83 protein-coding genes and 7 pseudogenes are annotated in these 93,765 nt (G+C 69.8%); 44 read left to right on the plus strand and 46 right to left on the minus strand.

The window, feature by feature from the left end; all coding sequences use genetic code 11:
- The 7 genes from ABT009_RS36915 to ABT009_RS36945 all read left to right on the plus strand — a co-directional run.
- On the plus strand, positions 1-978 hold a 978-nt coding region (locus tag ABT009_RS36915; protein WP_351305289.1), incomplete at its 5' end, for a CaiB/BaiF CoA transferase family protein.
- Between the two features lie 104 nt (positions 979-1,082).
- Positions 1,083-2,252: an iron-containing alcohol dehydrogenase family protein gene (locus tag ABT009_RS36920; protein WP_351305291.1), complete on the plus strand. Its 1,170-nt coding sequence runs from the start codon at positions 1,083-1,085 to the stop codon at positions 2,250-2,252.
- Between the two features lie 57 nt (positions 2,253-2,309).
- Positions 2,310-3,485 (plus strand): FAS1-like dehydratase domain-containing protein, encoded by a 1,176-nt coding sequence (locus ABT009_RS36925; protein WP_351305293.1) that lies wholly within the window; start codon positions 2,310-2,312, stop codon positions 3,483-3,485.
- A 231-nt stretch (positions 3,486-3,716) separates the two neighbouring features.
- The gene (locus ABT009_RS36930) at positions 3,717-5,129 is read left to right on the plus strand and encodes an aldehyde dehydrogenase family protein (RefSeq protein WP_351305295.1); all 1,413 of its coding nucleotides are present in this window, start codon (positions 3,717-3,719) and stop codon (positions 5,127-5,129) included.
- Between the two features lie 13 nt (positions 5,130-5,142).
- Positions 5,143-6,192, plus strand: a complete 1,050-nt coding sequence (locus ABT009_RS36935) for an NAD(P)-dependent alcohol dehydrogenase (RefSeq protein ID WP_351305297.1) — start codon at positions 5,143-5,145, stop codon at positions 6,190-6,192.
- 64 nt (positions 6,193-6,256) lie between these two features.
- Positions 6,257-7,021, plus strand: a complete 765-nt coding sequence (locus ABT009_RS36940) for an N-acyl homoserine lactonase family protein (RefSeq protein ID WP_351305299.1) — start codon at positions 6,257-6,259, stop codon at positions 7,019-7,021.
- 27 nt (positions 7,022-7,048) lie between these two features.
- Positions 7,049-7,237 (plus strand): hypothetical protein, encoded by a 189-nt coding sequence (locus ABT009_RS36945; protein WP_351305301.1) that lies wholly within the window; start codon positions 7,049-7,051, stop codon positions 7,235-7,237.
- A 44-nt stretch (positions 7,238-7,281) separates the two neighbouring features.
- Here the strand turns inward: ABT009_RS36945 and ABT009_RS36950 are convergent, their stop codons facing one another.
- The 11 genes and pseudogenes from ABT009_RS36950 to ABT009_RS37000 all read right to left on the minus strand — a co-directional run bounded on the left by ABT009_RS36950 (position 7,282) and on the right by ABT009_RS37000 (position 17,189).
- Positions 7,282-7,734 carry an integrase core domain-containing protein gene (locus ABT009_RS36950; protein WP_351305447.1) on the minus strand — a complete coding sequence of 151 codons (453 nt, stop codon included), beginning with the start codon at positions 7,732-7,734 and terminating at the stop codon, positions 7,282-7,284.
- Positions 7,735-7,921: 187 nt separating this feature from the next.
- A pseudogene (locus ABT009_RS47545) lies at positions 7,922-8,206 on the minus strand (integrase core domain-containing protein); the annotation flags it as partial.
- Between the two features lie 27 nt (positions 8,207-8,233).
- Positions 8,234-8,692, minus strand: a pseudogene (locus ABT009_RS47550) (integrase); the annotation flags it as partial.
- A gap of 498 nt (positions 8,693-9,190) precedes the next feature.
- Positions 9,191-9,946, minus strand: a complete 756-nt coding sequence (locus ABT009_RS36965; RefSeq protein WP_351305304.1) for a ferredoxin reductase — start codon at positions 9,944-9,946, stop codon at positions 9,191-9,193.
- Positions 9,939-10,550 carry a sulfite oxidase-like oxidoreductase gene (locus tag ABT009_RS36970; RefSeq protein ID WP_351305305.1) on the minus strand — a complete coding sequence of 204 codons (612 nt, stop codon included), beginning with the start codon at positions 10,548-10,550 and terminating at the stop codon, positions 9,939-9,941. The genes ABT009_RS36965 and ABT009_RS36970 overlap by 8 nt, the downstream gene beginning before the upstream one ends.
- Entirely contained in the window at positions 10,547-11,863 is a 1,317-nt protein-coding gene (locus tag ABT009_RS36975) for an amidohydrolase (RefSeq protein ID WP_351305307.1), read from the minus strand. The genes ABT009_RS36970 and ABT009_RS36975 overlap by 4 nt, the downstream gene beginning before the upstream one ends.
- Entirely contained in the window at positions 11,860-12,615 is a 756-nt protein-coding gene (locus ABT009_RS36980) for a nucleoside phosphorylase (RefSeq protein WP_351305309.1), read from the minus strand. The genes ABT009_RS36975 and ABT009_RS36980 overlap by 4 nt, the downstream gene beginning before the upstream one ends.
- Positions 12,612-13,490 (minus strand): ABC transporter permease, encoded by an 879-nt coding sequence (locus ABT009_RS36985; RefSeq protein WP_351305311.1) that lies wholly within the window; start codon positions 13,488-13,490, stop codon positions 12,612-12,614. Before ABT009_RS36985 ends, ABT009_RS36980 begins: the two co-directional genes overlap by 4 nt.
- Positions 13,490-14,563, minus strand: coding sequence for an ABC transporter permease (locus tag ABT009_RS36990; protein WP_351305313.1), 1,074 nt, complete (start codon positions 14,561-14,563; stop codon positions 13,490-13,492). The genes ABT009_RS36985 and ABT009_RS36990 overlap by 1 nt, the downstream gene beginning before the upstream one ends.
- Positions 14,564-14,566: 3 nt before the next feature.
- A complete protein-coding gene (locus ABT009_RS36995; RefSeq protein WP_351305315.1) occupies positions 14,567-16,162 on the minus strand; it encodes an ABC transporter ATP-binding protein in 1,596 nt (531 codons plus the stop codon).
- Positions 16,143-17,189, minus strand: coding sequence for a BMP family ABC transporter substrate-binding protein (locus tag ABT009_RS37000; protein WP_351305317.1), 1,047 nt, complete (start codon positions 17,187-17,189; stop codon positions 16,143-16,145). The genes ABT009_RS36995 and ABT009_RS37000 overlap by 20 nt, the downstream gene beginning before the upstream one ends.
- A gap of 310 nt (positions 17,190-17,499) precedes the next feature.
- Between ABT009_RS37000 and mtnA the strand changes: the two genes are divergently transcribed.
- Positions 17,500-18,540 carry an S-methyl-5-thioribose-1-phosphate isomerase gene (gene mtnA, locus ABT009_RS37005; RefSeq protein ID WP_351305319.1) on the plus strand — a complete coding sequence of 347 codons (1,041 nt, stop codon included), beginning with the start codon at positions 17,500-17,502 and terminating at the stop codon, positions 18,538-18,540.
- Positions 18,541-18,597: 57 nt separating this feature from the next.
- Here mtnA and mtnB read toward each other — a convergent pair whose 3' ends face one another.
- From mtnB to ABT009_RS37020, 3 genes are read right to left on the minus strand one after another with little or no spacing between them, the layout of a single operon-like run.
- Positions 18,598-19,206 carry a methylthioribulose 1-phosphate dehydratase gene (gene mtnB / locus ABT009_RS37010; RefSeq protein WP_351305321.1) on the minus strand — a complete coding sequence of 203 codons (609 nt, stop codon included), beginning with the start codon at positions 19,204-19,206 and terminating at the stop codon, positions 18,598-18,600.
- Entirely contained in the window at positions 19,203-19,925 is a 723-nt protein-coding gene (gene mtnC, locus ABT009_RS37015; protein ID WP_351305323.1) for an acireductone synthase, read from the minus strand. The genes mtnB and mtnC overlap by 4 nt, the downstream gene beginning before the upstream one ends.
- Positions 19,922-20,521, minus strand: coding sequence for a 1,2-dihydroxy-3-keto-5-methylthiopentene dioxygenase (locus tag ABT009_RS37020; protein ID WP_351305325.1), 600 nt, complete (start codon positions 20,519-20,521; stop codon positions 19,922-19,924). Before ABT009_RS37020 ends, mtnC begins: the two co-directional genes overlap by 4 nt.
- A 572-nt stretch (positions 20,522-21,093) precedes the next feature.
- On the opposite strand from ABT009_RS37020, the gene ABT009_RS37025 reads away from it, so the two are divergent.
- The 5 genes from ABT009_RS37025 (at position 21,094) to ABT009_RS37045 (ending at position 26,719) form a co-directional block, all read left to right on the plus strand.
- Positions 21,094-22,191 carry a substrate-binding domain-containing protein gene (locus tag ABT009_RS37025; protein WP_351305326.1) on the plus strand — a complete coding sequence of 366 codons (1,098 nt, stop codon included), beginning with the start codon at positions 21,094-21,096 and terminating at the stop codon, positions 22,189-22,191.
- Positions 22,192-22,318: 127 nt separating this feature from the next.
- Entirely contained in the window at positions 22,319-23,797 is a 1,479-nt protein-coding gene (locus ABT009_RS37030) for a sugar ABC transporter ATP-binding protein (RefSeq protein WP_351305437.1), read from the plus strand.
- Between the two features lie 55 nt (positions 23,798-23,852).
- Positions 23,853-24,899 (plus strand): ABC transporter permease, encoded by a 1,047-nt coding sequence (locus tag ABT009_RS37035; RefSeq protein WP_351305328.1) that lies wholly within the window; start codon positions 23,853-23,855, stop codon positions 24,897-24,899.
- Between the two features lie 59 nt (positions 24,900-24,958).
- Complete coding sequence (gene mtnK / locus ABT009_RS37040) at positions 24,959-26,143, plus strand: S-methyl-5-thioribose kinase (protein WP_351305329.1); 1,185 nt, start codon at positions 24,959-24,961, stop codon at positions 26,141-26,143.
- Positions 26,144-26,443: 300 nt separating this feature from the next.
- Positions 26,444-26,719 carry a hypothetical protein gene (locus tag ABT009_RS37045; protein WP_351305331.1) on the plus strand — a complete coding sequence of 92 codons (276 nt, stop codon included), beginning with the start codon at positions 26,444-26,446 and terminating at the stop codon, positions 26,717-26,719.
- An 85-nt stretch (positions 26,720-26,804) separates the two neighbouring features.
- On the opposite strand, the pseudogene ABT009_RS37050 reads toward ABT009_RS37045, so the two are convergent.
- Positions 26,805-26,906 (minus strand): annotated as a pseudogene (locus ABT009_RS37050) (DUF4395 family protein); the annotation flags it as partial.
- Between the two features lie 9 nt (positions 26,907-26,915).
- Between ABT009_RS37050 and ABT009_RS37055 the strand changes: the two are divergent.
- Positions 26,916-27,314, plus strand: a complete 399-nt coding sequence (locus ABT009_RS37055) for a thioredoxin family protein (RefSeq protein WP_351305439.1) — start codon at positions 26,916-26,918, stop codon at positions 27,312-27,314.
- Positions 27,315-27,367: 53 nt separating this feature from the next.
- Here the strand turns inward: ABT009_RS37055 and ABT009_RS37060 are convergent, their stop codons facing one another.
- Both ABT009_RS37060 and ABT009_RS37065 read right to left on the minus strand, forming a co-directional pair.
- Entirely contained in the window at positions 27,368-27,874 is a 507-nt protein-coding gene (locus ABT009_RS37060; protein ID WP_351305335.1) for a P-loop nucleotide/nucleoside kinase family protein, read from the minus strand.
- 395 nt (positions 27,875-28,269) lie between these two features.
- Complete coding sequence (locus ABT009_RS37065) at positions 28,270-29,118, minus strand: helix-turn-helix domain-containing protein (protein ID WP_351305337.1); 849 nt, start codon at positions 29,116-29,118, stop codon at positions 28,270-28,272.
- Positions 29,119-29,272: 154 nt separating this feature from the next.
- Between ABT009_RS37065 and ABT009_RS37070 the strand changes: the two genes are divergently transcribed.
- The 3 genes from ABT009_RS37070 (at position 29,273) to ABT009_RS37080 (ending at position 31,552) form a co-directional block, all read left to right on the plus strand.
- Complete coding sequence (locus ABT009_RS37070; protein ID WP_351305339.1) at positions 29,273-29,878, plus strand: NADPH-dependent FMN reductase; 606 nt, start codon at positions 29,273-29,275, stop codon at positions 29,876-29,878.
- Positions 29,838-30,377 (plus strand): alcohol dehydrogenase catalytic domain-containing protein, encoded by a 540-nt coding sequence (locus ABT009_RS37075; RefSeq protein WP_502990037.1) that lies wholly within the window; start codon positions 29,838-29,840, stop codon positions 30,375-30,377. The genes ABT009_RS37070 and ABT009_RS37075 overlap by 41 nt, the downstream gene beginning before the upstream one ends.
- Before the next feature lie 392 nt (positions 30,378-30,769).
- A complete protein-coding gene (locus tag ABT009_RS37080; protein ID WP_351305343.1) occupies positions 30,770-31,552 on the plus strand; it encodes an amidohydrolase family protein in 783 nt (260 codons plus the stop codon).
- On the opposite strand, the gene ABT009_RS37085 is transcribed toward ABT009_RS37080, so the two are convergent.
- Positions 31,530-31,985, minus strand: a complete 456-nt coding sequence (locus ABT009_RS37085) for a cytidine/deoxycytidylate deaminase family protein (RefSeq protein ID WP_351305345.1) — start codon at positions 31,983-31,985, stop codon at positions 31,530-31,532. The genes ABT009_RS37080 and ABT009_RS37085 overlap by 23 nt on opposite strands.
- Positions 31,986-32,035: 50 nt before the next feature.
- On the opposite strand from ABT009_RS37085, the gene ABT009_RS37090 reads away from it, so the two are divergent.
- The 3 genes from ABT009_RS37090 (at position 32,036) to solA (ending at position 36,723) form a co-directional block, all read left to right on the plus strand.
- Positions 32,036-32,827 carry a creatininase family protein gene (locus ABT009_RS37090; protein ID WP_351305347.1) on the plus strand — a complete coding sequence of 264 codons (792 nt, stop codon included), beginning with the start codon at positions 32,036-32,038 and terminating at the stop codon, positions 32,825-32,827.
- Between the two features lie 135 nt (positions 32,828-32,962).
- On the plus strand, positions 32,963-34,417 hold the full coding sequence (locus tag ABT009_RS37095; RefSeq protein WP_351305348.1) for an aldehyde dehydrogenase family protein: 1,455 nt from the start codon (positions 32,963-32,965) through the stop codon (positions 34,415-34,417).
- Positions 34,414-36,723 (plus strand): N-methyl-L-tryptophan oxidase, encoded by a 2,310-nt coding sequence (gene solA / locus ABT009_RS37100; RefSeq protein WP_351305350.1) that lies wholly within the window; start codon positions 34,414-34,416, stop codon positions 36,721-36,723. Before ABT009_RS37095 ends, solA begins: the two co-directional genes overlap by 4 nt.
- Before the next feature lie 9 nt (positions 36,724-36,732).
- Here the strand turns inward: solA and ABT009_RS37105 are convergent, their stop codons facing one another.
- Positions 36,733-37,416 carry a GntR family transcriptional regulator gene (locus ABT009_RS37105; protein WP_351305352.1) on the minus strand — a complete coding sequence of 228 codons (684 nt, stop codon included), beginning with the start codon at positions 37,414-37,416 and terminating at the stop codon, positions 36,733-36,735.
- A gap of 194 nt (positions 37,417-37,610) precedes the next feature.
- Here ABT009_RS37105 and ABT009_RS37110 point away from each other — a divergent pair, with 194 nt between their 5' ends.
- From ABT009_RS37110 to ABT009_RS37135, 6 genes are all read left to right on the plus strand, one after another.
- Positions 37,611-38,258, plus strand: a complete 648-nt coding sequence (locus ABT009_RS37110; protein ID WP_351305354.1) for a cyclase family protein — start codon at positions 37,611-37,613, stop codon at positions 38,256-38,258.
- Positions 38,255-39,772 (plus strand): gamma-glutamyltransferase, encoded by a 1,518-nt coding sequence (locus ABT009_RS37115; RefSeq protein WP_351305356.1) that lies wholly within the window; start codon positions 38,255-38,257, stop codon positions 39,770-39,772. Before ABT009_RS37110 ends, ABT009_RS37115 begins: the two co-directional genes overlap by 4 nt.
- Positions 39,773-39,839: 67 nt before the next feature.
- Complete coding sequence (locus ABT009_RS37120; RefSeq protein WP_351305358.1) at positions 39,840-41,771, plus strand: primary-amine oxidase; 1,932 nt, start codon at positions 39,840-39,842, stop codon at positions 41,769-41,771.
- Entirely contained in the window at positions 41,768-43,111 is a 1,344-nt protein-coding gene (locus tag ABT009_RS37125) for a Rieske 2Fe-2S domain-containing protein (protein WP_351305360.1), read from the plus strand. The genes ABT009_RS37120 and ABT009_RS37125 overlap by 4 nt, the downstream gene beginning before the upstream one ends.
- Before the next feature lie 5 nt (positions 43,112-43,116).
- Complete coding sequence (locus ABT009_RS37130; RefSeq protein ID WP_351305362.1) at positions 43,117-44,544, plus strand: glutamine synthetase family protein; 1,428 nt, start codon at positions 43,117-43,119, stop codon at positions 44,542-44,544.
- Between the two features lie 67 nt (positions 44,545-44,611).
- Entirely contained in the window at positions 44,612-45,232 is a 621-nt protein-coding gene (locus ABT009_RS37135; protein ID WP_351305364.1) for a cysteine hydrolase family protein, read from the plus strand.
- Here the strand turns inward: ABT009_RS37135 and ABT009_RS37140 are convergent.
- The 7 genes from ABT009_RS37140 to ABT009_RS37170 all read right to left on the minus strand — a co-directional run bounded on the left by ABT009_RS37140 (position 45,199) and on the right by ABT009_RS37170 (position 51,975).
- Positions 45,199-46,026: an N-acyl homoserine lactonase family protein gene (locus ABT009_RS37140; protein ID WP_351305366.1), complete on the minus strand. Its 828-nt coding sequence runs from the start codon at positions 46,024-46,026 to the stop codon at positions 45,199-45,201. The two genes, ABT009_RS37135 and ABT009_RS37140, sit on opposite strands and share 34 nt — an antisense overlap.
- The gene (locus tag ABT009_RS37145; RefSeq protein WP_351305368.1) at positions 46,023-47,027 is read right to left on the minus strand and encodes a phosphotriesterase family protein; all 1,005 of its coding nucleotides are present in this window, start codon (positions 47,025-47,027) and stop codon (positions 46,023-46,025) included. Before ABT009_RS37145 ends, ABT009_RS37140 begins: the two co-directional genes overlap by 4 nt.
- Before the next feature lie 22 nt (positions 47,028-47,049).
- Entirely contained in the window at positions 47,050-48,078 is a 1,029-nt protein-coding gene (locus tag ABT009_RS37150; RefSeq protein ID WP_351305369.1) for an ABC transporter ATP-binding protein, read from the minus strand.
- A complete protein-coding gene (locus ABT009_RS37155) occupies positions 48,075-49,016 on the minus strand; it encodes an ABC transporter permease (RefSeq protein ID WP_351305371.1) in 942 nt (313 codons plus the stop codon). Before ABT009_RS37155 ends, ABT009_RS37150 begins: the two co-directional genes overlap by 4 nt.
- Before the next feature lie 2 nt (positions 49,017-49,018).
- Positions 49,019-49,909: an ABC transporter permease gene (locus ABT009_RS37160; RefSeq protein WP_351305373.1), complete on the minus strand. Its 891-nt coding sequence runs from the start codon at positions 49,907-49,909 to the stop codon at positions 49,019-49,021.
- A 25-nt stretch (positions 49,910-49,934) separates the two neighbouring features.
- Positions 49,935-51,065 (minus strand): extracellular solute-binding protein, encoded by a 1,131-nt coding sequence (locus ABT009_RS37165; protein WP_351305375.1) that lies wholly within the window; start codon positions 51,063-51,065, stop codon positions 49,935-49,937.
- Positions 51,066-51,273: 208 nt separating this feature from the next.
- The gene (locus tag ABT009_RS37170) at positions 51,274-51,975 is read right to left on the minus strand and encodes a phosphotriesterase family protein (RefSeq protein ID WP_351305377.1); all 702 of its coding nucleotides are present in this window, start codon (positions 51,973-51,975) and stop codon (positions 51,274-51,276) included.
- Here ABT009_RS37170 and ABT009_RS37175 point away from each other — a divergent pair.
- A pseudogene (locus ABT009_RS37175) lies at positions 51,955-52,044 on the plus strand (DNA-binding response regulator); the annotation flags it as partial. The gene ABT009_RS37170 and the pseudogene ABT009_RS37175 sit on opposite strands and share 21 nt — an antisense overlap.
- A gap of 59 nt (positions 52,045-52,103) precedes the next feature.
- On the opposite strand, the pseudogene ABT009_RS47555 reads toward ABT009_RS37175, so the two are convergent.
- Positions 52,104-52,388: pseudogene (locus ABT009_RS47555) on the minus strand (hypothetical protein); the annotation flags it as partial.
- A 266-nt stretch (positions 52,389-52,654) separates the two neighbouring features.
- Here ABT009_RS47555 and ABT009_RS37180 point away from each other — a divergent pair.
- Positions 52,655-52,838 (plus strand): annotated as a pseudogene (locus tag ABT009_RS37180) (hypothetical protein); the annotation flags it as partial.
- A 282-nt stretch (positions 52,839-53,120) separates the two neighbouring features.
- Here ABT009_RS37180 and ABT009_RS37185 read toward each other — a convergent pair.
- Both ABT009_RS37185 and ABT009_RS37190 read right to left on the minus strand, forming a co-directional pair.
- On the minus strand, positions 53,121-54,650 hold the full coding sequence (locus ABT009_RS37185) for an APC family permease (RefSeq protein WP_351305378.1): 1,530 nt from the start codon (positions 54,648-54,650) through the stop codon (positions 53,121-53,123).
- Between the two features lie 415 nt (positions 54,651-55,065).
- The gene (locus tag ABT009_RS37190; protein WP_351305380.1) at positions 55,066-55,998 is read right to left on the minus strand and encodes a LysR family transcriptional regulator; all 933 of its coding nucleotides are present in this window, start codon (positions 55,996-55,998) and stop codon (positions 55,066-55,068) included.
- Between the two features lie 160 nt (positions 55,999-56,158).
- On the opposite strand from ABT009_RS37190, the gene ABT009_RS37195 reads away from it, so the two are divergent.
- The 11 genes and pseudogenes from ABT009_RS37195 to ABT009_RS37245 all read left to right on the plus strand — a co-directional run bounded on the left by ABT009_RS37195 (position 56,159) and on the right by ABT009_RS37245 (position 70,055).
- Entirely contained in the window at positions 56,159-56,905 is a 747-nt protein-coding gene (locus ABT009_RS37195; RefSeq protein WP_351305382.1) for an RraA family protein, read from the plus strand.
- Between the two features lie 4 nt (positions 56,906-56,909).
- On the plus strand, positions 56,910-57,920 hold the full coding sequence (locus ABT009_RS37200) for a D-2-hydroxyacid dehydrogenase family protein (RefSeq protein WP_351305384.1): 1,011 nt from the start codon (positions 56,910-56,912) through the stop codon (positions 57,918-57,920).
- Positions 57,920-58,708 carry an SDR family oxidoreductase gene (locus ABT009_RS37205; RefSeq protein ID WP_351305386.1) on the plus strand — a complete coding sequence of 263 codons (789 nt, stop codon included), beginning with the start codon at positions 57,920-57,922 and terminating at the stop codon, positions 58,706-58,708. Before ABT009_RS37200 ends, ABT009_RS37205 begins: the two co-directional genes overlap by 1 nt.
- Before the next feature lie 47 nt (positions 58,709-58,755).
- A complete protein-coding gene (locus ABT009_RS37210) occupies positions 58,756-60,057 on the plus strand; it encodes an MFS transporter (RefSeq protein WP_351305388.1) in 1,302 nt (433 codons plus the stop codon).
- Positions 60,058-60,479: 422 nt separating this feature from the next.
- Positions 60,480-61,997: a CoA-acylating methylmalonate-semialdehyde dehydrogenase gene (locus ABT009_RS37215; protein WP_351305390.1), complete on the plus strand. Its 1,518-nt coding sequence runs from the start codon at positions 60,480-60,482 to the stop codon at positions 61,995-61,997.
- Between the two features lie 233 nt (positions 61,998-62,230).
- Positions 62,231-63,793: a Re/Si-specific NAD(P)(+) transhydrogenase subunit alpha gene (locus ABT009_RS37220; protein ID WP_351305392.1), complete on the plus strand. Its 1,563-nt coding sequence runs from the start codon at positions 62,231-62,233 to the stop codon at positions 63,791-63,793.
- Between the two features lie 6 nt (positions 63,794-63,799).
- Positions 63,800-65,251 carry a Re/Si-specific NAD(P)(+) transhydrogenase subunit beta gene (pntB, locus tag ABT009_RS37225; protein ID WP_351305393.1) on the plus strand — a complete coding sequence of 484 codons (1,452 nt, stop codon included), beginning with the start codon at positions 63,800-63,802 and terminating at the stop codon, positions 65,249-65,251.
- A gap of 163 nt (positions 65,252-65,414) precedes the next feature.
- On the plus strand, positions 65,415-66,260 hold the full coding sequence (locus ABT009_RS37230; protein ID WP_351305395.1) for an NAD(P)-dependent oxidoreductase: 846 nt from the start codon (positions 65,415-65,417) through the stop codon (positions 66,258-66,260).
- A 220-nt stretch (positions 66,261-66,480) separates the two neighbouring features.
- Positions 66,481-67,189 (plus strand): annotated as a pseudogene (locus ABT009_RS37235) (ferredoxin); the annotation flags it as partial.
- 458 nt (positions 67,190-67,647) lie between these two features.
- Positions 67,648-68,682: an isopenicillin N synthase family dioxygenase gene (locus ABT009_RS37240; RefSeq protein WP_351305397.1), complete on the plus strand. Its 1,035-nt coding sequence runs from the start codon at positions 67,648-67,650 to the stop codon at positions 68,680-68,682.
- Between the two features lie 14 nt (positions 68,683-68,696).
- Entirely contained in the window at positions 68,697-70,055 is a 1,359-nt protein-coding gene (locus tag ABT009_RS37245) for a nucleobase:cation symporter-2 family protein (RefSeq protein ID WP_351305399.1), read from the plus strand.
- Positions 70,056-70,624: 569 nt separating this feature from the next.
- On the opposite strand, the gene ABT009_RS37255 is transcribed toward ABT009_RS37245, so the two are convergent.
- Genes ABT009_RS37255 through ABT009_RS37270 form a run of 4 tightly spaced genes read right to left on the minus strand, consistent with a single transcriptional unit; the run spans position 70,625 to position 75,312 of the window.
- A complete protein-coding gene (locus ABT009_RS37255; RefSeq protein WP_351305401.1) occupies positions 70,625-72,001 on the minus strand; it encodes a Gfo/Idh/MocA family protein in 1,377 nt (458 codons plus the stop codon).
- Between the two features lie 53 nt (positions 72,002-72,054).
- Positions 72,055-73,419 carry an ABC transporter substrate-binding protein gene (locus ABT009_RS37260; protein WP_351305403.1) on the minus strand — a complete coding sequence of 455 codons (1,365 nt, stop codon included), beginning with the start codon at positions 73,417-73,419 and terminating at the stop codon, positions 72,055-72,057.
- Between the two features lie 11 nt (positions 73,420-73,430).
- Positions 73,431-74,351: a carbohydrate ABC transporter permease gene (locus ABT009_RS37265; RefSeq protein WP_351305405.1), complete on the minus strand. Its 921-nt coding sequence runs from the start codon at positions 74,349-74,351 to the stop codon at positions 73,431-73,433.
- Entirely contained in the window at positions 74,341-75,312 is a 972-nt protein-coding gene (locus ABT009_RS37270) for a carbohydrate ABC transporter permease (RefSeq protein ID WP_351305407.1), read from the minus strand. Before ABT009_RS37270 ends, ABT009_RS37265 begins: the two co-directional genes overlap by 11 nt.
- Positions 75,313-75,875: 563 nt before the next feature.
- Here ABT009_RS37270 and ABT009_RS37275 point away from each other — a divergent pair.
- From ABT009_RS37275 to ABT009_RS37285, 3 genes are all read left to right on the plus strand, one after another.
- Entirely contained in the window at positions 75,876-77,501 is a 1,626-nt protein-coding gene (locus ABT009_RS37275) for an IS200/IS605 family accessory protein TnpB-related protein (RefSeq protein WP_351305409.1), read from the plus strand.
- A gap of 116 nt (positions 77,502-77,617) precedes the next feature.
- A complete protein-coding gene (locus tag ABT009_RS37280; RefSeq protein ID WP_351305411.1) occupies positions 77,618-77,860 on the plus strand; it encodes a hypothetical protein in 243 nt (80 codons plus the stop codon).
- Positions 77,861-78,034: 174 nt separating this feature from the next.
- Positions 78,035-79,030, plus strand: coding sequence for an NAD(P)H-dependent flavin oxidoreductase (locus ABT009_RS37285; protein WP_351305412.1), 996 nt, complete (start codon positions 78,035-78,037; stop codon positions 79,028-79,030).
- Between the two features lie 270 nt (positions 79,031-79,300).
- On the opposite strand, the gene ABT009_RS37290 is transcribed toward ABT009_RS37285, so the two are convergent.
- The 13 genes from ABT009_RS37290 to ABT009_RS37350 all read right to left on the minus strand — a co-directional run bounded on the left by ABT009_RS37290 (position 79,301) and on the right by ABT009_RS37350 (position 91,261).
- The gene (locus ABT009_RS37290) at positions 79,301-80,227 is read right to left on the minus strand and encodes a sugar phosphate isomerase/epimerase family protein (RefSeq protein ID WP_351305441.1); all 927 of its coding nucleotides are present in this window, start codon (positions 80,225-80,227) and stop codon (positions 79,301-79,303) included.
- 29 nt (positions 80,228-80,256) lie between these two features.
- Complete coding sequence (locus ABT009_RS37295) at positions 80,257-80,865, minus strand: nucleoside deaminase (protein ID WP_351305414.1); 609 nt, start codon at positions 80,863-80,865, stop codon at positions 80,257-80,259.
- A 14-nt stretch (positions 80,866-80,879) separates the two neighbouring features.
- On the minus strand, positions 80,880-82,406 hold the full coding sequence (locus ABT009_RS37300; protein WP_351305416.1) for a GMC oxidoreductase: 1,527 nt from the start codon (positions 82,404-82,406) through the stop codon (positions 80,880-80,882).
- Positions 82,407-82,466: 60 nt separating this feature from the next.
- Complete coding sequence (locus ABT009_RS37305; protein WP_351305443.1) at positions 82,467-83,597, minus strand: ROK family transcriptional regulator; 1,131 nt, start codon at positions 83,595-83,597, stop codon at positions 82,467-82,469.
- Positions 83,598-83,605: 8 nt separating this feature from the next.
- Entirely contained in the window at positions 83,606-85,018 is a 1,413-nt protein-coding gene (locus ABT009_RS37310) for a carboxylesterase family protein (protein ID WP_351305418.1), read from the minus strand.
- Positions 85,019-85,035: 17 nt separating this feature from the next.
- Positions 85,036-85,884 carry a carbohydrate ABC transporter permease gene (locus ABT009_RS37315; RefSeq protein ID WP_351305420.1) on the minus strand — a complete coding sequence of 283 codons (849 nt, stop codon included), beginning with the start codon at positions 85,882-85,884 and terminating at the stop codon, positions 85,036-85,038.
- Positions 85,885-85,913: 29 nt separating this feature from the next.
- Complete coding sequence (locus ABT009_RS37320; protein WP_351305422.1) at positions 85,914-86,855, minus strand: carbohydrate ABC transporter permease; 942 nt, start codon at positions 86,853-86,855, stop codon at positions 85,914-85,916.
- Between the two features lie 7 nt (positions 86,856-86,862).
- Positions 86,863-88,161, minus strand: coding sequence for an extracellular solute-binding protein (locus tag ABT009_RS37325; RefSeq protein WP_351305424.1), 1,299 nt, complete (start codon positions 88,159-88,161; stop codon positions 86,863-86,865).
- An 842-nt stretch (positions 88,162-89,003) separates the two neighbouring features.
- A complete protein-coding gene (locus tag ABT009_RS37330; RefSeq protein WP_351305425.1) occupies positions 89,004-89,174 on the minus strand; it encodes a hypothetical protein in 171 nt (56 codons plus the stop codon).
- Positions 89,175-89,210: 36 nt separating this feature from the next.
- A complete protein-coding gene (locus ABT009_RS37335) occupies positions 89,211-89,567 on the minus strand; it encodes a PRC-barrel domain-containing protein (RefSeq protein ID WP_351305427.1) in 357 nt (118 codons plus the stop codon).
- 196 nt (positions 89,568-89,763) lie between these two features.
- Entirely contained in the window at positions 89,764-90,036 is a 273-nt protein-coding gene (locus ABT009_RS37340) for a hypothetical protein (RefSeq protein ID WP_351305429.1), read from the minus strand.
- 86 nt (positions 90,037-90,122) lie between these two features.
- Positions 90,123-90,383, minus strand: a complete 261-nt coding sequence (locus tag ABT009_RS37345; protein ID WP_351305445.1) for a hypothetical protein — start codon at positions 90,381-90,383, stop codon at positions 90,123-90,125.
- Between the two features lie 317 nt (positions 90,384-90,700).
- Positions 90,701-91,261 (minus strand): DUF5994 family protein, encoded by a 561-nt coding sequence (locus ABT009_RS37350; protein WP_351305431.1) that lies wholly within the window; start codon positions 91,259-91,261, stop codon positions 90,701-90,703.
- A 213-nt stretch (positions 91,262-91,474) separates the two neighbouring features.
- On the opposite strand from ABT009_RS37350, the gene ABT009_RS37355 reads away from it, so the two are divergent.
- Positions 91,475-91,858, plus strand: coding sequence for a class I SAM-dependent methyltransferase (locus ABT009_RS37355; RefSeq protein ID WP_351305433.1), 384 nt, complete (start codon positions 91,475-91,477; stop codon positions 91,856-91,858).
- Positions 91,843-93,675: a zinc ribbon domain-containing protein gene (locus ABT009_RS37360; protein ID WP_351305435.1), complete on the plus strand. Its 1,833-nt coding sequence runs from the start codon at positions 91,843-91,845 to the stop codon at positions 93,673-93,675. Before ABT009_RS37355 ends, ABT009_RS37360 begins: the two co-directional genes overlap by 16 nt.
- Positions 93,676-93,765: the final 90 nt, after the last annotated feature.

Consider the following 93,765-nt stretch of genomic DNA (forward strand, 5'->3'; position numbering starts at 1 on the left):
GACCTCACCCAGCCCGCCGGAGCCGACGTCCTGCGCGACCTCGTCAAAGGCGCCGACGTCCTCGTGCAGAACCTCTCCCCCGGCGCCATGGACCGATTCGGCCTCGGCTACGACGAGCTCAGCGCCATCAACCCCCGCCTGATCATGGCTTCAGGCACCGGCTTCGGATCCTTCGGCCCCTACGCCGGCGAATCCGCCATGGACCTCACCATCCAAGCCCGCAGCGCCATCATGAGCACCACCGGCTTCGCCGACGGCGCCCCCGTCCGCACCGGACCCTCGATGGTGGACTTCATGGCCGGGACGCACATCCTGGCCGGCGTGCTCGCCGCGCTGTTCCAGCGGACACACACGGGGCGCGGCCAGCACGTCGAGGTCGCCCTCCAGGACGCCGTCGTCCCGTCCCTGACCTCCAACATCGCCGGACTCCTCAGCAAGAACACCGCCGACTTCGAACGCACCGGCAACCGCCACGGCGGCATGTCGGTCACGCCCTACAACGCGTACCCGGCCGCGGACGGTTGGGTGACGGTGCTCTGCCCGACCGACAAGCACTGGGACCGGCTGCGGGGCGTGATGAACGACCCGGCCGCCGACGACCCGCGGTTCGCCACCATGCCCGGCCGCTGCGAGCACATGGACGAGGTGGACGCCGTCGTCGGCGCCTGGACCCGGACGCGGAGCAAGGACGAGATCGTCGCCGCGCTGAAGGACCTCAAGATTCCGTGCGCGCCGGTGGTGACCCTGCCGGAACTCCTGGAGGACCCGCACATCCGCGAACGCGGCGTGCTGCGCACCGTCGAGGACGAGCAGGGCTCGTTCATGACTCTCGGCAGCCCGCTCTTCCTCTCCGACTCGCCCATGGTCGAACCCACCCGCTCCGGCGGACTCGGCGAGCACACCGACCAGGTTCTCTCCGACGAACTCGGCCTGTCCGCCGACGACATCGCAAAGCTCCGCGACGCCGGAGCCATCTGACCATCGCTCACACGCCGTGAACGAACCAGCCCAACTACCCATGCGGGAGTACCGCGTACGAGCTGCGCGCCCGTGACGCGACACGACAGAAGGAGCGACAGCACGTGAGCGCTGAACCTGATCTGAGGATCCGGCATGTGGCCCCGGCCTTCCGCACGTTCTGCGGTGAGGGAGCACTGGATGCCCTGCCGCGAGAACTGGCGCGGGTCGGCGCACGCCGCGCGGTGATCATCTGCATTCCCGCGGTGGCGGCGCACACCGAGGCGATGGGCCGTGTCCATGAGGCGCTCGGTGAACGCCTCGTCGGGCAGTTCGACGGGGTCGAGGAACACAGCCCTCTGCCCTCGGTCGAGCGTGCCAGGGACTTCCTGGCCGAGCACGAGGCGGACGCGGTGATCGCCATCGGCGGTGGCTCGTCGGTCGTCACGGCCCGCGCGGCCACCATGCTGCTGGGCGAGGGCAAGGACGTACGGCAGCTGTGCACCCGGCGGGAGGACGGCCGGCTCGTGAGCCCGAAGCTCGCCGCGCCGAAGCTGCCGCAGTGGGTGGTGCCGAGCTCGCCGACCACGGCCTTCGCCAAGGCGGGTGCCGCTGTACGCGACCCGGAGACGGGGGAGCGGCTCGCGCTCTACGACCCGAAGGCCCGGGCCCAGGGTGTCGTCCTCGACGCGGGGATGGCGCTCACCGCGCCCCCGCGGCTGAGCTGGTCGGCGGCCCTGAACATCTTCTCGATGGCGGTGGAGGGCCTGCAGTCCCGTCAGGTGGATCCGCTCGCCGACGCACAGCTGGCGCATGCGCTGCGCACCGTCGTGACCTGGCTGCCACGGGTCGCGAAGGACCCGGAACTGGCGGCCCCGCGACTGCAGTTGATGCTTGCGGCGATCATGAGCGGCCAGGGGAGCGACCACACCGGCGGCGGACTCGCGCAGGCCCTGTCGCACGCCATCGGGCCGAGGTCCTCGGCGCCCAACGGCGTCGTCGAAGCCCTGCTGCTGCCGCACGCCATGCGATTCAACGCGAGCGTCGTCCCCGGCCGGCTCGCGGCCATCGGGGAGTACTTGGGCCTTGTCGACGGCAGCGCGGAAGCGGCCGTCGCGGAGGTCGAGCGCCTCCTGGACGTCTTCGAGGCGCCTCGCCGCCTCCAGGACATCGGTGTCGAGCAGGAGTCGCTCGCCGAGGCGGCCTCCCACGCCATGGACGACTGGGCCATCACCGCAGGGCCGCGCCTTCCCGAGGAGCAGGACGTCCGCGAGTTGATCAACGGCGCTTGGTAGCAGCCGAATCCCCCATTGCGAACCGTTACGACGATTGACGATCACAGAGGAAGTGCGATGACAACGACGGAAACCCCGCAGGGCGACAGGATCGGCAAGGAACTCGCCACCGGCAAGTTCACCGAAGAGATGCTGACGAGCATGCGGAACCTGATCGGTACCGAGCTGCGCACGGACGCGTGCGTGAACAATGAATACGCCACCCGACTGGCCATCCTGCGGTTTGCCGAAGGCATCGGTGACGACAACCCGTTGTGGACGGACGAGGAGTACGCGGCCAAGGGCCCGTTCGGCGAGATCGTCGCCCCGCCGAGCTTCATCTTCGCCTGCCTGGGCTCGGTCCAGGTCGGATGGCGTGGTCTCGGCGGGTTCCACGCCGAGACCGACGTGACCTTCCACGCCCCGATCCGCGTCGGAGACAAGATCACGGCACGTGTCTGGTTCGACGGTTTCGACGACCCGGTCGAGAGCGCCTTCGGCGGCCGCCGGATCAAGGACTACCTGCGTCAGGAGTACTGGAACCAGGACGGTCAGCTCGTCGCGAGGTTCATCTGCTCGCGGATGCGCTTCGAACGCGGCGAGATGCAGAAGCGCCGCAGCTCGCGGGCGATCGAGCTCCCGCATCCGTGGACGGGCGAGGAGCTCGAGAAGATCGAAGAGGACATCCTCAACGAGGCCCCGCGCGGTGCTGAGCCGCGGTACTGGGAGGACGTCCAGGTCGGCGATGAGCTCGACACCCTGACCAAGGGCCCGATCGGGCTCACCGACGAGATCGCCTACGTGGCTTCCGGTGCCGCACCGATCCCGCGCCTGTCCGCGCACGGCGTGGCGCTGCGCCGCTACCGCAAGCACCCGAAGTGGGCCTTCCGCGACCCCAACACGCAGGCCCTCGAGCCGGTGTACTCGGTGCACTACAACGACTACGCCGCTCGGCTTCAGGGCGCGCAGATCGCCTACGACGTCGGCATCCAGCGCACCTGCTGGCAGCTCCACACACTCACGCACTGGATCGGTGACACCGGCTCGGTGAAGGCGATCCACGGTCAGTACCGGGCGCACGTCTACCTGTCGGACGTCGTCCGGCTGGGCGGCAAGGTCGTGGGCAAGGAAGTCGACGCTGACGGCGACGCCGTGGTGCACCTGGAGACCTGGGCGTACAACCAGCGGGAGCAGAACTGCATGCCGGGCACGGCGGCCGTCGCTCTGCCGCGGCGCCTGGCGGCGGAGGTGTGACACCGGCACACCTTGCCGGTCCGTCAGATGTGTGAGCAGTGGGGGGTCTTCGTACCAGTACGCACTGGTACGAAGACCCCCCACTGCGGCATGGGCGTCACCACTGCATTGCCTCGCCCTGAGGCGTTGACACCGCCGTGCAGGTGTCCGTAGCGTTACAGACGTAATAACGATCGCTAGTTCTTATATACGAACAATGGCTGCTGTGACAAGGCTCGAGGAGTGTGTTCGGTGATCGAACGCGACCAGATCTTCATCAACGGCAAGTGGGTGCCCTCGGCGGGCACCGATGTCATCGAGGCGATCAATCCGGTAACCGAGGAGGCCGTCGTCACGATTCCGGCCGGGACGGCAGTGGACGTCGACGCCGCCGCCGAGGCAGCCGCCGCGGCCTTCCCTGCCTGGTCGAAGACCACGGTCGAGGAGCGTGCGGGATTCCTGCGCAAGCTCGCCGAGCTGACGGAGAAGCGCTCCGACGAGATCACCAGGGCCGTCGTCAGCGAGATCGGCCAGCCCTACGCGATCGCCGCCGAGGCCCAGGGGGCCTCCGCCGTCACGGACCTGGTGAGCATCGCCGACAGCCTGCCGGGGATCACCTGGCAGGAGCAGGTCGACCACACCGTCGTCACCCGGGAGCCGGCCGGCGTCGTCGGCGCGATCACGCCGTGGAACGGCCCCATGCGGATGGTCTGCATGAAGGCCGGCGCGGCGATCGCGGCCGGGTGCACCGTCGTGCTCAAGGGCACCGAGGTTGCACCGCTCAGCTCGTTCATCTTCGCCGAGATGGCCGCCGACGCGGGCTTGCCCGACGGGGTGTTCAACCTCGTGTCCGGGACCGGCCCCGAGGTCGGCGAGGCCATCGTCACCCACCCGCTGGTCGACATGGTCTCCCTCACCGGATCCGTCCGGGCAGGCCGTCGGGTGATGGAGCTGGCCGCCCAGGGCGTGAAGAAGGTCGCTCTCGAACTCGGTGGCAAGTCGGCGAACGTCATCATGGAGGACGCCGATCTGGCGCGGGCCATCGAAGTCGGCATGGAGGATGCCTTCCGCAACTCCGGTCAGGTGTGCGGCGGGCTGTCCCGGGTCCTCGTCCCTCGCTCCCGGCTGGCCGAGGCCGAGGAGATCGCCGTCCGCAAGGCCGAGAGCTACGTCCTGGGCGACCCCTACGACCCTGCCACCACGCTCGGCCCGGTCGCCAACGTCCACCAGCGTCAGCGGATCCGCGACTACATACAGTCCGGACTCGACGAGGGCGTGCGCCTCCTCACCGGCGGCCCGGACGCCCCCGAAGGACTCGACCGCGGCTTCTTCGTTCGGCCCACCGTCTTCTCCGGCGACAACACCTCGCGCATCGCGCGCGAGGAGATCTTCGGCCCGGTCGTGGTGATCATCCCGTTCGACGACGAGGACGACGCCTTCCGGATCGCCAACGACACCGACTACGGACTCGCCGGAGCGATCTGGGCCGGGACCGACGAGCGGGCCCGCGGCCTCGCGGGCAGGCTGCGCGCCGGACGCATCCGCATCAACGGCTCCCCGGTCAACCAGCGCGCTCCGCACGGCGGCTTCAAACTCTCCGGCATCGGCCGCGAGTTCGGCCGCTACGGCATCGAGGAGTTCCTCGAGTACAAGTCCATCGGCTGACCGGGAGATCGACATGATCACGGTCAACGCCCGTTCGGACGCGGGCCCTGACGAGACGTTCAAGCCGATGGCGCTGCAGCGCAGGGACGTCGGACCGGGCGACGTCCTGATCGACATCGCCTACTGCGGTATCTGCCACACCGACGTCAGCCGCGCACGCAGCGAGTTCGGCCAGACGCACTACCCGCTCGTCCCCGGCCACGAGATCGCCGGCACCGTCTCCGCCGTCGGCTCCGAGGTCCGCAAGTTCGCGGTCGGAGACCGGGTCGGAGTCGGGTGTCTGGTCGACTCCTGCCGGGAGTGCGACTACTGCCGCGCAGGCATGGAGCCCTACTGCCGCAACGGACACATCCGCACGTACAACTGCCTTGACCGTACTGGACAGTTCACCCAGGGCGGCTACAGCGAGAAGATCGTCGTCGACGAGGGCTACGTCCTCCGGATCCCGGACGGTATCCCGCTGGAGGAGGCCGCCCCGTTGCTGTGCGCTGGGATCACGCTGTACTCCCCATTGCGGCACTGGAAAGCCGGGCCGGGCGTCAAAGTCGCCATCATCGGCTTCGGCGGACTCGGGCACGTAGGAGTTCCGATCTCGGCGGCACTCGGGGCGCACACCACAGTCTTCGACCTCACGATGGACAAGAAGGCCGACGCCTACCGCCGTGGAGCCGACGACTACCGGCTGTCCACGGACCCGGCGATCTTCACCGATTTCGCCGGTGCCTTCGACCTCATCCTCTCCACGGTGCCCGCGAACCTCGACTACGACGCGTTCCTGGAACTCCTCGCGCTGGACGGGACGTTCGTGAGCCTCGGCGTCCCGAAGGAGCGCCTCTCACTCGACGTGTTCTCGCTGCTGAACAACCGGCGATCGCTCGCGGGCACCCTGGTGGGCGGCATCGAGGAGACGCAGGAGATGCTCGACTTCTGTTCCCGAAACGGGATCACCCCTGAGGTCGAGGTCGTCGCTGCCGACGAGATCGACGCGGCGTACGACCGGGTCGCAGCCGGGGACGTCCGGTACCGGTTCGTCATCGACATCGCGACGATGGCGGCCGGCTGAGCCAGCGAGTCGGTGACACGGCTATCTCGACAACACCACAACGAAGTGGAAAGGCCGTCCATAGATGACGACCAAGTGGGTCATAGACGCCGTGAAACTCGGCGAGCTCCGTGACGTCCCGGCCAAAGAGGTCTACCTCGACGACCACAGCCCTCGGGTCATCAGCATGCCGCTGGTGATGTTCGTCCTGAGGTCGCGCAACCGGACCGTGGTCGTGGACACGGGCGGCCCGGCCGACGAGGAACAGATCCGTCGCAGGATTCCCTACGGGTACGTGGTGGGCAAGGGGGAGCACGTGGGGACCGCGCTCGCCCGTCTGGGGGTGCGTGCCGACGACGTCGATCTGATCGTCAACACTCATCTGCACTGGGACCATTGCTCGAACAACGACGCGTTCCCCAACGCCGAGATACTCGTCCAGCGCGCAGAACTGGGACACGCCACCGGACCGTCCCCGGAACCCACGGGCGCCTACGGGATTCACGGCGACGCGGTGCCGCCCTTCGCCCGGTGCCTGGAGCGGATTCGCCCCCTCGACGGCGCGAGCGAGATCGCGCCCGGGCTTGGCGTCCTGCCACTGCCGGGACATTCACCCGGGTCGCAGGGGGTACGCGTCGACACGGGCGAGGGCACCTTCGTCATCACGGGTGACTGCGTCGACACCTTCGACAACTGGGACAACGCGGGAGCCGAACTGCCGCTGCCATCCGGCCGGTTCACGGACCTCGACGCCTTCCGCGCCAGCCTCGCTCACCTCAAGGGCACCGGCTGGACACCCCTGCCCAGCCACGATCACACGGTGGTCGAGAAGGCGGCCTTCGGCTACTGATGCCCCTCGGGCTCTCCAGGAGGATCGATGACGTTGCCCGACCAGCAGGATCAGCAGCAGACCGTACGGACGACGTCTGTGCCCACTCGCGACGGCAAGCAGATGCGCCGCATCGCACTGGCGGGTTTCACCGGCACCGTGATCGAGTTCTACGACCTGACGTTGTACGCGGTGGCCGCCTCCCTGGTGTTCGCCGGTGTTGCGACGACCGGTTGAATCCGCCCTGCCCGGACTCTAGCTGGCTCGGCGGTACTCGTTGATCAGGCCTGCGACGGCTTGGTGGCGTTCGATCCGGGTTGTGGGCAGGGGAATGATGTCGGGGTCGTCGTGGGGCGCGAGCTGGTTGCGGCCCTGGTGGGGCCGGTGGCTGTTGAAATGGCGGGCGTAGTCGTGGAGGAGCTTCTCGGGTGGCCGCGGTCGATCAGCAGCACCCGGTCGGTGCACTCCTCCAGTGCTGAGCGCACGAACCGCTCCGCGTACGGGTTGCAGTTGGGGCTGCGTGGGGGGATCTTGGCCACGGTAATGCCCTCACTCGCGAACACGGCGTCGAATGCGGTGGTGAACTTCGCGTCGCGGTCGCGGATGAGGTGGGTGAAGGAGGCGGTGCGGTCGCCGAGTTGCCACAGCAGCTGGCGGGCCTGCTGGGTGGCCCAGGCGGCGGTGGGGTGGGAGGTGACGCCAAGGATGTGGACGGTGCGGGTGCGTACTTCCATTGACGAACAGGGCGTACAGCCGCTGCAGTCCGATAGTGTCGAGATGAAAGAGATCGGTGGCGAGCAGGCCGCTGGTCTGGGCCTTGAGGAACGCGGCCCACTCGCGGCGCACGGGATGGCGGCGCGGCGCGGGGCCGACCCCGGCCGCGCGCAGGACCCGGCGGACGGTGGCCGCGCTGACCTTGTGCCCCAGGCGGCGCAGTTCGCCGTGCACGCGCCGGAACCCCCACAGGGGATTCTCTGTGCCGAGTCGGAAGATCAGGTCGCGGAGCTCGTCTGGCAGGGGTTGGCGTCCTGCCGACGGCGGCTGCGTCCACTTCTTCTTCACCAGGCGCTGATGCCAGGCGAGCAGGGTGCGTGGGGAGACGATCCGGTGCCCGCGAAGCGCCCGGGGGAGCAGCCGGGCCAGGGCGGGGAGCAGCGCCCGGTCCGGCCAGCTGGATTTGGGAGCGGGGACCTGGCGGCGCAGCACCGCGACCTCGTGCCGCAGGATCAGTATCTCCCGGAGGACTTCCCAGACGGCGGAGGCGGCGACCTTGATGCCCAAAGCCGCGAGTTCGCCGTGGATTCGGCGATACCCCCAGGAGGAATTCTCGTGGGCCAGGCTCAGGACCAGCGCGCGGATCGAGCGGATCGTGGTCGGACGTCCGCGCCGCTTTGGCACGCAGGTCGCGGCGTGGCGTCGTTTGAGCAGGTCGCGGTGTCACCGCAAGATCGTGTCCGGGCCTACCAGCAGCAGGAGGTGGCGCAGCTTGTCTATCGGGAGGTGGTGGAGCAGGCCGACGAGGATTACGCGATCGGTGTCGGTGAATGAGGGCTTGCTGACCTGGTGTTGCAGCACCAGTAGTTGGTGCCGCAGTGCCAGGATCTTGATGCCTTTGTCCCGGTCGCTCATCGGCAGCAGACGCAGGAGGGCGAAGGCGTTGGTCGCGGCGAGGTAGGCCAGGCGCAGCAGCACGACGGATCATGATGCCGCCCGGCCCCTGTCCACGTGAAGATCGCGGGGCGAGCGGCGGGCATGGCCAGAGATCGTGATCAAGGCCGGCACCTGGGCGGATGATTTATCGGCACCCGCAGAGGTGCCGACAGAGACTGGACCCGCCCGGCGGACTTCCCCGTCTACGCCATGACCAGCCCTTCCCGTCGACAGAGGAGCCCACAGATGTCCCGCACGTAGTCTGCTGCCGTTCGGGCCGTGCTGGAAAACTCCGAGAGCGCCGTGGTCCTTGTCTGCGGCGTTGCTCGCTGCCCCCTTCCCGCCCGCGGCCCAGGCCCTGAACGCGCGCCCGATTCCGGCCGAGGCCGCCCCGGCCGAGGAACTGGCAGCGCTGGCTGCACAAGCTGATCGAGAGGCTGCTGGCCTGGGAGCCGGCCGAGCGGTTCGAGTACAGCAGGAGTGAGGGAGTCCGGACAGGAACGCCGGTCGGCCGTCCGCCATGCGGTCCGGCCCCTGGGGTCAGCCGAAGCGCTCGATGCGGATCCGCTCCACGGGCTGGCCCAACTCGGCGAGGAGCCGGGAGGCGTGCTCCGCGAAACCGTTGGAGCCGCAGACGTACGCCTCCCAGCCCGCAGCCGGCGGCTGCTCGAGGTACGGCTCGAGGTGGGCGGCCGAGAGGCGGCCGGGGCGCACTCCGGGCGGAGCGGTACGCGTGAAGAAGGGGGTGGTCTCGTCCCCGTACTCGTCCCCGTAGATCAGGTCTTCGGGTGCGCGCGCCGAGACCAGCAGGCGTATCGGGACGGTCAGTCGGCGCCGGCGGTGGTGGCGGACCATCGACATCAGCGGTACGACGCCGGAGCCGGCGCCGAGCAGCAGCGCGGGCCGGTCGCCGGGCCAGGCGAAGAACCCGCTGAGCGGGCCGCGCACCTCGACGGTGTCGCCGGGCCGGGCGACTTGGTGGAACCATCCGGACACCTCGCCACCCTCGACATGGTCGAGGGTGAGCTCGACGTGGCCGGTGTCGTCGGGCGGTGAGGCGATGGAGTAGTGGCGCTGGGCGACGTAGCCGTCGGCGGCCGTCAGGCGCAGCATCAGGTGCTGGCCGGGCAGATGACCCGCCCAGCCTGGCACGGCGAACCGGAACGTCGAGGCGCGCGGCGTCTCGCGGAGGATTTCTACGAGGCGGGCCGGCTGCCAGGTCGCCGCAGCGCGGTTGCTCACGGCGATCCGCCCCGGCACGGCGAACCGGGTCGGGGGCGTGAAGGTCTCAGTCACCGGCGTACCGCTCCTCGTTCCAGGGGTTTCCGCGTGCGTGGTAGCCGTTCTGCTCCCAGAAGCCCGGCTCGTCTTGGTCGAGGATGCGCAGGCCCGCGATCCACTTGGCGCTCTTCCAGAAGTACAGGTGCGGTACGAGGAGCCGTGCCGGACCGCCGTGTTCGGGGGCCAGCGGCTTGCCGTCGAACTCCCAGGCGATCCAGGCGCGGCCGCCCGTCAGGTCTGACAGCGGAAGGTTCGTCGTGTACCCGGTGTGTGCGTACGCGACGGCGTGTGTGGCGGAGGGGTGGGGGCGTGCGAGGTCCAGGAACGTGTCCAGGGACACCCCGCCGAACCGCACCCCGAACTTCGACCAGCTGGTGACGCAGTGGATGTCGCCTTCGTACGCGGATGGCGGAAGCGCGTGCGCCTCGTCCCAGGACCAGGTGCATCCCTCGGCCACCAGGCCGTCGATGCGGAACGTCCAGTCGGCGGGCGTGAGGTGGGGGGTGACTTCGGCGGACAGTACGGGCCAGGAGTCCCCGGCGTCGTACTGGCCGGGTGGCAGCCGCGGATCGCGGTCCTCCGCGCGGGAGCGTCCGGTGAAGCCTCGGGTGACGGTCATGACAGAGCCTCTACGTCTGACAGGGCCTCGAGGTCGGCCAGGGCGGCGGTCTCGTCGAGTGTGGTGAGCGCGCGGTCGCGCATCAGCACGCGCCCGTCGACGACCGTGTCGCGCACGTCGGAGGACTGGGCGGCGTAGGCGAGCATCGACCACGCGTCGTGGCGGGGCGTGAGATGCGGCCGGTTGAGGTCCAGCACGATCAGGTCTGCGCGCTTGCCCGCCTCCAGGGAGCCCAGATGCGCGTCGAGACCCAGCGCGCGGGCGCCCTCGATCGTCGCCATGCGCACGGCCTGCTCGGCGCCGACCGCCGTGGGGTCACCGCCCGCCTTGTGCACGAGTGCCGCCTGCCGCACCGCTCCCAGCAGGTCGAGTGTGTTCGAGCTGACCGCTCCGTCCGTGCCGAGGCCGACGGTCACACCCGCGCCGAGCAGCCGGGGCACGGGAGCGATCCCGCAGCCGAGCTTGAGGTTCGACACCGGGCAGTGGGCGACCGACGTGCCGGTGCGGGCCAGCGCGACGATCTCCGGTCCTGTGAGATCCACGGCGTGGGCGAGCAGCAGGTCGGGGCCGAGCAGGCCGAGTGAGTCCAGCAGCTCCACGGGCCGCTTGCCGTGCGCGGCCTCGACCGTGGCGACCTCGGTGGCGTTCTCCGCGGCGTGGATGTGCAGCAGCGCGCCGAAGTCCCGGGCCAGCGTGGCGATGTCCGTGAGCTGGTCGGGGGAGAGGGTGTACGTCGAGTGCGCGAAGAGGATGGGCCGGGTACCGGGCCGTGCCGGGCGTGCTGCCAGGTCGCGGCGGGCCCACTCGAGCCGGTCCTCGTACGCGATGCCGTCGGCGGGGTCCGGTACGTCCATGAAGGTCGGGCCGGTGTGCAGGCGCCAGCCCGACTCCTGCGCGACGCGCTCGGCCGCCTCGTGGAACCAGTACATGTCCAACGCCGAGGTCACTCCGGCCCGGACGCTCTCGGCGACCGCGACCCGTACCGCCGCCGCGACGTTCCTCGGCGACAGCAGCTCGCTCTCCCAGCGGATCACCCGTTCGAGGAAGCCCTGCAGCGTCACGTCGTCGGCGCGGCCGCGCAGCAGCGTCATCGCCAGGTGTGTGTGGGTGTTGACAAGGCCGGGCAGCACCAGACAGCCGGTCGCGTCGAGGGTGTCGGCGGCCGCGTACCGGGCGCACAGTTCCTCGGCGGGCCCGACCGCCAGGATCTCGCCGTCGTGCACGGCGACAGCCCCGTCGCGCACGAGGGTGCCCGCGTCGTCGACCGTGAGGATGTCACCGCCGTGGACGAGGAGGTCGGCAGCGACGCTCACGCCTCGTTCGCCTCCTCCGCCAGCAGCCGCAGCGCCTCCAACGAGACGACGGCGCCGCGCTCCGTGCCCTGCGCCACGACCTCGCGGTGGGGGTTGTATCCGCCGGTGGCTTCTTCGTCGACCAGTTCGTCCGCGTTCGCGCCGTCCACGACGAGCACGCCGCCCGCGACGAGCCCACGCAGCGAGGCGGACACGAGCAACGCGGACAGCTCCATCTCGATGGCGGCGAGCCCGGCCCTGTCGTACGCGTTGAGGGGGATGAGGCCCGGCTGGAAGGCGGCCCTGGTCCACACGATGCCCCGGTGGTGCGGGGCGCCCGCCTCGCGTGCCGCGCGCTGGAGTGCGAAGACCGCCTCGGGCGCGGACACGGCCGGGTACTCGGGCGGCAGCAGCTGCTGGGTCACGCCGTCGTCGCGCACGGCCGCCTCCGCGATCACGAGGTCGCCGTCGGCGATCCCGGGCTTCATCGCGCCCGCGGTGCCGAAGCGCAGGAACGTGCGGATCCCCGCGTCCGCCAGCTCCTGGAAGAGCAGGATCGCGCCCGGCGCACCGACCCCGTGCGAGGCGACGGTGACCGGCAGGCCCTTCCAACTGCCGCTGAACACCCGGTACTCGCGGTGGTACGAGACCTCCTCGGCTCCGTCGAGCAGTGCGGCGACGGCCGCCGCACGCGCCGGGTCGCCGACGACCAGGGCGCGCGGGGGCAGGCCGGTGCGGGGTATGCGGGTGACGGGCAGCAGATCCTGCGTCATGAGGTGGCTCCAGAAGAACGGGTGGTACGGGCGGTACGGCCACGGCGCCGGGCCGTGGTGAGGAAGAGGGCGCCGAGCGTGACGACGTACGGCGCGGCGTCGGTCGCCTGCTGCGGCAGGCCGAGGCCCTGGAGGCGGAAGCCCGCGGCCTCCGCGAGGCCGAACAGCAGCGCGGCGAGCAGCACGCCGAGCGGCAGGGCGCGGCCGAGCATGACGGCCACGACGGCGATCCAGCCGCGCCCCGCCGTCATGTTCTCGGAGAACAGCGTGACGTTGCCGAGGGCGAGCTGGGCCCCGGCGAGCCCGCACAGCAGCCCGGACACCAGCACGGCCGCGTACTTGTAGCGGACGGGGCTCACGCCGAGTGTCGCCGCGGCGTCCGGGGCCTCGCCGACACCCCGCAGGCGCAGACCCCACACGTGCCGCGAGAGCAGCACGGCGGCGACCGCCACGGCGGACCACGCGAGATACGTCAGCGGCGAGAAGCCTCCGACGAGCGGGAGTCCGGCGAGGTCCGGGTCGTCGAAGGTGCCCTGCACCCCGAAGACCGTACGGAGAAGGAAGCTGGTCAGGCCCACGGCGAGGAGGTTCATGGCCACGCCCAGGACCACCGCGTCACCGCGCAGCGTCACCGCGCCCACCGCGAGGATCAGCGAGTACGCGGCGGAGGCCAGTGCGGCCGCGAGCACGCCGAGCCACGGGCTGCCGGTGAACCAGCTGGTGGACACGGCGGTGAAGCAGCCCACGAGCATCATGCCCTCGAGGCCGATGTTGAAGACGCCCGCGCGCTCGCACAGCGCACCGCCGAGCGCGGCCAGCAGGATCGGCGTGAGCGCGCGCAACGCCGACATGAGGAGATCGGAGTCGAGGAACATCAGGCGAACTCCCCCTGAGTGACGGGCTCCCGGTCGGCGCTCTTCCGCCTGCGCGGGAAGCGCAGCCGGGCCGCCAGGAACACGATGACAATGGCCTGCAGCACCTGGGTCAGCTCGCGCGGCACCTCCGTGGTGCGCTCCATCGAGAGCCCGCCGACCTGCAGCACGGCGAAGAAGAACGACGCGAGGGCCGTGCCCAGTGGGGCGGCGGCCGCGAGCAGAGCGGCGGTCAGACCCGTCCAGGTGTAGCCGGGTGCGGTGAGCGCGCCGTCGACGAAGCGGTACGGGAAGCTCAGCACGCCGATCCCGCCGACGAGCCCCGCCAGCGCGCCCGACGTCGCCATCAGGCGCAGCGTCAGCCCCTTGCGGTCCACGCCCGCGTAGGCGGTGAAACGGGAGTTGAGGCCCGTCATGCGGATCTCGTAGCCGATGGCCGTACGGGAATCGGTGAACCAGTACGCGGCCGCGGCGAGCACCACCAGCAGCAGCCCGGCGGTCACGGTCGACGAGCCGAACGCGGGCAGCGCCACGCCCTCGGGCAGCTGGCGCGTCTGCGGGAGGCTGGAGCCCGGCTCCTTGAGCGGATAGCGGACCAGATAGGAGGCGAGGCTGGTGGCGGGGTAGCTGAGCAGCAGGCTACTCACGAGGAGCGGAACGCCGAAATGGTTCTCGCACAGGGCGGCGAGCGCGGCGTACGCGGCGCCCGCGGCCATCCCGGCGAGCAGCGCGAGCACCACGGTGAGGGGCGCCGGCAGCGGCGAGTACAGCCCGGTGACGGCGGCGGCGATGCCGCCCAGCACCAACTGCCCGTCCCCGCCGAGGTTGATGAGCCCGGCGCGCAGGGGGACGGCCAGCGCGAGCGCCATGCCCAGCACACTGGTGCCGGTGCTCAGCGTCGCCCCGATCCCGTCGGCCCCGAGCGATCCGGTGATGACGGCGCCGTATGCGGCGAGCGGATCGGCACCCGTGCCGATGAGGAACAGGGCGCCGATGACGACTCCGGCGAGGACGGAGAAGGTGACGGGGGAGCGGAGGGCCTTCGATATAGCGGCCAGGTCCGATGTGCGGGCCATGTGTCAGTCTCCGTCTTCGTCCTGCGCGGTGGCTTCGCGCTGCTGCACGGCGGAGGCCATGCCACCGGCCATCGCCAGGCCGAGGGACCGTTCGTCCGCCTCGTCCTTCGCGTACGTGGCGCCGACCCGGCCCTCGTACATCACCAGGACCTGGTCCGCGAGTCCGCGGATCTCGCTGAGCTCCGCTGAGACCAGCAGGACGGCGTGGCCCGCGTCGCGGTAGGCGATGAGCTGGTCGTGGATGTTCTGGATCGCGCCGATGTCGACGCCGCGGGTGGGCTGCTCGACCAGCAGCAGCGGGGCTTCGTGGGCGAGTTCGCGTCCGATCAGCAGCTTCTGCAGATTGCCGCCGGACAGCGCCGATGCGGGGACCTCGGGCGTGGACGCCTTGATGCCGAAGCGTTCGACGAGGCGCCGCGCATGGGCCCGTACCGCGTTGGGCGGCAGCAGGCCGCGGCGCGAGGACAGCGCCGTACGGTGATGGCCCATGGCCAGGTTGTCCGCGACGGACGCGGCGGGCGCGGTGCCCACCGCGTGCCGGTCCTCGGGCACATACGCGAGGCCCGCGGTGCGGCGTTCGGCCGCGGAGGCGTGCGTGATGTCCCGGCCGGAGAGGGTCACGTGGCCGGCGGTGACGGTCCGCAGTCCTGCCAGCGCCTCGATCAGCTCGCTCTGGCCGTTGCCCGCGACGCCCGCGATACCCACGATTTCCCCCGCGCGGACGGTGAGTTCCACGTCGCGTACGGCGTCCCCTGCGCTCAGGCGGGCGACGTCGAGCACGACATCCCCGGGCGTGCCGGGCGCGTGCACGCGGTCCAGTTCCACGGCGCGGCCGGTCATCGCCGCCGCGATCTCGTCGGCGGTGGTCTCGGCGGTACGCAGCCGGGCGGCGACCCGGCCGTCGCGCAGCACCGTCACGTTGTCGCTGACCTCGAGCACCTCGCGCAGCTTGTGCGTGACGAGAATCACCGTGCGGCCCTGTGCGGCAAGCGACTTGAGCACCGCGAACAGGGCGTCGGCCTCGGCGGGCGTGAGGACCGCGGTCGGTTCGTCGAGGATGAGCGTACGGGCGCCGCGGTGCAGCAGCTTGAGGATCTCCACACGCTGCCGGAGCCCGACCGGCAGGTCGCCGACCCGCGCGTCGGGGTCGACGGTGAGGCCGTGCTCCTCGGCGAGTTCGCGCACGCGCCTGCGGGCGGCGGTCCGGTCCACAAGACCGAAGCGGCGTGGCTCGGCCGCGTAGACGACGTTCTCGGCGACGGTCAGCGACTCGAACAGCTTGAAGCCCTGGTGGACCATGCCGAGCCCGGCGGCCATCGCGTCCCCCGGGTCGCCGAAGGACACCCCGCGCCCGTCGATGCATATCGAACCGGCGTCCGGCCGCTCCATGCCGTACAGCATGGACATCAGCGTGGACTTGCCCGCGCCGTTCTCGCCCATCAGGGCATGGATCTCACCGTGGCGGACGGTCAGGTCGACGGCGTCGTTGGCGAGGGTGCCGGGGAAGCGCTTGGTGATGCCGCGGAGTTCGACGGCCGCGATGCCGTCGGCCGGGGCCTCGACGGCCCCGGCCGGCAGGTCACTTGGCTGCCGGGTCATCGACCTTCAGCTCTCCGGACACGATCTGGTCGCGCAGCGCTTCGATCTTCTTCAGGACGTCCTTGTGCTGCGCGATGACGCACTTCGAGGTGTCGACGCCGTCCTCCAGGCCCGTCAGGCTGATGCCGCCCTCCTTGAGGCCGTACGAGACCGTCGATCCGGTCTTGCCGTCGAGGACCTGCTCGATGCCCTTCTCCACGGCGACGTCCGTCCGCTTGATGACGTTGTCGACGACCGTGCCGGGCGCCGAGGGGCACTGGTTGACGTCGACGCCGTACGCGTACGCGCCCTTGGCCTTCGCGGCCTCGAAGACGCCGTAGTTGCCGGCCGCCGCCGCGGCCATGAGGTGGTCGTAGCCCTTGGAGAGCAGGGAGTTCGCCTGCTCCTTGGCGCGCGCAGAGTCGTCGAACGGGGACTGGCCGCCGACGAAGCGCGTCGAGGTCGACGTCTTCGGGGCCACCTGCTTGGCACCGGCCGCGAACGGGTCGCTGAAGCGCCGGAACTGGGGCGTGTCGAGCACGTCGACCGCGCCGACCTTGCCGCTCTTGCTGAGCAGCCCGGCCTCGGCGCCCGCGAGATAGACGCCCTCGTGCTCACGGAACACCGCGCAGCTGACGTTCTTGTACGTCTTCGTGGTGCACGCGTCGACCATCAGGAACTGCTGCTTTGGGTTCTTCTCGGCCTGCTGCGCGACGATGTCGGCGAACTCGAAGCCGACAAGGACGATGACGTCCGGCTTCGCGTCGACGGCGGCCTGCACGTTCTGCTGCTGCGAGGCGGTGTCCGAGCTCTGGTAGACCTTCTGCGACCCGTCGTGCGCCTTCGCCGCGGACTTCAGGCCGGTGACCGCGAGCTTGAGGAACTCGTTCTGCCCGACCGGGTCGGGGGTGACCAGTGTGAAGGACTTCCCGCCGCTCGTGCCGGCGTCGTCGGCGCTGTCCTTCGCGGCCGCGTTGCAGCCGGTGGTGAGCAGGACGGTACCGGCCGCGACCGCGGCGAGCTGGAGGGAACGGGTTCTGAGGGTCATCGTCGATGGCCTTCCGGGGACGTCGGGCAGCGCACCCGTGCGGCAGCGCTGAGAGGCTGAAGGAGGGGGAGGTGAGGAAGAACGGCTGCGTCGAAGGGACGTTCAGCGGCGACAGCCGTCGCTGGCGCACCGGCCGTGGTCGAGGAAGCGGCGCATCGTCAGCAGCACACGTCCTCCTTCGCATCGGCACTCGGGCTGCGGGTGCAGGAGAGTAACACCGGAATCCGGACACCTGCGCGACTGTCTCAAACTCTGGGTCCCCAGGTCATGTACGGTGGCGCGCATCTCGGAACATCAGGAGTGCCCCGCTATGCCCCAGGAACTGCGCGCCGTCGACTGGACCGGAAACGGTCTTGCGCTCATCGACCAGACCGCCCTTCCACACCGCACCGAGATCCTCCAAGTCCGCGATGTGGACGACCTGGTGGATGCCATCCAGCGGCTCGTGGTGCGCGGCGCACCGGCGATCGGCGCGGCGGGAGCGTACGGTGTGGCGCTGGCCCTGCAGCAGGGCGAGCGCGAGGGCTGGGACCGGGAGCAGTTGCTCGCGGCGGTCTCCCGGATCCGCGAGGCCAGGCCCACCGCCGTCAACCTCGCCGTCTGCGTCGATCGCGTCCGGCAGCGGCTCGACGAAGGACTCGGCGCGGTGCTCGAGGAAGCCGCGGCCGTCCAGCGCGAGGACGTCGAGGCCAACCGTGCCATGGGGGCGTACGGCGCGGACTGGCTGCTGAAGCGGACCGCCGACCGTGCCGGGGACCGCCCGCTGCGCATCCTGACGCACTGCAACACGGGCGCGCTGGCCACCGCGGGCTGGGGCACGGCGCTCGGCGTCATCCGCGAACTGCACCAGCGCGGGCGGATCGAGGCGGTGTACGCCGACGAGACCCGGCCGCTGCTGCAGGGCGCCCGGCTCACCGCCTGGGAGCTGGCGCAGGAGGGCATCCCCCACTACGTCCAGGCGGACGGCGCCGCCGCGGGCACGATCTTGCGCGGCGAGGTGGACGCGGCGATCGTCGGAGCGGACCGGATCGCCGCCAACGGGGACACGGCGAACAAGGTCGGCACCGTGGGTGTCGCCCTGGCCTGCGCCGACGCCGGGATACCGTTCGTGGTCGCGGCGCCCACCACGACTGTCGACCTGTCGACGGAGCGTGGCGAGGCCATCCACATCGAACTGCGCGGCGAGGACGAGATACTTCAGTGGGCGGGCGTCCGCACCGCACCCGCCGAGTCGCGGGGCCACAACCCGGCCTTCGACGTCACGCCAGGGCGTCTGGTGACGGCCCTCGTCACGGAACGCGGTGTCCTGGAGGTCGCGGCGGGTGAGCTGCCGGGGCAGCACCTGGCCTGACGCACGCCGAAGGGCGCCGCCGCTCCTCAGGAGCGACGGCGCCCTTCGCTGTGCCGGTCAGCGTCCCGCCAGCTCCAGCTCCAGCAGCCACTCGACAACTTCGGTGTGGTGTCGGGCCTGACGCGGGTCCGCGCCCCAGACGTACAGGCCGTGGCCCGCCACGACGACCGCGGGCATACGGGGGTCGCGCGCCGCCTCCAGGCGGTCGCCCAGCTCCTTCATGTCCTGGCTGTTGGCGATGACCGGGAGGGTGACCTCCACGTCGTGCGCCGGCTGGCCGACGCCCTTGAGCATCTCCAGGTCCTTGAAGACGATGCCTTCCGGCTTGCGGCGGCCCATCGCCACCGACGCCACCGTGTGCACGTGCACGACCGCCCCGGCACCGGTCAGCGCCGCCACGCGCGCGTGCAGCTCGGCCTCGGCGGAGGGCTTGCCGCCCTGGACCGCTGCGCCCGCGCCGTCCACAAGGACCACGTCACGGGCCGTCAGTTCACCCTTGTCGTGGCCGCTCGCGGTCACCGCCAGCCGCAGCGGATCGCGGGAGAGCACCACGGACAGGTTGCCCGAAGTGCCGCGCATCCAGCCGAAGGAGGCGAACCGGGCCGACTCCGCGGCCAGTACGGCCCCGGCCTCCTCCAGGTCGAGTGCGGAGATCTCGGCGGTCACGTGGTGCTCCTTGCGATGGTGATGTCGTCGAAGACGCCGGCCTCCGGGTGGCTGCCGACGCCCTGCTCGTAGTACGGCTCGCCGGGGCGCCGTACGCCCACGGTCTGCCAGCCCGCTCCCCGGGCCGCGTCCAGCTCGCCGGGCCGGTCGGAGAGGAACAGGAGACGGCCGGGGTCCGCGGCGCCGAGCGCGTCCGCGATCGCCTGGTACGACTCCGGTGACTGCTTGGGACCGGCGTTCTCCGTGTCGTACAACCCGTCGACCAGCGGCAGCAGGTCGCCCTCGGGGCTGCTGCGGAACCAGGCGCGCTGCGCGGCCACCGAACCGGACGAGTACACGTGCAGCCGGACGCCCGCCGCGTGCCAGCGCCGCAGCGCCGGAACCACGTCCGGGTAGAAGTGCGAAGTGAGGTCGCCGCGTGCGAAGCCCTCCGCCCACACGATGCCCTGGAGGGTCTTGAGCGGGGTCGCCTTGCGGTCCTCGTCGAGCCAGGCGTTCAACGCCTTCTCGACACGTACGGCGTCGGCGTCCGGCTCGCCGAGCAGCTCGCGCACCTGGGCGACGGCGCGTGCCACCTCCGGGTCGCCGCTCCGCTCGGCGAGCAGTGCCGCGAACCGGGCGCGCGAGTACGGGTAGAGCACGTCGACGACGAACCCCGTGGCGCTCGTGGTGCCCTCGATGTCGAGGACCACGGAGTCCACGTCGAACAGGTGGGTCACGCTGCTGCCCGGTCCTTCTCGTAGCCGGCGGCGATGGTGTCGAAGTCGGGGAAGCGGTCCGAGATCTGGTCGCCGGTGAAGTTGCCGATCCAGCCGTCCTCCTCGTGGAAGAAGCGGATCGCGGTGAAGGCGGGCCGGGTGCCCATGTCGAACCAGTGCGTGGTGCCACGAGGCACGCCCAGCAGGTCGCCCTTCTCGCAGTACACGGCGTGCACTTCGCCGTTCACGTGCAGATAGAAGATGCCGGCGCCGGAGACGAAGAAGCGGACCTCGTCATCGTCGTCGTGCGTGTGCTCCTGCAGGAACTTCTCACGCGCGGCCTTCGCCTTCACCGGGTACTCGGGGTCGTCGCTCGGGTGCAGCCCCAGCACGTCGACCGTGGTGAAGCCCTCCTCGGCGTTGAGCTTGTCGATCTCAGGGCCGTACGCGGCGAAGACCGTGTCGCTGTCGGCGTCCGCGGGGACGTCCTCGCGGATCGGCCACTGCTCGAAGCGCACGCCGAGCGGCGCGAGGGCGGCGGCGATCTCGGCGGGGTCGGAGGTGCGTCGCACGACGGTCTCCGGGCCGGACTCCGGCCAGGTCGTCAGCAGGGTCATGGGAACTCCAGGATCTGGAAGGGAAGTCCGGATGCGGCACGGGCACCGGGACCGGGACGGGGTCTGCCGGGGAGAGGCCCTGGCGACGGAAGCGGCGGACTGCGCGGGGACGTGGGCCTTGGATCAGCCGCGACATGGCGCGCAGGGACAGCGTCGCATCGCTGTCGCGCCTGGTGTCGTCATGGGGGCCTCACTGTCCCGGGTCGGATGCCGGTTCCTCGGATGGTAACTCCAGGCCGTCGAGTGGCGGAGTGTGACGAAGTCGTTGTCTCACTTGTTGGTATTTGGCGACTCGTGTTTTGACGCCTGACTGAAATTGCTCACATGATCTACCTATGACGATGCTGCTGCTCGTGCGGCGGCTGTATGTGGATTTGCTCCGGTCGACCACAGCCAGCTGTCGCTGAGCTTCCCCGGAGCCCTCAACCGCCCTCGGCGCTGTGTGCGTTCGTTCGCTGTGCCGATGCGCGGCCAGTGAGACGACAGGCGCAGCCGACGCAGCGCGTCCTTCCTCTTGTCCGGTGTTTCCGGCCCGGCGTCCCCTTCCCTGCTCAACCGTCATGGAGCCACTCGTGTCCCGCACCGGATTCCCCCTTGCCGCGCTTTCCCTCGCCTCCGCCTCTGTCCTCCTCGTAGCAGGCTGCTCGCAGTCGTCGAACGCTTCCAAGGACTCCGGTGATTCGGCCGCATCCGCATCCGCCGCCACCGCCGAGAAGCCCGCCCCCTTCGACAAGGGCACCGTCAAGGTCGCCCTGGTGCGGCAGAGCGGCGCGGGCGACTACTTCGAGCAGTGGGGCAACGGCGCCAAGGCGCAGGCCAAGGCCCTCGGTATCGACCTGACGGTCTATGACGCCCAGGCGGACAACGCCAAGCAGGCCACCGACCTGTCCTCGGCCATCAACTCCGGGGCGCAGGCCATCATCGTCGACCACGGTTTCCCCGCCACGATCCAGCCCGAGATCGACAAGGCCGTGAAGAAGGGCATCAAGGTCGTCGTCTACGACGTCGAGACCACCAACGACAAGGTCGTCAGCACCAAGCAGGACGACGCCAGCATGGCCTCCGCCGTCCTCGAGGTGATGGCGAAGGACCTCGGCAAGGGCCAGAAGGTCGGATACGTCAACGTGGCGGGCTACGCCGCCCTCGACAAGCGCGACAGCGTCTGGGAGAAGGCCACCGACGCCAACGGCTGGAAGCAGGCGTTCAAGGTCGGCAAGGTGACCGACTCCACCGCCACCGACAACGTCCCGCTGGTTAGCGCCGTACTCACCCAGCACTCGGACGTGGCCGGCATCTTCGCCCCGTACGACGAACTGGCCAAGGGCACGGTCCTCGCGGTCCAGAACAAGAAGCTGGCGGACAAGGTCAAGGTCTTCGGCGCGGACGTCTCCAACGCCGACATCCAGGTCATGACCGAGAAGGGCAGCCCCTGGGTCGCCACCGCGGGTACGGACCCGTCGGCGGTCGGCGCGGCGGTCGTGCGCACCGCGGCGCTGGAACTGGCCGGGCAGCTGAATACGACCTCGGTCGAGTTCCCGGCGGTCGCCATCACCCAGGACTTCCTGCGGAAGAACAAGATCGAGAACATGGACCAGCTGCGCGAGGCGCTCCCGGCCCTGAACCTCTCCAAGGCCAGCGCTGCCGACTGGATCCCGAATGTCGCCCACTGAGCCGCACACCGGCGCATCGGCCGAGACCGCCGTCGGCGCACCGTGGGACACAGCCGTCGGCACATCGGCAGAGCCGCCCGCCGGCGCACCCGGGGAGACCGCGGCGATCTCGCTGCACGACGTCAGCATGGCGTTCGGCGGCAAGACCGTCCTCGCCTCCGTGTCGCTGGACATCGCCCCCGGCAGCGTCGTCGCGCTGCTGGGGGCCAACGGAGCGGGCAAGTCCACCCTGATCAAGATCCTTTCCGGAGTGCACAAGGACCACGGCGGCCAGGTCCTCGTATCCGGCGAACCCGCCGCACTCCAGTCACCGCTGGCCGCCCGCCAATTGGGCATCCAGACCGTGCACCAACGCATCGGCGAGGGCATCGTCCCCGGCCTCTCGGTCGCCGAGAACCTCGTCTTCGAGGAACTCGCCCAGCGGCGCGGCAACCCCTTCCTCGACGGACGGCGGCTGCTCGCCCGCGCCCGCGAGATCCAGTCCGCGCTCGACCTCGGCTGGAGCGACGCCCTCCTGCGCCGCGACGTCACCGAACTCGGCATCTCCGACCGGCAACTGCTGATCCTGGCCCGCGCCCTGGCCACCCGCCCCCGGCTGCTGATCCTCGACGAGCCGACCTCCGCGCTCTCCGCCGCCGAGGCCGAGCGGCTGTTCGCCCTCGTCGAGCGGATGCGGGACGACGGCATCGCCGTGCTGTACGTCTCCCACCGGCTCGGCGAGATCGACGCGCTCGCCGACCGGCTGGTCGTTCTGCGAGACGGCCGTCTCACGGAGGACCAGGCCCGCCCCTTCGACTGGGACCGGGCACTGCGCGCCATGCTCGCCCAGGAGCAGGGCGCCGGCACCGCCCGCCCCACCGACGGCAACGGCGGAACCGGCGGCGTGGCCGTCTCCCTTCGCGGCGTACCGCTGTTGCCCGGCCGCACTCCCCAGGACCTCGACATCCGGGCCGGTGAGGTCACCGGCGTCGTCGGCCTGCTGGGCGCGGGCAAGACCGAGCTGGCCCGCGGCCTGTTCGGCGCCGAACCCTTCACCGAGGGAGTCGTCGAACTGGACGGCGAACCGTTCCGGCCGCGCCGGCCCGCCGACGCGATCCGGCGCGGCGTCCACCTCGTACCGGAGGACCGGCACGCCGACGCGCTGATCCCCGGCTGGTCGCTGGCCCGGAACCTCTCGCTGCCGTTCCTCAGGTCCCTGTCCAAGGCGGGCCTGGTGAGCCATGCGAAGGAGGACCGGCAGGGCCGGGACACCATCGAGCGGCTCGGCATCGTCGCCCGCGACGAGCACAGCACGGTCGAGCAGCTCTCCGGCGGCAACCAGCAGAAGGTCGTCGTCGGCCGCTGGCTCGCCGAGAGCCCGCGCGTTCTCATCCTGGACGAACCGTTCCGGGGTGTGGACATCGGCGCCCGCCGCGACATCGGCAGCAGGGCCCGTGCCCTGGCCGCCGAGGGGGCCGCGGTCGTCGTCCTCTCCGCGGACGTCGACGAGGCCCTGGAGGTCGCCGACCGGGTCGTCGTCCTCGCCGGGGGCGAGATCCGCCTCGACGCGTACGGAGAAGGCGCAGAGCGCGACCGCGTCATCCAGACCCTCTCGGCATCCGTCTGATGCCCCGCCAAGGAACCGCATCGCAGCCGATGCCCAGCCCGGAAAGTCGTACGGCATGACCACGACCCAGACCGCCACCGCCCCGCCCAAGACGGCGAACCCGTCGCGGGCCGCGGCTGGCCCGCACATCCAGAACGCCGTCATCAAGTACGGCTTCATCTTCGTCACCGTGGCGCTCTTCGCGTTCTTCTCGCTGACGGAGCCGTCCTTCCGGGACTCGGCGACGCTCCTCGACACCCTCCGGTACGTCTCCGTCGCCGCGATCCTGGGCCTCGGGGTCACCCTCACCATGGCCGTCGGCGGGATGGACATGTCGGTCGGCGCCGTCGCCGGTCTCGGGGTCACCGTCGCCGCCAAGACCATGGTCACCTACAACCAGGTGGGTGCCGTCGCCGTCATCGCGGTCATCGCGGCTGGTGCTCTCGCCGGACTGCTCAACGCTCTGCTGATCGTCGTCCTGAGGATCCCCGACATGCTGGCCACCCTCGGCACCATGTTCGTCATCCAGGGCACGAAACTCATCCTGGTCGACGGGCAGTCCATCACGCCCGGCATGACGTTGCCCGACGGTACGACGGCACCCGGCAGGTTCACCGCCGGCTTCCTCTCGATCGACCGCGGCACCGTCGCGGGTGTACCGATCTCCGTGGTCATCTTCGGTGTGCTGACGGTCGCAGCCTGGGTGTTCCTCGCCCGCACCCGCTGGGGCCGGGTCCTGTACGCGATCGGTGCCAACCCCGAGGCCTCCCGGCTGGCCGGCATCCGGGTCGGTGCATACCGAGCCCTCGCGTACGTCCTGTCGGGCGTCCTCGCCTCCGTCGGCGGGCTTATCCTGGCCTCCCGCATCGGCCAGGGCGATGTCTCCGCCGGTACGTCGCAGCTACTGGAGGCCGTCGCCGTCGCTCTCGTCGGCACCTCGGTCCTCGGCCGCGGCCGGCCCAACGTGTGGGGCACGGCCCTGGGCGCCGTGCTCATCGGGATCATCACCACCGGCCTGACCATCAAGGGCCTGCCGTACTACACGCAGGACGTGGTCGAGGGCGCCGTCCTCATCCTGGCCCTCGTCTTCAGTTTCACCCTGTCCAAGCGCCGCACCGCATAAGGCCCGAGCGCCGCATCGCGCAAGGCCCAATCTCCGTACCGCATAAGGAAACCGACACGATGGGTTACCGCATCCTGGAGACCGACGACATCCCGGGCTACCTGCGCGAGCGAGGCCACTGGGACGCGACCGGCGACATCGCCGTCCGCGAGGTCTCCGACGGCAACATGAACCGGGTCTTCCTCGCCGCCACCCGAGACGGCATCCGCAGCCTCGCCGTCAAGCAGGCCCTGCCCTGGGTGCGGGTCGCCGGGCCGTCCTGGCCGATGAACCCCAACCGCGCCGACGCCGAGGCCCGCGCCTACCTCCAGGTCGCCCGCGTCGCTCCCGACAAGATCCCGGCCATCCACGGCTACGACCCCGAGAACCACGCCCTCGTCATGGAGGACATGTCGGACCTCGAGGTACTGCGCACGCTCCTCAACGACGGCGCCCCCTACGGCCCGGACACCTCCCGCCGCATCGGCGAGTTCGTCGCCCAGCTCTCCTTCGCCACCAGCGACTTCGGTATGGCGTCCGCCGAGCGCAAGGCGCTGATCGCGGCCTCCGTCAGCCCCGAGCTGTGCAAGATCACCGAGGATGTCGTGCTCTCCGAGCCGTACATCGAGCACGAGCACAACCACTGGCACCCGGGACTGGACGACCTGGCCGCCGAGTTCCGCGCCGACACCCGCCTCCGCACCGAGGTCGCCGACCTCCGCCACACCTTCATGACGAGCGGCCAGGCGCTGCTCCACGGCGACCTGCACACCGGCAGCATCATGGTCGGCCGACGGGACGACGCCGAGGTCGTACGCGTCTTCGACCCCGAGTTCTCCTTCGTCGGTCCGATCGGCTACGACCTCGGCCTGTACTGGGCGAACGTCCTCGTCTCCGAGGCCCGCGCGCACGCGCTCGGGGCCGGCGGGGACCACGCCGAGCAACTGCGGCTGAGCTGGGAGGGATTCGAGGCCGAGTTCCGCCGCCTCTGGCCGTCGCGCGTCGACACCTTCTTCGACGACGCCTACCTGGACCGGTTCCTGGGCCGTGTCTGGACGGAGTCCGTCGGCTTCGCGGGTACGGAGATCGTCCGCCGCATCATAGGCTTCGCACACCTCACCGACCTGACGACACTGCCCGACCCGCTCCAGGTCCCCGCCTCCCGCCAGACACTGCTGCTGGGCCGCGAACTCGTCGTCCACCGGGCCGAGTTGGGTGACCCCGAGGCCATCCGCACCTGCATCGAGTCCATCCGCGCCTGCTGAGGGGCGGCTCGCATCGCTGGATGCGTGGGTGCCGCCGTGGCAAGCGCAGCCGGAGCCGGAAGCCTCGCACCCACCTCGGCGCGTGGACGGCGGCCACGGTGGGTGCGCGGCTCGCGGCCCACCCGTGACGTGCGGCGCCACGGGGCACCCTGTGCCGGCTCGGTACAGGGTGACCCTAACTGGCTTCCGACGACGCGGTGTCCGTCGTCGGCACGGACCTGGTGGTCGACGGCCGCGGCTCGCTGCAGGCCGCGTACGACGACCTGTCCGAGCCGTTCAAGGTGCTGCTCGAATCGGTGAGTGCGCACCCGCGAACGCCTCCAGGAGGAGGTCAGGACGCTGGCAGCCGTCACGGGAACGACCGTCCTGTTCGTCACGCACTCCGCGGAGGAGGCCGTCCTGCTCGGCTCCCGCGTCCTGGTGATGGCGGCAGGCCCGGGACGCATGATCGACGAGGTGCCGGTCCCGCTCCCGCGCGCGGCGACGACGGATGTGGCCGCGTTGCGAGGGGATCCCCGGTTCGCAGCCTTGCGCGCGGAACTGGCAGCCGCCACCCGGGATGCGGCGGCTGCCTGACGGGGCGTCCTGAAAGGGGCGTCGCCACCTAAGGAGAAGCGGGAGGCCGTCGCGCCCCAGGCGCCGTCATCGGCCTCCCGCTCGCTCAGGCGCTTCGGAGGTGGCGGATGATCAAGTACATCTCGCAGCCGAGGCAGTAGCCGAAGGCCGCGTTGAGGAAGGCCGCGGCCAGGGCGAGCGCGGTCGCGGGCTCGTCCTGGCGAGCGTCTTCTGGCTGGTGCGGGCTGCGCGCAACGGCAGGGTCCGGGAGCGGGCCGGCGACGGTGAGGTGCGTCTGTCGGCGGAGGAGTTCGAGGCTGCCGGACTGGGGGAACGGGTGACGCTGGTTCAGTTCTCCACCGCCTTCTGCTCGCCTTGCCGGGCCACGCGTCGGCTGCTGACCGAGGTCGCCGGGACGGTGCCGGGAGCGGCGCACGTGGAGATCGATGCAGAGACCCGCCTTGATCTGGTCAAACGGCTGGACATCCTGCGCACACCGACCGTGCTCGTCCTCGACCCGCACGGCCGGGTTGTCGCCAGGGCGTCAGGGCAACCCAGGCGTGCGGACGTGCTGGATGCCATCGGCAAGGCGACCGGGGTGTTCGCGGCCTCGTAGGGATCAACTCCGTGTGAAACCGGGTTCCTTGTCTGATGGATTCGCTGGCGGAATCATCCGCAGCCAGTGACAGCGCGGACGAGCGAGGCCAGCGACTCCCCAGGGCCTTGTCCCGCCGTGTCGACCACGATGTGCTCCCGGTCCCACGGCTCGTACTCCCGGTCGACGACCTGCTGCCAGTCGGGCAGCGGCAGATCCGGGATGTCGACCGACCGAGAGGTCAGGCGCTGCCGGTGTTCGACCAGATCCGAGCAGACCACCTCCACTTCGAGGGCAGGCACACCTGCTCTGACGCTTGTGTCGCGCCAGGCGTCGCGCGTGACGGTCAGCGGATTCACCGACTCCGCGATCACAGTCAGGCCCTGCCGCAGATGCTCCTCTGCCAGCGCGTATCCGACGACGTAACCAGCAGGGCCCAAGGGGTGCCGGGCCAGGCCGGAGCGGACGATCGCCTGCTCGATGGTGTCGACCCGCAGATGGAGGGCGCCGAGCCGCGCGGCCAGCAGGCGTGCGAGGGTGGTCTTGCCGGTGCCGGGCAGGCCGCCGATGACGATGAGCATGCCGTCATCATGCCGTGCCCCGTCGGCGCAGCCGGGTGGCCCAGCTGTTCTGTCGCTATTCCGCCCCGGACGTGTGCCGCTCCAGCCCAGGGTGCCCTACCGGCACGGAGGAACATCGTCCCTGGTCAGGGGCAGTGCAACCATTCTGGAGCGGTACGGGGCGGTGAACGGGATCTTCGCGGGGCGCAGCCGTTCCCGGAGCTCGCCGACCCGAGCTCGATCACTGTCCATAGCTCGCCGCGGACCTCCCACGGCTTCGCCCCGCCCTGCCCCGGAACCCCCACCGTTTGGTCAACTGACGCCGAATGGAATCCAGGGGGACTGCGCGCTGCGGAAGGCACAACGCCGTTACCTCCGCCCCGTGCAGTTCCTCGCTCCCGCCGATGGCTGCCCGCTCAGACTGCCCGGAGGGCGCCTGGGCGACGGCCGGTGAGGCGGTCGAGCGCGGCGGCGGTCGCGTCGTCGGCCGGTAGGTGGACGACGAGCCGCTGGTCGTCGTCGGCGGGCAGTTCGAGCGTTTCGTATGCCAGCCGCAACTCCTCCACCTCCGGATGGACCACCCGCATGACTCCGCTCACCCTCGGCAGCCCCGGCAGTGTCTCCAGCCGTCCGGCGAACTCCGCCCCGCACGACACGGTCAACTCGTCCATCAGCGCGCCGACGTGGGCATCGGCCTGTCCCGGACCCTGCTTGAGGGCTGCGACCTGTTCGTCGGCGACTCGGTCCCAGTCCGGGTAGGCGGTGCGCGCCCGCGGATCGGTGAAGACGAAGCGCGCGAGGTTCGGTCGGCCGCCGTCAAGGAGTCCGATCGGCTCGGCCATCCGCCGGTACCCGTCCGTGCAGGCCAGGATCTCGCTCAGCCGGTTCACCCCCACAGCGGGCGCCGGTTCCAACCGGTCGAGCAGCGCCCGCACGGTGGGCCTCACCACCCTGTTCGGCCCGGCCCCGCCCATGCAACTGAAGCCCGCGTCAGCGCCCTTGGCGAGCCGGTGCAGGTGGACCCGCTCGTTGGCGGTGAGCCGCAGCGCGTCCGCCAGCGCCGACAGCACCTGCGCCGACGGCCGCCGATCCCGCCCCTGCTCCAGCCTGGTGACGTATTCGACGCTGACCCCGGCAAGCGTCGCCAACTCCGCGCGGCGCAGTCCGGGCGTACGGCGGCGCGGTCCTGCGGGCAGCCCGACCTCGGTCGGCGTGACGGCCTCACGGCGCAGGCGCAGGAAGAGGCCCAGCTCGTTGTCGCTCACTCGCCGAACGTAACACTCCCTGCCGTACCGGATCGTGGCCCTGGCACTACCACTCTTCGCCCGGCCTTCCTCCTCCTCCGCCCGCCCGGCAGTTTGGAGTGCACGGCCCCGCCTGGGGTCAGCCACCCAACCACCCCGCAAGAGGAGCACAACCATGCCCAGTGAGCGGCTGAACCTCGCAGTGATCGTCGGCAGCGTCCGGGCGGGCCGCTTCGGCCCGGTGGTAGCGAACTGGTTCGTCGAGCAGGCCGAGCGGCACGGCGAGTTCGCGGTCGAAGTGATCGATCTGGCGGACACCGACATTCCGCTCGAACTGCCGTCCGTGCCACCGGCGATGCAGCCCGACCTGCCCCGTCCCGCCGGGATGGCCGGACTGACCCGGCGGCTCAAGGCTGCCGATGCAATCGTCGTTGTGACACCCGACTACAACCGCAGCTTCCCGGCCTCCCTGAAGGCCGCCATCGACTGGCACTACACCGAGTGGCAGGCCAAGCCGATCGGCTTCGTCGGCTACAGCGGCGCCAGCGGCGGCCTGCTGGCGATCGAGCAGCTACGGCAGGTCTTCAACGAGTTGCAGGCCCACACCGTCCGCGACTACGTCTCCTTCCCGCGCTACTACCTGCTCTTCTCGCCCGACGGCACACTCCTCGACCCCGAGGGCCCGGAAGGCGCCGCCAAGGTCATGCTCGACCAGCTGCTCTGGTGGGGCTCGGTCCTGCATGACGCGCGCCGCGACCGCCCCTACATCGCGAGCCGGTAACTCCTTCGGAGCCCGGCTGGCGCGAGCGGCCGCTCGACCACATCAGCCGGGACGGTGGAGCGGGCCGCGGTCTCCGCGGCCCGCTCGTCCGGGTGTGCGGAAGCACAGCAGAGCCGGCACGACGCCCTACGTTCCGGGTATGGACGCGGCTGGCATGGTCGAACAGGTCGGCGAGGGAGTCGACACCGATCTCAGCGCGGGCGATCACGTCATGGCCATCGCGCTCGTCTCCGGGACGCACGGAGCGTACGCGGAGCACCTCGTCGTCCCCGCCGAGTCGGTGGTCCGTGTCCCGGCAGGCGCGACCGACATCGAAGCCGCCACGCTGCCGATGAGCGGCCTGACCGCCCGTATGGCGCTGGACCTGCTTGAGCTTCCCGCCGGCGCAGCGCGACCAGGATGCCCTGCGGACGCAGCGGAGCGCCGTCCGGGCGGCAGAACACCAAACCCTCCAGCGGAGCGCCCGGGGGGCTGGCCAGCCCGGGCGAGGGTGGCCTGACGTTGCAGGGCGGCGACCACGCGAGGGGACAGGCTCACGCAGTTCCGGCTGGCCTTGGTCTTGGGGTGGCCGAGGTAGAGCTGGTTGTTGTTCACCGGGGTCAGGCTCCAGCGCACCAGCAGCGTCTTCTCCGCCTGGTGCACATCGGTCCAGTGCAGACCGAGTGCCTCGCCGCGCCGCATGCCGGTGCCGAGCAGCAGCTCGAACAGGTCGGCCAGCCGGAAGGTTGCGCCGGCATGCCACCCGCCCGAGTAGCAGCCAGGCGGCCAACGGTGGATTCCATCTTGAGAAAATTGGATCCCAAAGATACCTTCCGGTGATCGGGGGTCACCTGGGTGACACATGCATCGGCCAGTGTGACCTGTGCGTACGCATCAGGAACGGAGTCTCCGGTGATCATTGACGCCTATAACACGGCCCAGAACGAGCGTGGCCGCTCGGACTACCTGACCGGCGCCCGGCCCGGCGACCCACCGCCCCCGCATGTGCCCTTCGACCCGTCGAAGTTGCTGGTGCGGATGGACGCGGCCGGGGTGGACATGGCCATGGTCTGCTCGCTCGCGCAGCGCATCGAGAACGACTTCATCATCGGGCTGACCAAGGAACACCCCGACCGGCTCTTCGGGTTCGGGCAGGTGCGGCCGCAGGATGACGACGCGCTGGACGAGGTCGAGCGGATCGCGGCGGCGGGACTGCGCGGCCTCAAACTGCACCCGACGCTGCACGGTTACTTCTTCTCCGACCATGGACTGCTCGACCCCGTGTACCGGATCTGCGCGGCACACGGGCTCGCGGTCCTGGTCAACGCGCTCGACGACCCCTTCTGCTCACCGTTGGCCATCGAGGAGATAGCCCGCGGTTTCCCCGAAGTCCCCACGATCATCGCCCATATGGGCGCGGTGTGGAACGTACCGGACGCCATCCTGGTGGCAGAGCGCACACCCAGCATCCACCTGGAGACATCGGCCACCCTCCTCGCCGATGTGCGGCGGGCGTACGGGCGGCTCGGTCCCGAGAAGATCGTGATGGGCACCGAATGGCCCGGCCACGACTTCGACCTGGAGCGGATGAAGATCGGCAAGGCGATCCCGGACGCCGCCGACCGGGCGCTGGTCGAAGGGGGCAACATCGCCCGGCTGCTCGGTCTCGGGGTCACCAGCGCCGACGCGTCTTGACCGGGAGCAGGTCGGAGACCTGGAGTCGTTCGACGGTTCCGGGTGCCTCCGGGTGCTCGGAACCGGGTTCGGGGACGAAGACGTAGACATACGCGTCAGGGCAGTAGTCGAACATCAAATCGCGGCAGACGCCGCAGGGTGCGATCACGCGCACCGTGCCGGCGGGTTTGAAGTGCACGGCCAGCACCGTGTCGATGTCCAGGCCGCCGGCTGTGAGCGCGGCGCCCATCGCCACGCCTTCCGCGCAGATCGATGTGCGGCGGGCGGAGCCCTCCAGATGCACACCGAGGTGGACCGCACCGTCGCGGGTACGCAGGGCCGCCGCCACCTCGTGCCGGCCGGGCCGGTGCACGCGGGTGAGCAAGCCGGTCGCCGCGGCCAGCAAGTCCTGGTCGAGCGCAGGGGAGTTGAGGGGAAGACTGGGCAGGATCATGCACGTAGGATACAGTCCCTCGATAATTGGATCCAATGATGGGAGCGTGTATGCGGGACCCGATTGTCTCGGCGGAGCTGGCGGCCCAACTCGGTGGATCCGGGCAGCCCTTGTGCTGGGAACGCCTCACCGCGCCGGAGACCGCAGAGCTCGTCGAGCGGACCGACGCCGTGATCATCCCTGTCGGCGCCACCGAACAACACGGCCCGCACATGGCGCTCTGCGTCGACACCACCATCGCCCACCATGTCGCCCTCGGTGTCTCGGCGCTGACGGGGATACCGGTGGTCCCACCGCTCGCCTACGGGGTGTCCTCCTCGCACGGTGATCTGCCCGGCACCATCGCCCTCCGGCCGGAGACCATGATCATGCTGGTGGAGGACGTCGTCGCCTCGCTGTACGCGCGCGGCATACGCCAGTTCGTCCTCCTCAACGGCCACACCTGGAACGGCGGCGCGCTCGATGTGTCCGCCGAGAAACTGCGGGTGCGCTTCGATGACGCCCGCGTGCGCTATCTCGCCTATGTGACGGCCTACCCAGGCTCGGAGGTCGACGGGCATGTCACCTATGGGCGCGCCCTGATGCACGCCAACTTCTTCGAGACCTCCCTGATGCTGCACATCGACCCCGATGCGGTGCACCTGGACCGGGCCGTCTCGCTCACCGACCGCGATTCGTTCTGGGACTACCGCACCGACCAGGTCAGCCGCAGCGGTGTATGGGGCCGCGACATCGAACAGGCCACCGCTGAGCACGGGGCGTCCGAGATGCGCCGGTGCATCGAGACCACGGCCCGCGCGGTGGCCGGCGGCGTGGGCGAGGCCTGGCCGCAGCCGCGCTGACCCGCCCGGGCGCCCCACCGTGTCTCCCCGTGGCCGGAAGAAAGCTCGGCTCTGGGACCTGCCCAGCCGTCGTACTCCCGCTCGCCCCGGCCCGCTGCAGGAGACAATCCCCCGTCAACGGAGAGGACTTACCCCGTGATACCGCAGTTCCCGGACCTTTCCACGATGCTGATCGACGGCCATCGGACCCCAGGCTCGGGCGCCGAACGCATCCCCGTGCTCGACCCCGCCACCGGCAAGGAACTGACCAGTATCGCCCAGGCCACTGAGGCTGATGTGGCGGACGCCGTAGCGGCGGCCGCCCGGGCGCACCGCGATGGCCGCTGGCGTGGGCTGCCCCCGGTCCGCCGCCGTGACGTTCTGAACCGGCTGGCCGACCTGATCGCCGAGCACGCCGAGGAACTCGCCGTCCTCGACACCCTGGACAACGGCAAGCCTATCGAACGCGCACGCGGCGACGTGACGCTTGGCCTCGAGGCCGTCCGGCACTACTCCGGCACCCCGCTGCGGCTGGCGGGCCAGGTGCATCCGGCTGGACCCGGCCGCCATGTGTACTCGGTGCGCGAACCCGTCGGCGTGGCCGCGCTCGTACTGCCGTGGAACTTCCCCTTCATGATCGCCGCCTGGAAGACTTCGGCGGCCCTCGCCGCAGGCTGCACTGTCGTCATCAAACCGGCGGAACAGACTCCGCTCAGCGCGCTGCGCCTCGGTGAACTCTGCCTGGAGGCCGGGGTGCCCGACGGCGTGGTGAACGTCGTCACCGGCGACGGCCGCACAGGCGCCGCCCTGGTCGCACACCCCGATGTCGCCAAGGTGTCGTTCACCGGATCTACCGAGGTCGGCCGGTCCGTGATGGCGGCCTGCGCGCCCGGGGTCAAGAACGTCACCCTGGAACTCGGCGGTAAATCACCCACGTTGGTCTTCGCCGACGCCGATCTGGAGGCGGCCGTCCCCGCCGCGGTGCGCGGCGTCTTCGGGCACTCGGGACAGATGTGCACGGCCGGCAGCCGGATCCTCGTCCAGCGGTCGGTGCGGGAGGAGTTCCTGGACCGTATGGCAACGGCCGTACGAGCGCTGCGCATCGGCTCCGGCATGGAAGGCGGCATCAACATCGGGCCGCTGGTCTCCCAGGAACAGTACGACCGGGTGCTCGGCTACCTCGACATCGCCCGCGACGAGGGCGGCGAAGCGGTCATCGGTGGCGGCGCCGTGCCGCGGCCCGGCTGGTTCGTGGAACCCACCGTCTTTACCGGCCTCGCCCCTACCGCGCGGATCGCCCGCGAGGAGGTCTTCGGACCGGTGGCCTGTGTGTTCGACTTCGACACCGAGGACGAGGCGGTGGAGCTGGCCAACGACAGCAGCTTCGGGCTCGCCGCCGGCGTCTGGACCCGGGACCTGAGCCGCGCGCACCGGCTCGCGGGCTCCCTCGCCGCCGGGATCGTCTGGGTCAACACCTACAACGAGTTCCACCCGGCCCTCGCGTTCGGCGGTGTCAAGCAGTCGGGGCTGGGACGTGACCTGGGTGACGCGGCGGTGGAGGGGTTCACCGAACTCAAGAGCGTTGTGATGGCCCTGGGGGAGTCGCGGTGATCGACGTACTCGCCCTGCGCGCCGCCTCGCCCGGCTGCGCGACCGGACACCACCACCTCAATGCGGCCGGTGCCGCGCTCCCCGCCGCCCGCACGGTGGAGACCGTCGTCGCCCACCTGCGCAGAGAGGCGCAGATCGGCGGCTACGAGGCCGCGAAGGAGGCCAAGGCACGCCTCGACGAGGTCTACCGGCTGGCCGCCGCGGTGCTCGGTGCGGAGCCGGGGGAGATCGCTCTGGTGGAGAGCTCCACCGCCGGCTGGCAGCGCGCGGTGCAGGCGCTGCGGCTGGGCGCGGGCGACCGGGTCCTCGCCGCCCGCTCCAGCTACGTCAGCAACGCACTGCACCTGCTGGCCCTGGAACGCGACGACGGGGTGCGCATCGAGGTACTGGACAACGGCCCGGACGGAGCCGTGGACCTGGCCGCCCTGGAGCGCAGCCTGCGCGCCGGGCCCACCGCGCTGGTCACGGCCTCGCACGTGCCGACCTCCTCCGGCCTGGTGGAACCCGCCGCGGGCATCGGGGCCCTGTGCCGGGAGCACGGGGTGCCCTTCCTGCTGGACGCCACCCAGTCGGTGGGGCAGTTCCCCGTCGATGTGGCGCGGATCGGCTGCGACCTGCTGGTGACCACCGGCCGCAAGTTCCTGCGCGGACCGCGGGGTACCGGTCTGCTCTACGTGCGACGGGACCTGCTGAAGCGGCTCGAACCCGTCGCCCCCGATGTACGGGGAGCGCATTGGGACGAGCACGGCTGGACCCTGTCACCCGACGCGACACGCTTCGAGCTGTGGGAGGCCGCGCACGCACTGCGTCTGGGCCTCGGTACGGCGCTGGAGCAATTGCAGGACCTGGGCACAGACCGGGTCGCGGCCCGGCTGGACGCGCTGGGCCGGTCCATGCGCGCGACGCTCGGCGACATCCCCGGTGTGCGGCTCACCGACCCGCCGGCCGCCGCGGGCTCCATCGTCACCTTCACGGTTGAGAGCCGGACCGCCCCAGAGGTCCAGGCCGAACTCGCCCGCCGCCGTGTCCACTTGGTCTCCGTACCTGCCGGACACGGACGCTGGGACCTTGGCGCCCGCGGCCTGGACGCCGTGGTCCGGGCCTCCGCCCACGTCTACAACGACGATGACGACATCCAGGCGCTCGGCGCCGCCGTCCGCGAGGTCACCGCCACCGGCAGGCGCTCCCGGTCGCGCAGGGCCGTGGCGGATGAGGAGACGGGCGTCGTGGTTGTCGGCCTCGGCGCCCATGGCAGTGCCGCCCTGCACCATCTGGCCCGGCAGGGCATCCCAGCCATCGGCCTGGAACAGTTCACGCTCGGCCACGACCGGGGCTCCTCCCACGGCGCCACTCGGATGATCCGCCGCGCTTACCCCGACCCCGTCTGGGACCCCTTCGTGGATGCCGCCTACACGGGTTGGGCCGAACTGGCCGAGGAGTCCGGGCAGCGCCTGGTCACCCGTACCGGCGGACTGTTCGCGCACCCTTCCGGCACACCGGGAGGGTTGCGCGGACCCAGCTGCATCGAAGTAGACGCCGTCGAGGCTTCGTTGCGGGCACCCGGACTGCGGATTCCCGAGGGATACGGGGCGGTGTACGACCCCGATGCGGGAGTGATCGACGCCGAGGGCGCCCTGCGGGCCCAGCTCGCGCTGGCCCGTGCGGCCGGTGCGCAGGTCAGGGACGGAGAGCCGGTCAAGGGATTCGAGCCGGACGGCAGCGGGGTCGTGGTGACCACCGCGCACGGCAGGATCCGAGCCGAGCGGCTGGTGCTGTGCGCGGGCCCGTGGACCGGCCGGCTGCTGCCCCGGCTGGCCCCGGCGCTGCGCGTGACCCGGATCGTCAACGCGTACTTCGAGGCGGCGGACGACGGCCCGCTGGCACCGCCCGGACTCGGGGTCTTCTCACTGGAGCTGCCCCAGGGACTGGTGTACGGCATTCCCGCGCTCGGCGGACAGGGCCTCAAGGTCGGCTTGGACAGCGGTGATGCCTGCGACCCGGACGCTCCGCGGCGCCCGGCGCAGCCGGACGAGCTGGCGCTGCTCACCGACGCGGTGCGCCGCCACCTGCCGGCGGCGGGTGCCCTGCGCTCCCACCTCACCTGTCTCTACACGATGACCGACGACCGGCGGTTCGTGCTCGGTCCGCTGTCCGATCTGCCGCAGGTCGTGGTGGCCTCCGCATGCTCGGGACACGGCTTCAAGTTCACCCCGGCCATCGGTGCCGCCCTTGCCGACCTCGCCCGGGGCCTGCCGCGCCCGGACCTGGACTTCCTGGCCCCGGCGCGGCTGCTGGAATCCCTGTGACCTGCTCCGTCACCCCCGGTAGACGGTGTGCGAACGCTGCTCGTACCAGGTGCTCAAGTGCTCGCCCGAGCTGATGATGTGCGCATACATCGCCGCCCGCGCGGCCTCGGGGTCCCTGGAGGCCAGCGCGGCGATGATCTCGTCGTGCTGATGGACGTTCTCCCGCCGGTGCCGCTCGACCTCGGACAGCACCAGCGAGGAGACGTTCCGTGGGAAGCTCGCGTTGACCTGGTCGACCATGCGCAGGAGCCAGGCGTTCTCGGCGGCGGCGCAGATGATCGTGTGGAATTCGTCGTTCGCGGCCGCAGTCTCGGGCGAGCTGCCGCCCTCCAGCGCGCTGTGCAGCACCTTGTTGAGGTCGCGCAGCCGGTCGGTCTGGGCCGACGAGATCCGCACCGCGGCCCGTTGCGCGGCCAGTCCCTCCAGTTCGGCGCGTACCTCGTACGCCTGCCGGACCTCCCAGGGGGCCGGCACCCGCACCACGGCGCCGCGGTTGGGGTGCACCTCGATGAGCCCGCCGTGCTGCAGCTGCCGCAGGGCCTCGCGGACGGGGGTGCGGCTCACGCCGAACTCGTTGGCCAGTGCCGCCTGGCGCAGCGGCATGCCGATGGCGAAGGCGCCGCTCATGATCCGGTCTCGGATGCGGGCGGCGATCTCGTCGACGAGGGGGGCCTCGTCACTGTCCTGGGTCATGACGGTGTGCGCCTTTCGGTCGGAGAAGGGGGATGGCCACGTGTAAGGGCTTCGCCCGGCCGGAGGTCGGTGGGGTCTTGCGGGCACTGCAGGAATGTTCGCGACATTCTGTCCGGCCCTGGAAACAGAGTAGATCAGCCTCTGGCCATTTTGGATCCAAGATGATTCTATATGTATCCACTGAGAGGTGAGACGTGGACATAGCCAACGCGCTTGACATATCGATTCCTGTTCATCCCGGTATGTTGCACTGGGGTCGCCGTCCAGAGATCGAAATCGTGGAATCCCGCGCCACCGGATTCGTCTCGAACGTCAGCAGATGGCGCATCGGAGCCCACACCGGCACGCATATCGACGCCCCTGCCCACTTCATCGACGGCGGCAAGACCGTCGACCAGATCGATCTGACCGCGCTCAACGGAACCGCCCGGGTGCTCGATCTGACGCACGTCAAGGGTGAGATCACCGCCAAGGACCTGGACGCCGCAGGACTCGGCGACGAGGAGCGGGTCCTGCTGAAGACCAGCAACTCGGCGACCGTGCTGCGCAGCACCTGGAAGTCGGCCACCTGGATCGGCCTGGCACCGGACGGTGCCGAACGGCTCATCGAGGCCGGCGTGCGGTGCGCGGCCATCGACTATCTGTCGATCGAGTCCGTCAACTACACGACGCACTGGGAGACCCATCAACTCCTATGCGGGGCAGATGTGTTGATCCTGGAGGTGGCCGACCTGCTGCATGCGGACGCGGGTACCTACGAGATGCTGTCGCTGCCGATCCCGCTGCAGGGCGCGGAGGCCGCCCCGTCCCGCACCCTGCTGATCCCCCAGGACGCACGGTGACCGCTGCCCCGCTCCGCGTGGCGGTGGCCGCTCCGCACCCCACGGCTGTGGAGGCCGCCGGGCACGCGGTGGCGGCCGGCGGGGGCGCGGTGGAGGCGGCGGTGGCGGCCGCCGTGGCACTCGCCGTCGTCTATCCACACCAGTGTTCGCTCGGTGGCGACTTGGTGGCGCTCGTCCGATCCCCGGACGGGCAGGTGCGGGCCGTGCTGTCGGCCGGGGCCGCGGGCAGCGGTGCCGATCCGGAGCGGCTGCGCCGGGCGTCCGGGGAGCGGATGCCGGCCCAGGGCCCACACACCGTCACGGTGCCCGGTGCGATGGCCGGCTGGGCAGAACTCGCCCGGCTGGGCGGCCGGTTCGGGAGCCTGTCCGCCGCGCTCCGGTACGCCGCCGGGCAGGCCGCCGAGGGCACCCGGGTGTCCGCCGGTCTGGCACGGGCGATCACCGCCCGGGAGGATGCCATACGGGCCGACGCCGGTCTGCGAGCGCTCCTCACCCGGGACGGCGTCCCGATGGCCGAGGGCGACCAGCTGCGCCAGCCACGCCTCGCCGCGACTCTGCACTCCCTGGCCGACGACCCCCGTTCCTTCTATCAAGGGCTCGTCGCCGACACCCTCGCCGCGGCCGTCGAGCCCCTCACGTCCGCCGACTTCGCCGCCCACCGCGCCGAAATCGGCACCCCGCTCACCCTGTCGGCCCCCGACGGCACCCACTGGTGGGCTGCCCCGCCGCCCTTCCAGGGCGCCACCGCGCTGGCCCTCCTTGCCGAGCCGCCGAGCGTGCGGACGGTACGGGCCGCCGTGGCACGGCGCGACGAGCTGCTGGGCGACCCGCGCCGCGCACTCGTCGACGTGGACGGGATGCTGCACCCGGACGACGGCGCCCTGGCACCCGCGGGACCGCCCGGCCGGGCCGCTGGGGACACCGTGGCGGTCACGGCGGTGGACTCCGAGGGCTGGGCGGTGTCGCTCATCCAGAGCGTCTACCAATGGTTCGGATCCGGCATCTGCGAACCGGAGACCGGCATCGTCCTGCACAACCGCGGCTCCGCGTTCAGCCTCGAACCCGGCCACCCCGCGCTGCTCGGGCCGGGACTGCGGCCTCCGCATACTCTCTGCCCTCTGCTGGGGCTGGCGGAGGGCGGGATGCTGCTCGCGGTGGGCTGCCAGGGCGGCCGGGCCCAGCCGCAGATCCTCGCCCAGACCGCCCCGGCGCTCTCCGCCCCCGATGCCGACCCCGCGGACGTGGTCGCCCGGCCGCGCTGGGTCATCGGCGCCCGCGACCTCGGCTTCGAACAGGAAACCCTGCTCGCCGAACCGGGCGCCCGCCCCGGTGAGCTGCCCGGCGACCTTCCGCTGGCCCGCACGGCCGGCCCTGAGGACGACTGCGGCCATGTCCAGACTGCCCGGCTGCACCCCGACGGGCGCCTGGACGCGGCAGCGGATCCCCGTGCCGACGGACACAGCGCGGTGTTCACCGGAACGCATCCCGTGCGGGGCCCGGTCCACACCTCCTGAGGGGGCCCGGACCCGCACGCCCGGGCACAGCCAGGCACAGCATCACGACGGAACGAGAAGAGACACCGTGAGCACCCTCGCCCCCCGGGCCGCCCAGGCGGCCTCGCATCCGCTCGACCCGCTGACTGCCGACGAACTGGCCGCCGCCGTCAAGGTGTTGCGCGCCGACGAGCGCATCGGCCCCACCGCCCGCTTCTGGGGCGTCAACCTCGACGAGCACCACGCCCGCACCGCCACCCCGGGCGAGCCCCGCCAGGCCCGCGCCGTCGTCCTGGACCCCCCGACCCGCGCGGCCTTCGAGGTCGACCTGGTGCTCGGCGAGGACCCGCGCGCCGTGGCCTGGCGGCCGCTGGACCCCCGTAATCCCGGCTGCAGTTCGGAGGAGGCCAGGGCCGCGGCGGCCGCGGTGCGCGCCGACCCCCGCTTCCGCGAGGCGCTGGCCCTGCGCGGCATCCACGACATGGACCTGGTCATGGTCGACCCCGAATCCATCGGCGGGTTCGAACCGCCCGAGTACGCGGGGCGGCGGCTGGCCTGGGGGAGTGTCTGGCACCGCACCAGCCCCGACGACAACGGCTACGCCCGACCCGTCCAGGGCGTCGTCCCCATCATCGACATGGAACGCCTGGAGGTCCTGCACATCGAGGACCACGGTGTCGTGCCGCTCGCCACCGAGCCGGGTGACTTCCACGCCGGCACCGTCCCGGAGCGACCCGGCCTGCGGGACCTGGACGTGGTCCAGCCGGACGGGCCCAGCTTCACGGTCGCCGGCAACGAAGTCGACTGGCAGGGCTGGTCGCTGCGGATCGGCTTCACCCACCGCGAGGGCCTGGTCCTGCACGACGTCTCCTACGCGGGTCGGCCCATCGCGAAGCGCCTGGCCATCAACGAGATGTACGTGCCGTACTTCGACCCGGCCTCCACCCAGTACCGCAAGAACTTCTTCGACTGGGGCGAGTACGGCGGCGGCCCTCTCACCAACGCCCTTGAACTGGGCTGCGACTGCCTCGGTGTCATCCACTACTTCGACGCGGCTGTCCTCGGCGGCGACGGCGAACCCCGTGTTATCCCCAACGCCATCTGCATGCACGAGGAGGACGACGGCATCCTCTGGAAGCACCACAACGGCCGCACCGGCCGCACCGACGTGCGCCGCTCCCGGCGCCTGATCGTCTCCACCTTCGTCACCGTCGCCAATTACGACTACGGCTTCTACTGGTCGTTCTACCAGGACGGCGCCATCGGCCTGGAGATCAAGATGACCGGGATCCTCTCGGCCACCGGCATCCACGACGACGAGAACCCCGCCTACGCCCGCCGGGTCGCCCCCAATGTCGCCGTCACCAACCACCAGCACTTCTTCGCCGTACGCTTGGACATGGCCGTCGACGGACCTCTGTGCCGTCTCAAGGAGGTCACCGCCCAGCCTGAACCGGACCCGGGCCTGGACCCGTACGGCAACGCGGTGCGCACCCTCGCCACCCCCATCACCAGCGAGTCCGATGCGGCCCGCACGAACGATGCCTCGCGGGCACTGCACTGGCGCGTCGAGAGCGCCGAGGCGACCAATCGGATGGGCGAGCCGACCGCGTACCGGCTGCACGTGGAGAACACCGCCCGGCTGCCGGTGCGTGAGAACAGCGTCTGCGCCCGCCGCGCCCCGTTCGTCTCCCGGCACCTGTGGGCCACCGCCTACGACCCCGACCGGCGCCATGTCGGCGGCGAGTACCCCAATCAGGCCGAGCCGGGCAGCGACGGCGTCCAGGTCTGGCAGCGCGAGGACCGCTCCTTGGACCCGGCCGAACTGGTGCTGTGGGCGGTCGTCGGCTCGCACCACTACCCGCGGCCCGAGGACTGGCCCGTGATGCCGGTCGCCAAGGCACGCCTGCGGCTGGAGCCCGACGGGTTCTTCGACCGCAACCCCGCTCTCGACGTGCCCGTCCCGCGCGGCCACTCCGCGCCCGCCGCGGGCGGCTGCTGCCACTCAGGAGACGCATGATGCGCGAGCAGGACAACATCCGGCTGACCCGTACCGGCTCAGGCACCCCCGCCGGGGAGTGGATGCGCCGCTACTGGCAGCCCGTGGCGCTCGCCGAGGAACTCGACGGCGAGCGGCCCCTGGTGACCCCGCGGGTGCTGGGCCAGGACCTGGTTCTCTTCCGCGACGAGGAAGGGCACCTCGGCCTGGTGGACCGGGGCTGCCCGCACCGTGGCGCCGATCTGGCGCTCGCCCGGCTGGAGGACGGCGGGCTGCGCTGCGTCTTCCACGGCTGGCTGTTCGCGGCCGGCGGGCGCTGCCTGGAGATGCCCGCCGAGCCCGAGGGCAGCCTCTTCCCCTCCAAGGTGCGGCTGGGCTCGTACCCCGTCCAGGAACGCAACGGCATCGTGTGGGGCTACCTCGGCCCCGGCGAGCCGCCGGCGTTCCCCGCACTCGACTGCTTCGCCGCCCCTGAGGCGTACACCTTCGCCTGGAAAGGCCACCTCGACTGCAACTGGTTGCAGGCCCTGGAAGTCGGCATCGACCCGGCGCACGCCTCCTATCTGCACCGGTTCTTCGTCGACGAGGACCCGGAAGAGAGCTACGGCAAGCAGTTCCGGGCCGCCTCCCAGGGCACCGAACTGCCCATGACCAAGATCCTCCGGGAGTACCCGCGCCCGCGCATCGACGTGCAGCGCACCGACTACGGGATGCGGCTGACCGCACTGCGCCGCCTGGACGGACCCGGCCTGGACGGCTCCCACACCCATGTCCGGGTCACCCACCAGGTGTTCCCGCACGCCTTCCACATCCCGATGTCCGCGGACATGGCCATCACCCAGTGGCACGTGCCCATCGATGACACCTCCTGCTACTGGTACGCCGTCTTCACCAGCCTCACCGGCGAGGTCGACCAGGCCGAGATGCGCCGGCAGCGGGTCGCCGCCGTGACCCTGCCCGACTACCGGCCGGTCTTCCACCGCGGCAACAACTACGGCTACGACCCCCGGGAACAGCGCGACCTCACCTACACCGGGCTCGGCACCGACATCAACGTCCACGACCAGTGGGCGGTCGAAGGCCAGGGCGCCATCCAGGACCGCACCCGCGAACACCTCGGCAGCTCCGACCGGGGCATCACCACGTACCGCAAGCTGCTCGCCGAGGCGATCGGCACGGTCGAGCGCGGCGAGACCCCCCGGTTCGTGACCGCGGACGAGGAGGAGGCCGCCGCCTTCCGCGGCCCCGTCGCCCTGGACGGGGTCGGTCCGAGCGAGGACTGGGAGGCCCACTGGGACAAGGTCACCACCGAACGGCGGTCCGCCAGCCCCTGGGCCGGCGTCCCGCAGGCCGCACGGTAGTCGGGATGGGATTCATCGACCGGCACGGCCTGTGGAACGACGAACAGGTCGAGGCCGCAGAGAAGTTGTCCGGACGTGAGGGACTTGATCTCGTCCGGGTCGTCTTCGCCGACCAGCACGGGCTGCTGCGCGGGAAGACCGTCACCGCCGCCGAACTGCCCCATGTCCTGCGCGACGGCACCGGTATCGCCTCCTCGCTGCTCGCCAAGGACACCTCGGGGCGCACCGTCGTCCCGGTGTTCGGAGCCGACGCGCCGCTGGGGCTGCAAGGCCTCAAGGGGGCGGCGGACATGCTGATGGTGCCCGACCCCACGACGTTCCGGGCACTGCCCTGGGTGCCGGGCACCGGCTGGCTGCTGTGCGATCTGTACTTCGCGGATGGCACACCGGTTCCGCTATGCAGCCGGGGACTCCTCCGCCGCACGCTCGACCAGGCAGCCGGACAGGGCCTGTCCTACGTCACCGGTCTGGAACTCGAGTTCCACCTCTACCGGTTGACCGATCCGGCGCTCGCCCCCGGCGACCTCGGACAGATCGGCAGCCCCGGCAGCCCGCCCGAGGTGGCCCCGCTGTTCCACGGCCACCAGTATCTGAGCGAACTCCGCTTCGACGAGGCCGAACCCGTTCTCGCTGTGCTCCACCGTGAACTGGCCGCCCTGGGGCTGCCGGTGCGCACCCTGGAGATCGAGTTCGGGCCGAGCCAGGTCGAGGTGACGCTCCAGCCGGGCGTTGGCCTGGAGACGGCCGACTCGGCGCTGCTGCTGCGCAGCGCCGTCAAACAGGTGGCCCGGCGCCATGGTTACCACGCCACCTTCATGTGCCGGCCCCATCTGCCGCAGTCGTTCTCGAGCGGATGGCATCTGCACCAGAGCCTGTTGCGCGACGGCGAGGGCGTCTTCACGCCAGAGGATCCGGCCGATGACCTGTCCACCGACGGGCGCGCCTTTCTCGGCGGGCTGCTCGACCACGCCCGCGGTGCCAGCGCGTTCAGCACGCCCACGCTCAACGGCTACAAGCGCTACCAGCCGAACTCGCTGGCACCCGACCGCTGTGTGTGGGGCCGCGACAACCGCGGCGCGATGGTGCGGGTAGTGGGCCATGCTCAGGGCCAGGTACGGCTGGAGAACCGGGTGGGGGAGCCCGCCGCCAATCCGTATCTCTATCTGGCCTCACAGCTGGCGGCCGGTCTGGACGGCATGGCACGCGGCCTGGACCCGGGGCCCTCGGTCGACGAGCCGTACGCCGCCGATGCCCCGCCGCTGCCCCGCACTCTCGGCGAGGCGCTGGACGCGCTGGACGCCGACAGCGGGCTGCGGTCCGGGCTGGGGGATGCCTTCGTCGACTACTACCTCGCCGTGAAGCGTTCCGAGGTGGCTCGTTTCGAGCGGGAGACGACCGACTGGGAGCAGCGCGAGTACTTCCGGATGTTCTGACGTGCAGCGCCTGGCACCGGTGATGTCCCGGGTGCCAGGCGCTCCGCCGCCTGTTGAGGAGAGAGAAATGCAGGTCGTAGGTAATCCCGTCCTCGTCGTCGTGGACATCCAGGGGGTCAGCAGCGGCGCCGGCACCGGCAGCGGAGCGGCCGGCGGAAGCGGCATCCCCACCATGGGAGGCGCCGCCACCCGCCTGCCCCGCGCGATCGCGCTGGTCGACTCGGCCCGGGCGCACCGGGTCCCCGTCGTCTTCATCCAGGAAGTGCACAAGCCGTCCCTCGTCGACATCGGCCGTGAGCTGGACGGCGCCGAGGGACCGCACTGCATTGAGGGCGACCCGCGTACCGAGATCGCCGACGGCCTGGACCCACGGCCCGACGAGTTCGTGGTCCGCAAGCGCCGCTACTCGGCCTTCTTCGGCACCGAACTGGAGATCGTGCTCAAGGCCTACAAGACGGACACGGTCATCCTCATCGGCGGTCTGACGGACGTGTGCATCCACTACACCGCGGTCGACGCACACCAGCACGACTACCACCTCAAGGTGGTGACCGATGTGGTGGGCGGATCGTCGCAGCGCGCCCATGACGCCTCGCTGGAGGCCATCGCCTACCTCCAGCGGGACGCGCTGGTCTCCAGTGCGGAGATACTCGACTACTTCGGCGGCCGGGAGAAGGCCGAGTCCTGACAGGCCGTCTGACGTCTCATCAGTTCCGGCCATGCCACCGGGTCGTGGCCGGGGACGAGCTGGTAGCCGCGTTCGGCCGCCAGACGCTTGAGCCTGAGGATCGGCTCCAGCGTCGCGGCCGGCTCGACCCCGATGGCGGTGCCGCACGGCCGCTCGTGCTCGATGTTCTCGGTCAGATCGGCGGCATCGAAGGCGAAAACGAAGCCGCCGCCGTCCGCGAGATCCACCAGGAAGCTCTGATGGCCCGGGGTGTGCCCGGCCGTCAGCAGGGCCGTCACCCCCGGTGCGATCTCGGTGTCGCCGTCGGCCTGCCGCCAGTCGATCCGCGGATCGTCGAAGTCGACCCGGTAGATCGTGTTGCGCTCCACCTCGGGCTGCCCGGACAGCCCGTATGCCAGCTCGGCTCGCTGGATGTGGACCGGCACCTTGCCCGCGAAGTGCTTCAGGCCGCCTGCATGGTCGGCGTGCAGATGGCTGACCGCCACCGCGCGGATGTCGTCGATGGCGACCCCGACTGCCTCCAGAGCCTCCAACAGCGGCTCGCCAGGCCCCGGCAGCACGGGCTGGTAGGCGGGCGAACCGTAGAAGCGGCGGCGCAGCGCGGGATCTCGGATCAGAGCCGTGTTGAAGCCGGTGTCCAGCAGCAGCCACCCCCCGTCGCACTCCAGGAGCACCGCGGGCACCGGCTCGCGCAGCCGCTCCTCGTACGCGGCACCATGGACCGACACCGACTTGGGCAGCTCCTCCCAGCCCAGCAGCAGCGGCACCACGCGCCGCACCCCGTGCCTGGTCATGGGCGATTCAGCAGACGGCGCGGGGTGTCCAGCAGGATCGTGTCCAGGACTTTCGGGTCGCCGCCCGCGATGTCGAGGATGGCCGGCGCGATCCGGGCGAACAGGTGCTCGTAGCCGTATCCGCCATTCTTGCGGAGGTTCGCCTGGCACCAGACATCGCAGCCGATCACCAGCTGATCCGCGCCGCCCTCGGACAGCAACCACTCCACCATGTCGAGCCGCTCGTGGTCGAAGGGCGTACGCACCGTGCGGGATCCGTAGAACAGCTCGTTTCCGAAGGTGTCGTAGCCGAGGACCGCGCCCGCCTGCAGGGCCGCCCGGTGGTAGCCGCGGTCGAAGTGCTCGTCCATGTGGCCGAGGATCACGCGGTCCACGGGCATGCCCTCGGCGACCAGCGCCTCCAGAATGTCCAGGCCGTCGGCGCCGCGCCACGACAGATGCATGCTCACGGCCGCCCCGCGGGCCGCGCCGGCCCGTCCCGAGGCACGGATCAGCTGCCACTCGCGTTCGGTGGGCGGGTGGTTGGTGCCGACCTCGCCGATCAGGGCGGGGCGGATGCCGGTGCCGTCGATGCCGTGGTCCAGCTCGTCCAGAAGGGCCTGGGTGAGCCCGTCGGTGTCCAGGCCCCGGATGCGGTCGGGGTGGGTCTGCTCGACGTAGAAGCCGCAGCCGACCATGACCGTCATGCCGCTCTCGCGGGATATCCGCGGCAGCTCAGCCACCTGCCGGTTCTTGCCCTCGCAGGTCAGGTCCAGGACGGCCGAGCCGCCGGCGGCGCGGGCCGCCCGCATCTCGTCGAGAGCGACTTCGGGGTCGTCCAGGAGCAGGTTCTCCGGGACCAGAGCGTCCCAGCGCAGCCGCGCCATGTCGGCCGGACCCGGCCTCCTGCCCGAACCCGCCGACTTGGCCCAGACATCCGCCTTCATCAGGAGGTGCTCATGCATCGAGGTGGGGCCCAGCTCCTCGGGTTCGATGGGGCCGAGCACGGTGTGGACGGGCATGTTCTCTCTCCTCGGGCTGTCCTCAGGCGCCGATCACATGGGGTACGCGGCCGCCGCCCTGACCACAGGACAGCCGGACAGCGCTGCCGTGGCTGAGCCCGGACACATCGGCGTCACCGGGCAGGCTCACCACAAGCGTGCCGAGTTCGGAGTGCTCGACCTCCAGGCGGAACCTGGCGCCCTGGAAGACCTTCAGCCGCAGCACGCCCTCCAGCGCGGGCCCGGACCCGTCGTGCTCCGCGATGCGCAGGTCCTCGGGCCGTAGCACGGCGGTTCCTGTACCGCTCACCGGCACTCCGAACCCGGCGAGCTTTCCGTCGGTCACGCGCACCAGGTTGGCCTCGCCCAGGAAGGTGGCGATGAACTCGGACGCGGGTCGCTGATACAGCTCCTCCGGGGTGCCGAACTGCTCGATGCGGCCGTCCCGCATGATCGCCACGCGGTCCGACATGGTCAGCGCCTCGGTCTGGTCATGGGTGACCGCGACCGTGGTGATGCCCAGACTGCTCTGCAGCCGCTTGATCTCGACCTGCATCGACTCGCGCAGCCCCCGGTCCAGGGCCGCCATCGGCTCGTCGAGGAGCAGCACGCGGGGCTCGGCCGCCAGCGCCCGGGCCAGCGCCACTCGCTGCTGCTGGCCGCCGGACAGCTGGGCGGGCCGCCGGCCGCCCATACCGGGCAGCCGGACCAGTTCCAGCATCCGTTCGGCCGTCGCCAGCCGCTCCCTCTTCGGGCGGCCCTGGGTCAGCAGCGGGAACGCCACGTTCTCCGCGACCGTCATATGCGGGAACAGGGCGTACGACTGGAAGACCACGGCGATGTCCCGGCTGTGCGGAGGGACCCGGGTGACGTCCTCACCGTCGAACAGGACGGCGCCCGAGTCCGGTTGGGCGAGTCCCGCCACCGCGTTCAGCGTGGTGGACTTCCCGCTGCCGCTGGGGCCGAGCAGGGTCACGAACTCGCCGGCCTTGATGTCCATCGACACCCCGTGCAGGATCTTGTTCCCGCCGAGCGTGACATGGATGTCGTCGAGCCGGAGCGACACGGTCATGAAGGCCTCGATTCCTTGCGGCGGTTGAGCAGCCCGGCGCCGCCCAGCACTGCCAGGGCGACGAACGAGACGAGCGTGGACGCGGCGGTCAGCATCGGTGAGATGGCCTCGCGGGAGGCGTTGAGCATCTGCAGCGGGAAGGTCGCGGTCTGCCCCGGCGGAATGAGGAACACCGACAGCACCACCTCGTCGAAGGCGGAGTTGAACGCGAACAGCGCCCCGGCCGCGAGGGTGCCGCGCAGCAGCGGCAGCTCCACCCGCCACACCACGGTCGGCCAGCGGGCACCCATGGTCTGCGCGGCCGACCGCAGCGCCGGATCGACCCGTGCCAGTGCCCCGCTCAGCAGGACGAAGACCACCGGGAACGCGATCACGGCCTCGCCCAGGACCAGGGGCGCCAGCGAGGTCTGCAGCGCAGGCAACCGCAGGACCACGTCGTACAGTCCGAGCGCGTACGCGACCAGCGGGATTGCCATCGGCAGCACGAACAGCGTGCGCAGTGGCCGCGACCAGCGGGCGGACCGCAGCCGGGCCATCGCCAGCGCCGCACTGGCGCCGAGCGCCGTGGCCACCAGGGTGGCCACCGAAGCCACCCCGATCGACATCCAGAACGAGCTGGTCCACATCGTGTCGGCGAACAGGGCCTGGTACCAGCGCAGCGAGAAGCCTTGCGGCGGGAAGGTGAGGAACTCGCCGCCGGTCCACGAGGTGGTCAGCAGCACCGCGAACGGCAGCAGCAGGAAACAGCAGAGCAGAGCCGCGGCCGCGACGGCGAGCACCCATAGCGGCCCCAGGGCGAGCCGGGCCTGCGCGGCACGCGACTGCGGCTCGGCCGGCCCACGCCGGCCAGGTGCAGCGAGTCGTGCGGATGGCTGCGGTGCCGGGCGGGCCGGCACGGACGGATCCGTCACGGACTGCGTCGGTACGGTCGACGACATCGTTACTCCCACCGCTCGCTCACCCGGAAGATCCGGTCGGCCGCCAGATAGATCACGACGACCGCGGCGAGCAGGATGACGCTCATCGCCGCCGCTGCCTCCGCCTGGTCCGCCCCGTTGAACATCTGGTCGATATAGCCGGCCACGGTGAGGTCCTGGGGAGAGCCCAGCATGAGAGGTGTCACGTAGAAGCCGAGCGACATGATGAAGACCAGCACACCGCCGGAGATCATGGCAGGCCGCAGCTGCGGCAGTACGACCTTCCTGGCCACCAGCAGCGGCCGCGCGCCGAACACCCGGGCCGCCTTGATCAGCCGGTCGTCGAGCTTGCCGATCGCAACATGCACCGGCAGCACCACGTACGGCAGCATCACATGGACCATTGCCGGATAGGCGGCCGCCGACGTCTGGTAGACGGCCAGCGGGGTGTCCCGCAGACCGAGGCTGTTCAGCACCCAGTACAGCGCTCCGGTGGGCAGATCCAGCAGGACCCAGGCGAAGGAGCGCACCAGTACGGAGGTCCACAGGGTGAGGAACAGGGCACCGAGCAGGACGCCCGCCGCCCACCGTGGCGCCGCCCACACGCCGAGCGCGTACAACGTGCCCAGAGCGACGGCGCAGACCGTCACGACGACGGACATCACCAGGGTGCGGACGGCCGCGCCCTGGAAGACCTCGTCGCCGAGCACCTCGCCGAACACACCGCCGTTGCTCAATCCTGTGTCCAGGAGCATGCCGACCGGGACGGCCAGCATCACCAGCAGGACGGCGGCCGGCGGCAGCAGCAGCCACCGCAGTCCGTTCCCCTCCAGCAGCCGGCCCCGCGGACCGCTCCGCGCCTCTCGAGCAAGGGTGTCCTGCCCGGTCGCCTCTTGTACCGTCACGACGTCCATGACCCACGCACTTCCCAACGGCCCGTCATTTCTTGGCCAGCCACTTGGTGTAGCGCGAGACGTACTCGTCGTAGATCTTGGCAATCGCCGTGTTGTCCGCCCGGATACTGATCTTGTTGTTCGCCGGGCTGTTGACGACCTGCTTCTTCAGGTCGGCTGACATGTACTCGAACGCGGCCTCGTTGCCCGGTCCGTAGCCGGTCAGCGCCGCGAAGTCGGCCTGCCGCTTGGCATCGGCCATCCACTCCGCGAGCGCGAAGGCGGTGTCCTTGTGCGGCGCGCCCTTGGGAGTGATGGAGATGTTGGGGGACTGGAACGCCTCGTTCATCACCACCGTGGTGGGCGTCCCCTTGGCGTTGAGCGCGAAGAACAGTCCCGAAGGCGCCTTGGCGACCGACACCGTACTGGAGATCAGGAACTGCTGGACCTGCGGGAACTCGGTGTAGAACACCAGATGCGGGCGCAGCTCGTCGAGCTTGGCGAAGCCGCGCTCCCAGTCCAGCGGGTACAGGTCCTCCGGGGCGACACCGTCCGCCAGCAGAGCAGCCTCGACGGTGCCCTCGAACGCGTACCCGGTGCCCGGCCAGCCGCGCTTGCCGGGGAACTTCTTCACGTCCCAGAACTCCTCCCAGGACTGCGGTCCGCGCCCGTCCGAGAAGGTCTTGTTCAGATACGCCTGGGTGTTGGCGGTGACGAAGGTGCCCCACGAGTAGGGCTGTGCCTTCTCCTCCAACTGGTCGTTCCGGGTCACATCGGACGGCAACTTCTCGATCGAGTCGTAGGCCAGTGACCGGTAGAGCTCGTACTGCCCGGCAGGCAGGGCGTCGAAGGTGCCCTTCTCGCCTTTCTCCATCTTGGCCTGTACGGCGTCGACGGTGACGGTCGCGGCGACCTTGACGCCGGTCTCCTTGGTGAAGGACTGGAAGAACGCCTTGTTGCGGGCTTCGCGAGTGGTCCCGCCGAAGTCGCCGTAGACGACCGACGTGCTGGTGAGGTCGGCGAGCGGCCCGCTGGTGGCCTTGCTGGCGGCGGTGCCCGCCGACTGCGAACCGCACGCCGAGAGCAGCCCGGGAAGCGTGAGGGCACCCGCTCCCATGGCGGCTCTGTTCAGGAACGACCTGCGTGACATCGCGGATACGGTGGAGGTGTCGGACATTGCCTTGCGCTCCTTGCCAAGAGGACGAGCGCCGGGGAACCGGCTGACCAGGATCCAGACTCTACGAACATGGATCCAATTTTCGGGTTTCGGGGATGTAAATAAGCGCGCTGGGTGGGTACTTGGGTTGCGCCGAGCCGATGCCCCCGAACCGTCGAGCGACTGCCCCGAACCGTGCCGTCCCGATTCTCCGGCGCCGGCCCCGTGTTCAGCGGTCGAGCAGCCGCCGAGGGCCCGTCACGAGCATCGTGTCCAGCTGTTCCCCGGGCACTCCGCGGGAGCGCAGCACGGGAGCGATCCGGCTCAGCAGATGCCCGTATCCCATACCGCCGTAGCGGCGGAGCTGGCTCTTGGTCCACACCGAGCAGCCGAGCACGATCCGGTCGGCGTAGCCGTCGGCAAGGAACTGACAGAGCACGTCGAGACGTTCGGCGTCGGTGGCGTCCTTGTAGCCGTCCCGGTAGTACGCCTCGTTGCCGAAGCACCACTCCAAGGTCGCCCCGGCGTCCGCGAGTTCGGCCAGGTAGGGCATGTCCATGAACTCGTCGACATTGCAGAACACCACTCGCTCGGCGGGAGTGCCCTCCCGCTCCAGCAGGCGCAGCACATCGGTGCCCAGTCGCGCTGCCGGGTCCAGCCGCACGCCGACCGCGGCACCGCAGCGCGCGGCCGCCCGCCCGGCGGCCCGCAGCACCCGCCCCTCCGCCGGGAGGATCTCCGCGCTCGTCCCGAGGATGCCGAGCAGCGCGGCCCGGAACCCCTCGCCGGGTATCTCCTTGGTCAGCGCGCCGTGGAAGAGCTCCTCCAGCGCCTCCTCGTCGAGTTCGGCGAACCACTTGGGATGCGAGCGGGCGAGGTAGGCGCCGTACTCAGGGAGGGCCTGACCCGGTTGCTGACCGACCGCGGGCACGAGGTCGTCGCGGGCGTGGGCGACGCGGACGCGCTGATCAAGACCATCACCGAGCTCGCCGGCGAGGGCCCGACCACGATGTGCATGCCGGCCGTGCGGGAAAGCGCCGGGAGCTCGGCGTACCGCGGGCCGAGCCCCCACGACGTCAGATCGACCACCGCCGACTGTCCCAGAGCCTGGCCGATCCGCAGTTCTTCCGCGGCCAGTTCCGTGTCGTCCAGGACCAGATTGTCGTCGAGCGCGAGCAGATTCCAGCGGATGAAACCGAGGTTCTCCATGGTCACGCGAGGATCGTCGGGAAGCGGCTCACGCGCGCGGCTGCGCAGCACCCGGGCGTCGCTGAGCAGGTGTTCGTGCATCGATGCGGCGCCGAGCGCCGTGGCCTCGATGGGGCCGAGCACTGTCTCGATCATGCGTCCTCCTGGCGGATGGGCTGCGTGGGAACGGCCTGACGTCGTGGCGGCTACGGGTGCCGGTGCACGTCCGGGAGCGGATGCCCGACCTGCGTGCACCGGACCGGCGGCGTGGAGTGTGATCACTTTCGTCCCTGGCCGGAGGGCGCGCAAGAGGGTGCTCAACGCGCCATCGACCAGCTCACACCGTCAGGTCAACGGGCTCGGCAACCGCGGTCGGCGCGTAACGCCGCACCATTAGCTGATCGCAATGGGGTGATGACGTCACCATGTCCCTCGCCGACTCGCGGGTCGTCCTCGACCAGCCCGGTGCGGAGAAGCTCATCGGCAAGGGCGATGGACTATTCCTGCCAGCGGGCGCGGACAGTCCAACCCGTATACAGGGTGCCTTTGTAACCCAAGAGGAATTCGCCGCCGTCGTTGCCCACTGCACCGCACAGCTCACTCCCATGTGAGGGGAGAATGCTGCGGCCTCCGGACGTCCGAAGGGGACCAGCGGCGAGGCAGATCTTCTCTGCCGGGCAGTGGAACCGGACGATTGGCCGAGAGGTCCGCCTGCGCAGCAGCCCGGGCCGCAGGTGTTCAAGGGCTATGTCGCGACCGTGATGCTCTATGCGGCATGACCAGCAGCGACGAGTTTTCGAACGGTACAGGCACCCTTGGCTGAGCCGGGCGGAGGCGCTGGGGGCAGGATGGGACTCGTGCCCGCCATCGCTGTCGAGATCCCGTGTGCTATTCCTTGGCGGCAGGTGACGTGCGGGTCGGCTTGCCCAGTGCCCAGAAGAGCACGCCGAGGAGTATGAACCCGACGAGCGGGACGGCCTCCGTCAGCAGGTACTTCCAGCGCTCGCCGTAACTCCAGCCGTCCGGCGCGTAGTCGGAGCCGAACCAGTGGTCGCCGAGTCCGGGGGCGACCAGTTGCATGCTGGCGAACAGGACGAGCAGGGTGAGCACCACGCTGATAGTGCGGGGGAAGGGTGCTTTGTAGGGCCGGGGTACGTCCGGGGCCTTGCGGCGCAGTACCGCGAGCGCCGGGAAGATGCCCAGGTAGCTGACGAGGGTGGTGGAGACGGCGAGGCCGAGGACGGCGCCGAAGAGCTTGGCGGCGCTGCCGTTGGTCAGTTCGTGGGCCAGGACCAGGACGACGGTGGAGACCACCCCGCTGAGGATGTTGACCCGTACCGGGGTGCCGAACCGGCTGGAGATGACGCCGAGGAAGCGGGGCGCGGCGCCGTCGTAGCCGGAGACGGCGAGTGCGCGGTCGGAGCCCATGACCCAAGTGACGCCGGAGGACAGCACCGTGACGATGAACATGATCGCGGCGAGGTCCCCGAGCAGGCTGCCGGCGCCGCTGAGCGTGGCGGTGCCGTCGGTGGCGACGTGGCCGCCGTACACGGTGAAGACCTGCCGGATCGCGTCGATGAATCCGCCGAGGCCAGTGATGGCCTTGACCGGCAGGACGAGCAGGATGCCGAGGATCGGCAGCGCGTACAGCAGAACGGCGAGGCCGGCGCTGCGGAAGATGGCGAAGGGTACGTCCTTCTGAGCGTCTGTCATCTCGTCGCCGGCGGTGTTGGGCAACTCGAAACCGACGTAGTTGAACATCAGGACGGGCACCAGGCCGACGAATCCCACGTAGGTCGGGGAGAAGTCGCCGATCCCGAATCCGTGCAGGCCGTGCTGGATGCCGTACACCACGACGGTGACGGTGAACAGGCCGAGGAGGATGAAACGGCTCCAGGCGCCGACGGTGGGAATCCACTTGCCGACGTCGAAGGAGAGGATCGCGGCGAGCACGCCCACCCAGACGAACACGAGGGTGAAGGCGTAGAAGGCCGGGGTGCTCAGGTCCTTCCCGTCGTTGAAGAAGGTGGTGTAGGCCGTGACGGCGGAAACGGAGAGCGTGCCGCCGAGCCACACCGGATTGGTGATCCAGTACAGGAAGTTGTTGACGGCACCCGCGAGTCGCCCGAAAGCCCGACTGGTCCAGATGTAGGGACCGCCCTCGTCGGGGAACGCGGCCCCGAGTTCGGCGGTCAGTAGCGCGGAGGGCACGAAGAACACGACGGCCAGCACGATGAGCCAGGTGAAGGCCTCGGCACCGGACGAGGCCACGGTGCCGATGGTGTCCACCCCGACGATGGTGCAGAGGAGGAAGAAAAGGATGTCGAAGCGGCGGAAGTGCTTGCGCAGCTTCTGCCGCTCCGTCTGGGCTGCTGCCGGCGCGTCGGCCGGCTCGGAAGTTATTTGGTCAGCGGCCACCGGGAGCTCCTGTGTGCTCGTGATACGGGTGAGATCCGGCCATGATCTGCCGCCGCCGCACAAGCCCACAAGCGTTCATGTACAAGTCTTGACCATCACTTCTCCGCCCGAATGCAACGGAAACCGCGCCGAAACATGGGAATGAGCCCACTCCAACCGGATGGCGTTGGCCGCGGGCTTGTGGCGATCTCATCCGTGCCTGTCGCCGCCGGAGCCGATCGCCGACTCGCCGCGGGCTGTGCGGAGTTTCCAGAACCGCACCGACATCGTGACCCTCGCCGGCGGTGACCGGGACATCCTCGCGGCGAAGGCCATGCAGGCAGCACCGGCAAAAGGGGTCCACTGCTCAACTTCTAAGACCGGTTTCCCCAAGTAATGATGGTGGGTGTGGCCCGAGGGCGGATATGGGGCGGAATTACGGTGGCCCCGCCGTTTCGGATGGCGGTCCGCACACATCACCGACGAGCGAGCGGAACCATTGATGAGCGGGGTGGTTGTGCAGCCGTTCGTGCCAAATGAGTTTGTAGTTCAGCTTCTCGGTTTCGAAGGGCAACGGGCGGACCGCCAACTCGTGCTGCGTGACGAGCGTTTGACCGTGCCCGTCGACGAAACCACTCGGCACACACGTCAACAGGTCGCTTTCCGTGACGATCCGCAATGCGTCAGCGAAGTGATTGACGACGGCCACGACCGTCCGTGTGCGACCCTGCAAGCCGAGCCAGCCGTCGATCACACCCAGATCCATACCTGATGGCGTCACCAGGACGTGGTCGGCCGACGCGAACTGATCCAACGTCATCTCTCGCGTCAACGGGTGCCCGCGGCGCATCACGCACACGTAGTGCTCTGTGTGCAGGACTCGCACGTGGATGTCGCGAGGAAGCGCGGGAAACATGCCGACCGCGCAGTCCAATGTGCCGCGCTCGATTCCGTCCAGAGAGCTGGCATTGGTGTGGAACGCGAAAGCGACGCGGGCATAGGGCGACGTCTCCCTGAGCTTCAGCGTGATGCCGCACACCGCTTCGGCCGCGATGCTGTCCGTGACCGAGAGACGGAAACCGGTCGGATCCGTACGGGGATCGAAGTGCTGGGGCGCGATCGAGGACCGGATCGTCGCCAGTGAACGATGAAGCTCGGGCCAGATGGCCAGCATCCGCGATGTCGGCTGAACGCCGTCGGCGACCCTGAGGAACAACTGGTCCTGCATCAGCTTTCGAGCACGCCGCAGCGCGTTGCTGACGGCAGGCTGGCTCATCGACAGGCTGGTCGCGGCGCGCGTCACGTTCCGCTCGAGCATGACGGCTTCGATGACCAGGAGCAGGTTGAGATCGAGCCGTACGTTATTCACCTGGGTTATGGCGATACCCCCAGACTGTGAATTGGACCCATTCGGAGCTTTGGGCAACGCTATCAGCACGAACGCACCGGGCGTGCCGGGCTGTGACCCGCCGGATTGCAGTCGGTGACTGACGTCCGAGATGCAAGACGTTGAAAGGATATTCGCCGCGATGATAGACGCTCCTGTCGGAGACGTGCTACCGAAGCTGACCGGAAAGATCAGCCCAGAACGGATTCGTCTGATGCGCACCCCACGGCCGCCGCAGAACCTGATCGAGGGGTTCAAGCGCATCACCGACGCGACCAGCGTCGTCTCCGACATCATGGACGAGCTGGGAATCACCGGGGTCATCGGCGCCTCGGTCCTCAAGCCGACCCTGCCGTCCGCGAACATGGTCGGACCGGCGCTCACGGTGCGCAACATCGTGCAGCGTGAGCCGGTTCATGAGACGGCGCGCGACCATGTCAATCGCATGGCGGAGTTCGAGGCACACAACCTGGCCCTGCCCGGCGACGTCATCGTGATCGACGGTGTCGCCGGCATCTCCAACATGGGCGGGATCTCGGCGCAGACGGGCAAGCGGCAGGGCGAGGCCGGCGCCATCATTTCAGGCGGCATCCGCGATGTCGGCCATTCCCGGCGGGTGGGCTATCCGGTGTGGGCCACCGAAATCACCCCGGTGACGGGAAAGTGGCGCATCGAGACGGTCGAGATCAACGGCGACATCCAGATTTCCGGTGTCCGCGTCTCGCCCGGCGACATCGTTGTGGCGGATGAGACCGGCGTGTGCTTCATTCCGCTCGCCAGGGCGGCCGAAGTGCTGGAACGGGCGTTGGTGAAGGCGGCCTTCGAGGAACAGAAGTGCGCCGCGATCGACGCCGGCACCGCCGTAGCCGATCTCCCGAAGAATGCGTGAGGCCATGACCGATTCCCCGCGGAGACTGCGTGTCTCCATCCTCGACGACTACCAGGACGTCGTCCGCACGCTCGACTGTTTCAGCAAGCTGCACGGCCATGACGTCACGATCTGGAACGACTCCGTGTCCGATGTGGAGGTGCTGGCCAAGCGCCTGGTCGACGCCGACGTGCTGGTGCTGCTGCGCGAGCGCACCAAGGTCGACGAAGCACTGCTCAGCCGCCTGCCGAACCTCAAGCTGATCAGCCAGAACGGCCACATACCGCATATCGACCTCGACGCGTGCACACGGCACGGCGTGATCGCTACCTCGGCCCTGACCGCACGCCCGTCATACCCCACCGTGGAGCTCACCTGGGGCCTGATCCTCGCCGCTATGCGCAACATCCCGCTCGAGAGCGCCGCGCTGCGCGAGGGCCGCTGGCAGAGCACCGTCGGGCTGGGACTGCGCGGCCGGACGCTGGGCATCTTCGGCTTCGGCCGGCTCGGCTCGATGGTGGCGCAGATCGGTGTGGCGTTCGGCATGGAACTGCTGGTCTGGGGCCGACAGGGCTCACTGGACCGGGCGAGGGCCGCAGGCTACCGGGTCGCCGAAAGCAGGCAGGCCCTGTTCGAGCAGTCGGACGTGCTCAGTGTGCACTTGCGTCTGAACGCGGCCACCACCGGCCTCATCGGCCCCGACGACCTGGCCCTGATGAAGCCGACGGCCCTGTTGGTGAACACCAGCCGGGCGGAGCTGATCCGGCCCGGGGCGCTCGTCGCGGCGCTCCGGGCGGGCCGGCCCGGCAAGGCGGCGGTCGACGTGTTCGAGCACGAGCCGCTGACCGACCCGAACGACCCCCTGCTGCGGTTGCCGAACGCCCTGTGCACGCCGCACATCGGCTTCGTCGAGCGCGACAACTACGAGTTCGCCTACGGCAACGCCTTCGATCAGATTGTGGCCTTCGCCGAGGGCGATCCGATCAATGTCCACAACCCGGATGTGCTGAGAGATGTTCTGAGAGAGGACGCGTAATGAATCTGGAGCTCGACGGAAAGGTCGTGCTGGTCACAGGAGGCAGTAAGGGCATCGGCCTGGCCTGTGCCCGGGCCTTCGGCAACGAAGGCGCCCGTGTCGTCATCGTGTCACGCGGCAAGGACAACCTGTCTGCCGCACAGGAAGCCCTGGCGGAGGACGGCGTGACCGTCACGACGCTCGCGGCCGACCTGTCGGACGGCACGGCGGCCGAGGAGGCGGTGGTCGCTGCCGAGGAGCAGGTCGGGCCGGTCGACGTGCTGATCAACTCCGCCGGCGGCGCCAAGCGTGTGCCCCCGGGGGAGCTGACGCCGGACAAGTGGCGCACGGCGATGGACGCGAAGTTCTTCACGTACATGAACGTCATGGACCACCTGCTGCCGCGGATGGTGGCGAGGGAGTCCGGCTCGATCGTCAACATCATCGGCACCGGCGGGAAGATCGCCTCGCCGATCCACCTTCCCGGCGGTGCGGCGAACGCTGCTCTGATGCTGGCTTCCGCAGGTCTGGCCGCGGCCTGGGGACACGCCGGCGTCCGCGTCAATGTCATCAACCCCGGGGCGACCATGACCGGCCGGGTGCAGATGTCCCTGGACGCGGAGTCGCGCATGACCGGCAAGTCGCCGGAGGAGCTGCTGCGCCGCAACCAGGAGCGCATCCCGCTCGGGCGGTACGCCACCCCGGAGGAGGTCGCCGACGCGGCCCTGTACCTCGCCAGCGCCCGGGCGTCCTACGTGACCGGCGCGTCGCTGACGATGGACGGCGCGCTGACGCCGCTCGTCGTGTGAACGGCTGAGCCGAAAAACAAAATCAAAAAACAGTTGGAGGAACAACGGTGTTCCACTGGTATCGCGAGCTGACGAAGCGCGAGCGCAACACGTTCTGGGGCTGTTTCGCCGGATGGGCCGTCGACGCGATGGACGCGCAGCTCTTCAGCTTCGTGCTCCCCGTGCTCATCACGGCCTGGGGTCTGACAACGGCGCAGGCAGGTTATCTGGCCACGGCGACGCTCCTGTCGGCGGCCATCGGCGGCTGGGCGTGCGGCTTTCTTGCGGACCGCTGGGGCCGCGCCCGCGTCATGCAGTTCACCATTCTCTGGTTCGCGGTGTTCACGTTCATCGCGGGCTTCGCGCAGAACTTCGATCAGCTCATCGTTATACGCGTGCTGCAGGGGCTCGGCTTCGGCGGCGAGTGGGCCGCCGGCGCGGTGTTGATGGGTGAGATCATCCGGCCCGCCCATCGCGGCAAGGCGGTGGGTTCCGTCCAGAGCGGCTTCGGCGTCGGCTGGAGCCTGGCGTCGATCATCGCCGGCGTGGTCCTCGCCCACGTACCGTCGGAGTACAACTGGCGGGTGCTGCTGATGATCGGGGTGCTGCCCGCTCTGCTGGTGCTGTGGTTGCGGCGCACCATCGAGGAGCCGGAGCTGTACAAGCAGACGCGCGCCGCCATAGCAGCCGAAGGCCGCGGCCCCGGCCTCGGGGCGATCTTCAAGCCGGGCGTGCGGGGGGTCACCATCAAGGCGTCGCTGCTGGCGTTCGGTGTGGTCGGCGTTGGCGGGGCGATCGTCAACTGGCTGCCGACGTTCATGAAAACGGTCCGGGAGCTGTCGCCCAGCGCCTCGGGGTACTACCTGTTCCTGGTGACCGGCGGTTCCTTCTTCGGGTTCCTGGCGAGCGCCTATCTGGCCGACGTCCTCGGCCGACGACGGACGTTCCAGCTGTTCCTGGTCTGCTCGTGGCTGGTGACCATTGCCTACATGTTCCTGCCGCTGTCCGGGTGGGGGCTGGTCCTCATGGGTGTGCCGTTCGGCTTCTTCACGATCGGCAACTATGCGACGCTGGGCCCGTTCTTCACGGAACTCTTTCCCACCGCGGTCCGTGGCAGCGGGCAGAGCTTCGCCTACAACTTCGGCAAGGCCGCCGGCGCCCTCGCGGTCACCTGCATCGGCATCCTTGCCCAGTGGATCACCTTGGCCGAGGCCATCGGTCTGATCGCGCTGCTCGGTTACAGCGTCGCGATCGTGATCACCCTGCTGCTTCCCGAGACGAAAGGCATGGACCTCAAGCCGGGTGTCGGTGAGGCGCCCGCAAGCGCATCCCCCAGCAACTCCTCAGCCAGCAACCCCTCAACCGTGTGAAGACGGCCGAGTCACACCTCTCCACGCTCCGTGCTCATACCGCAGATCGCGCTTTTGATGCTCGGGTCCCGGCTCGTCGCCCATGGGACCAGCCCCTTCCGAGGCCGTAATCCATCACCGCGGTCGGCCAGGCCACGAGGCCTTCATCGAACGGTTCACCAGGCAGCGACCCCGACAAGGATCGTACGAGCCGTCAACCGCTCCTCCTCTGCACCCCGTTCAGCGAGGCGAACGCACCCAAGGCCTCGCCATCCCCGACCAGGCATGCGCGGTCGCCGACACCTGCCGCAAACCCCTGACGGCAGTCCACGTCGCTGCCGGCCGCGTAGGTCGCGGAACGCACGCTCACTCTCACCGACGCCGAGTGTCCGCCCCACCGAGCGGGCCCGGCGTCCCCCACTTCGACTGACAAGGAACACATCATGGTCGCCCACATCACGCACTGGATCGACGGACAGCCGTGGAGCGGTGCCGCCGAGCGGGGCGGAGACATCCACGACCCGGCGACCGGCAGGATCACCGGCCGGGTGGACTTCGCGTCGGCCGACGACGTCGATCAGGCCGTGGCCGCCGCTGCCGGCGCGTTCAGGGACTGGCGCCGGACATCGGTGGCGAAGCGCGTGCAGGTGCTGTTCGCGTTCCGCGAGCTGCTCAACGCGCGCCGCGACGAGCTGGCCGCGATCATCGTCGCCGAGCACGGCAAGGTGCACTCCGACGCGCTCGCCGAGGTGGCCCGCGGCATCGAGGTCGTCGAGTACGCCTGCAGCATCCCGCAGTTGCTCAAGGGCGGCTTCACCGAGCAGGCGTCCACCGGTGTCGACGTCCACTCCGTCCGACAGCCGCTCGGCCCGGTCGCCATCATCTCGCCGTTCAACTTCCCCGTCATGGTGCCGATGTGGTTCTTCCCCCTCGCGATCGCCGCCGGTAACACCGTCGTCCTCAAGCCGTCGGAGAAGGACCCGTCGGCCGCGAACTGGCTGGCCGCGCTGTGGAAGCAGGCCGGGCTGCCGGACGGTGTGTTCAACGTCGTGCACGGCGACAAGCCGGCCGTCGACCGGCTGCTGGAACACCCCGGCATCAAGTCCGTGTCCTTCGTCGGCTCCACCCCCATCGCCCAGTACGTCTACGAGACGGGGGCCCGGCACGGCAAGCGGGTGCAGGCCCTCGGCGGCGCCAAGAACCACATGCTGGTCCTCCCGGACGCGGACCTCGACCTGGCCGCCGACGCCGCCGTCAACGCCGGCTTCGGCGCGGCCGGCGAGCGCTGCATGGCCGTGTCCGTCCTGGTGGCCGTCGACCCGGTCGGCGACGAACTGGTCGCGAAGATCAAGGACCGCATGGCCGGGCTGAAGGTCGGCCCCGGCTGCGCGCCCGCCTCCGAGATGGGCCCGCTGGTCACCGGCGTGCACCGGGACCGGGTGGCGTCGTACCTCGAAGCGGGTGTGGCCGACGGGGCCGAGCTGGCGGTCGACGGCCGCGAGCACAGAATCGCGGACGAGACCCCCGATGCCCGGAGCACCGCCGGCGGCTTCTGGCTCGGCCCCACACTCTTCGACCACGTCAAGCCCGGTATGTCCGTCTACGACGACGAGATCTTCGGCCCGGTGCTGTCCGTGGTCCGGGTGGGCTCGTACGACGAGGGCCTGGAGCTGATCAACGCCAATCCGTACGGCAACGGCACGGCGCTGTTCACCAACGACGGCGGCGCCGCCCGCCGCTTCCAGCACGAGGTCGAGGTGGGCATGGTCGGCATCAACGTGCCCATTCCGGTGCCGGTCGCCTACTACTCCTTCGGCGGCTGGAAGGCGTCGCTGTTCGGCGACAGCCACGCCTACGGCGAGGACGGCGTGAAGTTCTTCACCCGCAGCAAGGCCGTCACCCAGCGCTGGCTCGACCCGTCGCACGGGGGAATCAACCTCGGCTTCCCGACGAGTGACTGAGCACTTCCGTCTCACACCCGCAGCGGTACACCTCGCAAAACCCTCGGCCGTTCCCAACGGGCGCCACCGCGTGCCGCGTTCGCGGGGCCGAGTGATCAGCAAGCCGGACAGGAACGGCAGGGTCGAACGCGAAGGATCCGGGCACCGATGGATGGACAAGTATGCGAAGCTCCGGGCGGACAGGCCCGACGCCAGGACGTCAGCCAGGACGTCAACGACGAGAGAGGAAGACGATGGTCCCACCGGAACCGGAACCCCAGCGGATCGGCATACCCGCCGAGTCCACTGCGGGCGAGACCAGGGTGGCGGCGACACCGACCACCGTGGGGAGACTTGTCGCGCTCGGGTACGACGTAGTGGTCGAACCGGGAGCGGGAGTCTCGTCCCGCTTCTCCGACGCGGCCTACGAGGAGGCGGGAGCCCGCCTCGGCGACCCCTGGCCGGCCGAGATCGTACTGAAGGTCAACGGCCCCTCGAGCGAGGAGATCGACCGGCTGCGTGACGGAGCGACGCTGATCGCGCTCATCGGCCCCGCGCTCCACCCGGAGCTGGTCGAGGAATTGGCGCGGCGGCCGATCACCGTGCTCGCCATGGACGCCGTCCCGCGCATCTCGCGCGCCCAGTCCCTGGACGTCCTGAGCTCGATGGCGAACATCGCCGGATACCGGGCCGTGGTCGAGGCCGCGCACGCCTTCGGCCGCTTCTTCACCGGCCAGGTGACCGCCGCCGGCAAGGTGCCGCCGGCCAAGGTGCTGGTGGCCGGCGCCGGGGTGGCCGGACTCGCGGCGATCGGCGCGGCGCGCAGCCTCGGCGCCGTGGTCCGCGCCACGGACCCCCGGCCCGAGGTCGCCGAGCAGGTGCGCTCGCTGGGCGGGGAGTTCCTGGCGGTGCGGCCCGAACAGTCCGAACAGGAGGCCAGCACCGACGGTTACGCCAAGGCCACTTCGGACGACTACAACCGTCTCGCCGAGCAGCTGTACGCCGAGCAGGCCGCCGACGTGGACATCATCATCACCACCGCGCTCATCCCGGGCAGGCCGGCGCCGAAGCTGATCACTGCCGAGGATGTCGCGCGCATGAAGCCCGGTAGCGTGATCGTCGACATGGCCGCGGCACAGGGCGGCAACGTCGAAGGAACGGTGGCCGGAAAGGCGGTCGTCACCGACAACGACGTGACGATCATCGGCTACACCGACCTGCCCGGCCGGCTCCCGGCCCAGGCGTCGCAGCTGTACGGCACCAACCTCGTCAACCTGATGAAACTGCTCACCCCCGGCAAGGACGGCCGACTCGTTCTCGACTTCGACGACGTGGTGCAGCGGTCGATGACCGTGGTGCGCGACGGTGAGAAGACGTGGCCGCCGCCACCGGTGCAGGTGTCCGCCGCGCCCGACCACGCCGCGGAGGCCGAACGCGCCGCCGACCCCGCCACACCGCGGAAGCGAGCACGCTCCGCGCGGTCCCCGTACGCACTCGTCGGCGCAGGAGCGCTCGCGCTCTTCCTGGTGACCGCCTTCTCGCCGAACCAGCTGATCGGCCACTTCACGGTCTTCGTCCTGGCGATCGTCATCGGCTTCTACGTCATCGGCAACGTGCACCACGCGCTGCACACCCCGCTGATGTCGGTCACCAACGCGATCTCCGGGATCGTCGTGGTCGGCGCGCTGTTGCAGATCGGGCACGCGAACACAGCCGTCACCGTGCTGTCGTTCGCCGCGATCCTGCTGGCGAGCATCAACATCTTCGGCGGATTCGCCGTCACCCGCCGCATGCTCGGCATGTTCTCGAAAGGCTGACCACGGATGACCACCGCCACGGCCGCACAGGCCGCCTACGTCGTTGCCGCGCTGCTGTTCATCCTCAGCCTCGCCGGCCTCTCCCAGCACCGGACTTCCCGTTCGGGCATCGTCTGGGGCATCTCCGGCATGGTCATCGCGCTGGCCGCCACCATCTCTCTCGCCTCGCGGAGCATCTCCGCCACCGGACTCGCCCTGATCGCTGTCGCCACGGCCGTCGGCGCCGCAATCGGACTGTGGCGTGCCCGGGTGGTCGAGATGACCGGCATGCCCGAGCTGATCGCCGTCCTGCACAGCTTCGTCGGCCTTGCCGCCGCGCTCGTCGGCTGGAACGGCTACCTCGACGTCGAAGCCGGGGGCCACGCAGGACAGGAGATCACCGGTTCGCTGCTGCGCATCCACCACGCCGAGGTCTTCATCGGCGTGTTCATCGGCGCCGTCACCTTCACCGGGTCGGTCGTCGCGTACCTGAAGCTGTCGGCGCGCATCAACTCCAGCCCGCTCACGCTCCCGGGCAAGAACGCCCTCAACCTCGGCGCCCTCGCCGCGTTCGTCGTGCTCACCGTGGCGTTCGTCGCGCGCCCCCACATGGGACTGCTCATCGCGGTCACCGTGGTGGCGCTCGCCCTCGGCGCGCATCTGGTCGCCTCCATCGGCGGCGGTGACATGCCGGTCGTCGTCTCGATGCTCAACAGCTACTCAGGCTGGGCCGCGGCGGCCTCGGGCTTCCTGCTCGCCAACAACCTGCTGATCGTCACCGGCGCGCTGGTCGGCTCCTCCGGCGCCTACCTGTCGTACATCATGTGCAAGGCGATGAACCGCTCCTTCATCTCGGTGATCGCGGGCGGATTCGGTATCCAGCCAGCGGTGAGCGACGAGAGCGACCACGGGGAGCACCGGGAGATCAGCGCGGAGGAGACCGCGGAACTGCTGCGCGACGCCTCCTCGGTGGTCATCACGCCCGGCTACGGCATGGCGGTCGCCCAGGCCCAGTACCCGGTCGCGGAGTTGACCCGCAAACTGCGCGAGCGCGGCGTCGACGTGCGGTTCGGTATCCACCCCGTTGCCGGCCGACTGCCCGGTCACATGAACGTGCTGCTCGCCGAGGCCAACGTGCCGTACGACATCGTCCTGGAAATGGACGAGATCAACGACGACTTCGCTTCCACCTCGGTCGTCCTGGTCATCGGGGCCAACGACACCGTCAACCCGGCCGCCGCCGAAGACCCGGCCAGTCCCATCGCCGGGATGCCGGTGTTGCACGTGTGGGAGGCAGCCCATGTCGTCGTCTTCAAGCGCTCCATGGCCACCGGGTACGCGGGCGTGCAGAATCCGCTGTTCTTCCGGGAGAACAGTCAGATGCTCTTCGGCGACGCCAAGCAGCGGGTGGAGGACATCGTGCGCAGCCTCGACGCCACCGACGCGCCGGCCCCGGCCATGGTCGGCACGACTCTCTGAAAAACCGCCCCCGGGGAAGGCGCGGTCTGAGGTCGAACAGGATGGCGTCCTCGCCGTCGCCGCCCGGCCGGCCACGGAGAACTGATCGGCATACGGGACACTCTCGCTGCGCGCCGGGAAGGCAGCGACGCCGAGCTTTCACCATTCCACCAGGAGGTACGCCGTGACCACGCTGACCGTTCTGCACCCCGGCGCCATGGGGGCGGCCGTAGCCGCTCAGGCGTCCCGCTCGGGTCATCAGGTCCTCTGGGTACCGGCTCATCGAAGCGCGGCGACGCAGGAACGTGCGCGGAAGGCGGGACTGACAGCCTGCCCGTCCCTCGTGGACGCGCTCGACGCCAGCGAGGTCGTGCTGTCCCTCTGCCCTCCGCATGCGGCTGAGGACGTCGCCGTATCCGTCGCCCAGCACGGGTTCACGGGTCTGTACGTCGAGGCCAACGCCATCAGCCCTCAGCGTATGGAACGCATCGCGAACGCGGTCCGGCCCGCTTCCTCGGTACTCGACGGTGCCGTCATCGGCCCGCCGCCCGGCGACCAGCGCACGTGTCGCCTCTACCTGGCGGGGGATGCCCGATCGGTGGATCTCCTCCGCTCCATCTTCCAGGGCTCCCGCGTCCAGGTGGAAGCCGCAGGGGACCAAGTCGGTGCCGCATCGGTGCTGAAGATGTCCTTCGCGGCCTTCCAGAAAGCCGCCCGCACGCTCGCCGCCGTGTCGCACGCCCTCGCGGACAGCCACGGAGTCGCCGATCTTCTCACCGCCGAGGCTCAGCGCATGCCCGCGGACTTCCTCTCCAACCCCCGCGACCTGCCCGGCGTCGCCGCCCGAGCCTGGCGTTGGGCTCCCGAAATGCACGAAGCCGCCGAGACCCTGCGCGCCTCCTCGCTGCCGCCTCAGATGGCCGAAGCCGCGGCAGCGGTGATGCAGCGGTGGGAGAAGGACAAGGACCAGTACGACCTGCCACTCGCCGAGGTGCTCACGCACCTGCGGGATGGTTCCCACGCTCATTGAGCGGGTGCACAACCGTTCCTAGTGTCCTGAGTCGGAGATTCATCGTTGGTTGGGTATGAGTCACCCGGGCCCGAAGATTCCACCGTTGTCGGTAACTGATGCCCAGCGAGAGGTTCTTGAGGGGTGGGTGCGCCGCCGGACGACCGCGCAGGCGTTGGCCCTGCGGTCCCGGATCGTCCTGGAGTGCTCCGAAGGCCACTCGATCATGGAGGTGTCGCGGGACCTCGACGGCTGTCTGGCCGAAGGGGCGCGGGGCGGTGCACGGGCCGCGACGAAGGCCGGGTTCCCGGTTCCCGTGCCCGCACCGCCGTCCGACGAGGCGCGGCCCCGGGCCGGAGCGGGCCCGGTGCGCGCACTGTGGCTGGTGCCCGCCCCCGGCGACGGCTCCGGCAGCGGTCGGGACAGCGACCCCAGTACCGGACACCCACTTCGTCGACCTGCAGCGCGACGTCACCGTCGCCGACGTCTGGCGGTCCACCGGCGCAGGCATGCGCGGTGTCGAACACGTCAAGCGCTACACCTCGCTCGGCACGGCCAACGACCAGGGAAAGACCTCCGGCGTCAACGCGATCGGTGTGATCGCCGAGGCCCTCGGCGCGGGCGCATCCCCCGGAGAGATCGGCACCACGGCCTACCGGGCGCCGTACACGCCGGTGGCCTTCGCCGCCCTGGCCGGGCGTGAGCGCGGCGAGCTGTTCGACCCCGAACGCACCACCTCCATCCACAGCTGGCACGTAGCCCACGGCGCGGAGTTCGAGGACGTCGGCCAGTGGAAGCGCCCCTGGTACTACCCCCGGCCCGGTGAGGACATGGACACGGCCGTCGCCCGCGAGTGCCGCGCGGCCCGCGAGGGGGTGGCGTTCATGGACGCCTCCACCCTCGGCAAGATCGAGATCTGGGGCGCGGACGCGGGCGAGTTCCTCGAAAAAGACTTGCGTAGCGTGCGCGGACGGTGTGGTGCCGGCCAGGGCCGGCCTCGTGCTGCACCGCTTCGACCGGGACTACGCGTGCCTTCCGGTGCGGGATCCTGGCGTCACTCTTCTGACCTGCGCGAGCAGCCGGACCGTGGACACGGTTCTGGTGGCGGGCGAGGCGGTGGTACGCGACGGGCGCAGTGCGCGCCTTTCCGAGGCGTTCCTGGTGGACGTGTTGTCGCGGTAACAGGACGGGTTCCTGGATGAAACACAGAGGCGCCAGGCTCGCCTCATCGCGCATGGCCCGCATCAATGGAGCACATGCCAGCCCACGGCGCCGGGCCCACGGACGGGTCCGTTGACGACCGTGCCCGCGGATCTCTGCGTGTTCGCGGTGGGGGTGCAGGGGCGGTGACTGCATCTCGTAGGACTCGGAGAAGCCCACTCCGAAGTACTCAGGAGTACTTGCCGCGATGAGTGACACCACGATGCGTTCCGTGCCTCAATCGGAGCCTCTGACGACGGCTCAGTCCACGTACAGCCTCGCCGAACTCGACAAGGAAGCCCGCATGGGCGGGGCCGGCACCGAGACGACGTCCCGGGAGATCCGCCGGATCGACCTCTCCGACTTCGAGGCCCGCAAGGCCGAGATCACCGAGGAGCTGTGGGCGGCGGCCACGGAGATCGGATTCTTCCAGCTGGTGAACCACGGCATGGACCAGGCCCTCGTGGAGGAGGCGTTCGCGAACGCCGAGCGCTTCTTCGCGCTGTCCGAGGCCCACAAGGGCCGGCACGCGTTGAAGAAGGGTCTCAACTCCGGATGGGAGTCTATGACGCAGGTCAGGCCGTCCATCGGGACTCCGGACCAGAAGGAGTCGTATCAGCTCACCAGGCCCCACATGGAAGGGCTCTGGCCCGACGACGTACTGCCCGAATTCCGGCCACGTGTACTCGACTTCGAGGAGCGCTGCCGTGAGGTGGCGATGCGGGTCCTGTCGTGCTTCGCCGACAAGCTCGGCTTCGACAGCGACTTCTTCAGCCGCGCCCATGACCCTGCGAGCGCGCAGTACCAGTCCACCCTGCGGATGCTGCACTACTTCGCGATCCCTGAGGACGCCGAACTCGACCCGGATGTGTGGCGGGCTGGTGCGCACACGGACTTCGACTGTCTGACGCTGCTCTTTCAGCGTGAGGGGCAAGGCGGGCTGCAGGTGTGCCCGGGAAGGGAGGCCGAGACCCAGGAGTGGACTCCCGTGGTGCCCTCAGCCGACGTCATCACCTGCAACATCGGCGACATGCTGATGCGGTGGAGCGACGACCGGCTTCCGTCCAACTTCCACCGGGTCAAGTCACCAGGTCCCGGCGACGACCGGGGGGCCCGCTACAGCATCGCCTTCTTCGCCCAAGCCGACCGTGACGTGGTGATCGAGGGGCCGGAGGGCCGATATCCGCCGATCACGGCCGAGCAGTACATCCAGCAGCGTATCGCCGCCAACTTCGCACGATAGAGGGGAGTGTTGTGATGATGTCCGCAAAGCGGCAGACGCCGTTCGGGCGCCTCGCGGTGCTCGGCCTTCAGCACGTGCTGGTGATGTATACGGGCTGTGTCACGGTGCCGCTCGTCTTCGGTGCGGCTGCCGGGCTCGATGCCTCGACCATAGCTCTGCTCATCAACGCGGACCTGCTGGTCGCGGGTGTCGTCACCATGATCCAGGGCGCGGGCGTCGGGCGTGTGCTCGGCGTGCGCATGCCCGTGATGGCCGGTGCCGCCTTCACCGCCGTAACGCCGATGATCCTGATCGCGGGAGAATACGGGCTCCAGGCGGTGTACGGCTCGATGCTCGCCGCCGGCGTCTTCGGCCTGCTCGTCGCCTGGCCGTTCGCCAAAGCCGCCCGCTTCTTCCCGCCCCTGGTCAGCGGCGTTGTGATCACGGTGGTCGGCCTGGCGCTGATCGGCGTCGGCGTCAATCTCGTCGTCGGCAATGACCCCAAGGCATCGGACCACGCGGCGCCGTCCCGCCTCGCCGTCGCCGCTTTCGTCGTCGTCGTGATCCTGCTGGTGGCGAGGTTCGGCCGGGGCTTTGTGGCCCAGACCGGCGTCCTTCTCGGGTTGTTGGCCGGTACGGCGGTCGCGGTACCGCTCGGTCTGGTGGACCTGTCCGCCGCCCGCGGTGCCGACTGGATCGGGATGAGCGCTCCGTTCCACTTCGGCGCCCCCGAGTTCCCGCCGGTCGCGGTCATCTCCATGTGTGTCGTGATGCTGGTTCTGTTCGCCGAGTCGACGGCAGACCTGATCGCGGTCGCGGAACTCACTGGAAAGGAACTCACAACCGCGGACATGGCGCGCGGCCTGGCCGCCGACGGGCTGTCCGGGGTGCTGGGCGGAGTGATGAACGCCTTCATCGACACCGTCTTCGCCCAGAACGTCGGTCTGGTCTCGATGACCCGGGTGCGCAGCCGTCATGTGGCCACCGTCGCGGGCGCCATTCTGGTCCTCCTCGGCCTGGTGCCCAAACTGGGGGCGGTGGTGGCCGGGCTTCCCCAACCGGTCGTGGGCGCGGCAGCACTGGTCATGTTCGCCACCGTCGCCGCCGTCGGCATCGGCACGTTGCGGAAGGTCGAGTTCGAGGGAACGCAGAATCTGCTGATCGTCGCCGTGTCGATCGGCGTGGGCATGGCCCCCGAAGTGGCACCTGATCTGTACTCCCGCTTTCCCGACGGTGTGGGAATCGTGCTGGGCTCACCGGTGACGAGCGCGACCCTGATCGCCTTCGGGCTGAACCTGGCCTTCAACCGGACCCGCCCGGCACGCATCGCGAACGACGGGGCGGAGAGACCGACCCAGCCGACGACCACCACATCGACGGAATACGCCAAGTAGCGCCCGCACTGGGGCGACCACGCAGGTCATGGGCGCGGGCTCGTTCCCCGTTGCGCGTCGTCGCTGTACGGGCAGCTTTCCGCGTCCGGAGCGGCGGAGGCTGGTCGTCGATGCCGGGTGCGTTCTGGACCGCGATACGGCGCTTAGCTGTCCGCGCTCAAGACCAGGAGATCGCCCCAAGGACCTGGCCCACATCTCGCCGTACCTGACCGAGCACCTCAACCGCTTCGGCAAGTACTCCTCGGGGCTGGCTACAGCGCGTTCGTCAGGCGCCCATTGACTGCTCTCCTGCGGCTTTGCCGCCTGCCGCTTCGCTTCACGGTAGCCATTCGATGCGGCCTGTCTGCTGGCCGGGCGACGTCGGGCCATCATCCGCTGATACCTGGTCAGCTTCGCGGCGCTCTTCTTCCCGTGCTGGGCGTGGGGGAGATCGTGGGCGTCGCTGGTGGTGGTCGCGGTCTCCTTCACTCCCCAGTCCACGCCGATCACACGCCAGGTCTCAGGCAGCGGCTCAACCTGGGCCGGGACAACCGGGGCACGCGGCACGCGCGCCCCGGCCTCCACGCAGCTCAGGACAGCCGCAGTCCCAGGTCCGTCAGGCGCACCGGAGCGCCCGTGGCCAGGCTGCGGTTGATGCCGATGCCGACCGCGACGCTGCGGAGTCCGTCCGGGTAGCCTGCGCGGCGGCGCAGAGGGTCGTCGCCGGAGCCGACGAAGACGTCGTGGAGAAGGAGTGCGTCGCCGCCGCCGTGGCCGCCCTCGCCCTCCTTGACCTCGACCTCCTGGGCCTCCTCCCAGTGCCGCTGCACCACCAGGCGGGTGCCGTTGGCCCGGACCGCGCCGCCCTCGCCGGCGCCGGGCCCGCCGGCTTCGGGCGTGGCGCTCGGGTCGACCGCCGGGCGTACGGGTGCGTGCTTGGAGTGCAGATTGCGGGCCGTGTCGCCCGCCGTGACATGGGCCCGCTCGACGACCTCCAGTTCGGCCCGGCCCTCCGAGCCGTTGACGCACACCCGGTAGCCCTCCCATGGGCTGTGCGCGGTCAGCGCGTACGACATGGACACGCCGCCCCGGTAGCCGACCAGGACGTTCAGGGTGTCCTCGGTGGTGATGCCCGGGTCGAAGACGTCGCGGTCGCGCAGATATCCGTCCACGTGCTCGGCGTCGAGGTAGAGGGCGCGCAGATGCGGGTCCGTGGCCATGTCGAAGCCGAACGGGTCCTCGGCCGCGGCGTCACGGCCGAGCGAGGGCCGCTCGCCCGGCGGCCGCCCCGCGCCCGTGTCGCCGTAGAAGCGGAGGCCGCCGAGGGCGAAGACCGTCTCGGGTACGTCGTCCAGCCACCAGTTGACCAGGTCGAAGTGGTGGGTCGCCTTGTGTACGGCGAGTCCGCCCGAGACGGTCTTGTCGCGGTGCCAACGGCGGAAGTAGTCCGCGCCGTGCACGGTGTCGAGCAGCCACTCGAAATGTACGGAGAGCACCTTGCCGACCGTGCCGTCCGCGATCACCTGCCGCAGGGCCGAATTCCTCGGCGAGTAGCGGTAGTTGAACGTCACGGTGAGACGTGCGGTGGACGCGTCGACCGCGGCCTGGATCGCCCGCAGCCCGTCCTCGTCCACCGTCAGCGGCTTCTCACAGACGACGTCGACGCCCGCCCGCAGCGCCGTGCACACGGCGTCGGCGTGCGTACGGTCGGGGGAGCAGACGACCAGGACGTCCACCCTCTCCTCGGCGAGCATCCGCTCCAGGTCGTCCGGGTGGTAGTGGCGGGGCCGGTGCCCGGCGTCCGCGACCAGGGTGTCGTAGTGGCGCATCCGGGCCTCGTTGGTGTCGCACCAGGCGACCGGGACGGCGTCGGACGCGTAGGTGTCGAGCAGCGCGTGGACGTACATCCGTGCGCGGTGGCCGGTGCCGTACACGGCGTACCGGCGGGGGGTGGTGCGGGTGGCCAAAATTCCTCCGGATCGATGTTTCCGTATGTGCGTGGTGCGGCGTCGTGTGGTGTCTACGAGGCCGACTCGATCAGTCCGCTGAGCTCATCCACGAAGCCCGCGCCCGCCTCCGGTCCGCTGCTTCGACCGAAGAGCACCTCCTCCACGTAGCGCTGCAGGATGTCCTCGACCGCGCTCGCGCCGTTGGGGAAGAGCGGCAGCGGGGCGCCGGCCAGGTTCTTCTCCATGCGTTCGATGTAGCGCAGGGCTGCGGTGTCGTCGGGGGCGAGGGAAGGCGCGATGTTCTCGCGGGTACGGGCGGCGGCCGGGATGCCGCGCTCCGCGCCGAGCAGCTTGGTGCACTGTTCGTCTCCGACCAGGAAGTTGACCAGGAGCGCGGCCTCGGCCGGGTGTTGGGTCTGGGACGAGATCGACCAGTACATGCCGGGCTTCACGAACTGGTGGCGGCGTGGACTGCCGGTACGCGTGGGCAGGTCCACGAGCTCGAGCTCGTCACCACCGGCCGCGGCCTTGTACGCGATGAGCTGGTTGCACCAGGACGGCGAGATCACGACCTTGCCGGTGACGATCGGCGACTGGTCCAGGGGCAGCACCTGGCTGTCGACGATGACACCGGCACCGGGCGCCGCCCCATTGTCCGACCAGTCCCGGGTCATCTCCCACAGGCCGCCGAGGACGTCCGGGTCCACCGCGACGCTCCCGTCCCGGCCGAAGAGTTCCTGCCGGTGCTGGCGTGCCCACAGGATCGGGATGCCGGGGCCGCCGAGCGGGATCGAACCGTGCACCTTGCCGCCGGAGGCGCGGGTCACCTCGCGGCCGAACTTCTCGAGGTCGTCCCAGGTCCAGGAGCGGGTGTCGGGCAGCCGCAGGCCGAGCTCGTCGACGATGGTGCGGTTGACGAGCATGGCCATGGACGTGACCGAGGCCGGGACACCGTACAGACCGCCGTTGTGCCGTCCGGTGTCCAGGGTCTCCTCGGTGAACAGGGAGGCGTCGAAGTGCTCGGACCGGCCGAGGTCGAACAGGCCGCCGCGCTCCGCGTACGAGGCGAGGTAGGCGATGTCGTTCTGGATGACGTCGGGGGCGTTGCCGCCCGCGGCGGAGGTGGCGAGCCGGTCCCAGTAGCCGTTCCAGTCGGCGAACTCCGCCTCGACCGTGATCCTCGGGTACTTCTTCTCGAACAGCGCGATCGCCTTGTGGGTGGCCTGGTGCCGGGCGTCTCCGCCCCACCAGGTCATGCGCAGGGTGACCGGCCCGTCGGAGAGCCGGTCGGGACCGGTCGTCCCGCCGACGGCGCAGCTCGTCGTGGCGGCGGTGAGCGCGGTCCCGCCGGCCAGTGCGGCCAGCGCGCGGACCGTCGTACGGCGGGACGGACCGGACGACTCGGTCGAACGGGACGGTGAGGTGTGCTGTGGCATGTCTTCGGGCCTCACTTGATGCCGGTGGTGGCGATACCGCGGATCAGGTAGCGCTGGCCGACGGCGAAGGCGAGCAGCACCGGCAGCAGCGACACCACGTTCATCGCGAACATCGCGCCGTACGAGGACTGGGACTGGGCGTCGATGAAGGAGCGCAGCGCGACCGGGACGGTGTACAGCGCCGGGTCGGTCACGAACACCAGCTGGGTGAAGAAGTCGCCCCAGGTCCAGATGAACGTGAAGATCGCGGCGGTGGCCAGGGCGGGCTTCATCAGCGGCAGGATGATCTGCAGGAAGATTCGCGCGTGACCCGCGCCGTCGATCCGCGCGGCCTCGTCCAGCTCACGCGGCAGACCCCGGATGAACTGCACCATCAGGAAGACGAAGAACCCGTCCACGGCGAGGAACTTCGGCACGATCAGCGGCAGGAAGGTGTTGATCCAGCCGAGCTGAGCGAAGATCACGTACTGCGGGACGATCACGACATGGATCGGCAGCATGATCGACATCAGCATGATCGCGAAGGCCGTACGGCGGAAGCGGAACGAGAGGCGCGCGAAGGCGTACGCAGCCATCGAGCAGCTCACCAGATTGCCGATGATCGCGCCTAGCGTGACGATCGCGGAGTTGAGCAGATAGGTGCTGAAGGGGTGGGAGAGCGCGTTCCAGCCGTTGGTGTAGTTCTCCGGGTTGAAGGTGTCGAGGAAGATGCCGGTGTCCGTGAAGATCCGGCCTTCGGGCCGCAGCGAGCTGACGGCCATCCACACCACGGGATAGAGCGCGATCACCACCATCGCGACCATGAGGACATGTTTCCCGGCCCGGGCGAGGGAGGTGCGGGCGGGCTTCCCGGTCACCGGGGGCGCCGTGCCGGACGGTGCCGGGGCCGGTGTGGGGGACAGGGGCGGCTGGTCGGCCGTTTCAGTCGTCATAGAACACCCAGTACTTTGCGGCCCAGAAGTTGACGGCGGTGAAGGCCCCGATGATGACCAGGAGCAGCCAGGCCAGCGAGGAGGCGTAACCCATCAGGAAGGAACCGAAGCCTTCCTGGTACAGGTAGAGCGTGTAGAAGAGCGTCGAGTCGGCGGGCCCGCCGGTGCCGCCGGAGACGATGAACGCCTGCGTGAACGACTGGAAGGCGTTGATGATCCCGAGCACCAGGTTGAAGAAGACGATCGGGCTCAGGAGCGGCAGCGTCACCGAGCGGAACTGCCGCCAGGCGCTCGCCCCGTCGATGGACGCGGCCTCGTAGTACTGGCGGGGTATCTGCCGCAGGCCGGCCAGGAAGATCACCATCGGGGACCCGAACTGCCAGATGTGCAGCAGGATGATGGTGCCGAGCGCGGTGTCCGGGTTGGAGATCCAGTTCTGGCCGGTGACGCCGAAGAACGCGAGCAGCCCGTTGAACAGACCGCCATCGCCGAAGATGACGCGCCACAGGACGGCGATGGCGACGCTGCCACCGAGCAGGGACGGCAGATAGAGGGCCGAGCGGTAGAACGACAGGCCGCGCATCCCGCGGTCGAGGAGCATCGCGAGCGCCAGGGCGACCACGAGCTGGAGCGGTACGCCGATCAGGACGTAGGCGAAGGTGACCCCGAGAGACTGGTGCAGCCGCTCGTCGTTGATCATCTTCACGATGTTGTCGAAGCCCGTGAAGTTGGCGTCCTGGAGCAGGTTGTAGTCGGTGAAGGCCAGGTAGAGCGAGACCAGCATCGGTCCGACGGTCAGCCCGACCAGCCCGAGGAGCCAGGGCAGGAGGAAGATCGCGGCGGCCTTGTTGTCGCGCTCGGAAACCCGTCGGAGCTTGCGTTGTTCCTTGCGTTCTTCGCTGCGGAGGCGTGGTTTCCCGCGCCTGTCGGCAGTCAGATGTTGCAGTTCGGCGAGGCTCATACGGTGGGGCTCCCTGGGGCGGGTGCATGGGGGGACACAGGGCTGTGCGAGCAGGGGTTTGTAACGTTTCAGAGAAGGGGTCGGTCCGGTTCATGTGGGTGAACCGGGTTCAGTGGGCGGGTCTGCCGAACCTATGGACCTGCTCGTCGCCGCGTCAAGAGTGGTGCAGCGTCCGGCGGATGACGGGACGGGAGCGATGCGGGGATCTTGCATGTGGCTTTCGCGGCGGCAGCCAAGGGGTGGCCATGTCTTTCAAGTCACCGCGAAGAATCGGGTCTTCGCCGGCTTCCGGACCTTTGGTGCGTTGCTTGGCGAAACTCTACGAGGGGTTGGGGGCTGCTGCCCGTGTGCTGAGCTGTAGTGAGTCTTGGTGAGCGTGAGTGTGCGCCGGGCCGGTATGGGGCTGGGCCTGGTCGTCTGGCGCGCGCTGGAGGCAGCCCACCACGGGGCTCTCCTGGAAGGGGGAACGGGAGTTCTTGGGTCGAATGGGTGACCTTTGCTGGTGACGGTCGTTGAGTGCCGTGACGGGATCTTCGAGCCGCGAGTAAGGCGGGTGGGGCGGAGTGCGGGAGTTGGCGGCAACCTTCGTGGTGCCGGGGCCTGCGGGGGTGGCCATCCGGGACCGGCTGCGCGTCTCCGACGTGGACGCGGCCGTGCTGCATGAGGGCGGCGTCTTTCTCGGCTCGCTGGCCGCCGGCGATCTCGCCGACCGCTGTCGGCAGGGCCTGGAACACGATGCCGCCGCGTGGGCGGTGCGCAAGCGGGAGCTGACCGGTCGGTCGTCCGCGCGCTGGGCGGGCAGTATCACCAAGGCCACCCATGACCAGTGGGCGCTGGCCCGGCGCGGACAGGCCGCGTATATCGCCTGGCTGCAGGCGCAGATCGCGCAGGTTGAAGCCCGGCTGGCCCGGCCGCTGGGCTCCAAGGCCAACAAGCGCGAGGGACTGCCGCGCGGCTATGCCACCCGCGCCGAATGGCACGCCAAGTCTCGGCGCCTGCAGACCTTGAAGGACCGGCTGGCGGCGGTGGAGGCGGACTGGAACGCGGGCCAGGTGCGCGTGGTGCGCGGCGGCAAGCATCTGGCCCACACCCGCCACCACCTCGCGCAGGCCGGGCTTGACGAGCAGGCGTGGCGGGCACGATGGGAAGCGGCCCGGATGTTCCTGGCCGCGGACGGGGAGTCGGGCAAACGGTTCGGCAACGAGACCATCCGCATCACCGACACCGGACGGATCTCCATCAAACTCCCAGCCCCGCTGGCCCACTTGGCCAACACGGCGCACGGCCGGTATGTGCTGGACGCGGTGGTTGAGTTCAGGTACCGGGGCGAGGAGTGGCAGGATCGGATCGCAGCCAACCAGGCGGTGGCCTACCGGATCCACCACGACGTGCTGCGGGGCCGCTGGTACGTGACCGCCTCCTGGCAGCGCGCTCCGGTGCCCGCACTGCCGCTGGAAACAGCCCTGGCCCAGGGCACGGTCGGGGTGGACATGAACGACGACCACCTGGCGGCCTGGCGCCTCGACCGGCACGGCAACCCGGTCGGGGAGCCGCAGCGCTTCTTCTACGATCTGTCGGGCAGTTTCGCACACCGGGATGCGCAGATCCGGCATGTGTTGACCCGGCTGCTGCACTTCGCCCGCCGCTGCGGCGTGGCCGCAATCGCCGTTGAGGACCTCAACTTCGCCGATAGCAAGACCCGGGAGAAGCACGGCCGCAACAAGCGGTTCCGCCGGTTGATCTCCCGTTTCCCGACCGCGAAGCTCAAGGCCCGGCTGGTGTCGATGGCCGCCGAACAGGATGTGGCGGTCGTCGCGGTCGACCCGGCCTACACCAGTCGGTGGGGTGCCCAGCACTGGCAGAAGCCGCTGGCCACCCCGACCCGTGAGACGACCCGGCACGATGCCGCGAGCATCGCGGTCGGGCGACGCGCCCTCGGGCATCCGATCCGGCGACGGACGGCACCGCCCCCGGCACACCAGAGCGATGTGCCCGGGCATCGGACCGTCCAGGCCCGATCGGAGGCCCAAGGGCGTGAGGGAACCCGCCCCCACCTGCCCGGACCGCGCACCAGATGCGCGTCGCCGGTGGCGGAGCGAAAGCGGGGGACCAGCCTGCCCAACACCGTTCGGGGCAGCGCCACTGAGCAGCGGTCCTGGCAACAGGACTCACTTCCGCTCAGTGTTTAGGAACGGTCAGTCTCGGACGGCCCGACCCGCACACGATCGGCGCCGACTGGCTGAAACTGCTGAGCCGGGCCATGCAGCAGGCGCTGCGGGCTCGCGCGGACATACCGCCAGAGGCCTTGGCGGATGTGCCGTACTCCTGGCTCGGCGAGGACCCGTACACCGGGGCCCCGAAGCTCTACGAAGCCATCGGCGCGGCCTGGACGCCGGCCGAGGCCGCACGCCTTAACGGTGTCGTGGCCCGCCCGGCCGGCACCCGCCCGCACACCTACGACCTGGCCCGTTACGGGCTCACCCGCGCCGGTGTCGAGGCAGCCTTCGCTGGTTACAACGCACTGCGCGCGGAGGTGGACCGCCCGTGAGGGGCCCCGGGCCTCGGTGCACTGACCGCCCGTTACGCCCAGGCGCTGATGGCGGCCCCGCCCAAGGACCCCCGGGCCTTGGCGAACTGGATCGCGGCTCGGCGTGGTGCTCTCTCGGAGGCTCGTTGACTCGGCCCATGCCCTGTCCATTGGCACGGGAGCGATGATGGGGCCATGGCGTTATCGACGGAGTTGACGGAGTTGTTGGGCGTGCGGCACCCGATCGTGCTGGCACCGATGGGCGGTTCGGCCGGGGGCGCACTGGCCGCGGCCGTCTCCCGAGCAGGCGGCCTCGGGCTGCTGGGCGGTGGGTACGGGGAGCGGGCGTGGCTGGAGCGCGAGCTGGCGATCGTTGCGGAGGGCACCGACGAACCATGGGGTGTCGGTTTTCTGACCTGGGCGATCGACGTGGGCGCGGTGGAGCAGACGCTGGAGTTCAATCCCGCGGCGGTGATGTTGTCCTTCGGCGACCCGAGCCCGTTCGTCGATCGGATCCGCCGGTCGGACGCGGTTTTGATCATTCAGGTCACCGATCTGGACGAGGCCAGGCGGGCCTTGGACGTGGGCGCCGATGTCATCGTGGCGCAGGGGACCGAGAGCGGTGGGCACGGTGCCCGGCGCGGGCGGTCCACGTTGCCGTTCGTGCCGCTCGTGGTGGATCTCGCGGCGCCGGTCCCGGTGCTGGCAGCCGGCGGGATCGCCGATGGCCGCGGCGTGGCCGCGGCGCTGGCCCTGGGTGCTGCCGGAGCGCTCATCGGCACCCGCTTCCAGGCCACCGCCGAGGCCCTGGTCGAACCCTCTACAGCCAAGGCGATCGTCGAAGGACGCGGGCAGGACACCGAGCGTAACGGCGTGTTGGACATCGCCCGCGGCGCGAGCTGGCCGACGGAGAAGTACACCGCCCGTACTCTCAGCCACCCCTATCTCGACCGATGGCGCGGCCGGGAGGCCGAGTTGGCCGGCGACTCCCAGGCCCGTCAGGACTACCAGGACGACGTGACACGAGAGGCGATTCCGCCCCTGCCGGTCTGGGCGGGCGAGGCCGTCGACCTCATCACCGATCTGCCTTCCGCAGCCGACCTCGTCACCACCCTGGCTGCCCAGGCCGAGGACGCACTGACCTGGGCCGGAAGGCGCCGACCGAACAACCGGCCACGAGCCCACGGCTAATGGCGTCGAGCCGAGAGCGGTCACCCACGGACTCTCGGTTGACGACCTCCACGACCAGTTCGAGGCCGTCCCCGCTGACCGCCTCGCGCACAGCGTGATCAGGCGCGTGCCGGTCTCGGCCAGCGCTCGTGCGAGCCGGGACAGGTCCTTGCTCCGCCGTCTCGCAGATCTCTACGGCACGGATATCGCAGTCGGCCGCGGCACGCACACGGTCGTCGAGTGCCTGGTCGTGTTCGAGGAACGTCACCTCGATGCCAGGGGCGAAGTCGATCAGGCCTGAGCCGTCTTCGCCACGGCCGTCCCCGCCCGGAGCGCGGCAACGGGATCAGCCGCCTCGTCCAGCTCGATGAGTACGATGCCGGCGCCGGGAGTGAGGGACATCGCGTCGGCCCATCCTCGCCAGTCCACGATGCCCGTGCCCAGTTCGGTCATGTAGGGCTGCTGCTGAGCGAAGACCGTTTCGTCGATGGTGAGTTCGACATCGATGGGTTTGACCGCGTCCTTCCAGTGCGCGAGCGCGATGCGCTGGGAGTGACGACGCGCGACGGCGACGGGGTCACCTCCCCCGAGTGCGATGTGGCACGAGTCGGGACACAGCCACACGTAGCGCGGATCGGTCAGAGCCATGAACAGGTCGATGTCCCTCTCGTACCAGAGCGTGCTGTTGGACTCCGTGTGGAAGGCGAGCTTCACACCGTGCCGTGCGACGGCCTCACCGACCACGTGGGCGATCTCAGCCATCCGGGTCATGTACGCGGCGTCGACGAAGAAGGGCGGGCGCGTCCCGAACGTCGTACGCATGGGCAGTCCCGCGACGAGGAGTTCCGCTCCCACGTCGGAGAGGAAGGCTGCGCGTCGCTCGGCGTCGGCGACGATCTCGGGCAGGTTCTCGCTGTGCCGCCAGTCGGGGCATTCGCTCGCTGCGATGAAGGCGCTCACGACGGACAGGCCTCGGGCCTCCAGTTCGCGGCGGAACGACGGTGCGTTGCCGAAGGCTCGCAGGACCGAGTCGATGTCGCCCGGCGCGAAGGTCAGCTCGATGCCGGTGACACCGGCCTCGGCCAGCGCGTCCATCACCCGCTCCCAGAAACTCTCAGGGTTCCTGACGGCCCAGTCGCGAAAGGCGTCGGCGGACTCGAGTCCCCAGAAATTCGGGTGGTAGAAGGTCACGATGTCGGTTGCGAAACGTGGTGCCACGATGTCTGTCTCCAGGCGGATCGGTGGTGTCATTCGGCACCTCCGCGGGCGTTGTAGACGACGACGCCGTCGGCGTCGACGGCATCCCGGTAGCTGCGGAACACGGCCAGCGCCTCGTCTCGGAGCACGTCCCGCACGACCTTGATGCCGCGTGCTTCGAACTGCTCGGCCCAGTCCGCGCCGAGCGGGCCCTCGTCGAACGTGGTGATCTCCTCGAGTTCCGGGCCTTCGCCGGCGACCACGAGGCGGCGCACCCCGGACCACATCGCCGCGCCGTAGCACTGGATGCACGGACGCCAGTTCACGACCAGCTCGTGCGCCGGCATCCCGGCGCCGCCGAGGTCCCAACCGCCGGTCGCCGTCTGGGCCAGTCCGAGCGCGACGACCTCGGCGTGCGCGCTCGAGACGCCGGAGCCGAGCACGACGTTCACACCGACCGAGACGATCCGGCCGGTGTCCTGCTCGGCGACGAGTGCCGCGAACGGGCCGCCGTTGCCCTCGCGCCAGTTGCGGTCGGCGAGGCGGTGCACGAGGCGCATCCGGTCGTCGCGGTCGGGGATGACGGCGGGCACGGCGGCCAGGGCGTCGTCTATCCACGCCGGCAGCGCCACGCGGTATTCCTTCGCGATGTCGATCACTATCGGGCTTCCTCTCACTGTGCGGCGAGCGCGGGGTTTCGTGCGGCGACGGCCCGGGCGGCCCGTACGGCGGTCACTGCGCCGGTCAGGGTGACGTTGGCGGCCATAGCGGTGGGGATCACGCCGTTGCCGGCGAGGTACAGGTTGTCGAAGCCCCACACCCGGCCGTCCGGGTCGCACACGCTGGTGCCGTCGTCGGCGACGCCGGCCCGGACGGTGCCGGTCTGGTGCAGCGACGAGCCGGGCGGGAGCAGCGCCCGTTCGGTCGCGGGATCGAACGAGCCGAATTCCTCGGCGATCGACCGGACCTCGTCGAGTGCCCGGCGGATCAGCGCGCGGTCGGCGTCGGAGTAGCCGAACTCGACGCTGATCCGCGGCATTCCGGCGAGGTCGGTCTCGGTCTCCGAGAACACGAGCCGGTTCTCGGGGCGTGACGCGACGGGGGCGTACAGCGAGAGGCCCACGGAGTGCGCCAGGGGGTGGCCGTCTTCGTCCACGTACGTTCGGTTCATGATCTGACCGTGGAACGGCTGTGCCGCTCCGTTCTGGGGCAGCCAGAGCGAATCCGTGCTGAACTCGCCGGCGTGCGGCAGGGGCAGGGCGTCGAGGTCGATGCCGAACCGGTCGAGGTCGAGCAGCACCCGGGCGGTGATGAACGCGTGCTCGTTGAGGTAGAGGCCCAGCGCCTTCGGCCGGATGCCCGAGGCGAAGAGCAGTTGCGGGGTGCGCAGCGCATCGGCGCACACCACCACGGCGTCCGCGAGGAGTTCCGACTCGGCGCCGTCGGTGATTCGACGCAGCCGGACGCCGGCGACTTGGCCGCCCGAGACGATGAGCGACGTCGCGAGCGTTCCGGTCACCAGGGTGAAGGCCGGGTCCCCGCCCGTCGCGATCGCGGGGAAGATCGTGCCCGGAGCCGTGCGCGGCATGGGACCCGATGCCGTAGCGGTGACGGCCATAGGCATCGGCTGCGGCCGACGGCCGTCCGGTCCGACGCCGTCGAAGCGTCGGCGCAGTACATCGAGCACCATCCGGCCGGCCTCGGTCGGACCGATCGCGGAGGGCGTGACCGCGAGCACCCGGCACGCGGTGTCCAGGTCCTCCGCCCAGCGGGCCGGGTCGCCGAAGTCGAACACCTCGTGTCCGGCGGGCCAGGGCGTCGCGGCGGTCCAGTGCACGCCCATGCCACCCGCGTTCCACGCGAGCGCTGTCGCGGGCATCGCCTCGGCGTCCTCGTCGAAGGCGAGTGCGTGGTACATGCCGGGCGGGAGATCGGTGAGGCGGTCCGCCACCTCGCGCACCACCTCGGCGCCCGTGTACATGCCCTGGATGCCGGTGACGACCTGTTCGTTGTAGCGCGCCCACAGGACCGGGTCGTCGACGTCGTGCAGGTGCAGGCCGGGGGCATCGCCGATCGCGTTGCCTCCGTCGACCATGGTGATGTGCAGTGCCGGATCGGTGTCTCGCAGCAGTCGGGCCACGACGGATCCCATGATGCCGCTGCCGACGATGAGGACGTCGGTGCGGGCGGTGTCGGTCACAGTGAGACTCCTGTCTGTGCCACGGGTGCTGAGGGGGAGGCGTGAGTGCGCGGTGGGAGATCACGCGTTCGGGACGAGCGGGCCGAACAACTCGGTGTCCATGCGGTCGAGTGCCAACTTGACTGCGCCGATGAGCGCGGCGTCTCGGCCCAGGCCGGTGGCGCGCAGCTCGATCGCAGGCGTGCGGGCGTCGCGCATCGCCTCACGCACCCGGGGCAGCAGCACATCGGCAGCGTCCTCCAGACCGCCGCCAAGCACGATGAGCGACGGTGCGACCGTCCACGACAAGGTCGTCAGGATCGACGCGATGTTCTCCACGAATTCGTCGACCTCGGCGAGCGCGATCGCATCGCCGGCCCGGGCCACGTCGAAGCGGTCGAGCGCAACCCTGCGTTGGGCCGGTTCCGGTGAGGTGAGCCACGCCACTGGGCGGTCCTCGATCGAGCCTGTCGGTATCGACACCGCCTCGACGATCTCACCCGCGGCGCCGTCGAGACCGCGGTGCACGGCACCCCGTATGAGGATGCCGAGACCGGTCCGGTTGCCGAGGATCGCCCATACGACGGTGTCGTGGTCGCCGGCCACGCCCCGCCAACGCTCCCCGAGCGCGCCCAGATTGGAGTCGTTGTCGGCGAACCAGGGCACCCGGATGCGCCGCGTGAGTTCTTCGGGCAGGTGCACGCCTTCCCACCGAGTCGTGTGCACCAGCCGCCGTACGACTCCGTCGTCGTCGATCGCGCCGCCGCTCGCGACCGCACCGGCGCGCAGTCGGTCCACCGACCCGCCCGCGTCGTCGAGCGCCTCGTGCACCAGCGATGCCACGTCGTCGAGCGTGAGCTGCGGATCCTGGTAAGCGCGCAGCGACCGGTGCGCCCGGCCGACGATGCGGCCGCGTACGTCGGCGACGACCGCGGACACGTCCTCGGTGGTGATCTGCGCGGCCGCCAACAGCGCATGTTCGGCACGCAGTTCGTAGCGGCGGGCGGGGCGCCCGGCGCAGCCGCTCGTCGGCACGCGGTCCAGCTCGATCACCCAGCCCGCCTCGACGAGCGAGTCCAGGATGAGTTCGATGGTGCGGCGGGAAAGGCCGGTCTGCTCGGCGAGGGTGGTTAGCTTCATCGGCCCGGCCGACACCGCCAGCGCGCGGAGGATGACCGAGGTGTTGACTCGTCGGACGGCGCTCTGGTTCATCCCGGACATCAGCACGCCTCCGCCACCCCGGACACCGCCCGTACCACGGGATCGAACACGCCCGTGGTGTCAGCCACGAGCGCTGAGCCGGGCCGACCGTATTCGCGAGCCGGATCCCCGAGCGTCCCGGTCGCCCTCGCCCAGGTCGGCTCCTGTCCACGGACGAAGCCGACCAGATCGGCGTGCATCAACGTGGCCAGTTCCGCGGGCGGGTGCGGTCCGAGCGCCTCGGTGACGCCAGGTGCGTCGAGTACGTCGAAGAAGTACGGGATGTCGATGCAGTGCGTGGCGCCGCCGAGCACGGGCGATGCCCACTCGAAGGAATACAGCCAGGTGCCGGCGGTGGCGTCGCGACGGGAGAGGGCCGCGCGCGGGCAGGCGGCGCGGAACAGGGTGTCTGTCACGCGGGTACCTGCCGCGCGGGCGGCGGCGAGTTCGGCGGCGTTGAAGGGGCTCGGGTGAGGGTTCCCCGGTATGGCATCGCCGTCGAACTCGTCGCCCGTCGCGCCGAGCAGCAGGGGCACGCCGTGCCCGTGCACGCTGAGTCCGTCGGCGATGGGCACCGGCAGTATGTCGTCGCCGACGAACGGGCCCAGCACGAGCGTGTCGTCGCCCCGCTCGCTGCGCAGGTCGAGGACACCCTGCTGGATGTGCTCCACGGTGCAGCTGCCGAATCCGGCTCGCGTCGGCGGCACGCCGAGCCTGTCCGCGAGCCGTCCCAGGAAGTGGCGTGCCGCGTCTCCGCCTACTGCGAACGTGCCACCGGACAGGCTGACCGCGCGGTGGAAGCGGCGGCCGCCGGCGGGCGACGAGAGCAGCGCGAGCACCGCTGCGCCCCCGGCCGACTGGCCGGCGACGGTGACCCGGTCCGGATCACCGCCGAAAGCGGCGATGTTCTCCTGTACCCAGTCGAGGGCGAGCAGCAGGTCACGCAACCCGAGGTTCGCGGGGACGTCGTCCAGTACGGCGAATCCGTCGACGCCCAGCCGGTAGCCGACGGTGACGCAGACGACGCCGTCGCGGGCGAAGGCGCGGCCGTCGTACCACGGACTGGCCGGGCTCCCCGCCAGGAAGGCGCCGCCGTGGATCCACACCATGACCGGGAAGGGCACACGGTCGTCGTCTGCGGCCGGAGCGACGATGCCGAGGTTCAGCACGTCGTCGCCCGGCACCGACGGCTCCGGCACGGTGGTCGTGGCGAACAGCGGCACGGCTTGCGCGGTGGCACCGTGCCGGGACGCGTCGAACGGCTCCGTGAACCGGCCGCGCGGGGCCGGTGCGGCGAACCGCCGGGCACCGGTGGGTGCTTCGGCGAACGGGATGCCGAGGAAGCGCCGTGCCCGGCCGATGCGACGCCCGATGATCGTGCCCGCGGGAGCGCGCACGGTGCAGGGCTCGCCGGGCGCATCGAGTGAGTCCATCCGGTACGTCATCGGGGTCACCGCATTCCCGTTCCGGCGATGCCCTGCACGAAGTAGCGCTGCAGGCACAGGAAGAGGACCAGCACCGGCAGCATCACGACGATCGCACCGGCGAGCATCAGGCCGTAGTCGGTGACGTGCGCCGCCGCCTGACTGGTGGCGGCGAGGCCCACCGGCAGCGTGTAACTGGACATGCTCTGCGCGACGATGAGCGGCCAGATGAAGTTGTTCCACGAAGTGAGGAACGACATGATCGTGATCGTCGCGACCGCGGGGCCGGCCAGCGGGAGGAAGATCCGGAAGAAGATCCGGAACTCGCCCGCGCCGTCGATCCGGGCCGCCTCGAGCAGCTCGTCGGCGATCGACATCGCGTACTGCCGCATGATGAAGACCGACATCGGCATCGCCACGCCGGGCAGTGCGATACCCGCGAGGGTGTCCGCCAGACCCATGTCGACAGTGATCACGAACTGCGTGACGAACACCGTGGTGAACGGCACCATCATCGCCGCCATGACCGCGCCGAACGCGATCCGCTTGCCCGCGAAGTCGAACTTCGCGAGCGCATAGCCGGCAGCCGATGCCGCCACGATGTTGCCGACCACCACGATGGTCGCGACCATGACGCTGTTGACCATGAACTGGCCGAAACCCTCGGTTCTGAACAACCGCACGAAGTTGTCGAAAGTGACGTCATGCGGCAGCCAGGCACCGGGGTCGGAGCGGATCTCGTCGAGACTGCGCAGCGAGCCGCTGATCACCCAGATGAACGGAAGCATCGTGAGCAGCGCGCACAGAACCAGCGCGCCGTACAACAGGGGCCGGGCGACGGACCGGTGGCGCAAAGCGATCCGGTCGGTAGTCATGTCAACGTTCTCCAACGCGGCGACGGCGGTCATGCGCGGGGCCTGAGCAGTCGGAACTGGACGAGACTCACCAGGGCGACGAGCACGAGCATCACGAAGGACGCGGCCGAGGACACCCCGAACTCGCCGGACCCGAACTGGTGGTAGGTGTACAGCGCCACCGACTCGGTGGAGCCCAGCGGGCCGCCGTTCGTGAGCAGGTACGGCTCGTCGAACACCTGGAGATAGAAGACGGTCAGCAGCACCGACACCATGAGGGTGGTGGGCAGCAGCAGCGGCAGGGTGATGTGCCTGAGCTGCCGCCACCGGCCGGCCCCGTCGAGGGAGGCCGCCTCATACACGTCCTCCGGAATCGCCTGCAGACCCGCGAGGAACAGCACCATCGCGGTGCCGACGTTCCGCCAGACGCCGAGCAGGATGACCACGGGCATGGCCAGGTTCGGGTCGTCCAGCCAGTTCGGTCCGGCGAGGCCGACGGCGCCGAGCACCTTGTTGACGGTGCCGCTCTCGTTGAAGGCGTACTGCCAGATCAGTGCGACCGCCACGACGTTCGTGACGACCGGTGCGAAGAAGACTGTGCGCAACACGCCGCGCAGTCGCCGGATGCCGGAGTTCAGCGCGACGGCCAGCGCGAATCCGATCCCCATGGTCAGCGGCACACCCACGGCCACGAACAGGGCGGTGTTCAGGATGTCCCGCAGGAAGCTCTCGTCCTGGAACAGACGGAGATAGTTCTCCAGTCCGGTGAAGTCGACCGCGAAGGGATGACGCAGATCCGTGCCCCGCAGGTCGGTGAGGCTGAATCCGAGCGCGGCGACGGTGGGGATCGCCGTGTAGAGCAGGAACACGAGGGTGAACGGCGCGAGGAACAGCCAGGCGACCGCCGTTCGACGGGAGCCCCGGGAGCGACGCGGGCGGGCCGCCCCCTGACTCCCCTTGCGCGGCGTCACCTGGATGAGGGTGGTGGTCATCCGGGGATCACTTCGCGCCCGTGCCGAGGCTCTCGGCGTACGACTGGACGTTCGAGGCGGCCTTTGCGGCGGTCTCCGTGCCCTTGGCCACGGCCTCCATCTCCTTGCCCAGCCGGGTCGCGACCTGCTGCCAGGTGCTCACCTGAGGGAACGCCCGGGTGTTCTTCAGCTGCGTCAAGAAGGCATCCAGCAGCGGCTGGTCCGCGATGGCGGGGTCGTCCCAGGCGGAGATGACCGCCGGCAGCGAGCTGTACGCCTTGTACTGCGAGACCTGGGTGCTCGGCTTCGAGATGTACCGGACGAGCTTCCACGACGCGTCCGCGTTGGCGCTGCCGGCGAGCACACCCCAGCTGCCTCCGGCGGAGAAGGAGACGCTGCCCGAGGCCCCGGCCGGCAGTGGTGCTGTGGCGACGTGGGACGCCGTCCAGCCCTCCTTCTTCGCAGCAGCGTCGAGCTGACCGACGACCCACGGGCCCGTGATCATCGTGGCGGTCTTGCCGGTGACGAAGTACGGCTGCGCGTCGAGGAACGTGGGCGTGCTGGTGTCGGCGGTACCCGAGGTGAAGAACGACGCGTTGTACTTGATCGCGTCGACCATCGCCGGCGTGTCGAGTGTCCATGTGCCGCCGGAGGAGAGCAGCGAGCCGCCGGCCTGCCAGGCGTACATCGCGACGTCCTGGCCGTTGAAGATGTCCCAGCCGTTGTCGGCCCCGAGGCCGTGCCCGGCTCCGGCGCCCTGGAGCGCCTTGAAGAACGGCACCATCTCGTCCCACGTGGTCGGCGCCTTGACGCCCGCCTTCTTGGCGAGGTCGGAGCGGTAGACGAGCGCGTAGGTGTAGGCGTACCAGGGCACCGTGTAGGCGACGTCCTTGACCACACCGGCGTCCCAGAGACTCTTGAAGAAGCTGTTCTGGTCAACGAGGCCGTCCGGGACGGGCTGAAGGATCGACGAGTCGAGGAACTGCGCCTGCGACTCGGAGAAGAACTGGGCGACATCGGGCCCCTTGCCCGCCGCGATCGCCGACTGGAGCTTGGTGTAGTACTCGGCGTTCGGGATCAGCGTGAACTTCACGTGGACGTCGGGGTTCGCTGTCTTGAAGGGCTTGATGACCTTGTCGAGCACGTCGGCGTCGCCCTGGGCGGCCCAGACGTTGATGGTGCCGGTGGCCGGGGAGTCGTCGATGGGCTTGGCGGTGCCTGCCGCGGCGGTCTCACCACTGCGCCCACAGCCCGCCAGGGCGAAGGTGCCGATGAGAGCTATGCCGCCGGTCAGCCGTAGGGCGCCGCGTCGGGAGAGGTTGGACACTCGGGGCTCCTGTCTCATGAAGGCACTGAGGACAGTGATGGGATTTCCGGAGAAAGCAGCGTTTTTGGTCTGATAGACCTGATGGCTGCGATGGGGGCCTATGCGGCTGATAGTGAAGCTACGAACGATGTGTTGCGGCGGCGTGGCGGACCCATCACGAATAATTTCGGAACTTGTAGCGAAATCGAATCGTCACGCTCTGTCGCGACCGTCGCCTGCTCGTCCGGCCGGTTGTGGGAGGTCGTGCCCGACTGGCGCGGCTGCTGACGAACGCTGAAATCACTCTGAGTCGCGGTCGGTGGCGCTCTCGGGAACGCGAACCCGGCTGGACCGGTCGGCGCGAGCGGAACGCCTTGGCTCGAGCCTCGACGGTGGTGTCCCGCTGCGTGGTATCCGCGATGAGTCGGTAGCGGGTGTGGAAGGCCGCGAGCATCAGGAACTGAAGCAACTCGGCAAAGGATCGCGGAGTTGGGGCGGGCGAGCGGGGTCCTCGAAGCGGTCGGCGTGTTTGTGTCCAGGAGATCGACCGTCCCCGGACGAGGCCGAGCGAGTGACTGACCACCGTGCGAGAAGGGCCTTGGGGCCGACACCGTCTGCCGGGTGCAGAGCTCGCCGCCGTCGACGCCCTTCGCCGGCAAGGAGCGGCCGAAGGGCCCTGCGGCGTAAGGGTGTCGACGTGGCCCGCCGCACCGTCGTCCGGCTGATGCGCGAGCTGGGCCTGGAGGGCTTCATCCGCGGGCAGCGGCGCCGCACCAGGGTGCCCGAGCTGTCGGCGCCGAGGCCGCCGGACTTGGCCACCGTCGACCGCGTCCGACGACGCCGGCGGGCGAGGCGCGGTTGTTTCATCGGAGGGGGTGCCGACGCGGGCGCCGGGTCGATCGCACGGCGATGAAGGCCACGTCTGCCACGACGAGCACGATGCCGATGATCAAGAGATAGAAAAGGCCCTCCGCCAGTGCGCCGATGACTCCCAGGACGACGGCCACGAGCAGGAGGAACAGGAAGATCGCCATGCGAAGAACACCCCCTCTGGCGCGGGGCTCGGATGGTCAGCGGCGGGCGAGTTTTCGTTCGCCGCCCGCGCCAGGCTGGTAGGCCATGTCGTAGTGCTTGAAGATCGCTTCTTCTTGCTCGGCGGGAAGGATGTCGTCCGTGCCGATGGACGGGGCTTTCTTCACCAGTCCCTTGGAGTGCGCGACCTTGACGTTGTCCGGTCCCAGAATCGCCTCGTCGAGGGGGACGAAGATCAGACGCTGGCGGGTGGGCAGGCCGGTGCGGACGGTGGCCATGGCCGGTTCGTCAGTGGTCGTGTCCACGTAGATCGCTTCCAGCGCGCCGATCTTGTGTCCCTTCCGGTCGAGGACGTCGTGGTTGCGCCACTCGCGGATGTCGGCTGAATGGATCATGCCTTGCTCCCTGTGGGCGCGGCGGTGGTGGCACAACGGCCCCGGCGTATACACACCGGGGCCGCCCTTCCAGGTCGTTGCACGTGAGAGTGCGCCGACCCACTTCTCATGGTATGCCCAAGGCGCTTTTCCGGCATTAGTGGTGTTTTTATGCAATACGACCCATCGGGGCCCGCCAACGGTCCCGATGGTCGCGTCAGCCGCATTCCTCCTCTTCGGCCTCCATGAGCCGGATTCCCTGGTGCGTCAGCGTGACCATCGCGGGTGTGTTTCCTTGTGACCAATCGACTGTGATGAGCCCCTCGCCCATCAGATAGGCGCAGGCGGCGGCCAGATCCTGCTCCGGGACCTGGAGGTCGTCGCGTAGCTTCGCTCCGGTGACGCCAAGGAGACGATTGCCTTCCGTGGCGTCGTACAGAGCCTTCATGATCGCCTCGCGGAAGTGTTTCCGTTCGTGCAGTGTTGCCATGATTGCCGCCCACTCGTGCCGGGCATCGACTCGGAGCCCATGGGACCGGGGCGGCGACGCCCGCCGCCCCCTTGAGGGGTATCGCTTCAGACTTCGTCAGTCTGCGTGCGATCCTCGCCGGAGGATTGACTGGTGACGAGCCAGGACTGCGCCAGCCCTGCCACACGCGCGGTGTCCACGGTGAGGTGGAGGCGGGTTCCGCCTTCACCGGTGGCGGGGTAGCTGCGCTGCTCGGTGGACGCGAAGCAACGACGGAGAACCTCTGCGACCTGGCGGGCGGCCTCGGGTGACGCGGCGACGATGCGCACGTCGGCGCGCCAACCCGGGGGCAGTTCCGTTGGCTCCATGGTGACCTCGCTCATCCGGGACGTCGTGTCGGTGGGTGTGACACCGTCCCGTCACACCCACCGCCCCAGCCAGGGAAAGTCGGCGTCACCTGCGGCCCCCGGTCGCCGTGCTCGCGGTGGGTGGTGACGACGGGCGATCCGGCAGGCCCTGCCGGCCGTCGGCTCGTCCGGCTCTGTCGGCCGATTCCCGGTATGGCTCGCTGTAGTGGAATGCTGTGATCCGCCCGTCGTGCCGGCCATTGAGCAGATGGATCAACAGCATTCCTATGAGGATCATGGCAGTGATCGCGGCCAGGGTGATAACGGTCTCCACGTCCTCACATCCCTCGGGCGGTGTCCAGGAGTCCGACAGGGTGCCCGGCCGCCGAGGCGGCGCCGCCATCGGTCTCCCACTCCTCTTCCCCGCTCAGCGCTTCCCTCGCGTCACGGGTTGTGTCCTCGCTCGCCATCAGACTGCTGGCGGTGAGGAGGGCCCCAGGGGTGGCTGCGGCCGACATCAGCCGGGCGGCGGCAGCCGCTCCCGTCTCCGGCGGGACCACCAGCAGGTCCCAGCGGCCCGAGTTGTAGGAGAGGAGGATCAACTTGTTCGGGTCCTGCTCGTCCGCGAACCAGCCCACGTGCACCGTGTGCCCGGTCACTGGCACCTTGCGTGGGATCACAGGCCAGTGTGCCGGGTTGACTGCGACGCGAGTGATCCGGCCCCAGCGCGCGTCCAATACGTCCGTGAGGGCACGGAGTTCATGGGAGAGATCGCGTGAGCGAGGCCACCAGGCACCGTCGAGGAGACCTCGAACCGACCCCGCCGGGGTGAGGGACAGGCGGACCGGCTGCGACGGTACGCACTCATTGATGATCGTACGTTCGATGGTCGCGCTCATGACGCGGACCTGTCCCCAGGCTCGTCTTCGACGTCCCGGTGTTGTTGCTCGCCGAGAACGACACCAGTATTGGAGCCGGTGTGCGAAGTACTCCCGGTGCCTTCACTCTACTCCGGTCGACGGTCCACGGATGTGCGCATGACCAGGCGTTTTCCTGGGGACCACGGGTTCCCGTTCCCGGGCCGATCGGTTTGTCGTTCTGGCGCCGGAAGCATGCAGCGTCCGGCGCCGGGTGCTCGACCTGGGAGCAGCACGGGAAAGCTGACACGCCAGCTCCAGATACGAGGGCTTGACGTCACAGCCGTCGAGCCGTCACAGGGTATGCGCGAGCAGCTGGTCACAGCAGTGCCGCAGGCACGCGCCCTGGACGGCACCGCAGAGTCGATACCGCTGCCCGACACATCCATGGACGCCGTCCTGGTGGCCGAGGCGTGGCGCTGGGTCGACACCCGGCGGGCCATCCCCGAGGGCGCGGGTCCTCATCCCCGGCGGGGTCCTTGGGCTTGTATGGAACGTGCACGACGAGGGGGACGACTGGAACGCACAGCTTGGCCGCCTGGGCTGCTGATCTTGTGTCCGGCATGGCCGGTGCGCTGACGGCCGAGCACTGGAACACCATCGACGTGGACACGCTGGCCTCCGGTGAGGATGCGGGCGTCCGCAAACTGCCGTCGAACGCGTGGATGGCCCTGCGGCGCTTGGGCTGGATGACCGCTTCACCCGCGGGTGTGAAGGTCAACGACCGCATCGTGCGCATGGCTCAGGAGCAGGCCGGGCGCGCTCTGCGGTCGGCGAAGTGGCGTGCCGACCTGACCGCCGGAGTCCTCACGACATGGCCCGCCGATCCTGCCAAGCGCACCCCGGATGAGTGGGATGCCGTCCGTGAGGCGGTGCCCGGCGGGCGGTTCGTTCCGTCCAGCGTCATCAAGTCCCGTACCCGGCAGATTGCCGCCTTCGAGCGCAAGCACGGCCGGTTGCCGGTCGTCGTGTTCGACCTGGAGCCCGCGCCCCGGATCGCCAGGATGCTGCTGCTGTCGGCGTGCGACCGGCAGCAGGCCACCATCGAACGCGGCGACGATGCGGGCCGGGCGCTGCTGCGCCTGCAGCTGCCCACCCGCCCCGACCCGCAGTCCTACGCGCACTGGACGTGGGTCGCGTGCCCCATCAAGCTGCCGCCGACGATCCCGAACGGCGCGGTGCTCCACCGGCCCACCCTGCGCCTCCACCAGGGCCGGGTGCGCGCCGATCTCGCCTACACCCACGCCGTTTTGAAGACCCAGCGGACCGGGCACACCGTCGCGTTGGGCGTGGACTGGGGCCTGAACACCCTGCTCAGCGCGGGAGCGGCCCGGCTCCACAACGACGGGCGTATCGGTGCCCTTGGCGTGGGCGGGATGTTCCGGGCCGCCGGCGTGCTGGCCAAGCAACACCGCATGCGCCGCCTGTCCGAGCACCTGCACGCCAAGGCCGACCGCTACCAGCGGCTCACCGCAGACCAGGCCGGGCATCCGCTGACCGCCAAGCGCCAGGTCCTCGCCGAGGAGATCCGGCATGTGTCCGCCCGCCGGTCGAACCTCAACAACGCCCTCGCATGGGCCGCTGCGCGGTGGACCGTCGATCAGGCCATCACCGCAGGTGCGACCGTCATCCATGTCGAAGACCTCCGCTCCATGGAAGCGCGCGGCATGGGCCGCACCATGAACACGCGCCTCTCCCAGCAGGTACGCGGTCAGATCGTGGACCGCATGCGGCATCTGGCCGCCGAGGTCGGTATCGCCGTCGTGACGGTCCCGGCCCGCAACACCTCCAGGCACTGCCCCCAGTGCCTTGTTCCGCTGCGACACCGCAAAGCCCCGGACCGGCCCACCACGCCGAGCTGGAAGTGGTCCGTCTGCGGCTCCTGCGGCTACCAGGGCGACCGCGACGCCGGGGCATGGAAGCGTATCGCCGCACGCGGCCTCACCCACCAGGCCAAGACCGTCGTGGACCGCCCCAGTGGTGCCATGGTCATCCGCAGCGTGGTGGACGAACTCGAAGCCAAAGCCGTGATCACCGCCAGGCCCCCGACCAGCCGGGACCGGTCCAAGACCGGCCCCACCCGGCACAAGACAACACGCCCCGCGCCCAGGCGACGCAGGGCACCCTCCCCCACCAGGCCGCAAGGCCCGGCGGGCAAGCGTCCGGAGGGACACGCACCAACGGGCCGGATACGGCTGCCCCGCGCAGCCCACCGGCACCAGGGCGTGACAACGACCAGCACACCCTTCCCCAAGCTCTCGGCTCCGCTCGAGCAGGGGAGACCCCATCCCGGCCGACACCGGCCACGAGGAGCAGCACTGGGCGCGAACTTCCACCTACACGCCCACGCCACTCCTCCACGATGGGCAGAACCCATGCCAGACACTACGTCTTAGAAGCCGTTGCTCTATCGATCGAGGTGAGTATTGGTTCGAGTGTGGCGACTCGGTGGGGTGATCTTCGCTCGGGACGTGCATGAGGGTAGG

It is taken from the genome of Streptomyces sp. NPDC002896, from assembly GCF_040295225.1.
Classification (GTDB): domain Bacteria; phylum Actinomycetota; class Actinomycetes; order Streptomycetales; family Streptomycetaceae; genus Streptomyces.

Coding starts and splice junctions, on each gene's coding strand:
- ABT009_RS37350 (WP_351305431.1), bottom strand. CDS start 91,261: ATGAGCGCGACCATCGAACGTACGATCATCAATGAGTGCGTACCGTCG.
- ABT009_RS36925 (WP_351305293.1), top strand. CDS start 2,310: ATGACAACGACGGAAACCCCGCAGGGCGACAGGATCGGCAAGGAACTC.
- ABT009_RS37090 (WP_351305347.1), top strand. CDS start 32,036: ATGCGGGACCCGATTGTCTCGGCGGAGCTGGCGGCCCAACTCGGTGGA.
- ABT009_RS37135 (WP_351305364.1), top strand. CDS start 44,612: ATGCAGGTCGTAGGTAATCCCGTCCTCGTCGTCGTGGACATCCAGGGG.
- ABT009_RS37205 (WP_351305386.1), top strand. CDS start 57,920: ATGAATCTGGAGCTCGACGGAAAGGTCGTGCTGGTCACAGGAGGCAGT.
- ABT009_RS37245 (WP_351305399.1), top strand. CDS start 68,697: ATGATGTCCGCAAAGCGGCAGACGCCGTTCGGGCGCCTCGCGGTGCTC.
- ABT009_RS37155 (WP_351305371.1), bottom strand. CDS start 49,016: ATGTCGTCGACCGTACCGACGCAGTCCGTGACGGATCCGTCCGTGCCG.
- ABT009_RS37260 (WP_351305403.1), bottom strand. CDS start 73,419: ATGCCACAGCACACCTCACCGTCCCGTTCGACCGAGTCGTCCGGTCCG.
- ABT009_RS36970 (WP_351305305.1), bottom strand. CDS start 10,550: ATGACCGTCACCCGAGGCTTCACCGGACGCTCCCGCGCGGAGGACCGC.
- ABT009_RS36945 (WP_351305301.1), top strand. CDS start 7,049: ATGACGTTGCCCGACCAGCAGGATCAGCAGCAGACCGTACGGACGACG.
- ABT009_RS36985 (WP_351305311.1), bottom strand. CDS start 13,490: ATGTTCCTCGACTCCGATCTCCTCATGTCGGCGTTGCGCGCGCTCACG.
- ABT009_RS37035 (WP_351305328.1), top strand. CDS start 23,853: ATGACCACGACCCAGACCGCCACCGCCCCGCCCAAGACGGCGAACCCG.
- ABT009_RS36990 (WP_351305313.1), bottom strand. CDS start 14,563: ATGGCCCGCACATCGGACCTGGCCGCTATATCGAAGGCCCTCCGCTCC.
- ABT009_RS37195 (WP_351305382.1), top strand. CDS start 56,159: ATGATAGACGCTCCTGTCGGAGACGTGCTACCGAAGCTGACCGGAAAG.
- ABT009_RS37000 (WP_351305317.1), bottom strand. CDS start 17,189: ATGACCCTCAGAACCCGTTCCCTCCAGCTCGCCGCGGTCGCGGCCGGT.
- ABT009_RS37150 (WP_351305369.1), bottom strand. CDS start 48,078: ATGACCGTGTCGCTCCGGCTCGACGACATCCATGTCACGCTCGGCGGG.
- ABT009_RS37060 (WP_351305335.1), bottom strand. CDS start 27,874: ATGCTCATCGTCATCGGCGGCCTGCCCGGCACCGGCAAGACCACCCTC.
- ABT009_RS37320 (WP_351305422.1), bottom strand. CDS start 86,855: ATGACCACCACCCTCATCCAGGTGACGCCGCGCAAGGGGAGTCAGGGG.
- ABT009_RS37340 (WP_351305429.1), bottom strand. CDS start 90,036: ATGGCAACACTGCACGAACGGAAACACTTCCGCGAGGCGATCATGAAG.
- ABT009_RS37240 (WP_351305397.1), top strand. CDS start 67,648: ATGAGTGACACCACGATGCGTTCCGTGCCTCAATCGGAGCCTCTGACG.
- ABT009_RS36950 (WP_351305447.1), bottom strand. CDS start 7,734: ATGGAAGTACGCACCCGCACCGTCCACATCCTTGGCGTCACCTCCCAC.
- ABT009_RS36995 (WP_351305315.1), bottom strand. CDS start 16,162: ATGACCCGGCAGCCAAGTGACCTGCCGGCCGGGGCCGTCGAGGCCCCG.
- ABT009_RS37310 (WP_351305418.1), bottom strand. CDS start 85,018: ATGGACTCACTCGATGCGCCCGGCGAGCCCTGCACCGTGCGCGCTCCC.
- ABT009_RS36935 (WP_351305297.1), top strand. CDS start 5,143: ATGATCACGGTCAACGCCCGTTCGGACGCGGGCCCTGACGAGACGTTC.
- ABT009_RS37330 (WP_351305425.1), bottom strand. CDS start 89,174: ATGGCGATCTTCCTGTTCCTCCTGCTCGTGGCCGTCGTCCTGGGAGTC.
- ABT009_RS37270 (WP_351305407.1), bottom strand. CDS start 75,312: ATGAGCCTCGCCGAACTGCAACATCTGACTGCCGACAGGCGCGGGAAA.
- pntB (WP_351305393.1), top strand. CDS start 63,800: ATGACCACCGCCACGGCCGCACAGGCCGCCTACGTCGTTGCCGCGCTG.
- ABT009_RS37105 (WP_351305352.1), bottom strand. CDS start 37,416: ATGACCCAGGACAGTGACGAGGCCCCCCTCGTCGACGAGATCGCCGCC.
- ABT009_RS37160 (WP_351305373.1), bottom strand. CDS start 49,909: ATGGACGTCGTGACGGTACAAGAGGCGACCGGGCAGGACACCCTTGCT.
- ABT009_RS37355 (WP_351305433.1), top strand. CDS start 91,475: ATGCAGCGTCCGGCGCCGGGTGCTCGACCTGGGAGCAGCACGGGAAAG.
- ABT009_RS37200 (WP_351305384.1), top strand. CDS start 56,910: ATGACCGATTCCCCGCGGAGACTGCGTGTCTCCATCCTCGACGACTAC.
- ABT009_RS37130 (WP_351305362.1), top strand. CDS start 43,117: ATGGGATTCATCGACCGGCACGGCCTGTGGAACGACGAACAGGTCGAG.
- ABT009_RS37285 (WP_351305412.1), top strand. CDS start 78,035: ATGGCGTTATCGACGGAGTTGACGGAGTTGTTGGGCGTGCGGCACCCG.
- ABT009_RS37360 (WP_351305435.1), top strand. CDS start 91,843: ATGGCCGGTGCGCTGACGGCCGAGCACTGGAACACCATCGACGTGGAC.
- ABT009_RS37165 (WP_351305375.1), bottom strand. CDS start 51,065: ATGTCCGACACCTCCACCGTATCCGCGATGTCACGCAGGTCGTTCCTG.
- ABT009_RS37085 (WP_351305345.1), bottom strand. CDS start 31,985: ATGATCCTGCCCAGTCTTCCCCTCAACTCCCCTGCGCTCGACCAGGAC.
- ABT009_RS36980 (WP_351305309.1), bottom strand. CDS start 12,615: ATGACGCAGGATCTGCTGCCCGTCACCCGCATACCCCGCACCGGCCTG.
- ABT009_RS37075 (WP_502990037.1), top strand. CDS start 29,838: ATGACGCGCGCCGCGACCGCCCCTACATCGCGAGCCGGTAACTCCTTC.
- ABT009_RS37305 (WP_351305443.1), bottom strand. CDS start 83,597: ATGAACCAGAGCGCCGTCCGACGAGTCAACACCTCGGTCATCCTCCGC.
- ABT009_RS37335 (WP_351305427.1), bottom strand. CDS start 89,567: ATGATCCATTCAGCCGACATCCGCGAGTGGCGCAACCACGACGTCCTC.
- ABT009_RS37030 (WP_351305437.1), top strand. CDS start 22,319: ATGGCGTTCGGCGGCAAGACCGTCCTCGCCTCCGTGTCGCTGGACATC.
- mtnA (WP_351305319.1), top strand. CDS start 17,500: ATGCCCCAGGAACTGCGCGCCGTCGACTGGACCGGAAACGGTCTTGCG.
- ABT009_RS37315 (WP_351305420.1), bottom strand. CDS start 85,884: ATGACTACCGACCGGATCGCTTTGCGCCACCGGTCCGTCGCCCGGCCC.
- ABT009_RS37140 (WP_351305366.1), bottom strand. CDS start 46,026: ATGACCAGGCACGGGGTGCGGCGCGTGGTGCCGCTGCTGCTGGGCTGG.
- ABT009_RS37220 (WP_351305392.1), top strand. CDS start 62,231: ATGGTCCCACCGGAACCGGAACCCCAGCGGATCGGCATACCCGCCGAG.
- ABT009_RS37345 (WP_351305445.1), bottom strand. CDS start 90,383: ATGGAGCCAACGGAACTGCCCCCGGGTTGGCGCGCCGACGTGCGCATC.
- ABT009_RS37215 (WP_351305390.1), top strand. CDS start 60,480: ATGGTCGCCCACATCACGCACTGGATCGACGGACAGCCGTGGAGCGGT.
- ABT009_RS37125 (WP_351305360.1), top strand. CDS start 41,768: ATGATGCGCGAGCAGGACAACATCCGGCTGACCCGTACCGGCTCAGGC.
- mtnK (WP_351305329.1), top strand. CDS start 24,959: ATGGGTTACCGCATCCTGGAGACCGACGACATCCCGGGCTACCTGCGC.
- ABT009_RS36940 (WP_351305299.1), top strand. CDS start 6,257: ATGACGACCAAGTGGGTCATAGACGCCGTGAAACTCGGCGAGCTCCGT.
- ABT009_RS37020 (WP_351305325.1), bottom strand. CDS start 20,521: ATGACCCTGCTGACGACCTGGCCGGAGTCCGGCCCGGAGACCGTCGTG.
- ABT009_RS37070 (WP_351305339.1), top strand. CDS start 29,273: ATGCCCAGTGAGCGGCTGAACCTCGCAGTGATCGTCGGCAGCGTCCGG.
- ABT009_RS37145 (WP_351305368.1), bottom strand. CDS start 47,027: ATGCCCGTCCACACCGTGCTCGGCCCCATCGAACCCGAGGAGCTGGGC.
- ABT009_RS37265 (WP_351305405.1), bottom strand. CDS start 74,351: ATGACGACTGAAACGGCCGACCAGCCGCCCCTGTCCCCCACACCGGCC.